The organism is Desulfovibrio sp., assembly GCF_019422935.1.
Lineage (GTDB): Bacteria > Desulfobacterota > Desulfovibrionia > Desulfovibrionales > Desulfovibrionaceae > Desulfovibrio.
In genome coordinates this window covers 87,951-174,705 of sequence record NZ_JAHZCJ010000009.1, presented here as the reverse complement: position 1 = coordinate 174,705, position 86,755 = coordinate 87,951, and the positions used below count along the sequence as shown (strand labels likewise).

The 86,755-nt window shown below is 58.1% G+C and carries 67 protein-coding genes; 34 read left to right on the top strand and 33 right to left on the bottom strand.

Going from position 1 to position 86,755, the window contains the following annotated elements:
* Window positions 1-134 precede the first annotated feature (134 nt).
* From QZ383_RS12185 to QZ383_RS12165, 5 genes are all read right to left on the bottom strand, one after another.
* Window positions 135-818 (bottom strand): molecular chaperone TorD family protein, encoded by a 684-nt coding sequence (locus tag QZ383_RS12185; RefSeq protein ID WP_291445779.1) that lies wholly within the window; start codon window positions 816-818, stop codon window positions 135-137.
* 45 nt (window positions 819-863) lie between these two features.
* Entirely contained in the window at window positions 864-1,715 is an 852-nt protein-coding gene (locus QZ383_RS12180; RefSeq protein ID WP_291445778.1) for a DmsC/YnfH family molybdoenzyme membrane anchor subunit, read from the bottom strand.
* Window position 1,716: 1 nt separating this feature from the next.
* Window positions 1,717-2,334, bottom strand: coding sequence for a DMSO/selenate family reductase complex B subunit (locus QZ383_RS12175; RefSeq protein ID WP_291445776.1), 618 nt, complete (start codon window positions 2,332-2,334; stop codon window positions 1,717-1,719).
* A gap of 38 nt (window positions 2,335-2,372) precedes the next feature.
* Window positions 2,373-4,829, bottom strand: coding sequence for a DMSO/selenate family reductase complex A subunit (locus QZ383_RS12170; RefSeq protein ID WP_291445774.1), 2,457 nt, complete (start codon window positions 4,827-4,829; stop codon window positions 2,373-2,375).
* 563 nt (window positions 4,830-5,392) lie between these two features.
* Window positions 5,393-6,199 carry an exodeoxyribonuclease III gene (locus tag QZ383_RS12165; RefSeq protein ID WP_291445772.1) on the bottom strand — a complete coding sequence of 269 codons (807 nt, stop codon included), beginning with the start codon at window positions 6,197-6,199 and terminating at the stop codon, window positions 5,393-5,395.
* 164 nt (window positions 6,200-6,363) lie between these two features.
* Between QZ383_RS12165 and QZ383_RS12160 the strand changes: the two genes are divergently transcribed.
* Together QZ383_RS12160 and hflX are read left to right on the top strand one after the other, a co-directional pair.
* Window positions 6,364-6,951, top strand: a complete 588-nt coding sequence (locus QZ383_RS12160; protein WP_192112508.1) for an IMP cyclohydrolase — start codon at window positions 6,364-6,366, stop codon at window positions 6,949-6,951.
* A 251-nt stretch (window positions 6,952-7,202) separates the two neighbouring features.
* Window positions 7,203-8,732, top strand: a complete 1,530-nt coding sequence (gene hflX, locus QZ383_RS12155; RefSeq protein ID WP_291445785.1) for a GTPase HflX — start codon at window positions 7,203-7,205, stop codon at window positions 8,730-8,732.
* 981 nt (window positions 8,733-9,713) lie between these two features.
* Here the strand turns inward: hflX and QZ383_RS12150 are convergent.
* Entirely contained in the window at window positions 9,714-10,388 is a 675-nt protein-coding gene (locus QZ383_RS12150) for a hypothetical protein (RefSeq protein WP_291445770.1), read from the bottom strand.
* Between the two features lie 198 nt (window positions 10,389-10,586).
* Between QZ383_RS12150 and rfbF the strand changes: the two genes are divergently transcribed.
* The 4 genes from rfbF (at window position 10,587) to QZ383_RS12130 (ending at window position 14,066) form a co-directional block, all read left to right on the top strand.
* A complete protein-coding gene (rfbF, locus tag QZ383_RS12145; protein ID WP_291445768.1) occupies window positions 10,587-11,351 on the top strand; it encodes a glucose-1-phosphate cytidylyltransferase in 765 nt (254 codons plus the stop codon).
* 123 nt (window positions 11,352-11,474) lie between these two features.
* Window positions 11,475-12,590 (top strand): CDP-glucose 4,6-dehydratase, encoded by a 1,116-nt coding sequence (gene rfbG / locus QZ383_RS12140; RefSeq protein WP_022658048.1) that lies wholly within the window; start codon window positions 11,475-11,477, stop codon window positions 12,588-12,590.
* Window positions 12,590-13,087 (top strand): dTDP-4-dehydrorhamnose 3,5-epimerase family protein, encoded by a 498-nt coding sequence (locus QZ383_RS12135; protein WP_227118589.1) that lies wholly within the window; start codon window positions 12,590-12,592, stop codon window positions 13,085-13,087. The genes rfbG and QZ383_RS12135 overlap by 1 nt, the downstream gene beginning before the upstream one ends.
* A gap of 1 nt (window position 13,088) precedes the next feature.
* On the top strand, window positions 13,089-14,066 hold the full coding sequence (locus QZ383_RS12130; protein WP_291445766.1) for a prenyltransferase: 978 nt from the start codon (window positions 13,089-13,091) through the stop codon (window positions 14,064-14,066).
* 155 nt (window positions 14,067-14,221) lie between these two features.
* Here the strand turns inward: QZ383_RS12130 and QZ383_RS12125 are convergent, their stop codons facing one another.
* The 12 genes from QZ383_RS12125 to QZ383_RS12070 all read right to left on the bottom strand — a co-directional run bounded on the left by QZ383_RS12125 (window position 14,222) and on the right by QZ383_RS12070 (window position 26,220).
* Window positions 14,222-15,571 carry a sodium:alanine symporter family protein gene (locus QZ383_RS12125; RefSeq protein ID WP_291445764.1) on the bottom strand — a complete coding sequence of 450 codons (1,350 nt, stop codon included), beginning with the start codon at window positions 15,569-15,571 and terminating at the stop codon, window positions 14,222-14,224.
* 441 nt (window positions 15,572-16,012) lie between these two features.
* Window positions 16,013-16,930 (bottom strand): DMT family transporter, encoded by a 918-nt coding sequence (locus QZ383_RS12120; protein WP_291445763.1) that lies wholly within the window; start codon window positions 16,928-16,930, stop codon window positions 16,013-16,015.
* Between the two features lie 106 nt (window positions 16,931-17,036).
* Complete coding sequence (locus tag QZ383_RS12115; RefSeq protein ID WP_291445761.1) at window positions 17,037-17,858, bottom strand: CatA-like O-acetyltransferase; 822 nt, start codon at window positions 17,856-17,858, stop codon at window positions 17,037-17,039.
* Between the two features lie 39 nt (window positions 17,859-17,897).
* Complete coding sequence (locus QZ383_RS12110; RefSeq protein ID WP_291445760.1) at window positions 17,898-18,812, bottom strand: D-alanine--D-alanine ligase; 915 nt, start codon at window positions 18,810-18,812, stop codon at window positions 17,898-17,900.
* On the bottom strand, window positions 18,775-19,437 hold the full coding sequence (locus QZ383_RS12105) for an HD domain-containing protein (RefSeq protein WP_291445758.1): 663 nt from the start codon (window positions 19,435-19,437) through the stop codon (window positions 18,775-18,777). Before QZ383_RS12105 ends, QZ383_RS12110 begins: the two co-directional genes overlap by 38 nt.
* A gap of 210 nt (window positions 19,438-19,647) precedes the next feature.
* Window positions 19,648-21,069, bottom strand: coding sequence for a lytic murein transglycosylase (locus QZ383_RS12100; protein ID WP_291445756.1), 1,422 nt, complete (start codon window positions 21,067-21,069; stop codon window positions 19,648-19,650).
* 4 nt (window positions 21,070-21,073) lie between these two features.
* Window positions 21,074-21,766 carry a helix-turn-helix domain-containing protein gene (locus QZ383_RS12095; RefSeq protein WP_192112498.1) on the bottom strand — a complete coding sequence of 231 codons (693 nt, stop codon included), beginning with the start codon at window positions 21,764-21,766 and terminating at the stop codon, window positions 21,074-21,076.
* Window positions 21,767-21,799: 33 nt separating this feature from the next.
* Window positions 21,800-22,648, bottom strand: a complete 849-nt coding sequence (locus QZ383_RS12090; protein WP_192112497.1) for a protease modulator HflC — start codon at window positions 22,646-22,648, stop codon at window positions 21,800-21,802.
* A complete protein-coding gene (gene hflK, locus QZ383_RS12085; RefSeq protein WP_291445754.1) occupies window positions 22,648-23,808 on the bottom strand; it encodes an FtsH protease activity modulator HflK in 1,161 nt (386 codons plus the stop codon). Before hflK ends, QZ383_RS12090 begins: the two co-directional genes overlap by 1 nt.
* Window positions 23,809-24,289: 481 nt before the next feature.
* Window positions 24,290-24,547 carry a hypothetical protein gene (locus QZ383_RS12080; RefSeq protein WP_291445753.1) on the bottom strand — a complete coding sequence of 86 codons (258 nt, stop codon included), beginning with the start codon at window positions 24,545-24,547 and terminating at the stop codon, window positions 24,290-24,292.
* Window positions 24,548-24,619: 72 nt separating this feature from the next.
* A complete protein-coding gene (locus QZ383_RS12075) occupies window positions 24,620-25,198 on the bottom strand; it encodes a tetratricopeptide repeat protein (RefSeq protein ID WP_291445751.1) in 579 nt (192 codons plus the stop codon).
* A complete protein-coding gene (locus QZ383_RS12070; RefSeq protein WP_291445749.1) occupies window positions 25,198-26,220 on the bottom strand; it encodes a glycosyltransferase in 1,023 nt (340 codons plus the stop codon). Before QZ383_RS12070 ends, QZ383_RS12075 begins: the two co-directional genes overlap by 1 nt.
* A gap of 179 nt (window positions 26,221-26,399) precedes the next feature.
* On the opposite strand from QZ383_RS12070, the gene QZ383_RS12065 reads away from it, so the two are divergent.
* The 5 genes from QZ383_RS12065 to QZ383_RS12045 all read left to right on the top strand — a co-directional run bounded on the left by QZ383_RS12065 (window position 26,400) and on the right by QZ383_RS12045 (window position 35,487).
* On the top strand, window positions 26,400-27,482 hold the full coding sequence (locus QZ383_RS12065) for a glycosyltransferase family protein (RefSeq protein ID WP_291445747.1): 1,083 nt from the start codon (window positions 26,400-26,402) through the stop codon (window positions 27,480-27,482).
* A gap of 263 nt (window positions 27,483-27,745) precedes the next feature.
* Complete coding sequence (locus QZ383_RS12060) at window positions 27,746-29,029, top strand: DNA repair exonuclease (protein WP_291445746.1); 1,284 nt, start codon at window positions 27,746-27,748, stop codon at window positions 29,027-29,029.
* A complete protein-coding gene (locus QZ383_RS12055) occupies window positions 29,029-33,006 on the top strand; it encodes an AAA family ATPase (RefSeq protein WP_291445744.1) in 3,978 nt (1,325 codons plus the stop codon). The genes QZ383_RS12060 and QZ383_RS12055 overlap by 1 nt, the downstream gene beginning before the upstream one ends.
* Before the next feature lie 300 nt (window positions 33,007-33,306).
* Window positions 33,307-33,699: a squalene cyclase gene (locus tag QZ383_RS12050; protein ID WP_291445743.1), complete on the top strand. Its 393-nt coding sequence runs from the start codon at window positions 33,307-33,309 to the stop codon at window positions 33,697-33,699.
* A 165-nt stretch (window positions 33,700-33,864) separates the two neighbouring features.
* The gene (locus QZ383_RS12045; RefSeq protein WP_291445742.1) at window positions 33,865-35,487 is read left to right on the top strand and encodes an outer membrane homotrimeric porin; all 1,623 of its coding nucleotides are present in this window, start codon (window positions 33,865-33,867) and stop codon (window positions 35,485-35,487) included.
* Window positions 35,488-35,617: 130 nt separating this feature from the next.
* Here the strand turns inward: QZ383_RS12045 and QZ383_RS12040 are convergent, their stop codons facing one another.
* Together QZ383_RS12040 and chrA are read right to left on the bottom strand one after the other, a co-directional pair.
* Window positions 35,618-35,923 carry a rhodanese-like domain-containing protein gene (locus QZ383_RS12040; protein WP_291445740.1) on the bottom strand — a complete coding sequence of 102 codons (306 nt, stop codon included), beginning with the start codon at window positions 35,921-35,923 and terminating at the stop codon, window positions 35,618-35,620.
* Between the two features lie 109 nt (window positions 35,924-36,032).
* Window positions 36,033-37,322: a chromate efflux transporter gene (chrA, locus tag QZ383_RS12035; protein WP_291445739.1), complete on the bottom strand. Its 1,290-nt coding sequence runs from the start codon at window positions 37,320-37,322 to the stop codon at window positions 36,033-36,035.
* Window positions 37,323-37,666: 344 nt separating this feature from the next.
* On the opposite strand from chrA, the gene QZ383_RS12030 reads away from it, so the two are divergent.
* Window positions 37,667-37,969: a hypothetical protein gene (locus tag QZ383_RS12030; RefSeq protein ID WP_291445738.1), complete on the top strand. Its 303-nt coding sequence runs from the start codon at window positions 37,667-37,669 to the stop codon at window positions 37,967-37,969.
* Window positions 37,970-38,156: 187 nt separating this feature from the next.
* On the opposite strand, the gene QZ383_RS12025 is transcribed toward QZ383_RS12030, so the two are convergent.
* Together QZ383_RS12025 and QZ383_RS12020 are read right to left on the bottom strand one after the other, a co-directional pair.
* Window positions 38,157-40,322 carry a bifunctional (p)ppGpp synthetase/guanosine-3',5'-bis(diphosphate) 3'-pyrophosphohydrolase gene (locus QZ383_RS12025; protein WP_291445736.1) on the bottom strand — a complete coding sequence of 722 codons (2,166 nt, stop codon included), beginning with the start codon at window positions 40,320-40,322 and terminating at the stop codon, window positions 38,157-38,159.
* A gap of 234 nt (window positions 40,323-40,556) precedes the next feature.
* On the bottom strand, window positions 40,557-42,272 hold the full coding sequence (locus QZ383_RS12020; RefSeq protein ID WP_291445735.1) for a peptide-binding protein: 1,716 nt from the start codon (window positions 42,270-42,272) through the stop codon (window positions 40,557-40,559).
* Between the two features lie 152 nt (window positions 42,273-42,424).
* Here QZ383_RS12020 and QZ383_RS12015 point away from each other — a divergent pair, with 152 nt between their 5' ends.
* A complete protein-coding gene (locus QZ383_RS12015; RefSeq protein ID WP_291445733.1) occupies window positions 42,425-45,688 on the top strand; it encodes a DEAD/DEAH box helicase in 3,264 nt (1,087 codons plus the stop codon).
* Window positions 45,689-45,932: 244 nt separating this feature from the next.
* Here QZ383_RS12015 and QZ383_RS12010 read toward each other — a convergent pair whose 3' ends face one another.
* The gene (locus tag QZ383_RS12010; protein WP_291445731.1) at window positions 45,933-48,482 is read right to left on the bottom strand and encodes a tetratricopeptide repeat protein; all 2,550 of its coding nucleotides are present in this window, start codon (window positions 48,480-48,482) and stop codon (window positions 45,933-45,935) included.
* A gap of 339 nt (window positions 48,483-48,821) precedes the next feature.
* On the opposite strand from QZ383_RS12010, the gene QZ383_RS12005 reads away from it, so the two are divergent.
* The 4 genes from QZ383_RS12005 to QZ383_RS11990 all read left to right on the top strand — a co-directional run bounded on the left by QZ383_RS12005 (window position 48,822) and on the right by QZ383_RS11990 (window position 52,248).
* A complete protein-coding gene (locus QZ383_RS12005) occupies window positions 48,822-49,448 on the top strand; it encodes an MBL fold metallo-hydrolase (protein ID WP_291445729.1) in 627 nt (208 codons plus the stop codon).
* Window positions 49,445-50,131, top strand: a complete 687-nt coding sequence (locus tag QZ383_RS12000) for a flavodoxin family protein (protein WP_291445727.1) — start codon at window positions 49,445-49,447, stop codon at window positions 50,129-50,131. The genes QZ383_RS12005 and QZ383_RS12000 overlap by 4 nt, the downstream gene beginning before the upstream one ends.
* Before the next feature lie 101 nt (window positions 50,132-50,232).
* Window positions 50,233-51,000 (top strand): ComF family protein, encoded by a 768-nt coding sequence (locus tag QZ383_RS11995; protein WP_291445726.1) that lies wholly within the window; start codon window positions 50,233-50,235, stop codon window positions 50,998-51,000.
* A 132-nt stretch (window positions 51,001-51,132) separates the two neighbouring features.
* Window positions 51,133-52,248: a DUF4198 domain-containing protein gene (locus tag QZ383_RS11990; RefSeq protein ID WP_291445725.1), complete on the top strand. Its 1,116-nt coding sequence runs from the start codon at window positions 51,133-51,135 to the stop codon at window positions 52,246-52,248.
* 944 nt (window positions 52,249-53,192) lie between these two features.
* Here QZ383_RS11990 and QZ383_RS11985 read toward each other — a convergent pair.
* Complete coding sequence (locus QZ383_RS11985) at window positions 53,193-54,554, bottom strand: sigma-54 dependent transcriptional regulator (protein ID WP_291445723.1); 1,362 nt, start codon at window positions 54,552-54,554, stop codon at window positions 53,193-53,195.
* Window positions 54,555-54,626: 72 nt separating this feature from the next.
* Window positions 54,627-56,612 (bottom strand): ATP-binding protein, encoded by a 1,986-nt coding sequence (locus QZ383_RS11980; RefSeq protein WP_291445720.1) that lies wholly within the window; start codon window positions 56,610-56,612, stop codon window positions 54,627-54,629.
* A 170-nt stretch (window positions 56,613-56,782) separates the two neighbouring features.
* On the opposite strand from QZ383_RS11980, the gene QZ383_RS11975 reads away from it, so the two are divergent.
* The 3 genes from QZ383_RS11975 (at window position 56,783) to QZ383_RS11965 (ending at window position 58,027) form a co-directional block, all read left to right on the top strand.
* Entirely contained in the window at window positions 56,783-57,136 is a 354-nt protein-coding gene (locus QZ383_RS11975; protein ID WP_291445718.1) for an SHOCT domain-containing protein, read from the top strand.
* A gap of 41 nt (window positions 57,137-57,177) precedes the next feature.
* The gene (locus QZ383_RS11970; protein ID WP_291445716.1) at window positions 57,178-57,351 is read left to right on the top strand and encodes a hypothetical protein; all 174 of its coding nucleotides are present in this window, start codon (window positions 57,178-57,180) and stop codon (window positions 57,349-57,351) included.
* A gap of 73 nt (window positions 57,352-57,424) precedes the next feature.
* Window positions 57,425-58,027 carry a periplasmic heavy metal sensor gene (locus QZ383_RS11965; RefSeq protein ID WP_291445714.1) on the top strand — a complete coding sequence of 201 codons (603 nt, stop codon included), beginning with the start codon at window positions 57,425-57,427 and terminating at the stop codon, window positions 58,025-58,027.
* 222 nt (window positions 58,028-58,249) lie between these two features.
* Here the strand turns inward: QZ383_RS11965 and QZ383_RS11960 are convergent, their stop codons facing one another.
* Window positions 58,250-58,762: a hypothetical protein gene (locus tag QZ383_RS11960; RefSeq protein ID WP_291445712.1), complete on the bottom strand. Its 513-nt coding sequence runs from the start codon at window positions 58,760-58,762 to the stop codon at window positions 58,250-58,252.
* Between the two features lie 298 nt (window positions 58,763-59,060).
* Between QZ383_RS11960 and QZ383_RS11955 the strand changes: the two genes are divergently transcribed.
* The 4 genes from QZ383_RS11955 (at window position 59,061) to QZ383_RS11940 (ending at window position 62,449) form a co-directional block, all read left to right on the top strand.
* Window positions 59,061-59,513 carry a universal stress protein gene (locus QZ383_RS11955; RefSeq protein WP_291445710.1) on the top strand — a complete coding sequence of 151 codons (453 nt, stop codon included), beginning with the start codon at window positions 59,061-59,063 and terminating at the stop codon, window positions 59,511-59,513.
* A gap of 211 nt (window positions 59,514-59,724) precedes the next feature.
* The gene (gene hisC / locus QZ383_RS11950) at window positions 59,725-60,858 is read left to right on the top strand and encodes a histidinol-phosphate transaminase (RefSeq protein WP_291445709.1); all 1,134 of its coding nucleotides are present in this window, start codon (window positions 59,725-59,727) and stop codon (window positions 60,856-60,858) included.
* Entirely contained in the window at window positions 60,855-61,550 is a 696-nt protein-coding gene (cmk, locus tag QZ383_RS11945) for a (d)CMP kinase (RefSeq protein ID WP_291445707.1), read from the top strand. The genes hisC and cmk overlap by 4 nt, the downstream gene beginning before the upstream one ends.
* Before the next feature lie 335 nt (window positions 61,551-61,885).
* Entirely contained in the window at window positions 61,886-62,449 is a 564-nt protein-coding gene (locus tag QZ383_RS11940; protein ID WP_022658005.1) for a tetratricopeptide repeat protein, read from the top strand.
* A gap of 254 nt (window positions 62,450-62,703) precedes the next feature.
* Here the strand turns inward: QZ383_RS11940 and QZ383_RS11935 are convergent, their stop codons facing one another.
* Window positions 62,704-63,489, bottom strand: a complete 786-nt coding sequence (locus tag QZ383_RS11935; protein WP_291445705.1) for a hypothetical protein — start codon at window positions 63,487-63,489, stop codon at window positions 62,704-62,706.
* Window positions 63,490-63,759: 270 nt separating this feature from the next.
* Between QZ383_RS11935 and QZ383_RS11930 the strand changes: the two genes are divergently transcribed.
* Together QZ383_RS11930 and QZ383_RS11925 are read left to right on the top strand one after the other, a co-directional pair.
* Window positions 63,760-64,107 (top strand): DMT family protein, encoded by a 348-nt coding sequence (locus QZ383_RS11930; RefSeq protein WP_291445703.1) that lies wholly within the window; start codon window positions 63,760-63,762, stop codon window positions 64,105-64,107.
* The gene (locus QZ383_RS11925; protein WP_291445702.1) at window positions 64,083-64,895 is read left to right on the top strand and encodes a TSUP family transporter; all 813 of its coding nucleotides are present in this window, start codon (window positions 64,083-64,085) and stop codon (window positions 64,893-64,895) included. The genes QZ383_RS11930 and QZ383_RS11925 overlap by 25 nt, the downstream gene beginning before the upstream one ends.
* Window positions 64,896-64,977: 82 nt before the next feature.
* Here the strand turns inward: QZ383_RS11925 and QZ383_RS11920 are convergent, their stop codons facing one another.
* The 4 genes from QZ383_RS11920 to QZ383_RS11905 all read right to left on the bottom strand — a co-directional run bounded on the left by QZ383_RS11920 (window position 64,978) and on the right by QZ383_RS11905 (window position 70,372).
* The gene (locus tag QZ383_RS11920) at window positions 64,978-67,068 is read right to left on the bottom strand and encodes a methyl-accepting chemotaxis protein (protein ID WP_291445700.1); all 2,091 of its coding nucleotides are present in this window, start codon (window positions 67,066-67,068) and stop codon (window positions 64,978-64,980) included.
* A 351-nt stretch (window positions 67,069-67,419) separates the two neighbouring features.
* Entirely contained in the window at window positions 67,420-68,064 is a 645-nt protein-coding gene (locus tag QZ383_RS11915) for a DNA-3-methyladenine glycosylase 2 family protein (protein WP_291445699.1), read from the bottom strand.
* A 184-nt stretch (window positions 68,065-68,248) separates the two neighbouring features.
* Window positions 68,249-69,634, bottom strand: coding sequence for a PFL family protein (locus tag QZ383_RS11910; RefSeq protein WP_192112466.1), 1,386 nt, complete (start codon window positions 69,632-69,634; stop codon window positions 68,249-68,251).
* Window positions 69,635-69,811: 177 nt separating this feature from the next.
* A complete protein-coding gene (locus QZ383_RS11905; protein ID WP_192112465.1) occupies window positions 69,812-70,372 on the bottom strand; it encodes an ACT domain-containing protein in 561 nt (186 codons plus the stop codon).
* A gap of 381 nt (window positions 70,373-70,753) precedes the next feature.
* Here QZ383_RS11905 and lysS point away from each other — a divergent pair, with 381 nt between their 5' ends.
* From lysS to fabZ, 8 genes are all read left to right on the top strand, one after another.
* On the top strand, window positions 70,754-72,259 hold the full coding sequence (gene lysS / locus QZ383_RS11900) for a lysine--tRNA ligase (protein WP_291445783.1): 1,506 nt from the start codon (window positions 70,754-70,756) through the stop codon (window positions 72,257-72,259).
* A gap of 289 nt (window positions 72,260-72,548) precedes the next feature.
* Complete coding sequence (locus QZ383_RS11895) at window positions 72,549-74,642, top strand: methyl-accepting chemotaxis protein (protein ID WP_291445696.1); 2,094 nt, start codon at window positions 72,549-72,551, stop codon at window positions 74,640-74,642.
* A 423-nt stretch (window positions 74,643-75,065) separates the two neighbouring features.
* Window positions 75,066-76,292, top strand: coding sequence for a lipoprotein-releasing ABC transporter permease subunit (locus QZ383_RS11890; RefSeq protein WP_240823929.1), 1,227 nt, complete (start codon window positions 75,066-75,068; stop codon window positions 76,290-76,292).
* A gap of 2 nt (window positions 76,293-76,294) precedes the next feature.
* Entirely contained in the window at window positions 76,295-76,981 is a 687-nt protein-coding gene (locus QZ383_RS11885) for an ABC transporter ATP-binding protein (protein ID WP_291445694.1), read from the top strand.
* The gene (gene bamA / locus QZ383_RS11880) at window positions 76,962-79,727 is read left to right on the top strand and encodes an outer membrane protein assembly factor BamA (protein ID WP_291445692.1); all 2,766 of its coding nucleotides are present in this window, start codon (window positions 76,962-76,964) and stop codon (window positions 79,725-79,727) included. Before QZ383_RS11885 ends, bamA begins: the two co-directional genes overlap by 20 nt.
* A 223-nt stretch (window positions 79,728-79,950) precedes the next feature.
* Window positions 79,951-82,419 carry an N-acetylmuramoyl-L-alanine amidase gene (locus QZ383_RS11875; protein ID WP_291445690.1) on the top strand — a complete coding sequence of 823 codons (2,469 nt, stop codon included), beginning with the start codon at window positions 79,951-79,953 and terminating at the stop codon, window positions 82,417-82,419.
* A gap of 200 nt (window positions 82,420-82,619) precedes the next feature.
* A complete protein-coding gene (locus QZ383_RS11870) occupies window positions 82,620-83,165 on the top strand; it encodes an OmpH family outer membrane protein (protein WP_192112461.1) in 546 nt (181 codons plus the stop codon).
* A 103-nt stretch (window positions 83,166-83,268) separates the two neighbouring features.
* Window positions 83,269-83,736 carry a 3-hydroxyacyl-ACP dehydratase FabZ gene (fabZ, locus tag QZ383_RS11865; RefSeq protein WP_022657991.1) on the top strand — a complete coding sequence of 156 codons (468 nt, stop codon included), beginning with the start codon at window positions 83,269-83,271 and terminating at the stop codon, window positions 83,734-83,736.
* A 133-nt stretch (window positions 83,737-83,869) separates the two neighbouring features.
* Here the strand turns inward: fabZ and QZ383_RS11860 are convergent, their stop codons facing one another.
* Entirely contained in the window at window positions 83,870-85,012 is a 1,143-nt protein-coding gene (locus tag QZ383_RS11860) for a glycosyltransferase family 9 protein (RefSeq protein ID WP_291445688.1), read from the bottom strand.
* Window positions 85,012-86,412, bottom strand: a complete 1,401-nt coding sequence (wbaP, locus tag QZ383_RS11855) for an undecaprenyl-phosphate galactose phosphotransferase WbaP (RefSeq protein ID WP_291445686.1) — start codon at window positions 86,410-86,412, stop codon at window positions 85,012-85,014. Before wbaP ends, QZ383_RS11860 begins: the two co-directional genes overlap by 1 nt.
* Window positions 86,413-86,755: the final 343 nt, after the last annotated feature.

Sequence of the window (86,755 nt, the reverse complement as noted above, 5' to 3'; positions counted from 1 at the left end):
TAAAGCTTTAAGCTTCACGGAACCCCCCGCCTAGCGGGGGGTTTTCTACATACAACAAAAGCCGTTCCCACCTTTCTCGGCAAGGAACGGCTTTTGTCGTTGGTCAAAAACCTTTTGGCGTGCGCTGTACAGCGCTATTCCTGAACGAGCGCCCGCACGTTTCCCAGCAGCAGGCAACAAAGAGCCGACATTTCGCGGTAAAACACAGTACTGGCGCATGCCGAAGCTTTTTCCAGGCAGTCTCCAACCCAGGCCAGAATGTGCCCGTCCATAAAAGTCGCCAGCGCCGCCTCCGGGGATTGCCCCTGGCTTGAGGCAACAGCTCCGCCCATGTTCTGCACAAGAAAGAGGATGAAGGCCAGTTCCAGCCCCAGATGGTCCTCGGGCTCGTGCCCGTCCCGTTCTGCGGCTATGCCCCACTCCCTGTAGCAGTCGCGCACTTCCTGCGTTCTGCAGCCAAAAAGCAGGCGATCCTTCTCCCGCCACACGGATTCCCACGGCGCGGCAGCAGGCTGCGGCCCGGAAAACAAGGCCAGATGATCCATGTGCAGATCCAGATACAGCGCGCGGCAGGAATCCTGCGCCGCCTCTGCCGGATAGGCTGCCGCGAGGGCGGCAGTGCGGCCCTCTGGATCAAGAGCCTCGCCCCACAGCTTTTCAGCCAGTTCTGAAGGCCTGAAACAGGCCCAACTGCCAAAGCCTTGCAAAAGCCCGCCGCCAATGACGCCGCGCAGCAGGTCTTCATCCGGCGAATTCTGGAAAATGCGGCTGCAAAACTGCAAGGCCACAACGTATTGCGTCAACTGTTCTTGTTCCATATGTATGATGCGGGGGCCAGACGGCCCCCGTAGAGTTTGCCGTGCCTACATGCCCAGGCGTGAATAGGAAAGATAAAAAACAAGCCGCCCGAACACTTCACCCAGAACAATCAGGAGAAATGCGGGAACCGTCAGCGCCGGACGAAATCCTTTGCCTTGCATGCCACGGGCCGCAGCCAGTGCCAGCAGCACAACGCCCAGACCAGATGCCAGGGCGTGCAAGCCGTGCGACCATGCAATGCAGGCCGTTGGCAGAAGCCGGGAACCGGGGTTCACAAGATAGGATTGCTCAGGCATGGCCAGCGGCAGGCTCACGGCCATCAGCACAAGGCCCAGCACCGCCCACACAAGGCAGGGACCCAGTGCGCGCACGGGCGCGCCTTCCTTGCGCAGGCTCAGCACCACACCATGCCAGGATCCGCCAAGCAGGCACATGGAGGCAAGAAAGGCCGTAAAAACGCCCCAGTTGCTCCAGCCGGGCATTGTGGACTGATTGTAAACGCAGCTCATGACGAACAGCAGTGCAATACCGCACAGGCCCGCCACAATCATGGCTTTCTTCTCGCCATCCACCGCATGCCTTTTGCGCCCGACAAGCACCAGCCACAACAGGGCAAGACCCATAAGGCCGATCATGAGGATTTCGCGGCTGAGCCACGACTGCGTCACGTGCAGCAGGGTAAAGGGCGCATGCATGGGCGTGCCCAGATGCACAAAACTGATGATCACGGCCACGGCAAACAGAAGCAGTGCCGCCACATTCTGCCGCCGCACACCTTCGCGCAGTGCGCGGTCGGCTTCGTTGCCAAGCACGCACTTGCCCACCAGCACCATGCCTACGGCCATCTGCACCAGCAAGGTAAAGAATACCAGCGGAAATTCCTGAAGATACTCCATGCTACATCTCCTCCGGATTACGGATGCTGCCCATGTTGCTGCCCACTGGCTGCGCGTTGTGGGGCGGCGTAATCACAAGACAGGGGGAGGTCACGCTCTGCTCCGGCAGCGGAGCCACGTGCTCGGCATCGCCGAACTGTTTTTTCAGGTCTTCATATTCGCCAAAGTGAATGGCCCGCATGGGGCAGGCTTCCACGCACAGGGGTTTGAGCCCGGCTGCCAGCCTGTCCTTGCAGAAATCGCACTTGGTCATTCTGCCCGACTGCTTGTTATACTGGGGGGCGGAATAAGGGCAGTTCCACTCGCAATAGCGGCAGCCCACGCACTTGTCGGGATCCACGCTCACAATGCCCTGCTCGTCCTTGTGCATGGCCGTGGTGGGGCAAACCTTCACGCACACGGGGTTCTGGCAGTGGTTGCAACTGACGGACGTATAGTAGGAAAACACATTCTGGTCATACGTGCCGTTGGCACGGCGCACCCACTTTCCGCCCGTGTACTCCGCAACGCGCCGCCACATGACGCCCTGGGGCAGATCATGCCCGTCTATACAGGCAACCATGCAGGTTTTGCAGCCCGTACAGGCTGTCATATCTATATAAAAAGCCGGCTGTTTCACAATAAATCTCCTCAATGCAGACAGTTCCGCGCAACAGGCTAAATTTTAACCACATCCACAAGATTGGTGTGCTGCGGATTGCCCTTGGCCAAGGGGGTCATGTGCGTTTTTGTCAGAGTATTGATGCACCCGCCCTGATCCACGCCGTTTTTGTCCGGGGTGTACCATGCGCCCTGCGGCAGGCTGAGCACACCGGGCATGATGCGCGGCGTCACCTTGACCCGAACGACCACAGCGCCGCGGTCGTTGAAAACCTTGACCACGTCGTCGTGCCTGATGCCGCGCTGCGCCGCATCGGCCTCGTTCATCCAGAGCTGCTGCGGGGCAACCTGCTCAAGCCAGGGGATGTTGGCATAGCTTGAATGCGCGCGCCCCTTGTAATGGTGGCCGATAAGCTGGAAGGGATGCTTTTTCATTCCCTCGTAATCGCACGGGCCTTCCCATGTTTTTTCATACACGGGTATGGCGTAGATAGCGTCACCCTTGGGCAGTTCCCATGTCTGGTTCAGATCCCACAGACGCTTGGAGAATATTTCGATCTTGCCCGAAGGCGTCTTGAGCGGATTGTTCGCCGGATTTTCGCGAAAATCCTTGAAGGCGACCTTTTGCGGCATGGGGAACCACTTGAACAGTCCGATTTTTGAAGCTTCGTCAAAGGATTCGGGCAATTCCGGCTTTTTGGCACGGGCCTGGGCGTAAAGATGCTTCACCCAGTCAAGCTGGCTGCGGCCCTCGGTATATTTTGCCGCCAGATCGGGCTGGCCCAGAAGCTTGCCGATTTTTTCGCTCAGGGCCGCGCAGATATCATACTGCGAGCGGGTCTCGAACAGAGGTTCAATGGCCTTGCGGGCAATGAGCAGGGAACTCTGATCCACCTGATAGCCTTGCTGGATGATGTCGTCCTGTTCCAGCGGCGTCACGGAAGGCAGGAGGATATCCGCAAATTTTGCCGAAGCCGTCATGCGGTTTTCCACCACCACAATGCACTCGCACTTGCTTTCATCTTCAAGAATCTTGCGAGTGCCGTTGATGTCCGAATGCTGGTTGATAAGGGCGTTGCCAGAGCTGTTCCACAAAAACTTGATGCCGTGATCCAGCTTTTCCTTGTTGCGCAAGCCCATTTTTTTGGCAGTCACCTGAGTGTAGTCGTCAATGGCGTTGACCCAGGTGTAGAAAGAAATGCGCGTCTTGACCGGATTAGTGCCTTCGGGCATGCGCGGAAAACCAATCTGGCTCACGCTTTCCGCACTGCCTGAACCGCCCCCGGCAATGCCCACGTTGCCGGTAAGGATGGCAAGCATGGCAATGGAACGGGACATAGTGTCGCCGTTGGCGTGGCGCTGCGGCCCCCACCCCTGAATGACGCAGCAGGGCTTGGTGGAGCCGATCTCGCGGGCAAGGCGGATGATTTTTTCCGCCGGATACCCGGTGATGGTTTCCGCCCATTGCGGCGTTTTCGCCGTGTTGTCCGGGCCTTCGCCCGTGATATACGCGCGGTAGCTGTTGCCTGCGGGCACGCCCTCGGGCATGTGCTCCTCGTCAAAACCAAGGCAGTGCGTGTCCACAAACTGCTGGTCAACCAGCCCTTCGTTCATGAGCACATAGGCAATGGCCGCGATAAGCGCGCCGTCAGAACCGGGGCGGATGGGCACCCATTCGTCCCCCAGCTTGGCCATGGAATCCGAATACCGGGGATCAACCATGATGATGCGGGCATTGCCTTTTTTTCTGGCTTCAAACAGCTCATAAGAAAGGCCGCCGCCGCTCTGGCGGGTTTCAAGAATGTTGCAGCCAAACATGACAATGAGCTTTGAGTTAGCCATGTCATTAATGGTATTGCCCGCATTGATTCCGTAGAGATACGGAATGGCAGCTGAAATCTGAGCCGTGCTGTAGGTGCCGTATTCGTCCAGATGCCCGCCCAGCATATTGGCAAGCCTGAAAAATTCGTTGCGGCGCGTCATGCCGCTGGACGTTGTGCCCGAGCCATACATGCGGTGGATGGACTCCGGCCCGTAGGTGTTCAGCACGCGCACCCATTCCTTGGCGACGGTGTCCAGGGCTTCGTCCCATGAAATGCGCTCAAATTTCCCCTCGCCGCGCTTGGCGCCGGGCACGCGCCGCATGGGGTACTTAATGCGGTCAGGGGAATAGGTGTATTTGCGCATGGAGCGCCCGCGCAGACAGGCGCGGATGGCCCTGTTGTTGGGGCCGTCATCGGAATTGTCCGTTTCCACGCGCGTGACGCGGCCATCTTTGACAAAGGCGCGCAGCGTACACTGCGAACCGCAGTTCACCACGCAGCCGGAGTAAAAGCACTGCTCGCCCGCGCCATACGGCGGCTGGGTGGCTGCACGGGCCAGGCCAAGGGGCAAACCACCGCCCAATGGCAAAAGGGATGCGCCGCCAAGCGCGGTACACCACTTGAGAACTTCGCGCCGGGTCACTTCCCGGTGCGCGAGCAAAGGCGGGGTGGAATCGGAATATTTTTTCATCACAATCCTCATTCTGCGCCGCAGACGCGGCAAGGTAACCTTTCCCCTCCGGGACAGGAGGGGGAAATCAGAGTAGGGGCAAACCCAAGAGCAGGTGAAGGCAGGGCTGAATCAAAAGGACATAGGCCACGTATTGGCACTCAGGAGTATCGGACAAAATCCACGGCGTGGACGATGGTTCCTGGCGGGCGCGCTCCGGCTGACGGAGCGCCTCAAAAGTGGGGATCTGCTGTTCTTTGAACGTTATTCAGGCTATTGCGCGGTTGAAAACCGCAATATTCACGCTCATTGCCACAAGCGATACTGTTACGCTCCCTTCTGCAGGAAGGCAATACCGCAAGAATCAGCTTCAACTTCGGCGTGTTGGATGACTTTGCGTATCACGGAAAGCTGCTGGACCAGCACGCCCAGCCATACATAAGCAGTTTATGATTGATGCTTGTGGTTGGCACATGATTTACCCAGCACAGGATTGCCGCGCATCAATGTACTGGCATCAGGGGGAAAAAAGCCGGGCTGGAACCGCTTGATTCCAGCCCGGCTGCATAGACATGACTGTGGCGTTAAAATTCCAGGCACAACCCCACAGGGCAGTGATCTGAACCAAAAACGTCCGTTTCAATCCAGGCATCACGCACAGCAGGTGCAAGCTCCTGCGATACAAAGAAATAATCAATACGCCAGCCCACGTTCTTTTCCCGCGCGCGGCTCTTGTACGACCACCAGGAATAGCTGTCTGCCTTGTCGCCATGCACATGGCGGAAGGTGTCCACATAGCCCATAGCCGTAAAGCGATCCAGAAAGGCGCGCTCTTCGGGCAAAAAGCCCGTATACTTTTCGTTCTGCTTGGGGCGCGCGAGGTCAATGGGCCTGTGCGCTATATTAAAATCCCCGCAAACCACAATGGGCTTGCTCTTGCGGCATTCTTCCGCATAGGCGAGAAAGGCGTCGAAAAAACCCATCTTGTACGGCACGCGCTTGAAGCGGCCCGTGGGCTTGCCATTGTCGTCCAGTTCTTCCGCGCCGCCGTTGGGGAAATAGCCATTGAAAAAATGGAACTGCGGATACTCCAGATGCAGCAGACGTCCCTCGCCCTGAAATTCCGGCTGGGGCAGCTCCACGCTGACATTCAGCGAAGGTATCCGGCTGAACACCGCAACGCCCGAGTAGCCTTTTTTTACCGTGCTCCACGACCAGTGCGATTCCCAGCCGTCAGGATCGCGCACGTCTTCACTCAACTGGTCCGGGTGGGCCTTGGTTTCCTGCAAGGCCACAACCTGCGCTTCGGTGCGCGAAAACCATTCCCATTCGGGCTTGCCCGCCACGGCGCGCAGACCATTGACATTCCATGAAACAAGCTTGAGCTGCATACGTCCTCCTGCCGCAGCATAGCCTTGGCTTGTTTTGCGGGCAAGGGGCCTCAGGGAGGGCTTTGTCTGCAACGCATTGCCAGAACGGGCTTTTTGCAGTATCAAGAATGTGGGCGTATATACGCCGCCAAACCCTTTTCGGGACATTTTTCAAGGAGTCGCTTATGGATATTTTGCCAATTCGTCGCGCTATTCTGAGCGTTACGGACAAAAGCGGCCTTGTGGAGTTTGCCACGTTTCTTACATCGCGGGGGGTGGAACTTATCTCCACCGGCGGCACCCAGAAGGCCCTTGAGGCGGCCGGGCTGTCCGTCACCGCAGTAAGCACCGTCACAGGATTCCCCGAGATTCTGGGTGGCCGGGTCAAAACCCTGCACCCCAAGATTCATGCGGGCATTCTGGCCAACAAGGACGAGCCGCAGCACATGCAGACCCTGTCAGAAAAGGGCATTCGCCCCTTTGACCTTGTCTGCGTCAACCTTTACGACTTTGCGGGCGCGGTGGAACGCCACCTCTCGCTTGAGCAGGCCGTGGAGGAAATTGACATCGGCGGCCCCTGCATGCTGCGCGCCGCGGCCAAGAACTTCCACAGCATCCTGGTGCTGCCCTCGCCGCAGTGGTACACCGCCGCTATGGAAGAAATGGAAAAAGATACCACAGTGGGCCTTGAGTTCCGGCAGGTTATGGCATCGCGCGCTTTTGAGGCAACCTCGCGCTACGATGCCCTGATCACCTCGTATCTGCGTCCCTAGGCTTGAACACAGCCCACTCACCGCATTTGTTCACGCACCCGCAGCCCTGCCCCTTTTGAGGTACAGTGGTTGCGGGTGCGGTTTAACATTTTTTCGTTCAGGAGCTTCCCATCCCAAAGCCAGAAGGTAACGTGCAAGGGCTCAAGCCGAGCCAGCTTGCAGCACTCACCCGCCTGTTCAACCGCCGTTTCCCGGCGGAAGAAGTCTACACCGTTGACCAGGCCCGGGAACTCTCCCTGCTTTCACGCGCCGTGGGGCGGCAACTGGGCCTGCTTATTGACCGCAAGGGCCGGGTGCAGATGGTTATTGTGGGCGAGGCGGGCAGCATCATGATTCCCGAACTGCCGCGCGGACGCAGCGGGCAGGAACGCCTGCGCGGCCTGCGCCTGCTGCACACCCACCTTTCCCCCGGCGGCATCAGTCAGGAAGACCTGATGGACATGCTCTTTCTGCGGCTCGATGCCGTGGTGGCGCTCACCGTGAACCCGGTTGGCGAACCCGTGCAGTGGCAGGCGGCCCATCTTTTGCCCAACCCTTCGGGCGGCCAGCCCTATCACCTTGATACGCCCCAGCCCTGGGATCGCACGGAATCGCAGTTTGTTGCCACCGCCGAAGCTCTGGAAGAAGAACTTGCCCGCAAGGCAGAGGACGCCCGCGAAGCGGACGACACCCCCCGCGCCATGTTGGTTTCTGTAGGTACGCAGCCGCGCATCATTCAGGAGCGCAATCTGGACGAGCTGGCGGAACTGGCCCGCACCGCAGGCCTGACCGTTGCCGGGCGCATGGTGCAGCGCGTGGCGCAGATCAACCCACGCCTCATCATGGGCAAGGGCAAGGTGGCAGAGCTTGAAGTGCTGGCCCTGCAAGGCCGCGCGGGCATGATGGTTTTTGACGGCGAGCTTTCGCCCGCTCAGTTGCACAATCTGGCAGACATCACCGAGCGCAAGGTCATTGACCGCACCCAGCTTATTCTGGATATTTTTGCCCAGCATGCGGTAAGCCGCGCGGGCAAGCTCCAGGTGGAACTGGCCCAGCTGCGCTATACCCAGCCGCGCCTTGTGGGCAGAAACCGCGCCATGGACCGTCTCATGGGCGGCATTGGCGGGCGCGGCCCCGGCGAAACCAAGCTGGAGACCGACCGCCGCAAAATCCGCGAGCGCATGGCTCGCATCCGCAAAGAGCTTGACCAGTTGCGGCGGCAGCGCTCGTTCACACGCGCCCGGCGTTCGCGGCAGGGCATCCCGCTGGCGGCGCTTGTGGGCTACACCAACGCGGGCAAGTCCACCCTGCTCAACACGCTTACCCGCTCGGAAGTGCTGGCCGAGAACAAACTTTTCGCCACGCTTGACCCCACAACCCGGCGGCTGCGCTTTCCTGCGGAAAAAGAAATCATCATGGCCGACACCGTGGGCTTTATCCGCAATCTGCCAAAGGAGCTGATGGACGCCTTTCGTGCCACCCTTGAGGAGCTGGAAGCCGCCGATCTTTTGCTGCACGTTGCCGATGCCTCGCATCCTGACCTTTTGCAGCAGATAAGCGCTGTGGAAACCATCCTTGCCGAAATGGAACTGGACCGCATGCCGAGGCTGATGATTCTGAACAAGTGGGATCAGCTGGAAGCCCCGGCCCGCGCTGAACTGGCGGATGCCTTTCCCCATGCGTTGACGATTTCCGCCAAGAACGGCGAGGGCTGCAAGGCCTTGCTGGAAGAGCTGGAGCTTTTATTGCTGCGGCATCCTGCAAGTATGGTGGCGACTGATGCGCCGACGGTATTGAATTAGGGGGAGATGCCTGCGAGGCGGCGATTGATTATTTTTGCTGCCCTACGGGCACTGGATTCCGCCCTCCGGCGGAGTTTGGGACGCCTGTGCGGCGCGCAGCAAGGCGGGGCCGGTTATAGGGCTACGCCCCCTTCTCGGCCCCCCTTGCATCCCCCCCGAAGCACCCCCTAAGAGGGCTTTCAACTTCCTTAGCGTGACGAGGGCAACGCGGCCATAGCTGCGGGAGCTTCCCTCGCTCGCGCTGCTCACTCAGGTGATCTCCCTCCGCGCCGCGTTAATGCCAGCGACCACTTTCGCTTTGAATGATATTCCGCTTCAGCCAACATCCCTCAGTTCTTGGACTAACTACAAAATACTTCGATCTTTGCCCCGTGGTACTCTGCCTGCATAAAGCTTCGACAAATCCAAATAGCAAACAAAGAGACCTGCAAAATCTTCGCGTTACTTGCGGTGATGCCCGTTACCATCCAACCATGGTCAGACGGAAAATTTACTAGTCAGAAAAAAGCCCTCCATCAGGAGATGGTCGTGGGGTCGCCTTCCTTAAACTCGCCAGAGCGGATGCGAGGGCGATGGCTGGTGTTGGACGAATTTGCAAAAGTCGGGTTTGCGTAAATCAGCCTGACAGGCTCACCCACCCTATCAAAGCTCTCCCTATTCTTTTGCCTTTTCGTTCCCAGCCTTTCCTGCCTTTCAATTCAGCCCGCATCAGAAGCAGGTCGTGGAGCTGCCTTCCTTAAACTCGCCGGAGCGGATGCGGAGGCGATGGCTGGTGTTGAGTGAATTTGCAAAATACGCATTTTTCTGGCCTGACAAGGAAAAATCCTGTTTTTGAGCGCAGCGTACTCAAGTACGTGAGCATCAAAAACAGGATTTTAACGCTGTCAGGCCAAAAAAGTCGGGTTTGCGTAAATGCGCTCGACAGGCTCTCCCGCCGCCAAAACCCTCTTACTTCTCCCAATGCGCCCGTAATACAATACCCTAAATCTTCGTCACGCCATCCTTGTCAGCGCGATTGCCCGGCACAGGGGTCTTCTCCGGCGCTTCCTTGGGCGTGGGTGCAATCGGCGCAGGCTTTTCAGGAGCCGCCGGGGCCTTCTGCAAAGCATACTCTCTGGCAGTGCTTTCCATCACGGCCTGCCCAACCACCAGCCACTTCTCGCCCACCTTGCGCAGGGCAAGCCAACTGGTCATGCGGGCGGGCGTAGTCACCTGCGCAACCGCCGCGTCGGCCCCAAGCTCGGTAATCTTGGCGGCTTTCAGACTCTCAGGCACCCACGGGCAATCCGGGGTGTCAGCCTTGCCGCACTGGGCCACCAGCTCGCCCGTGCTCACGCCGCGCATATACTGCTTTTGCAGGCGCGCCTGCATGTCCACCACGCTGCCCAAAAGGTCTTCCATACCGCCCAACCCGAGCAAGCGCCCCATGGAATCCAGAGCGTTGAGCGCCTGATCTTCGCGCGTCATATTTTTTATCTGGTTGGTTGCAAAAGGCTTCATGTCAATTTGCGCCAGAAAGGCCGCGCCGTCATTTTTGTTCAGGGCGTCGGCCACGTCGTTCAGCGCCTTCTGAGGGCCGGAAGTAACGCAGGCCGCAACCAGCGCGCTCAATAGCAATACCAGCGGCAACAGCAAACCACGGCGAAACAACTTCATAACTACCTCTCTTGCGCACAAAAAAGTTTGGGTTTGAATGCGCTTTGCTTATTCTACGCCGTGCGGGCGCAAATGCAAAGTGCATCTCGGCGGCCCAAGCCCCCTTGCGGGGCTTTTTTTCCTTGCGCCCTTCTGCTACACATGGGCCACACGCCGCGAACGGAACAAGCCATGAAACGCGGCGGCAGGAGGCTTAGAATGAAAGTCATCATCATGTGCGGCGGCAAGGGTACGCGTCTGCGCGAAGAAACCTCGGTCAAACCCAAGCCCATGGTCGAGATCGGCGGACGGCCCGTGCTCTGGCACATCATGTCCATCTATGCGCGCTTTGGCTTCAAGGATTTTATCCTGCCCCTTGGTTACAAGGGCGAGGTCATCAAGCAGTATTTCCACGATTACAACATCCGCAATACGGATTTTACGGTTGACCTCAAGAGCGGCAACATCACCACCTACCCCAATCCCATTGAGGACTGGCGGGTGACCCTGTGCGACACCGGGCAGGAAACGCAAAAGGGTGGCCGCCTCAAGCGCGTTGCCAAGCACATTGACACCGACCGCTTTATGGTTACTTACGGCGACGGCGTTGCCGATATCGATCTGAACAAGCTCATCGAATTCCACAAGAAGTCGGGCAGCATCGGCACCTTTACGGGTGTGCGCATGCCTTCGCGCTTTGGTACGGTACGCACCGATGCCGACGGCAAGATCCTTTCGTGGGAAGAAAAGCCCGTGCTGGACGAATTCATCAACTGCGGATTTTTCGTCTTCAAGCGCGAATTTCTTGATTACCTCACCGAGGACGAAGCCTGCGATCTGGAAAAAGAACCCTTGCAACGGCTGGCGGAGGAGGGGCAGCTTTCCATGTATCCGCACCCCGGCCAGTGGCAGTGCATGGACACGCTGCGCGACTCCATCAAGCTCAACGAGATGTGGGACGCGGGCAAGGCCTTCTGGGTCTAAACGGCACTTCCAACACGTACTTACAGCTTCGGCTGCGGCCTGCCCGTAGCCGAAGCCTGCTTCACAGGCTGCACATCCCCTTTCCGCGTCAGCCAACGCGCGAAAACCCAACGAGGAACCAACATGTTTGCCAACGCATATAAAGGACGCCGGGTCTTTGTAACCGGACACACGGGATTCAAAGGTTCATGGCTTGCGGCATGGCTGACCCAGATGGGTGCAGTGGTCGGCGGTTTTTCCGACTGCGTGCCCACCACCCCCTCGCACTACGCCGCCATGGATCTTTGCGCGCACCTCGAGGCTGACGTGCGTGGCGACATCCGCGACCGCGAAAGCATGATCAAGGCCATGCGCCAGTTCCGCCCCGATGTGGTCTTCCACCTTGCGGCGCAGGCGCTGGTGCGCAAGTCGTACGACGACCCGGCCCTGACCTTTGAAGCCAACATGATGGGCACCCTCAACGTGCTTGAGGCTGTGCGCGCCTGCCCCGATGTGCAGGCCGTCATCATGATCACTTCCGATAAATGCTACCGCAATGATGAATGGGTCTGGGGTTATCGCGAAACCGACCACCTCGGCGGGCACGATCCCTACTCCGCCTCCAAGGGCTGCGCGGAGATCATCGCCCACTCCTATTTTGAAAGCTTTTTCAAGGATGGCCCCGCCTGCGCCACCGTGCGCGCCGGCAATGTGATCGGCGGCGGCGACTGGGCACAGGATCGTATTGTTCCCGACTGCGCCCGCGCATGGGCCGCCGGGCAGCCTGTGCAGATCCGCAGCCCGTGGGCCACGCGCCCCTGGCAGCTCGTGCTGGAGCCTCTTTCCGGTTACCTGTGGCTTGGCGCGCGCCTGCTGCTGGGCCTCAACGAGCCTTTCAACCTGCGCGGGCAGGCCTACAACTTCGGCCCTGCGGCAGACGTCAACAATACCGTGGCCGAAGTGGTGGATGCCCTTGCCCTGCACTGGCCCGGCTTTGCCAGCGAGATGGACAAGAACGGTCAGGCGGGCATGAAGGAATGCACCCTGCTCAAGCTCTGCTGCGACAAAGCACTGGCGCATCTGGGATGGAAGGCTACCCTCACCTTTGAGGAAACCATCCGCTACACCGCCGAATGGTACCACTGCTTCTATCAGGGCCAGAACGGCAAGCAGCCCCAGAACATGCTCGACTTCACCCTTGGGCAGATCGCGGCCTACGTCAACGCCGCCGAACAACGCAATCAGGTGTGGGTAAAGTAATGAATACAGAGGAAATGACTGCGCAGGATGTTGGCATTGCAGGCGCACTGCTGCACCCCCTGAAGGTCATTCCGACAGAAGGCGGGCCGGTGCTGCACATGCTGCGCCCCGGTTCGCCCCTGTTGCCAGACTTCAGCAAGGGCTTTGGCGAGATCTATTTTTCAGAGGTGCTGCCCGGCCACGTCAAGGCCTGGAAGCGCCACACCCGCCAGACCCAACACTTTGCCGTGCCTTCCGGCCTGCTGAAAATCGTGATGTATGACGACAGGCCAGACTCCGAAACGCGCGGCGTTTTGTGCGAACTGGCCCTTGGCAGACCGGAACACTACGGCCTGCTGCGCATCCCCGTGAACGTGTGGTACGGCTTTACTGCTATGGGTGACGCCCCGGCGCTCATCTGCAACTGCGCCGACATCCCCCACGATCCCACCGAGGGGCAGCGACTGCCCGCCGATGACCCTTCCATCCCCTACACATGGAGTGAAGGAGGCGTATAACATGCGCTGCGGCGATCTTTTGCGCGAGGCATGGGTTCCCCGCCCTGCCCTCGCGCCAAAGCTTACTTTCCGCCAACAGGCAAGGGCGTGGTGGCAGGCCTGCCGCCCGCCTTTTTTCATTACGGCGGCCATTCCGGTTACGCTGGCTCTGGCACTGGCCTTTCGCCTGCAAGGTGACATCCGGCCTGGGCAGTGGGCAACCTACGCCCTGCTGCTGGCTGGCTGCTTTATGGGCCTGACCATTGCCAATCTGGCCAACGACCTCTTTGACCATATTCTCGGCGTGGACGGCGGCGACAACATCGGTGGCTCACGCGTTATCCAGTCCGGCCTTATCAGCCCGCGCCAACTGTCCATTGTTTTGCTCCTGCTTACCCCGGCAACACTTGCCGTAGGCGGCCTGCTAATTCTGGGGCTGGCCCCGGCCCTACGGCCCGCACTATGGGCATTGAGCGTGTTCGCTGTGGGTTCCGCTGTTTTTTACGTGGCGCCGCCCATCCGCTACGGACACCGCGCCCTTGGCGAAGTGTTTGTGTGCCTGAACATGGGCTTTATCATGGTGAGCGCCAGCGCCACCCTGCTGCTGGGCCGTTTTGAGCCGTGCAGCTTCGCGCTGGCATTGCCCGTGGGCCTGATGGTGGCGGGGGTGCTGTACTACCAGAGCCTGCCGGAAATCGAAACCGATCTGGCGGCAGGCAAGCATACCCTTGCCAATACCCTGGGCAAGGCCGGGGCCTTTTTGCTGTTCCGCCTGTGGTGGCCGCTGGTGTGGCTGTTGCTGTGCAATCTGTGGGCAGCGGGGCTTGCGGGTTGGCCGGTGGTGTTGTGTCTGGTGGGCCTGCCCTTTTATCTGGCCGCATGCCGCCGCATCCGCCTTGCCGGAGATGGCGACTGGCTGCCGCTGGACGCTCACGGGCATCTGGTGCGCAAATGCTACCTCATCAGCGGCGCGGCACTGATACTGGGCGTGCTGCTGTAAACACTCACGGCTGCAAGCAACTAAAAAAAGGGCATTCCTGTTTGCCGGTCTGTACCAGCAATCGGGAATGCCCTCAAAAATACACACGGACGTGTTCAAGCTGGAAATTTTCCGGCTTTTTTTGCGCCTTCAGATCCCCTGCAAACAGCCTTGGCTCATTGAAAATACTTTTTTGTTTCCGCTATGACTATGGGGCTTAGCACCAACAGTGCCACAAGGTTGGGAAAGGCCATACAGGCGTTAGTGATATCGGCCATATACCAGATAGGCCTGATGGACAGATACGGGGCAACAGCTACGCACAAAATATACAGTATTTTGTAGCTCATTACGTATTTTACCCCGTCCGTCAAATACACAACGCACCGTTCGCCGTAGTAGTTCCAGCCAATGATTGTTGTAAAAGAAAAGAATACCAGCCCGATGGAGACTACGTACATCCCCATGTCGCCAGACATGCCAGCATTGAATGCGGCGTTGGAAAGGATACCGCCGTCAAGCGTTGAACTGTCCAGCAAACCAGAGGTGATAATAACCAGCCCAGTCATGGTGCAGATGACAATAGTCGTGAAGAAAACGCCGGTCATGGCAATCAGGCCTTGCCGCACGCCGGAATCAGACTTGGCTGCGGCCACCACAATGGGGGCGCTGCCAAGCCCGGCTTCGTTGGTGTACACACCTCGGGCAATACCGGTGCGCATGGCTGTCATTACAGAAACTATGACAGCGCCGGTTGCGCCGCCAGCCACGGCAGTCGGCTCAAAAGCAGACTTCACAACCAGAACAAAAGCTCCGGGAAGCGCCGCCGACTGGTTGAACAGCACATAGGCCGAAGCAGCAACGTAAAAGGCCGCCATCAGCGGCACAACGAACTCAGCCACGCTGGAAATGGACTTGATGCCACCAAGAACAACAGCTGCGGTGGCAATGGTCACAACTGCGCCCACCAGCGGGATCGGCACACTAAAGGCATTGCTGACCGATTCCGTGATCGCATTGACCTGCGGGAATGTGCCGCAGCCCATCAGGGCTGTGACTGCGCCAAAAAAAGCAAATAGTTTGGCAAGCCATTTCCATTTACTGCCCATGCCTTGCTCGATGTAGTACATGGGGCCGCCAGCCACTTCGCCATTCTCGTCTATGGAGCGGTATTTGATGGCCAGCACTCCTTCAGCGTACTTTGTGGCCATACCGAGGACAGCCGAAACCCACATCCAGAAGAGCGCGCCCGGCCCGCCCACACGCAGAGCGGTTGCCACGCCAACAATGCTGCCTGTTCCGATGGTTGCGGCCAGAGCAGTGCAGAGGGAAGCAAATGCGGAGACATCGCCCACACTGCCTTCCTCTTTTTCAAAAATATAGCGGATGGCTTTGGGGAGATGGATAAACTGAAGAAATCCCAACCGGAGAGTATAATAAAGCCCGGTAATCAGGAGAAGGATCATGGTTGGGGGGCCCCAGACAATTTCCTGAATCTGTTGCAATACGCCAATAAGACTTTCCATACACACTCTAATTTTCTTAAAATATTTAGTGAGTTGAAGAAAATTTGCAATAAGACGCCACATTCCACGCACATGCCACCGCAAGGCATGTCCCGGTTATTGTGAGCAGCATCTCACCACCATAGCAATGTATATCACCGCTATGAGAATAGGCCGGGCTGTTGTGATATGCGACTTTTTGTCATTCCGCAACTCCCGTTGTAATATACTGCGAGATCAATACTCAAACAGCCTGGCTTTATCTTGCAAGGGTATTCACGCTTGACCAACTTGAATTCTGCCTCTTTTTTGGGAAAGTGCATACTGCGTCCGCAATTTTCCAGTAAGTTGCTTGAGCCAGTTGCAGCATACTGCAACGAAAAGCGGGGATACGGCGACCGTATCCCCACGCGTGAAAGCTACCAAACCTGTACGTCAACGAGGCGCAACAACGCGTTTCTGTCATTTGCCCAGATGCTCCGCCTTTTTCATCAGGCTGAAATTGCGCATTTCTGAAATGCCCAATCCAACCAGCGTCAGGGCTGTTCCAAGCGCCGCCATCCAGGTAATCTGCTCATGCAGCACCAGAACCGCAGTAATTACCGTGACAACGGGAACAAGATAGATGTACACGCAGCTTTTGACAGCCCCAAGCCGCTGTATGGCAAAGGTCCATGCAACAAAACACAGGGCGGACGCTCCCAACCCCAAAAATAACAGGTTGAGGCTGTTAACCGGATTTTCCAGACGCTCCAGCCCCAGATGGAATTCCATAACCGGCAGGCAAGGCAGCATGAACAGCAGGCCGTAGAAAAAACAGCGTCTTGTGACCATCAGGCTGTTATAGCCAAAGGCCATGAGCTTGCGCGTCAGAATGGAATACCCGGCCCACGAAAGCCCGGCCAGCACGGCAAGCACATCCCCAAGAGGATTGAGACGCAATTGAGTGCTGCCGCTAAAGCTGATGAGGCCAATGCCCAGCATGGCGGCCACAAAGCCCAAAAAGAAGTTCAGCCCCGGGCGCTCGGCCCGCAGCAGCCAGAAGGCCAGCAAACCCGCAAAAAATGGCGATATGGCCACAATCACGCCCACATTTGAGGCAAACGTGTAGGTAAGGGCAATATTTTCAAGCAGAAAATACAGTGTCACGCCGCACAACCCAGCTAAGGCGAACAACACCTCCTGCCGTTTGTCCGTAATGCGCAGCAAGCGCGGGCAGGCAAGCCACAAGGCCGCATAGCCCAGCAAAAAGCGGAAAAAGAGTATTTCCACGGGCGTAAAAGCGCGCAGCAGAACCTTTGTGGAAATAAATGTAGTGCCCCACACGATAATGCAGAACAGCGCCGCCATGTGACCTGTCAGAGTTTTGCTGTGCGTCATGAACCCAACCGGATAAAAAAAGTGGTTTATCATTGAGCCAGGGGCGGCTAGTGACAAAAATTCCGCAAAGGGGCTGGCCCAAAGGAGTAGTGGCAGTGCCAGCCGCTCAGCGCAGCCAGAGCTTGGCCACGTTCGCGAGGTGTTGCACGCGGCAGAACAGCCACGAGGTGTGATACCCGTCAGCCACTGCATGGTGTACGCAGACAGACAGCGGCAGCAGCGTTCTGCCGCTCTGCTCATAGTGTTTGCCTGCGCGCAGCAGAGGAAAAAGCATGCGGGATTCTGCGTACGTATCCTGTGCAAAAGAAGTAAATGAAAGCCAGGGCAACGAGGATATGGAACAAAAGTTGCCGGGCTTGTCCGGGCGTGCGGTTACCCCGGTTGCGCCGCCATAACGTGCCATGTCTTCTAGCACGTGGGAATAAAATGTGGAAAAATCCGCAGTCCATTCGCTCCATACATCAGAAAAGCTGCAATCGCTCTGATGAAACAGCGTATAAACCGGGTTGCAGAACGTCCACCAGCCAAGATTGCCCTCCGCGTCCATCGACAGGCGAAAGGTACGGCTCACATCCTTGCCCGGCCAGCCGCCTTCCGGCAATGGCAAGGGCATCTGCACGCTGCTTCGGCTGTGTTCGTCCTTAGCCGCCGGTGTGTCGGAGCAGCTCTCTGCTGGCGTCGGCTCTCCGTTGACAGCGGCCATGAGCAGATAAAGCAGGCAGGGAAAAAACCTGCGCCCCTCGCGCGCCTGCATCAAGCCGGTTATGTCCACCTGCGCCGTAATGGAATAGCGGCACTTTATTTTATTGAAATAGTAGTCAAAGTACTGGCGTCTTGGCCATGTGCCCAAATCAATGGGTATAAAACGCGCATGGCGTTTATGCAGATGGTCACCCAGGCCGGCTGGATGGGACAACGCTTCAGACATTGAAACTCCCTTGCCCTTCGACATCGGCAATCCAGGCTGTCAGCCGCGAGCCTGCCCGGCCATGCCCAGCTCTATGAGCCTTTCAAGCAACTGCCCAAAGTCCAGCCCAACAGTGCGCGCCTCGCGCGGCACAAGGCTGGTGGCCGTCATGCCCGGCAGGGTGTTTACCTCAAGAATGGTCAGGCTGTCGTCCGGGCCAAGAATAAAATCGGCCCGGCTGTAGCCGCTCAGGCCAAGAGCCTTGTGCGCCGCAAGAGCAAGCTCCTGCACGCGGGCGGTCAGAGCTTCGCTGATGGGCGCGGGGCATATCTCGCGCGCGCCGTCCTTGGCGTACTTGCTTTCATAGTCAAAAAAATCGCCGGCCACAGGCTCAATAAGAATGGGCGGCAGTGCTTCCTCGCCCAGAATGCCGCAGGTCACTTCGCGCCCTGCGAGCACGGGTTCCATGATGACCTCGTCGCCAGCGGCAAAAATGGATGCCAGCACTGCGTCAAGCTCGGCCCGGTTGCTGGCGCGGCCCATGCGCAACGAAGACCCGCCCGTATTGCTTTTGACAAAGAGCGGATAGGGCAAGCGCGGCTGCCAGCCACACTCGGGGGCGCAAGGCAAAAATTCCCAGTCTGCCGTGGGCAGGCCCGCCTGCCGGAATATCTGCTTGGCAGCACTTTTGTTGAGCGCCAGGAAAGACCCCGCAGGGCCGGAACCCTGGTATGGGCAGCCCACCCGTTCAAGCATGGCCTGCACAAGGCCGTCTTCGCCGGGTGCGCCGTGCAGGTTGATGAGGGCAAAATCGTGTGCGGCTGCTGTCTCAAGCAGGCAGTCGAAGCCCGAAAGCAGGTCAAAAAACGTTACCGAATGGCCGCGTTGCGCAAGCGCCTCCTGCATGGCGCGCGCCCCGTTGAGCGAAACTTCGCGCTCAGTGGACCACCCGCCCGCAATCAAAAGAATTTTCATGTAAGGCCCATCCCAGCTGCGCCTCAAGGGCGCTTTCAATATTTTTTCCCTGTCTGTAGGCAACGCCAATGCCCTCGCGCGCAGCCTCGGTACGGCCATAGCGCTCAAGCAGGTCTTCGTAGCGTTCTTCAAGCGTCACGCAGGCATCATGCCTGATGCGCTTGTCTGCATAGATCACAAAAAAAGGCAGTGAACAGATTTCCGGCCCTTGCGGCAAGGCCCACGGCCACCACACATGCATCATCACGCCCTGTGCAATGGCATAGTTGCCCGTTTCAGCCACAGTCCAGGCCGCGCCCACCTGCGCGTGGCTACCGCCGTGCTTGACGCAGTAGGTCTTGGCAATGTCGTGCAAAAGGCCGCCAGCGCGAACCTCGGGAACCCGTATGGCAAAGCCCCTGTCCGCTGCCCGCTGTGCCAGTGTAGCTGCCACGTGCGCTACCAGCAAGGAATGCCGCCGGATGTTCGGCAGCATGCCGTATTTGTCCCACAGGACCAGGCATGCGGCTTCACTGGGTACGGGCCGCAGAGCGCCCGCGCTGCAAAGCGATGGCAAGGGAGGCAGATCGGCCAGAGGCCGGTTGCTTTCTTTCAGAGGGGGCTTTGCGCCGGAATTGGTGTTCATCCTCAAAGTATGCCACCGCAATAAAGGGATGGCAAGATTGCCCCTGGTGGCATTCAGTCGGCGGCAGATATAGCCCGGATTTCAGCCATGCCTTTTCTGACCGTGCAACAAGCCTGGTATTAATACCTGACAGTGCGTGTTTTGCCCACGCGCAAAAAATCCCGCTGACCAAAGGACAGCGGGATAATAAGCATCGATAAATTAAAACCGTCAGTTTGCGGGCTGAACCGGCTTTGGAGCCTTGCTCGCCGGTTTGGTCGCAGCAGGTTTGGCTGCCTTGGCCGGAGCGGCTTTGCCAGTTTTTGCCGGAGCAGGCTTGCCCGCAGTGGCAGGGGCGGGCTTGGCCGACGCCTCTGGCGAAGGCGCGCCGTTGATCATGTCTGACAGGGCCAGAATGGTGTTGGCGTAGATGGCGGCATGGTTGTAGGCCATGAGTATCTGATGCTGCCTTGCGCGCGGCAGGCCAGGCTTCCAGCCATGTTTGGCGAGATAATTGGAAAGACTTGCCACAGCATCGGGGATGGTGAACAGATCAACCTTGCCATCGCCGTCGCCGTCCGCACCGTACGTGGCAATATTGGAGGGCATGAACTGGCACAGCCCCACAGCTCCGTAAATGGAACTCGGCAGATGGTGCGGATCAATATTGTCGCGCAACATATGCTCCACCAGTGCCTTGACTTCCTTGTAGGCCCAATCCGCCCGTTTGGGCATGATTTCGGCAAACCAGTCGAGGTGCTCCTGATAGCCGGGCATGCGCGGCAGCCAGTCGGGGATATCAGAGGGCTGACGCGTCATCGACATGCTGGCAAGCGTGTAAAAGGCGTTTTCCGGTACATCGGCCAGCACCTTGCCAAGGCGGGTTTCCACAAACAGCAGGGATACCGCAACGGATGAGGGTACGCCAAAACGAGCTTCGGCCTGATCAAAGGCGCGCTTGTTCTGTGCCACAAACTGGCGGCACAACTGCACATTGGCATCGGTCAGCACACCCTTGTAGTACAGGGCCGCAGGCGCGGTGGAAGGCGGCTTGGGGAAAAATTTGCGGTTATACAGTTCGCGCATTTTTCTGCCCATGGGCGACTGCGTGGGCGTGGCGCTGAGTGTAGCCAGCAGGGCGTCCACCCTCGGGCCGGAAAGCCCGTCAGCCGCAAGCCGATCAGCCAGGGGCCGCCATGCCGGAGCTATGGCGGCGGAGCCTGCGGCTGGTTGCGGCTGGCTTTGCTGATATGAAGGGGAGTACGTTGGCGCAGGCGTGGGCGCATACGTTGGAGCTGGCGAGGCATAGCCTGGGGCCTGACTTTGCGGCTCGCCATAGCTTGGGGCCGCCGTAGTGCCAGCGCCATTGCTGCCGCCCGCATACCCGCCGGAATAACCGCCGGAATAATTGGGGGTCGCATAGCCCTGCCCCGTGCTTGGCGATGCGGCAGGGGGTGCCCCAGCCGGGCTGTAGGAAGGCTGGCTTGCAGCAGGAGAGGACGGCAAATCATACGATGTAATACCGTCCCCACCGCGTGAGGCCGCTGTCTGTGCGCCGCTACAGGCGCACAGCAGCAGACAGCCCGCAAGACCACATACCGACCAGGCTCTTCGGCAAAACGAATGAACGGCAAAAGCCGGTTGCAGCATCATTTTTCTACACTTCCTGCAACACCCACGCCACGCGACCAAGCATGCGCTTGGCAAGCAGGCCCGCAGCCAACTGGGTTTCGGGGAAGCTTGCAGCTTCGGAGCGCAGCACATAGCCATCCTGGGTGCTGTTCAAAAACACCCTGCGCAGCACTACGCCCTCATTGGGGGCAAAAATGGCATAGATGCGGCCAGACACCACATCCGTATCCATTGTATCCACGCCCACATGCGCCCCTTCCGAGATAAGGGGGGCCATGTTGGCGCCGCGCACCCGCAGCACCTGGAGGCCGTCACGCGTGAGTGAAAGCGGCAGCGATATCTTGCCCGCCAGAGCCAGGGCAGGACGGGGGGCATCATCATTGTAGACGCACTTGGCGTCGTACACGGAATGGATGCCGCCACGGGCCATGGCATCTCCATAGTGGGCAGCTGTTTCGGCAAGTGAGGCCGGTGCGTCTTCTGGCACATAGCCCTGCTCGGTGCGCAAGTACATGGGGCCAACACCCTGCTTGAGCCAGTCAGGGTTCAGCCCAAACTTCTCGAAAAGCTTCATGAACCAGTCACCGGGCACGGAATTGCGCCGTTTCGCATCGGAAATACTGGACTGACGGATGTCCAGAACCTCGGCCAGCTCAACCTGTGTACGGCTGTTGGTGGCCAACTTGATGCGTTCATATATCTCTGCAAAACCGGGCATAACTCTTTGACTCCTGGCGTGGAAAACCACGCATCAATGTTGCTGATTGAGCAGTGGCGTTTCGTTGGAAAGCACCAGCTTGCTGTTCTCTTTTAGCGATTTACGCATGGCGTCAAGCCAGCGTTGGTACGCATAGAACTGGGGGGCCTTGTTATAGGCCTGGGCGTAAACTGACGCAGCCTTGGCATCGCCCTGCCCTCGTTCTATCTGCGCGGCGCGCGCCGCCTCTGCCAGAATAACCGCGCGCTGGCGGTCGGCATCGGAACGGATACGCGTCGACTCCTCTTCACCTTCCGAACGGTACTGCTTTGCCTGCCGTTCACGTTCGGCCCGCATGCGACCAAAAATCGCACGCTGGTTTTCAGGTGGCAGGTCTGTACGCTTGATGCGCACATCCAGCACCTCGACTCCGTAGCCATGCATGAGGTCGGAAACCTTGTTGGTCACTTCCTTCATAATGGCCGCCCTGTGGGAGGACACGACCTCTGTAAGGGTATACGCACCCACAAGCGCCCGCAGTTGTGAATAGACAACGTCGTCCAACCGCGCCTGCGCGCCGGGAATGGAACGCATGGTGCGGTAAAACTGCAGGGGATCAATGATCTTCCAGCGCGCATAGTTATCAAGAACAATGGCCTTTTTATCTACGGTAAAGGCCTCTCGGGAGCGCGCTTCATAGTCCAGAACACGGGCATCGAAATAGACCACGTTCTGGATAAAAGGAATTTTAAAATGCAGGCCAGGCCCGTACACGCGCGAAAGCGGTTCACCCAGCTGCAATACCAGAGCCTTCTGGGTCTGGTGAACGGTAAAGAATCCCTGGGTAACAACGATAAGCAGTACCAGAGCAACAAGAATCAGTACCAGAGGATTTTTACTCATTATTTCTTCTCCAGCGTCTTGGGCGAAGCAGGAGCGCCGAGACCAGGCAAGGTGAGATAGGGCAAAGCGCGGGCAGCAGCCGGATTGTCCATAAGCACCTTTTCGTTCGCGTTGGAAAGAATGTCTTCTACTGCTTCAAAATAGAGGCGCTGTTCCGTGACCTTGGGGGCCTTGTCGTGCTCTATGCGCAGGGCTTCAAAACGGGAGGCATCACCCTCTGCGTTACGCACGCGCGTTGCGCTATAGGCAGCGGCCTCGTTGCCCATGGCGGCAGCCTGGCCCCTGGCCTTGGGCAGCAGCTCATTGCGGTAGGCCTCGGCCTCGTTGATGATGCGGCTCTTGTCCTCACGGGCGCTTGCCACGTCCTTGAACGCGTCAATAACTTCGTGCGGGGGGTGCACATCCTGCAACTGCACGGCCAGCACCTGTATACCCGCGCCGTAGCGGTCAAGCACGGTTTGCAGCAACTGGGTGGCTTCGCTCTGAATTTTCAGTTTGCCATCGGTAATGGCAGAGTCGATCTGGCTGTTGCCGATGACCTCGCGCATGGCCGCCTCTGCGGCATTGCGCACCAGCGCTGCGGGCGCGGTAACGTTAAAAAGGTAGTCCACAGGGTCGCTGATCTTGTATTGCACACTGAACTGCACGTTGACGATGTTTTCATCGCCCGTGAGCATGGAGGCTTCCTCCGGAATAGTGCGCAACTGCCCCTGCTGGAAGGTGGCCGCCTGCCCAACGGAGCGGAAGCCCACCTCGCTGCGCAAAACCTGCGTCACCTGCGGCTTGTATACAGACTCAATGGGAACAGGCCACGCGTAGTGCGGGCCGGGCCCTTCGGTGCGGTCATACTTGCCAAAGCGCAGCACAACACCCTGTTCATCGGGATTAACAATATAAATACCCGAGAGAAGCCACAGAACCACAATGGCAAAACCCACAAGACCAGCCGCCCTTCCATTGGGAAAGCGCATGCGGGCTATTTTGGAAAAAGGGTTTTCACCACCGGGGCCACGGCCGTTGTTAAAAGGGGTGCGCCTGGCACGAGGGGTTTCTTCTTCCTGCCCCATATCGTCAGAATCCACATCCTGAGGAGGTCGGGGCGGAGGGTTAGAACCCTGCTTCTGTCTTTTTTCCTGAAGTTTGTCCCAGTCCCAATTCATAACGCAAACATGTCCTTTAAAGAATGCGTGATGTTATTGCCGAACAAAAAGTATCGGTCAGTAACTCACTAATATTATGGAGAAATAAGGAAGTTAAACATGGCACTACAGTGACGAGAACAATAAGGCTTTTCATCCATTCTAATCGGGCATCTTGTACAATGTAGGCACATTCTGAAACAAAGTCAATATAACATGGCAAATTACTATGTTTTACAAGCAATACGGTAAAAATTACAGGTAATTGCAATCTGAAACAAAGGGAAGAACCGTTCCCGATTAGTGATCTTCAGTTACGGACAGAAAGAGCGGACCAAAAATACACTTCTGCATCTCCTTTTCAGAACTACGCGCGACACGTCAGCCCTTCAGCAGAATGACCGCTGAAAGGACAAGATCAAAAAAGGTGACAAACTATACACAAAAAACGGGCCGCCCGCTACTACTGCGAGGCAATCCAACTTTTCAAAATAAAAACAGCCTAGTAGGCCAGGGAAACAGCCGCAGATTTATCCGCGTTCACGCTGGGGCTGCGCAGGGCGGTTCCCGCAAGCGGCACAACCCGCACGGAATTGACCACATCCGCCCGCACATCAAAACCAGGGGTATAGGCAAACTGTCCGCTTTCACCCATGCTTTCGCCGCGCCAAAGGGTAACGGCAAAGAACAGTGCGCAACCAAAGAGCGCCGCGCTCAATGCCATATAGGGAACTGACTTCACACGATTGTGACCGTTCATGACGACTCCCTGCGGCAGCTTTTGCCGCCGCCAAGTTTTCGTCAGAACGATGCAAAAAATACGCCGAAAGATTTACTGACGCAGGCGGGTGCACTCCTCCACAATGCGCGTCAGTTCCGCATCGTCCGGCAGTTCCTTGAGGCCGGCCCGCGCATGCCCCATGGCGCGCACATATTCGCCCGCATCCATCATGGCCCGGGCCATCATGCCAAAGATGGCCTTTTCGTCCTTGTAGTGTTTGAGGGCCTCGGCAAAACATGCATCAGCCTCTGACGGTTTGCCCTCTGCCAGAAACTTTTTGCCGTCGCTGAAGCCGTGGTCAAGATTCAGCTTGCGCTGCAAGGCCGCCTGATATTCTTCTTCTTTTTCCTGCCCTTTCAGCGAGCGGTACAGCTGTGAAAGAAGCAGGAACAACTCCTTTTCCGCACCGGGAGTATAGGCAAAGGCTGGCGCTCCAGCGGCTTTCAGCTCCGGATCAACAGCCAGATCCGCCACTGCGGCCCGAAAATCGCCGCGCAGATCAAGCGGGGCGCTCTGGCCGCCCAGTTCCTTGAGGGCCGAAATGGTTAGAAAGAGCGCCCGTTCCGTATCGCGGCGCGCGCAACAGGCCTTGGCGCGGCCCAGGTCTTCTCTGACTTTACGTGCGTTCATCACAGCCCCTTATCAATTTTTGTTGCCTGCGCGTGCTTTTCAAGCACCTGTCGCATGGCGTCCGCCGTAGGCGCATCCAGTTTGTAGGACATGACATAATCCCGAAATCGGGCATTCAGCCCTGCGGCCACCTGCGCAAGATCGCGCTGAAATTCCTTGTATTCCTTACGTTCGGTCAGCCGCACCCGGCCCTGCCCGTCCACATCGTCTACAGCATAGCGCTGTAGTGGCGCAAGAGAGCGCAGGCCGGAAAGGTAAAGAATTTTATTCATGAACAGCTTGCCCATGCACAGGTTATCCCTGACCACCAGTTCGCGGTGCAACCTGCGTTTGTCTATACCGCGTGCGGCATAGGTTTCGCGCGCGTCATCGTCTTCCCGGATGTTCTCAAAATACTCGGGCCCAAGATAATAGTACTGCGGCAGGCCCGCCGCCTGCATGCGCAGGCCGTAATCGCCATCCTCGCCTCCGTAGAGGCCGTATTCCTCATTCCAGAAACCCAGTATTTCAGAAACAGCCTGCGGCACAAGCACGGCCTGACCGGGCAGATTGCCCACGCACAACCCAAGCTCGCCGTGCGGGGTTTGCAGGCTGCCGGGAGTTTTACGCAGCATTTCGCGGTTAAACGCGCCGCCAAGATTGGAGAGCGGCTGCCCGTGGCTCCACAGGGCCAGCAGGTCGCGCAGCCAGTGCTTGCGCACAATGGCGGTATCGTTATCCAGCTTCATATACAGAGGCGCGGGCACAAGCTGCCAGCCCACATTGGCTGCGCAGGCCACGCCCATATTGCGCGGCAGCAAAAAAAGATGGTCGATCAAGCCCTCTGCCCGCAAGGCCAGCAGCTTTTTTACAAGCTCCGGCTCACTGCCGTTGTCCACCACCGTGAGATGGAACGGCACCTCGCGGGAGGTAGCTGCCAGGGCGCGGATGGCGCACTCCGTGGCCGCAGGCCTGTTAAAAACCGGGATGGTCACGTTGCAGAGCGGCCCCTGCGGGCTCGCCCCGGTGCTGGGCTCGTGCATGTATGCTCCGCTGGCGCTTGTGCGCCCCGCAGTCAGGTGTGACAAATAGCAAATACTGCGTGATGGTAGATAAACAGGCCCCTGTGCGTCAAGGCGAGCAATTGACGCTGCTGCCCTGCATTGGTAGGCTTGCCGCCGCAAACCCGCCGCCTATTCTGCGGCAGGCATAAAGGAGAACCATGGCGCGCGTACTTTACGGCATTCACGGCACAGGCCACGGGCACGCCATGCGCGGCCTGACCATAGCCCGCCGCCTTTCACGGCACGAATTTCTTTTTGTGGCGGACGACGACGCCCCAAAAATTCTTGAGCCGGAATTCCCCGTGCGCCGACTGCCCAACCTGGGCACGGTGTTCAAGGATTACAAGGTGGACATGGCCGCCACCATCAGCCGGGCCCTGCCCCTGCTGTGGCACAGGCAGCGCTATATTGATCAGGTGTCGCGGCTCATTGATGAATTCCAGCCCGATGTCTGCATGACCGATCTGGAATATTTTGTGCCGCGCGCCGCCGAAAAGGCCGGTCTGCCCTGCCTGACCCTCGACCATCAGCACATCATCACCTGCTGCCAGCACAACCTGCCGCCCAACATGTGGTGGGATACCTTTGTGCAGGGCCTCACCCCGCGCTATCTCTTCCGCCCCACGGCAGAAAACCTCATCATATCTTTCTACTCGCCGCCGGTGCTGCCGCAGTACAAGGCGCGCGTAGCCCCGCCAATCCTGCGCGACAGCGTGCTTGCGCTCAACCCGCGCGATGACGGCCACGTGCTCGTGTACCAAAGCAATTCAACCCACCGCAAGCTGGTGGACTTTCTGCGCGCAGCCACGCGCAAGACCTGCTACGTCTTCGGCTACGACCGCACCGATGGGCAGGAGGACAACGTTATCTTCATGCGCAAAAGCGAAGAAGGCTTTCTGCGACTGCTGGAGGGCTGCTCCTACGTTATCCAGGGCGGCGGGCATACCCTCATGGGCGAGGCCTTGCACCTGGGCAAACCCATACTCACCCTACCCCTCAAGGCCATGGTGGAACAGCGCTTCAACGCGCTCTATATTGAACGCCTGAACTACGGCATGCAGGCCGACATGCTCACGCTGGAGCCGGAACTGCTGCAACGCTTTGAGGCAAACCTGCCTGCCTACAAGGCAGCCATAGCCGCAGGAAACTTCTGCGGCAATGAAACAGTTTTCGGCCTTGTGGATCACTTTATCCGCAATGGCTCCCTGCCTGTGCACGGCAACCCCGCAGTGCAGGAATAAATCCGGCAAGCCGCTTTTTCAGCGCAACTCCAGGGCCAGACCTCCGGCAAATCGGCGGTCTGGCTTTTTTCTACCCCCTCCGACACTGTCTGCACCAGCTTTCCATCCACCTGTATTTGCAGCACAAATTTTCTGGCGCACTGTTGTAACTGCGCTGTCATGTCTGAAGCAATGGCGTAATTGGCCGTTGCGCTTGTCATTTATTTTGAAAAAGTCTAGATTTAATCAATATTTTCCTACAAATCCATAAACGAGGCTTTTACATGGACGGCATCCGCTATATTCACGCCGCCGATCTGCATCTGGACACGCCGTTTCAGGGGCTTTCCCGCACGGCTGCGCAGGGTGGGCATCTGGCGCGTCTGCTGCAAGAGGCCACCTTCAAGGCCATGGACCGCCTCTTTCGGCTTTGCGAATCAGACAAGCCAGATTTTCTCATATTGGCTGGCGACGTGTATAATGAGGAAAACCACAGCGTTAAAGCCCAACTCAAGCTGTGCGACGGCTGCCGCCGCCTGCGTGATGCCGGAGTGCGCGTTTTTCTGGCGCACGGCAACCACGACCCCCTTTCATCAAGGCTGGCGGCTGTGCAGTGGCCGGACAACGTAACGGTTTTCGGGCCGGATGCCGAAAGCCACACGGTAGAAAAAGACGGCAAGGTCGTGGCCGTGGTGCACGGCATCAGCCACGCCAAGATCAAGGAAGGCCGCAACCTGGCCCGCCTGTTCCGGCGCGACCAGCACCACGACTGCTTTCAGCTTGGCGTTCTGCACTGCACGGTCGAAGGCCAGAGCAAGGCTGACCGCTACGCCCCCTGCTCGCTGGACGATCTCAAAAATACCGGGCTTGACGCCTGGGCGCTGGGCCATGTGCACGAGCGGGCCACACTTTGCACCGCCCCTTTTATCGCGTACAGCGGCAACGCTCAGGGCCTGCACGTCAACGAGCCGGGGCCGCGCGGCTGCCTGCGGGTGACGGCAAGCCCGCAACCGGGCGGCGGCTATGCCTGCAACGAGGATTTTGTGCGTCTGGGCCCCGTGCAGTGGGCCAGGGTGCAGGTTGAGCTTGACGATGTGGCCCACCTCAATGAGGTGGAAAACAGAATGACCCGGGCGCTGGAACAGGCCGCCGAAGCCACAGACCCCGGCTGCGAGGCCCTGATGGCCCGTGTGGTTTTGCACGGGCGCACCCCGCTTGACGCCGCCCTGCGCGATGCCCCCAATCAGGAAGACCTTGCCGAACGGCTGGCGCACCTGCAAACAGGCACCCCCAGCGTGTGGATCAAGGACATGGTGGCCGAAACAAGCCCCGCCATCGACCGTGCCCAGTACCTGCAACGTGAAGACCTGCTTGGCGAAACCCTGCGGCTGGCCGAGCGCATGGCGCAGAGCAGCGACACCCTGCACGATGTGGCAACCCCGGCGCTGAAACAGGTCTATGACCACGGGCAGCTCCGCCATATTCTCACCCAACCCGACGATGCGCGTATGCGAGCCCTTTTGGAAGAGGCCGAACGCCTGTGCACGGATCTTCTGGAGGCACGCTGATGTATATCCAGTCCTTCCACATGGACGGCTTCGGTATTTTTTCTGATGTGAGCGTTGAAAATCTCTCGCCGGGGCTTTCCATTTTTCTGGGTGAAAACGAAGCGGGCAAGTCCACCTGCCTGGAATTTCTGCGCACCATGCTCATTGGTTATCCTGACCCGCGCAACAAGGAATACAAGCGGATTCCCGGCCCCCTGCGCGGCGGGCAGCCCGGCGGCAGCATGGAACTGCGCTCGGACGAGCGCGGCATTCTGCGCCTTACCCGGCGGCCCGGCAGCAACGGCGGCGTGCTCACCCTCACTGATCCGGAAGGCAAACCGCTGGAACCGGACATGCTGCGCCAGATGCTCTCCGGCGTGAGCCGCGATGTGTACCGCAACGTGTTCGGCTTCAGCCTCACAGAGCTTGAAGACCTCAGCAGCCTCACTGACGAAGGCGTGCGCAACGCCCTGTACGGCGCAAGCTTCGGGCCGGGGCTGCGTTCGCCCGGCGAGGCGCTCAAGCTGCTGGACAAACAGGCCGATGAAATTTTCAAGAGCGGCGGCAGCAAGCCCGCCCTCAACGCCGCCCTGCGCCAGCTTGCCGAACTGCGGCAACGCAAGATCGAACTGGAGCAGGAATGCGCCGGGTACGACAGCATGGCAATGGACCTTGCCGCAAAGCGCGATGATCTGGCAAACCTGCGCCACCGCAAACTCCAGCTTGAAGAAGAACGCCGCATCCTTGAACGCCGCCTTGGCGTGTGGTTGCAGTGGAACGAATGGCGCATGGCGGGCGCGCGCCTTGAACGGCTTGACCCCATAAGCGCCACCTTTCCCGAAAACGGCAGGGAGCGCCTTGCCCGCGCGCAGGAGGCCCGCGAGGGCTGCGAGCGGCAATGGGCCGCGCAGATGGAAAAACTCACCCGGCTGCGCCAGCGGCGGGACGAACTTGAAATCAATTATCCCCTGCTGGAGGCCCTGCCCGCACTGCGCCGCATGGCCGAACGCAAAAGCGGTTTCCGGCAGGCATTAAGCGCCCTGCCCGCGCAGGAAGAAGCCCTGCTGCGCGCGCAGGAAGACCTCAGCCGCGAACTCTCGCGCCTCGGGCCGGACTGGTCGTGCGACCGCATCCGGGCCACCGACCGCTCCCTCTTTGCCCGCGAGGATATTGAACGCCAGGGACGGGAAATGCGCGCCGCCGCCTCGGCCCATCAGGCCGCAGTGGACAGCCTCACCCAGAGCAACCGCGAAGTGGAAAGCGCAGAACGCGAGGTGGCCTCCAACACTGCCGCTCTTGACCTGCTGCCCGCGCCGCCCGCAGCGCTGGATGACGATGCCCGCGACAACCTGCGTCAGGCCCTTGCCCGGCAGGAAGAAGCCCGCCGCCAGCGCCCCCTGCGTCAACGTGCGGTGAACGAAGCAAAAACAACATTTTCCAGAGCGTTCAACCCGCTGCGGCTGGTGGTCAACGGCGCAAGTGACGGTGCTCAGGCAGAAGCCCTGCTTGATTCGCTCCTTTCGCGGCAGGAAGAAGCCCTTGTTCTCGCCGCCGATGTGCAGGAGAAAATGCATCAGGCTGACGATGCCGCGCAGGACGTGCGCCAGGCGGAGGAACAGGTTGCCGCGGTCAAGGGCCGCGTGGAAGCCCTGCGCGAAGAACAGCGCCACATAAACGGCCCCACCCGCGAGGATCTGGACGGGCAAACCCTTGCCCTGCGCAAGCTGCGCGCCCTTTCCGCCACCTTGGGCACGGAGCGCGAGCGACTGGAAGAACTCAGCGCCCGCATCGGCAATGAGCCGCCCGTCACACGAGTAAAAAACCTGCCACTGCTGGTTCTGGGCCTTGCTTTCTTTCTTGGCGGCGCGGGCATGCTGCTGGCATACTGGCGCATGGGCATCACGAGCATTGCCCTCACGGCCGACATTGAGCTGCCCGTGAGCCTGTGGTCCGGCTATCTGCTGCTGCTCTGCGGCGTTGGCTTCATGGCTGGCGGTGTGCCGCACACTGGGGCGGAAGCAAAACGCCGCCAGATGGAACATCTGCAACTTCAGGGCAGGCGCGATTCGTGTGCGGCCCATGTGGCGGAGCTGGACGAACAGGCCAGCCAGCTTTGCGCGGCGGCTGGTGTGCAGAGCATGGACCTGGTGACGCTTGAAGCAAGAGAAGTGCTGCTTGAGCACGAACGTGAGCAATGCTTTGAAGAAGAACGCGCCCGCAAGGATATGGACGAACTGAAACACGCCATGGATCTTGCCCGCACGGAAGTGAGCAAACGGCAGGCCGTACGCTCCGAGGTTGAAGGCATTGTGCAACAGACCCGCCGCCGCTGGCACGAATTCATGCTGGCCCTGCATGTGGCCAATGTGCCCTCGCCCGAGGGCGCGGCTGCCTTTTTTGCCAGAGCGGAATCAGCACGGCTCGCCTTTGGCGGTGTTGCCGCCGCCGATGCGGAGCTGCAAACCCTGGATGACGACCTGCGTCAGACAGAAGCCCGTATGCGTCTGGTGCCTGCCGTGGCTGAACGCCTGCCCGCCAACGCGGATTCAGATTCGCTGGCGGAGGCTGTGCGGCAAGTGCTTGAATCCTGCCGCGAGGCTGATGCCGCCCGCGAACTGCGCATCAAGGCCGAAGCCGCGTTGCAAAATTCGCAGAGCGAGCTCAACCGCGCCCGCACCCGTCAGGCGGAAGCCAGCGCGGAACTGCGTCAGGCGCAGGAGCGGCTCAACGAAGCGCGCTCGCAATGGACGGCCTGCCTGCATGATCTTGGCCTCGGCACCGACCTTGACCCCGAAACGGTGCGGGAAGCCCTGAAGTACATGGAAAACTGTCTCGCTGCCGAGGCTTCGGTGCAACGTGCCCAGTCGCAGCTCACTCAGGGCCGTACAGAGCTGGCTGCCCTGCGCGACCCGCTGCAAGCCCTGCTGGCGGAGCTTGGCTTGCCGCCACAACAGGATGCGGACAACCGCCCAGACTGGCTGCTCAGCCTTGATGCCGCGCTGGAAGCGGCGGAAGCCATGTCGCAGGCGCAGAGCCGCCGCCGCAACCTTGATAATGAAGTGACGGAAATGGAGGACGAGGCCCGCGCTGCGGAAGCCGCCCTCGAAAGCGCCCGGAGCGCGGAACGCTCCCTGCTTGCCATGGCGGGCGCGCACGATGCGGAAGAGTTTTTGCGTCAGGCCGCGCTGCACGAAGAACTGCGCGCGCTCACCCTGCGCCGTCAGGATCTGGAAGACGCCCTGCGGCTGGCTGCGGACAAAACCCCCATGAAGGAATTTCTCGATTCCTTCGAGCATGAGGATCAGGAAAGTCAGGAGCGCCGCAGCGCAACCATCAGTGAAGAACTGACAGGCATTCAGGAGCAGGAAGAGAATCTGGTCAAGCGCGTGGCGGAACTGCGCAGCAAGGTGGACGCCCTTTCACGCACAGACGAGCTTTCGCAGCTTTTGCAACAGGAGGCAGCCCTTGTGGAAGACATGGAGCGCATGGCCTTTGCCTGGAGCCGCGTGGCCCTTGCCCGCAGCATCCTTGAAACTGCCAAGCGCACCTTTGAGCTGGAGCGCCAGCCAGAGGTCATCCGCCTTGCCTCAAGCATCTTCACCCGCATTACGGGTCAGCGCTGGCGCGGCATCAACGCCTCGCTGGAAGACGCCAGCCTTGCCATCCTGCCCGCGCAGGGCGAACCCATAGCGCCGGAAAATCTGAGCCGTGGCGCGCGCGAGCAGGCCTATCTGGCCCTGCGGCTGGCCTACATAAAAAATCATGCCCTGCATGCGGCGCCCTTGCCAGTTATCATGGATGAAGTGCTGGTCAACTTTGACCCGCAAAGGGCCGAGCGCACCGCGCGCGCCTTTGTGGAACTGACCGGCGGCAGCCAGGGCAAGGCCCATCAGCTGCTCTACTTTACCTGCCAGCCGCACATGGCGGAGCTGCTGCGCAAGGCAGAACCCCAGGCAGCGCTGTTCCATGTGCAAGACGGCAGCATCAAGGCCGCATAAGCGTTAACAAATCCTCCTTCTGCACAGCGGGCGGATGTTCCTTGGGAGCATCCGCCCCTCTTTATTGCCAATGCCATCAGGACTCTCCACGCCGTCCTTATTTGCAGCCATAAAATCGATTAGCAATCTTTCTTTTCCAATTGAGCATGTTATCAGAAAATACAATTTTTTGTACATTTTTTAATAATAAAATCAGTGTGATATAATTTGAATTTGAAAAGTAATTTCATTTTTATTGACACAAAGCTCTGCCTGTGACAGTGTACCGCCATGCACATTCAGCAAAGCGGAGATAAAAATATGGATCAGCAGCCGGTGTTTACCGATCATACGGGTTTAAGCCACCGTTTCAGCCACGACAACCTCCACATATCCGTTTCTTCCCGCTTCGATCCTCCCCAGGCCACTGCGCTTATTGAGCTTCTTGAGTGCAATCAGGCCAACTGCAAACGCATTTTCATTGACGTGCGGCACGTAGCCAACCCTCACCCTTCCGCCGTTGACGCCCTCAAAACCTCGCTCCTGCTGGGCGGCCTCAGCACTGAACGCATCGTGTTCAAGGGCAAAAGCGGTTTTGACATGGCCGTTACCGGCAATCGCGTTCTTATCGAGCAAAAGAAAAAGCACGTCTGCAAGGGCAACTGCGCCAACTGCAAGTGCGGCCACCACAAGAACCACCACGCGGAAAACTGATCGCCCCCTCGCTTGCGGCAGAGAGAGGCGTTTAGGCAAAGGACATCCCTGACGCCAGGGCAAGAGCCTGCCCGTCAGGGATGTCTTCTGGAAGCATAACGCGCGCGTTGCAAAAGCCTGTGGTGTCTGCAGCCGCTGCGCAAACCCTTTACGGAGGAGAAAGGAATGAGTTCACGAGAAAGGAATGGTCTGAACCGCTTCAAAAAAGTGTGCATGGTCACCCTGCTTGCAGCAGGCATGCTGATGGGCGTGGCCGGGGGGGCCAAGGCCATTGACTTCAAGGCCAAGGGCGAATGGCTGGTTGGTTTTGGCGTGGGCGAAGGCGTCCTCACCAAGAACACCAGAGATACTGACGGAGCCAAGTCCAAAACCAATACCGAAGACCAGTTTGGCGCTTCCCAGCGCATCCGCCTCCAGTTGGACGCCGTGGCCTCCGAGGCTCTGTCCGGCACGGTGTATTTTGAAATCGGCGACCAGCAGTGGGGCAAATCGGGCGATGGCGCAGCCCTCGGCGCTGACGGGAACAACCAGGTCAAGGTTAAAAACGCCTACATCGACTGGCTGATCCCCCAGACTGACGCACGTGTGCGCATGGGCCTCCAGGCTGCCGCAATGCCCAACGTTGCTGGCGGCTCCGCCATTATGGACTGCGATGTTGCAGCCCTGACCGCCAACTACAAGTTCAACGAAAACGTGGGCCTCACCTTCATGTGGGCGCGCCCGGTCAACGACAACTTTAATGGTGACTTTGTCGATGGCAATGGCAAATCCAGCACGGAAAAGACCAACTACCTCGACAACCTTGATCTGTTCATGCTCTCCATGCCCCTGAGCTTTGATGGTGTCGAAGTCACCCCCTGGGCCATGTACGGCTTGCGCGGCAAAAACTCCCTGCGCGGCCTGGATGATGAAACCTACGGTTCGCCCTGGGAAACCAGCGACGGCAAACTTGGCCTCACCATTCCCGGCACCAACCCCGGCTTCAACTACGCCAACGGTCTGAATCCCCTCAATTCCTCCAGCACCAACAAGCAATACGGCTCCGTGTTCTGGGCGGGTCTGCCGGTGGCCATCACCATGTTCGATCCCCTGAACATCGAATTTGACATCAACTACGGCTACTCTGAGGCCATGGGCCGCTACGATGTGCTCAAGCGCGGCGTGGACAGCGTGCGCGCCAGCACCGAGCGTCAGGGCTGGCTGGCGAAAGCCCTTGTTGAATACAAGCTGGACTGGGGCGTTCCCGGCATCTTCGGCTGGTACGCCAGCGGTGACGACGGAAACGTGAAGAACGGCTCCGAGCGCATGCCTTCCATTGCTGGCGCGGGCAACTTTACCTCCTTCATCGGCGACGGCAACCTTTCTTGGAGCCCGGTTGCCAATGGTTGCGACTGGAGCATGAGCTATGCCGGCACCTGGGGCATCGGCGCACAGCTGAAAGACATGAGCTTTATTGAAAACGTCTCCCACACCTTCCGCCTGGCATACTGGGGCGGCACCAACGCCACCTCCATGGTCAAGTACATGAAGGATGCCTCCTCCTGGCAGGCTGGCTACGGAGGCGACGGCCCCTACCTGACCACCAATGACGGGCTGCTGGAATTCAACCTTGTCAACACATGGCAGGCCTACGAAAACCTGAGTGTGAATCTGGAACTCGGCTACGTTGCCAACATGATCGACAAGGACACCTGGAAAAAGGCCGGTTACAACAACGGCGCTGGCAACGGCAGCTTTGACAAGCAGGACGCCTGGAAAGCCCAGGTTGTCTTCCAGTACAGCTTCTAAGCCTCTGAGCCTTTTGTAAGCGCCGTTCCCTTCCCGGCGCGCAGGCTTCGCCGCTTCCCTTCCCAGGGAAGCGGCGTTTCCTTTGCGGCAAACACAATGCAGCGTTGGGTTCCCCTTACGCGGCGCTCAGCTACTTATGGGCTTCATCCCAGGCGACCAGCCCGCCCTCCACATACTGCACATCAAAACCTTCCTGTCCCAAAGCCTCCTGAACAGACTTGCTTACAGAGCCGCCCCGCACGCAATAAATGGCTACGGGCTTGTCCTTGGGCAGTTGCGCCGCCCACACGTCCACCAGCTCAGGGTCATGCCATGCAGCGCCGGGGATTGTGCGCGGGTCAGCCTCATAATCAGCCCGCCTGCGCACATCGCAAACAGTCGCGGAATTGGCGGTCAGCATGCCCTGGAGTTCCTGCGGCGTAATGGTTGCGTTCATACCTTCCCCCAGACGTGTTTGACGTTAAGGATAAAAATCCTGCGCGGGCAAGACGGCATCGCCTGGCCTGCCCCAGGTCAGTGAAGAGCCGCCTTGCACACACAAGGTATCAGACTATCTGCCAGACCAGCCCGGCAAGCCCGCTCAACCCCACCAGCGCGTGCATGGAAAGTTTAAAGCGCACCAAGGCCACCAGCGACACCAGCGCAACAGTCACGGCAAATACATCAAATCCCGTAGCCGGGAAAAATGTGTTCCAGGCAAAGAACACGCCGATCTTGAGCACCACGCCCACCACCGCGCCGGATATGCCCGTAAGCGCGGCATTGAGTTTTTTGTTGGCCGTAATAGCCTCAATGTAGGGCGCGCCAGCAAATATGAACATAAAACTTGGCAAAAACGTGGTGAAGGTGGTGAGCAGGCCGCCCAGAATGCCCGCCGTCATGGGCGTCAGGCCGCCGGGCTGGTTCCACGCGGTGATGAAGCCCACAAACTGCGTCACCATGATCAGCGGGCCGGGGGTTGTTTCCGCAAGGCCTAGGCCCAGCAGCATTTCCTTTTCCGTCAGCCAGCCAAGGTTCACTGCATGCTCTACAATATAGGCAAGCACGGCATATGCGCCGCCAAAGGTCACAAAGGGCGCTTTGCTGAAAAAAATGGATATCTGGGAAAGTATGTCGCCGATGCCCCGCCATGCGAAAATGGGCAGAATCACAGCCATCCAGATTGCGGCGAATATCCCCACCACCTTGAAAAGGTGCGTCAGAGGCGGCAGATTGGCGAAAGATTCTGGTGCGTCAGTCAGGCATTCATTTGTTCCCGGCTTTTTCTGGCAAAAAATGTCTGGCCGCAGCTTGCCAAGGATGACACCCGCCACACCAGCCAGCAAAACAATCACCGGAAAGGATACACCAAGAAACTGCCCAAGTAAAAACGAGCCGCCAGCAAATGCGTACAGTGCTGGGTGCTTGAGTGATTTTTTTGAAAGCCGGATAAGCGCTTCAATAACAATGGCCACAACTGCGGCGGCGATTCCGTGGAAAATACCGGCCACAAAGGGAACCTGCCCCTGCGCGGCGGCCAGCCATGAAAGAAAGAGCATCAGAATCACCGAGGGGAACAAAAAGCACAGCCCGGCAATGGTTCCGCCCCAGTAGCCGTTGAGCCGCCAGCCTATGTACACGGCCAGTTGATGCGCTTCCGGCCCCGGCAACAGCATGCAGAAATTGAGCGCCCGCAGAAAAACCTTTTCGCTGATCCATTCCCTGCCATCCACCAGATTTTTATGCATCATGGCGATCTGCCCTGCAGGCCCGCCAAAATTGATGAATCCGAGCTTGAACCAGTAAAGGAAGGCTTCCCGCAAAGAAACCTGAAGCGTTGTTTTATTTTCCCTCATGGCTTTCCTTTGATTATCAATGTGTTGTAAGTGAATTTTGCGGGGCAGCCGCCATATGGCAAATGCATGTCAGTTTTTTAAAACACGGTACTATCCACTCCGTTGCAGAGCAATCACCTGCAAGTACTATAGATAAAAATAGCGGGAGCGACGGGAAAATAAAAATAGCCTGCAAAGGAAACCTTGGAAAAGATAACGTCCGCAATTGTATCCTTTAAAAGCACGACCATTTTCATCGCATAGGCATAAGTACCCCCTCGGATATCCCACCAGAAATTTTTCTTGATATACTTTTTTATATGCATAAAACTATTTACGAAAACACATTTTGCCAGGAGGTTAAAATGCCCGCTATCACAAAGAAGGATTTGATTTATAAGGATTATAGCTGGGAGGCTGTACCAGGTGATGACCCCAAAAAAACAAAAGAAGACGCAGACCGCTTTAGCCGAAAAGAAGGCTATGAGGTGCTTAGCCTGCTGAACTCGCTTACTGGCAACGGCGGTGCGGATCTTGAAATCCGCACCCGTCAGATCTGCGAATGGATGATTCACGAAAAATTGCCATCAACAATTCAGGGCCGTAAAAATGTCAAGAGCTGGATTGGGAGTAATTATTCGGAAATGTCCAAAAAATATCCCCATTAGGCGCTGAACTGGCTGGCTTCTGCGTGAGGCACAAGAACATTTAATGCGAAGCCAAACGGCCAGTCAGGATTCCCAAACCGCGGTTCGATAAAATCTATCAGTGTACGAGATGCTCACTAGCTGAAACTGCAAAAGCCGACTGCCTCACGAGAAGCAGTCGGCTTTTTACCGCGCGTTTAAATGCGGATTACGTAGCCTCAGCCTCAGTATCACGCACCACTTCAAAAATGGGCGGCAATACGCGGATGGCTTCAATAAGCTGGTAGAGCTGGGTGGCGTCGCGCACCTCTACGGTAATACGCAGCTTGGCACGTCCATCCACCTGATTGTCCATGTTCAGGCCAATAATGTTGACGCCGTTGCGGGCCATGACCTCGGCAACCTTGGCCAGAACGCCCTGTTCGTTCTTGGCGATAATGAAGATGCCAGCTGCGTAGGGCTTTTCTTCCATGCCGTCCCAATGCACGGAAATAAGACGCTCCGGCTCCATATTGGCCACGTTGGGGCAGTCGGCACGGTGTACGCTGATACCAAGCCCACGGCTGATGTAGCCAATAATGGGATCGCCCGGCACCGGGTTGCAGCACTTGGCAAAGCGCATGAGCACGCCGTCCACGCCGGAAATGCCCACGCCCTCGCCCTTGCGGGAGGCGGCTTCCTTGCTTTCCTTTACGGTGGGAGTGGCGGGTTCCGCAGCAGTGGCGGCCTCGGGGTGCAGCACCGCATACAGCTTGTTGAGCACCTTGCGCGGCGTGGTGTGGGCATAGCCCACGGCGGCAACCAGATCATCCACGCTGTCAAAATTCATTTCCTGGGCCACAATGGCCAGATGCCCATCCTTGGTGGCTTTGCCCACGTTCAGGCTGACCTTGCGGCCTTCTTTTTCCAGCAGTTCGCGACCAAGGGTCACGGCGTGGGTGCGTTCTTCCGTGCGCAGATAGTGCTGAATACGGCTGCGCGCCTTGGCGGTTTTGACAATCTTGAGCCAGTCGCGGTTGGGATTGCGCGCCGGGTCGGTGAGGATTTCCACCACGTCGCCGTTTTTCAGCTCCGTGCCAAGGGGCATGAGGCGGCCATTGATTTTTGCGCCGCTGCAATGCTGGCCCACCTTGGTGTGGATCACAAAGGCAAAGTCCAGCGGTGTAGCGCCTTCGGGCAGTTCCTTAACATCGCCAGCCGGGGTGTAGATGTAGACCTCGTCCTTGAACAGATCCATTTTCAGCGAGTGCATGAACTCGCGGGAATCTGTTTCTTCACTCTGGCGCTCAAAAATTTCGCGCAGCCAGGCAAACTGCTCAAGGTCTTTACTGTTGACGCGGCCTTTTTCCTTGTACAGCCAGTGGGCGGCAACGCCGTGTTCGGCCTGCCTGTGCATCTCCTCGGTGCGTATCTGGATTTCAATACGCTCCCCTTCCGGCCCGATGACCGTGGTGTGCAGGCTCTGGTAGCCGTTGGTCTTGGGCATGGAAATGTAGTCTTTAAAACGCCCGTGCACGGGCCGCCACTGCGAGTGCACAAGCCCCAGCACTGCGTAACAGTCCTTGATATCCTGCACCAGCACGCGAAAGGCCATGATGTCGTGCATTTCGTCCAGTGTCATGGACTGGGCCTGCATCTTTTTATAGATGCTGTGCTTGTGCTTGATGCGCCCATAAACCTGCCCGGTGATGCCGTTTGATTCCAGCAGATCCTGAATCAGACCCACAACCTTGCCGATGATCTGCTTTTCCACAACCTGATGGTTGTCCAGCCAGTGATCGATCTGGTTGTAAATGTCGGGCCGCATGTATTTGAAGCTCAGGTCTTCCAGGTCGCGCTTCATCACGTACAAACCCAGGCGGTTGGCCAGGGGCGCGTAGATATCCATGGTTTCCTGGGCAATACGCTTCTGTTTATGACTTTTCTGAAAGTCCAGCGTGCGCATATTGTGCAGACGGTCGGCCAGTTTGACCATGAGAACCCGCATGTCGTGGCTCATGGCCAGGATCATCTTGCGGATATTCTCCGCCTGGGCTTCTTCCTTGTTCTCAAAGGTGATCTGGCTGATTTTGGTAACGCCATCGACGATATCGGCCACTTCTTCGCCAAAATTTTCGTCCAACTCTTCAATGGTGGCCTTGGTGTCTTCTACTGTGTCGTGCAGCAGGCCTGCGGCAATGGTGGGTTCGTCAAAACCCATGCCCGCCAGAATGCTGGCAACCGCCAGAGGGTGGGAAAGGTACGGCTCGCCCGAAAGGCGGGTTTGCCCCGCATGGGCGGTGGCGGCAAACACATACGCCTTCTGGATCAGCTCCAGATCCGCGTTCGGGTTGCCAGCCGAAACCTTATCGAGAATTTCCTGAATACGAATCATGCGTAACGTCCACCCACAGCGTAAAAAAATATCTTCAACCAGTTCTGGAACTATGTTCCGACTAAAGCGGCCTTGTCAACGCCGTGGGCAGCCGAATTGCAGGCCAAAGCGCACAAACACAGCGGCCCCGGCTGGACAACCAGCCAGGGCCTGTTCAAATCCGCGTGGTCTGAATATGCGCCTGCAAGCCAGCAGGCAAGAGCAAAAAAGCTGCCCCGTTCCCGGTGCGAGCGTTTAGGGCTGCATCTGCGTATGCTGCAAGGCTTTGGGAATCCACCATTTTTCAAAATTATACATTATGCCCGCCAGTGCGGGTTCTATGCCCTGAAACCGCCGCTGCACCACTGGCAGGGCGTAGGGCACAAACAAAAAGCAGTAGGGCTGCTCCGCATCAAATATTTCCTGAATGCGATAATACAGCTCCGCGCGCTTTTTCTGATCAGGCGTGGATTGCGCTTCTTCAAGCAGCTTGTCCACCTCGGGATTGCGGTAGTGGGTAAAATTCAGCCCGCCCTCAAAGGTTTGCGATGAATGCCATACAGAAAACAGGTCAGGATCCTGCGGTATTGTCCAGCCCAGCAGCACGGCGTCAAACCGCCCCTTGTTGACAAATTCGCGGATAAAGGCCGCCCACTCCACGGTACGGATACGCACGTCAATGCCCACCTCGCGCAGTTGCGACTGCATGACGGTAGCCGCAAGAATGCGCTGCTCGTTGCCCTGATTGGTCAGGATGGTAAAGGCCAGCGGCTGGCCGTTGCGATCAAGCAGGCCATCGCCGTCATGATCGGCAAAGCCCGCCTCGGCCAGCAGGGCGCGCGCGGCGGCAATGTTTCTCGGCATGGGCTTGAGGCCGGGATGGTACGGCCACGAGCCGGGCTTGAACGGCCCAAAGGCCGGAACCCCCTGCCCAAGCAAAACACCCTTGATGATGCCCTCGCGGTCGATAGCCATGGAAATGGCCCGCCGCACCCGCACATCCTTGAAAAAGGGATGCTCCAGATTAAAACCCAGGAAAATATACACCGAAGCGATGTAGCGGAATTTATGGAATCGGCTCTGCCATTCCGGGCCGGAGGTCTGCCGCAGATATTGCAGGGGCGAAAGATCCATCACGTCCAGCCTGCCAGCACGGGTTTCCATAAACATGGTGGCGTTGTCGGGAATGATCCTGTACACCACTTCGTCAATGCGCGGCTTGCCCGCAAAATAGGTGGGCGAAGCCTCAAGCACAATACGGCTTCCCGGCTCCCACGACTTGAGCCGATACGGCCCGGCCCCCATGGGCTTGCGCGCAAAGGGCGTGGAGCGGATGTTTTGCCCTTCCAGAATATGCTTGGGCAAAATGGGGTTCATCCAGGTGGATACCGCCCGCGCAAAAAACTGGTCATAGCGCACTTCAAATGTATAGCGGTCAATGACCCGCAGTTCCTTGATACGCAAAAAATCCTCGGCATAAGGGCTGCCGGTGGCAGGGTCTGCCGCCAGCTTGCAGGTAAAGGCCACGTCTTCGGCGGTCAGTTCCTGCCCGTCCTCCCACAATATGCCCTTGCGCAGGGTAAAACGCATGCGTTTGCCGCCGTCTTCCATGCTCCACGATTCTGCGGCCCACGGCTCAGGCTGCAAATCCTTGTTGTAACGCAGCGGCGCCGTGTAGATGAGGTCTGCCACCTCATGCGAGGCGGAGTCTGACGTGAGGTAGGGAATAAGATTTGAAGCCTCGCCAATGGTGCCAAAAAATATGCTGCCGCCGGAGGCCGGGGGGCCAGCCTGGCTGATCGCCGCACCCGAAGGGGCAAGGTCGGATTCTTCCGGCAGATCACCCGCAGAATCAGCGCAAAAAGCCGATGATGCACAAATGCACAGTAAAGCACATGAAATTGTGACCCAACGAATCCACTTTTTCCCGTAAAATCGGGTGGCCCGGTGGGCTGATATTGATTCCAACATATTGATTGCGCGCTCAAAATTTATTTTTTTCATAAAAGTCACACTTCATATTGCTTTCGCCCCCCAACCTGTGCTATTTATCGCAAACGTCATAACATCGCTCCGTTTCTGGAATTTTCCAGAAATTTCACCGGAGTATTTTTGGGGAACCCATGAGTCGATCTGAACAGAGCGTCGTTCGCGAAATGTGCCAGACTTTCCTGCACGATAGTGTGCCGGAATACATCCGCGACGCCGCCTACTATATCCTGTCCGAAGGTGAGGTGCAAAAAATAAATATCCAGGAGGGCGAAACCTGGGACGTCCAAGGCGTCATCCAGGGCGAAGACCTGCAGGTCTTCACGCCGAGCCTGAGCCTCACCATTACGGACCGCAGCACCCGCCACCAGTGCAACTGCTCTGATGCGTTCTCAGGCATCTGCCGCCATGTGGCAGCACTTGCCTTGCGCCTTGTGGAAGAACTGCGCAAGGAACAGGGCGACCCCGAAGAAACCCCGCCCCCCAGCACCGACTGGAAACAGAGCTTCCGCAACTTTTTTTCTACCGACATGGAACCGGAGCCAGGCCGCCACTATCTCATATTCCGCTTTGAACCGGAACAGGGCCGTTTGCTGGTTTCCTTTTTCCGTGGCCGGCAGAACAAATCCGGGCTTTCCAGCGTGCACAACGAGGTAACGCTGGATCAGATCATCCAGAACCCCGACTGGTGTGAATTTTCACCCCAATTGCCGCATGTGGCCCGCCAGATCGGCCAGCACCTCGACTATTACGGGCACCGGGTTGAAATCCCCCAGGGGCTGACCTCGTGGTTTTTCTGGTCTGTGCGCAAAGAATATTATCTGCTGTGGAAAGACACGGATAAACCCTGCCGCATCGAGAGCACGCCTTTTGCGCTCAAGCTCAAGCCCATTCTGGACGATTCGGGCTTCCGTTTTGAAGTGCTGCTCAAGCGCGAGGGCCGCCCCCCTCTGCCCATCCGGGCGGGGCGCAGCAATCCCAGCGACCGCAACCCGACAGAGAGCACCGCGCCGGAAGACGCGCCCATCACCTTTCACGGGCAAATGCCCCTGTGGGTCTGCTACCAGCACAATTTCTATCCGGTGCAGACGGGCCTCTATCCTTCGCTGGTGCGCAACCTTATCTACGAACGCCCGGTTGTGCCGCACGAAGAAATTTCCGAATTTCTCGACCGCGTGTGGACGCGCCTGCCGGCCTCGGAACTCTACGAACCGCAGCAGTTCCTCAAGCTCATGGAGCCGGTGTTCCAGCCTGCCACCTATAATCCCAAGCTCTTCCTTGATGAAGAGGGCAGCCTGCTGACGCTGGAAATCGACAACGTCTATGAAACGCGCCACGGCGAATTCACACTCAACGGGCCCAACCCCGACTTCCAGACCGGCAGCTATGCCTATGAAGGGCAAACCTATCTGGTGCGCCGCCATCAGGACGAAGAAGCCCAGTTGATGAACGAACTGAGCGGCATGGATTTTCAGGCCCGCTCCAGCAAACTGTGGTTCCTCGAGCCGGAAGAAGCCATTGCCTTTCTGCTCGACTCCTACCCCAAGCTGATTGAAAACTACCGCGTCTACGGCGAAAAGGCCCTCTCGCGCTACAAGGTGCGCACGGCTTCTTCCAACATCACGGCGCAGGTGGTCAGCAACGAAAAGGAAAAATGGTTCTCGCTGGACATCAACGTGGAATACGAAGGCCAGAGCCTGCCCCTGGAAAAGATCTGGAAGGCCTGGACCCGCGGCAAACGTTATGTGCAGCTGAAGGACGGCTCCTATACCAGCCTGCCCGAAGCGTGGCTTGAAAAGCTCTCGCACAAGCTCACGGCCCTGGGGCTCGACCCTTCAAAACCCCCGCAGCAGAAGTTCAAGCAGTTTGAAGCCCCTGTGCTCGACAGCCTGCTGGAAGACCTGCCCGGCGCAGCCACGGACTCCTTCTGGAACAACCTGCGCGAAAAAATCCGCTCGTTCCGCGAGGTGCGGCCCATCACGCCGCCCAAGGCGCTCAACGCCAACCTGCGCAGCTACCAGGTGCAAGGGCTTTCGTACCTCAACTTCCTTTCGGAATACGGGTTCGGCGGTATTCTTGCCGACGAAATGGGCCTTGGCAAAACCGTGCAGACCCTGGCCTTTATCCAGCACATGATCGACGTGCACCATGACGGGCCAAACCTTATTGTAGTGCCCACCTCGGTGCTGCCCAACTGGGAGCGCGAAGCGGAAAAGTTCGTTCCCGGCCTCAAGCGGCTGACCATTTACGGTACCCGCCGCGAGGGCATGTTCAAGCATATTTCCAGCTCGGATCTTATCATCACCACCTACGCGCTGTTGCGGCGCGATCTGGAGGAGATGGAAAAATACGAGTTCAACACCGTTATTCTTGACGAAGCCCAGAACATCAAGAACCCCAACACCATCACAGCCCGCGCCGTGCGCCGCATCAACGCCCGCATGCGCCTGTGTCTCTCGGGCACGCCCATTGAAAACAACCTCTTTGAGTTGTGGTCGTTGTTCGAGTTCCTCATGCCGGGCTTTCTGGGTTCGCAGCACGCCTTCCAGCGGGGCATCGTCAAGCCCATCAAGGACGGCGACGCTGAAACGCTGGACTATCTGCGCACCCGCGTGCGCCCCTTCATTCTGCGCCGTACCAAGGCCGAAGTGGCCAAGGATCTGCCGCCCAAGGTGGAAAGCGTCACCTGCTGCGCGCTGGAAGAAGCGCAGGCAGAGCTGTACGCAGCCCTGGCCCGCAAGCTGCGCGCCCAGGTGCTGGCCGACGTGGACGAAAAAGGCCTTGCAAAGAGCCAGATGTCCATTCTCGATGCATTGCTCAAGCTGCGCCAGATATGCTGCCACCCGCGCCTGCTCAAGCTCGACATGCCCGGCTTCTCCAACAACCTGCCTTCGGGCAAGTTCGACGCCTTCAAGGACATGGTCATGGAAATTGTGGAAGGCGGCCACAAGGTGCTCGTCTTCTCGCAGTTTGTGCAGATGCTCCAGATCATCAAGCAGTGGCTGGAATTTTCGCAGATTCCCTTCTGCTACCTCGATGGCGCGAGCAAAGACCGTTTCGATCAGGTAGACAAGTTCAACAATACGCCTGAAATCCCGATCTTCCTGATCTCGCTCAAGGCTGGCGGCACGGGCCTCAACCTGACCTCCGCAGACTACGTTATCCACTACGACCCGTGGTGGAACCCCGCCGTGGAAAGTCAGGCCACAGACCGTACCCACCGTATCGGTCAGACCCGTCAGGTCTTTTCCTACAAGCTCATTTGCCAGAACACGGTGGAAGAGAAGATTCTCAAATTGCAGGAAGCCAAGCGCGGCGTGGCGGAAGCCATCATTCCCGGTCAGGACACCTGGAAGTCGCTCACGCGTGAAGATCTGGAAATGCTCTTTGACGTGTAGCTTCAAGCTTTGTCCAAATGACACAACAGCAAGGCCCTCTGGCAACAGGGGGCCTTGCTTGCGTTTTGGGAAGATAATTCGGGTATAAAAAAACCGCCCCAAAGGGCGGTTCAATAATCCGTGAGGCACGGCCCTGCCGGACGGATGCGGCTCAGCCAGAAAAATACCTACGACTCTTTGAAACAAAAATATTTTATATGATTGTTCTCCGCAACACGTCCCGCTGCAACCTGCCTCTGAAAAGCTAGGAAAGCACGGCCTTGGCTTCGGCCACACGGGCCTCTTCTTCCCGCCCAAGCTTGCGCAGGGCACGGGCAAGAGTTTCCCATGCTTCGGGCTTGTCGTGCAGGCCAGCGCTCTTGCGGGCCAGCAGTTCCGCCATGGCCGGATCTTCGTTGCTGTCCAGATAGATATTTGCCAGCAGCAGCATGGATGCCGCATCCTGCGGATTCCGCACCAGGGCCTCATGGAGCAGCTCACGCGCCTCGCCCCTCTTGCGTTGGCGCACAGCCACACGCGCAAGATGCCTGCGGGCAAGGCTGGGCGCGCCGGGGCGCGCATCCTCAAGGGCGGCGGCTATTTCGTAAAAGCGCCGGGCCTCGGCCCTTCTGCCGCCTTGTTCGCACAGTTGCCCAAGCCGAATGTGGGCAAACAGGTGCTCGGGCGAAACCTTGACGCACTGCCGGTAATACCGGGCTGCGGCGCGCTTTTCGCCAAGCCCCTGGCAGACTGTGCCCAGATTGTAGTAAATCTGTTCGGCAAGGGCTTTATCCGGCCCGTGCCGCAGGGCTTCCGTAAAATGCCGCCGGGCTTCATGCTGCCGCCCAAGGGCCGCCATGCATACGCCGAGGGAATTCCAGGCCATGGCATTGGCCTCGTCAGCCAGCAGCGCAAGTTTGTATTCTTCCACCGCGCCAAAAACATCGCCGAGGCTGTACCGCCTGTCGGCGCTGATGTTCAGCGCAAGCGAATTGCACACCCCCACCTTGGGGTCTGGCAACAGCAGGGCGTATTCCAGAGCTTTCAGGGCGTAGTCGGGCATTTCGCCCCTGCGGAACTGAAGGAAGGGATAGCCCGCAAGGCCAACAGAAGCCGAAATGCCTAGGCTGTTCAGTTCGCCGCACACTCCTTCGTACAGAGACGCAAGGGCTTGCGCTTCCACATCTGGATGGAAAAATATCAGGCTGTTGCTGCCGTAGCGTCCGGCCATCGGCTGCTGCAGGCCCTGCGCCTTGCCAAGGGCATCGCGCCACACGCTGAGGGCTGTTTCAATAATCCCCTGCCGGTTCGCGGCATCGTGCATGCCGTCCAGCGGCACGGCATCGGGGTGCGCGGCATCGCCCGCATCAGAATTGCCCGGCTCCAGCCGCAGCAGGCAAAGCGTAAAACGGTTGCGCCGCTCCGCCTCCACGGCAAAACGGTTCAAAAAATCACCGTGACCGCACAAACCGCCAGCACATTCTGCTGGCTGAGACACGGCAGACGCTGAAGCAGCACACGCAGCAGCGGCACTTTTGCCACCTCCGGCGGGTTCAGCCTCCTGGCTCTGCGCCTGCATGGCCACCGCCGCATCCGGGATGGCAGGACGCGCGGTGGAAAAATCCTGTTCGTCCAGATCCGGGCTCAGAACAGGCGTTTCACCCAGCAAGGTGAGCCTGTCCCCCACTTCGGGGCGGCAGGTAACGTCAACCAGATGCAGGGCCTCGGCAACGGAATCCGTATCCCGCGTATGCAGCACCACCAGCTCGCCCTTGTAATGGGGCGAGCCGCTTTCCGCCTGTCCCCACAGGGCAAAGCGCATGCCCTCGCGGGCCTTGGCCTGACGCCCGAGGCTCAGCCGCACGCGGCCCAGCGGCAGGGATTCCAGCACCATACCGCCTTCTTGCAGTATGCGCGCAAAGGGCATGATGCGGCTTTCCACAGCCTGAGCGCCGTCAGCCTCCTGCCCGGCCACATCTGCGGCAAGCCGGGCGCGATCCATGCACAGGCGGGCCTGATCGTGCATTTCAAGGTGCATCTCTGTACCGCGCATATCCTGCGGATACAGGGCATGCCCGGCGCACAGGCGCGGGCGCACGGGCTTTTTCAACAACGGATAGGGCATGCGCACCGCTTCCATGCGCGTCAGGGCTGCACGGGCCAGCTTGTGGCAAGCGCCCCGCCCGCTGGCGGGAAAGAGCAAGGCAATCTCCCAGCGCCCCACGCGCGCCGCCAGAACATCCGATGGCAGAGCTTCGCGGCAGGCGTCTGCCAGCGCCTTGAGATATTTTTCTGCAAAAGCATGCCCGCCGCGCCGCACCACAGATTCCCCATTGGCAAGGCGCAGCAGCACAATCCCCATACACAGCCAGTGCAGGGGCGCGGGGCCGCTTTCTTCAGCGCCCGGCTCTTCCAGATAGGCCCGCAAACGCTCTGCGGCATTTTCCATATGCGCAAACAGGGCCTCTTCTGTGGCAATCCCGGTAACGGAATCCGTGCGCATGGCCTTGGCTCTGGCAAGATTTTCCAGACACAGGGCCGCTATGGCAGGCAAAAAAGGCAACAGGGGTCGGGCCTCCCGCGCTTTGACGCCGTGCAGCATGGCAACACCGAGCAGATGGTCGTCGCGCCGCAAGGGCAGCAGTAGCCTGCGCTCTCGCGACAGCAACTGCGGCTCTTCGGGTGCGCGGTTGGTGGGAAAATACAGGGCGTGCCCTGAAAAGGACAGGAATGAAGACAATTGTTCACACAACAGGCCTTCCATTTCCATGAGGTCTTCACGCGCGAGTTCGAGCTGCGGGCAGTTTTTTTGCATCTTCAAATTGTAGTGTGGCAAGGACTGCTTGTCTAGAAAATTTCAAGACAGATACTCCCCGTCTGCCTGTCCAGCAATGCAAGGCTTTTCCATTCCGGCTCCATGCCCGGTACGGCAAGCCTGAGGCCAAGTTATGCCCACAGCTTGCTTTTGACCCATTGAGTGGCTAAATCTAAAGATATAAGGGCACTGTGACGGATAAAATTTTGCCACTGCCGCCTTGGTTTACGCATCGGCCTCTTGCCTGAGAAAACCATCCAAGATAGTATATCCAAAGTCGGTATTTTTGCGCCCAGCAAACCATTGCGCGCCTGGTATCGACAAGCCAAAGGAACTTTTATGCCAGTTGCCACCTTTCCCCTCGGCCCTTTGCAGACCAACAGCTACCTTATCCACAGCGGCACGCAGGCCGTTGCGGTAGATGTGGGCGGCGACCCGGAACCCATGCTGGAGTATCTGGCTACGCACGGTCTGAAGCTGGCTGCCATCTGCATTACCCATCGACACTTCGACCACGTTTACGGTGTGGCGGACTTGCAGAAGGCCACGGGAGCGCCTGTTTATATCAGCGCCGACGACGATTGCCTGGAGGGGACGGAATCCGCACAGGGCGGCCTGTGGGGCTTTCCCACTGTGACGCCTTATGAGTCGCAGCCCATAGCTCTGGGCAAGACATCATTTGGCGGTATGGAATGCGAAGTGTTTGCCACCCCTGGGCACACCCCGGGCGGCGTTTCGCTGTTTTTCCCTACTGAAAAACTTGTTTTTACGGGCGACGCGCTCTTTTACCGCTCCATTGGCCGTACGGACTTTCCTGGCGGCGACCACAAGGGCCTGCTGCGCTCGGTGACGGAAGTACTTTTCAAACTGCCGGAAGACGCAGTGGTATACCCTGGGCATGGTCCCTCCACCACCATTGGCGATGAAAAAAAGAGCAACCCTTTTTGCGGTGAATTTCAGCTATGAACAACGTGCTTGTGCTCCAGTGCAGTCCTCATGTGGGAGGCGTTTCTGATTCGGTGGCGAACCTTTTTACAAAGGGTATGGCCGAAGCCGGAATTGAAGCGCGCACTGTAGCCCTGCGCGACTACGCATTTTCGCCCTGTACAGGCTGCGGCGGCTGCTCGAGGCCGCCGCACAAATGCGTTCTGGCCGACCGTCCCCTCCCCGGCCAGAATGATGCCTGTGCCCATATGGATCAGGCCGAAGAAGTTTTCCAGATGATCAACGAAGCTCAGATGGTCATGATTTCTTCCCCCATTTATTTCTATTTTCTGCCAGCGCACTTCAAGGCGCTCATCGACAGAACCCAGCGGTTCTGGATGCTGCAGGGCGGCGAAGACCGCGTTTCCCTGCCTCTTTCCCGCGCAAAGCCCGTGCTTGTGGCCATGACCGCAGGGCGGCGGCGCGGCAATCTGCTTTTTTCAGGCTCGCTGCTTTCCCTCAAATACTTTCTGGCTCCCCTTGGGGCTGCCGTTCGGGAAACCCGACTGCTGCGCGGCCTTGAATCAATCAAGGATCTGCACGAACGCCCCGCAGTGATGGCCGCCCTGCATGCCTGGGGACACGACTGGGGCCACAGGCTCGCCACAGAAAATGCCAGCTATGAGCTGACCCAGCCCCTGCCTGATGACGCGAACAAACCATAGCCCGCGCCATTTTGCACCCCATTGTTCACCCCATGGTGCATGACAAACCCCAGACGCACTCTCCTGCACGTTTCGGCTGGATCAGTTCTGCGCTGGCCTGCATGCAAAACGCACTGGGGCTTAACCAAGACCGCTGCTTGCACTGCCTGCGCCCCTTTTCCCCTGTTTTTGCGGCGCACCCCCAAGACGCGCCAGCGCCGGAATCCCTCCTTTGTCCCCGATGCAGCGCCCTGCTCGCCCAATACGCCGGGCCCAGATGCCCGCGCTGCGGCATTCCGCCTTCTGACCCACAAGCTGGCAACAGCATCTGCGGCGCATGCCTTCAAAATCCCCCGCCGTGGAGCGGCTCTGCTTTCTACGGTCTCTATCAGGGTGCCTTGCGGCACACCCTGCTTCGGCTCAAGTTTGACGGGCATCTGTACCTTGCCCCCCTGCTGGGAAATTTTCTGCTTGAATCCGTGGCCTGTCTGCCCAGGCCAGATGTCATAGTGGCAGTGCCGCAGCATCCTGCCCACCTGCGCCGCAGGGGATACAATCAGGCCCACGAACTGGCGCGGGCGCTGCACGGGCTGTCTGGCCTGCCTTTGTCTTCAAGGCTGCTTACCCGCCCCGTGCCCGGTCAGGAGCAGGCGCACCTGGGGGCAAAAGACCGGCGCAGCAACGTGCGTCACAGCTTTGCCGCATCGCCCGAGGCCAGAGGGTTGCGCGTGTGGATTGTGGACGATGTCATGACTACTGGCAGCACCATGAACGCAGCAGCCAGCGCCCTGCTCGCAGGTGGAGCCGCACGGGTGGATGCGGTCTTTGCGGCCAGAACGCCGCTCAACACTGCCGCCGAAATTTCGGATATACCGAGCCATGCGGGCTGAGTGTGCACGCAGCACATGACAAGCTCGTGCTCTTGGGCTATACACAGGTCACATACACTCGCGCCCACCTCTATATGCGGAAACAGAGCCAATCCCTCTGTATATCGCAGGCTTGGGCGCACAGGAGATTTCATGCCCAGCGCACACCGTTCCTGTCATCTGGGGTTATTTGAACATAAAAGTGCAGTTGCCGCCGCGTGTTGGGCTGTTTTGTCCTTTCTTTTTTTTGCGCCATCTGCGCAGGCGCAGGTGACCCTGCTGGTGCCCAGCCAGCCCAGTATTGAAGCACCCGCCCCCCGGCCAAAGCAGGACGCCCCCGCCAAACGCGAAGATAAAAAAGACGAAAAACGCCAGCAAGATGCCAAAACAGCATCTCCCAAGGCAGAACAACCCGCTGATGCCGCTGGCAAGCAGCAGGAACAGGCCCCCGCTACGCCCTCTGCCGAGGGGAAACCCGCGCCCAACGGCGAGGCCGCCCCGGCAGACGCCCCGGCCAAACCGGAACAGGCTGCCCCCGCGCCAGCACCCGCTGACACACAGATAGATGAAGAAGTAGACGTGCTTATCACCATGATGCGCCCCTTCCAGTATGAAGGGTTGGTCATGGACATGCCGCAGATGTTTGCGGTGCTGCGTTACGACAGCGCCACTCCTGTCAAAGACGGCGTGGCGCAGCCCGAACGGCGAGACCTGCTGGGCGACATGGAAGAAATCCGTTACCTGAACCAGAAAGCATGGGGAGCCAATGTTGCTCTGACCAAGCCCGGCCTCTACCAGTTCATCATAGAAGGTCGCCCCTGGTGGGATGCCGCGCACGGACGCTTTTTGCAGCATTACGTCAAAACAACACTGCCTGTGTACGGCGTTGAACGCGGCTGGAACCTGCCCGTAGGCCAGCGTTTTGAAATCGTACCGCTTTCCCGGCCCTTTGGCCTTACTGCGCCCGCCATGTTTTCCGGCGTGGTGCTCATGGACGGCAAACCCCTTCCCGCCGCTTCTGTCCGCATGGCGCGCATTAATACAGAAAAACGCCCCGTGCCGACCTCATGGCATGAGGATATCGCCGCCCGCACCAACAACAAGGGGGAATTCTCCTTTGTCTTGAACCAGCCCGGCTGGTGGTGTTGCATGGCCAGTATTCCCGGAGATCCGCTCAAGGGGCCTGATGGGCAGCCCAAGCCTCTGCAACTAGGGACACTGTTCTGGTTGTATGTGGACAGTCTTTCCAGCGAGACGCGGAAGCGCTAGTTTGTTGAAAATTGAGAGTCCCCGGTTACGGTGAAGCGTGACCGGGGATTTTTGCGTTTTATGCCTGCGCGGCGCGTTTTTTTGTCAGTTAATGGCGTTGGCTGCTGCCCTTGGGCACGTAGCTCTGCTTCTCCCGTGTGGGACTTAAAGGTTGCGGCCCTTCGAGCGCTTGGTTCCGCTCTCGGCGGAGTTTGGGACGCCTGCGCGGCGTGCGATTTCGCCTCCCCGGCGTGGGGCAGAGGGGGCCTGTTAGGGGCTGCGCCCCTCCTTGCCCCCCTCTGCACTCCCCCCGGAACACCCCCTAAGAAACGTTTTCAATTTCCGTCAGGCAACGAGGGCAACGCGTCTCCTGCTGCGGGAGCTTCCTTCCCTCGCTTCGCTCGCTCAGGTGATCTCCCTCCGCGCCGCGTTTATGCCAGAGTCCGCTTTCGCTTCGATCAAACTCCGTTTCAGCCAACTCCCCTTGATGCTATTGCTAGCTCAGGTAATTACCTTGTACTATTTCAGTTATTTCAGTATGTTCTGGTTCAACGAACTTGGAAAAGATCAAATTGCATCACGAACATAACCGCCAGCGTCACTCTGCCTGTGGTGATGGTAATTGCCTTTCAACCATGCCTAGGCAGATAAATTACGAGTCAGAAAAATTTGTTCACCATCAGGAGATGGTCGTGGCGTCGCCTTCCTTAAACTCGCCGGAGCGAACGCGAAGGCGATGGCTGGTGTTGAGTAAATTTGCAAAATACGCATTTTTCTGGACTGACAAGGAAAAATCCTGTTTTTGAGCGCAGCGTACTCATGTACGTGAGCATCAAAAACAGGATTTTAACGCAGTCAGGGCAAAAAAGTCGGGTTTGCGTAAATGCGCTCGACAGGCTCACCCCTCCACAAAAAACTCTCCCCACTTCTGCCTTTTCTCTCCTTGCCACGCCACCGTCGCGGCGCTATTTTCCGTCCCCCAACTTTGACAGCAACGTCTTGCGATTAATCCCCAAACGCCGCGCAGCCTCGCTCTTGTTGCCGCCCACCTGCGCCAGGGTATCCATAACCGCCAGACGCTCAATCTCCTCAAGCGTCATATTGGCAAAATCCAGCCGCGACGCCCCCGGGGCCTCCGCCTCCTGCCCGCCAATGGTGGGCGGCAGCTCGCGCTCGCTGATATACTCGCCCACCAGCAGCACCACTGCCCGCTCCACGGCGTTTTCCAGCTCACGCACGTTGCCGGGCCAGTTGTGCTTCAGCAGGCGATCCATGGCCCCAGGCGTAAATCCCTTGACGGTCTTGCCGTTACGATCGGCAAAAAGCTTCATAAAATGCATGGCGAGCAGGGGGATATCCTCGCCGCGCTCACGCAAAGGCGGCAACTGCAAAGCCACCACATTAAGCCGGTAATACAGATCCTGCCGAAAGCGCCCTTCTTCCACCTCGCGTGCCAGATCCTTGTTGGTGGCCGCCAGAATGCGCACATCCACCCGCACGGTCTGATCGCCGCCCACGCGCTGCAACTCGCGCTCCTGAATGACGCGCAACAGCTTTACCTGCATGGAAAGCGGAATTTCGCCAATCTCGTCCAGAAAGATCGTGCCTTTGTCCGCTGCCAGAAACCGTCCCTCGCGGCGCTTTTCCGCCCCGGTGAACGCGCCCCTCTCGTGGCCGAAAAGCTCCGATTCCAGGAGGGTTTCCGTCAGGGCCGCGCAGTTCACGGCCACATAGGGGCCAGAGCGGCGGTTGCTGTTGGCGTGTATGAGCTTGGCCACCACTTCCTTGCCGGTGCCGGATTCGCCCGTCACAAGCACTGTGGCCTCAGAGGGCGCAATGGCCGAAACAAGATCCAGCACCTGCCGCATGGCCTGGCTCTGCCCTATGACGTTGCGGGCGTCCAGACCTGCCGCCAGCTCGTGGCGCAGAGTCCGCACCTCATGCCGCAGGCTGGCATGATCCAGGGCGCGCTCAAGGGCAAGCTTGAGCGCGTCAAAGGCCAAAGGTTTGGTGAGGTAGTCGTATGCCCCGGCCTTGAGCGCCTCCACGGCGCTGGCAACATCCGAGTAGGCCGTCATGATCAGAATGGGAATGGCGGGATTGTAGGCCTTGACGGCCCGCGTGGCTTCTATGCCGCTCATGCCCCCCATGCGCACGTCCATGAGAATAAGATCAAAAGGACGTTCACGGCACAGCTCCAGGGCTTCCTCGCCGCTGGAAGCTCCGGTGGGCGCGTAGCCCCACTCTTCAAGCAGGGCGCGCAGCATTTCGCGGTGATTGTGGTCGTCATCCACCACCAGCAGTTGCATGGCGGGATTTGCAGTCATAACACTATCCTTGAACTGATCGGTGTGCGGTTTCGTCTGTGCCACTGGCAGAACGCAACGGTGCGGAATGGCCTAACCCTTGCCGTTTACAGGCAGGGTGAGCGTAAATTCCGCCCCATGCCCCGGCGCGTTGCCAACACTGACGCGCCCGCCGTGCCCCTCGGCAATCTGATAGACAATGGCAAGCCCAAGGCCGGTTCCCGACGATTTTGTGGTAAAATAGGGCGTAAAAATGGAGGCCTGAATCTCTGCCTGGATGCCCGGCCCCGTGTCGGCCACGGTGATGCTGAACATGCCATCGGGCAGCGCGCGCGTACTCACGCGCAGGGTGCCGCCGTGATCCATGGCCTGAACCGCGTTGAGAAAAAGATTCAGCAGAGCCTGAGTGAGCCGCTCCGTGCTGATGCGCACCAGCGGGAAGCCCGGTTCCATTTCAAAAACCACGGTAATGTTCTTGGCCTTGAGGTCTGCCTCGGCAAGCCGCAGCGCCCGCCCGATGACCTCGCCAAGATCAGCCTGCACGGTTTCAAACGAACCGGGACGCGCAAACTCCAGCAACTCGGAAACCACGCGGTCCAGCCGTTCCACTTCGTCAATCATGCGCTGGGCGGCTTCTTCCTCGCGCCCGCCCATGGGCATGCGCTTGGCGATGTACAGGGCCACGCCCTTGATGGTGCTCAAGGGGTTGCGGATTTCATGCGCCACACCCGCCGCCAGATGCCCAAGGGCCGCCAACCGGTCATTGCGCTGGGCGTCAGCCTGAAGGCGCTTCATTTCTGTAATGTCGCGCAACACAAATACGTTGCCCAAAAAAGCGCCGTCCTCATTGCGCATGGCCGCGCCGCCAAGGCTGATGGTCAGCGGTTTGATTCCCGGCACGGCAAGCGTTGTTTCCTGCTCCAGAATGCGCGATCCCTTAACCAGTTTACCCACCAGAGCTTCCCACTCCAGACCGGGTAGACTGCGCAACCGCCGTGCCCGTGCAGACCTGCCGGGCTTGTCCGCATCGCCCTGAGAAGCCTCTGCGCCAGAAGGAAATATTTCTGCGCGCTGCTTGCCGAACATAGCCAGCGCCGTGTCGTTGATCATGGCAATGCGCCCGTTCGGGTCGCTGATCACAAGGCCAAGTGGGAGGTTTGCCACAACCTCTGCGGCCATGGTCTGCTGATCGCGCACAATACGCCGCCAGCGACGGTTGTTGTGCATCCAGAACAGGGACACAAAACCAGCCAGCCCCAAGGCGGCGGCCAGCGCGGCAGAGAGCAGGTTGTTGCGCGCGTCCTGGGCCAGAGCATCCTCAAAGGGGCGCGCGTCAAAACCAACCAAGGCCACACCCACCACCTGCCGGGGGGCCTCAGGGCCGGGGCGGCCACCAAAGCCTCCCACTGGGGGCGGCGGCGGATTGCCAAACACCTCATTGGAATCAGGCCCGTCAATATCAGATGAATGCCCCATCATGCGGCCCATCATGCTCATGCCGTGGGGGCCATGCCCGCCGCCCATATGCTGCTGCCCGCCCATGTGCTGTTGCCCATGTGAACGGCTCAGGGGTGCAAATACACGAAAAACCTCAAAAACTTCTTTTCCATCCACCTTGCGTACCCGCCACATAGGCCGGTCTGAAACATCTGCAAGGGGGGGGATATCCTGAGGCTGCACCAGCATGGGAGTGGGGGCAAATTCCGGTGCGACGTCGTCCGGCACGCCGGGAATCGGCGAGCTGTCGCCGCTCTGGGCAAGTATGGCCCCGCTCATATCGGTAACAGCCATATAGAGAATGCCGGGTTGGCGGGCCGTTTCACTGAGCAGCGGGCGCAAGCCCAGCACAGTGCCGGGGCTGAGGCGCATGCCCGTGCGGGTTCCGGCTTCAAGCGCCCAAATGAGCGCCTCGGCCCTGTCCGTAAGGTTGTGCACCATAAAAGCCCGCTCGCGCTGGTTGCTGCGCACGGAAAGCCCCACCAGTGTCAGGCCGAGAATAAGGGCTGCCCCAAGCAGCATCCAGGGTGAAAGGCCCATGCGCGACAAGCGCTGGGAGAGAGATGAGCGAAAACGGATCATGAGTGTTTCCTCAACGGCGCAGCTTCATAAGTATGTATTTTTTACTCACCGCGCAAGCCCCTGGTAAAAATTGGATAGCTGGCCAAACAACTGAGTAAAAAATGGACAATATTAATCCAGCCGAAGATCTCTCGTTTTTCATAAATTTTATTTAATTAAGCAATTTTAGCGTGTTACAAAAATCCACCCATCTTGGCACGGCCTTTGCCTATACAGCATCAAACGGCGCTGAAATACGCAGCACCAATCAGAAGGCAAATAACAAACTGACGGCGCAACGTCACACTGAGGATACTGATATGTATGGCTGCGATATAGGAAGCGTAATGGGATGGGGAAATGGCATGACGCACCTCATATTCATGATACTGATTATTTCCCTTGTGGTCGCTTTCATCAGCAAAATGTTCCCGTTACAGAGAAAAAATATGGATTATACAGATTCCATGGCGATTCTCAAAAGACGGCTTGCCTCTGGTGAAATCACTCTTGAAGAATACGAAAAACTGAAAAAATCCATCTGAGCGGCCTTGCCCTGAGCAGGCCGAGATAAAGGAGAACAATCATGAAATCTCTCAAGCTTACCCTGATTTTCGCTTCCCTGGCCCTGGTGCTGGCCTTTGCGGTAAACGCCTCTGCCGCAAACACGGTTGATGCCCAGATCAGCTCCTCATGGTGCGGCAACGGCCAATCCGGCTCGCACGGCCCCCACGGCTATGGCCATGGCTACGGGCGATAAGCTTTCCGTCAGCCAGAGCAAATAATCACCTAACCAACACGCAACTACCATCAAACCAAAAGGAAATATTACTATGAAGACCTCCAAGATCGTTACCAGCGGCGCGGCCCTTACCCTTGCCATCTTCCTCGGCCTCTCGGGCGTTGCTTCCGCCCAGAACGGCGACGGCCACGGCCCCGCAGGCATGGGTCCCGGCACAGGCATGGGTATGGGCATGGGCCCCGGCATGGGTTATGGCATGGGCCCTGGCATGGGATTGTCCAGCGAGCAGATGGAAACCATGCAGCAGATCCACCAGAGCTTTGTTGAAAAAACACAGCCCACCATGCAGCAGCACTTTTCCAAGATGGCTGAACTGAACAACCTTGCCGCCGCTGGCGCCAAGCCCGACGATGCCCGCGTCAAAGCCGCCCAGAAGGATCTGCGCGAAATCGACGCCAAGCTGTACAGCGCCAGGGCCGAAATGCTCAAGCAGATGTCTGACAAGGGCATTCCCTTCATGGCTGGTCACGGCATGGGCCGGGGCATGGGACACCGCATGGGCGGACACGGCATGGGACATGGCATGATGGGTAACGGCATGATGGGCCCCGGCAACTGCCCCGGCATGGCTGGCATGGGCGCGGCTGGCACCACTGGCAACGCAGTGCAGTCCGGCGCTACCAGCAACAAGTAACCTCGCAGCAGCTCACCGCGCAGCCCGTTTAAGGGCAACGCACCTCCATAAAACAAGCCTCCGGAACTGCATGATTCCGGAGGCTTGCGCATTTACGCAGCACCATAAGCCACCCTGACCGCCATGTGCAAAAAGCCGCCCGCTCCTGGGAGCAGACGGCCTGATCACAAGCAAAAACCGCCGTGAAACCCTGATCTCACGACGGTTTTTCTGTCCGGGCGGCTATGCGGTATAGTCGCCCCTGTTGAACTTGATTTTTTCTGTCGTTGTCATCACGTCAAGCTCGTTGACCAGAGAATCAAGCCCAGCATTCTGACCGCGTACAGAGGCCGTGCTGTTCTTGAGAGCGGAAACCTGCCCGTCTATCCCCTGCAACAGGGAATAGGCTTCGCGCAAGGAACCATTCTGACCCGAGGAGCCCAGGGCGTTAACGTACGAATCCCACATGTCCAGGGTGCCGGAAGCCTGCGAAAAGGCGCTCTGGATAACGTCTTCGTCCACATCTACCGATTCGGACTGGGTGGAGCCAAGCAGCATCTGACTGATCATGGATGCTTGTGAAGCCTGCCCCGCCGCCGCTGTGGGAAGCGCAGAAGATGCAACGGCACTTTCAAGGCCCATCTGCTCGCTCAAAGCCGCCTCAAAGCCGCCCTGCGCCGTCTGCGCTCGGGTTGTGCCCGGGGTCTGGCTCTGCTGGCGTAACAGCGCCTCAAGTTGATCGTTGGTAACTTTCATGTCGCCTCCAGGGTTGGCGTACTGCCGTTGCAGAAAAAATGCAAAAATCCTGCCACAAAGGTTTACTTCCATAACAGGCTGATTTTTCACAGGCTGGCAGAAGCAATGGGGAAAAAATTTCCCTGCCCCTTGGCGGCGTTAGGTGAAATGTCTTGTCTATTGTGCCGAAAAAAACTACCATTTATTACAGATGAAGGCAAAGGATAAAGGCTGCGACCCCAAACCAAACCCCTCTTGGTCGGCCATATTCAGCCAGCCCGTTAATCAATCTGCCTACCGGGGGGAACAGGAGTTTGCCATGAAGGATATCAAGAAGATTCTTTGCGCGGTAGACCTTTCCGAACACAGCAAGGAGGTTTCCGAATACGCGGTGCTTCTTGCCAAGGGTCTCAATGCGAGCGTGCTTGTTGTATACACGGCCCCCTCGCTGAGCCAGTATGTGGGCTTTCATGTACCACCCAACACCATTGAGAATTTTGTCGGCGAAATCGTGACCGGCGCTGAAAAGTCCATGGAATCGTTTGTGGCCGAAAACTTCGTGGGTGTTGAAGCCAAGGGGCAGGTGCTCATTGGCTATGCCGCCGAAGAAATCCTCAACCGCGCCCGTGAAGAAAAGGCCGATCTTATCGTCATGGGCACCCATGGCCGCAAGGGCATTGACCGCATTCTTTTCGGCTCTGTGGCGGAAAAGGTGGTCAAGAACGCCGACATGCCCGTGCTGACCGTGCGCCCCACGGAAGCAGGCGAATAACAGGCGAATCTGGCCCTTCCTGCCTGCGCGCAGGCAGTTGCGCCAGTACCAGAGCCATAAAGAAAGACACGCTTTCCAACTTTTTCAGCCAGCAAGCTGTCGCATTGCGATGGTTTGCTGGCTGAAACATACTGACAAACGCCGCAAAACGCCTTGTGCCCATGCGCAGCCATGAATCTTCGCCCTTGAGGGCGATACCGGTGGAGTAACCATGTCCGAGATCAGTGTGCGCCAGGAAATTATGGCCCTCAAGGCCTATGTTCCCGGCCTTTCCATTGCCGAAATCCAGGATAAGTACAACCTTCCCCAGGTTATCAAGATGGCCAGCAACGAAAACCCGCTGGGCATGCCCCCTCTGGCCCGCGAAGCTGTGGAACGCCACGCCGCCGGGGCCTTCCGCTATCCGCAGGGCGGCAATCCGCGACTGGCAAAGGCGCTGGGCCAGCGACACGGCGTTGACGAGCACCGTGTGGTTGTGGGCAACGGTTCGGACGAAATCATCGACCTGCTTATCCGCATTCTGGCGATTCCCGGCGCGCACAACATTGTGTGTTTCAACCCCTGTTTCAGCATTTACCCCATTCAGGGTCGTATTTGCGGCGTAGAAATCCGGCGGCAGCCCCTTGAGGAAGATTTTTCCTTCAACTTTGCCGCCCTACTGGAACTGGTGGACGCCAACACGCGCATTGTTTTTGTGACCACGCCCGACAATCCCTCGGGCTTTTGCCCCCCGCGCGCTGCCGTGGAGGCCCTTGCGCGCGATCTGGCGCAGAAGGCCCCCGACTGCCTGCTGGTGGTGGACGAAGCCTACGTGGACTTTGCCGAAGATGAAAAAGGCGCATCCATGCTGGCAAGCGGCATCATGCCCCATAACACGGCCTTTATGCGCACGTTTTCCAAAAGCTTCGGGCTTGCGGGCATGCGCGTGGGTTATGGCATTTTGCCTGACCATCTGGCGGATTTTGTCTGGCGCGCGCGCCTGCCCTTCTCTGTCAACATTCTGGCGGAGGAAGCGGCTTTGGCGGCTCTGGCTGACGACACCTTTTACAACGCCACGCAGGATGCCGTGCGCACAGGCCGCAAGGAGCTGTTTGCGGGTTTGACGGCTATGGGCTGCAAGGTGTGGCCGAGCGAAGCGAACTTTTTGATGTTCGGCATGCCCGAGGGCACGCCCAACGCTGCCGAATGCTTTGAAGCCCTGCTCGCACGGGGCATCATCATCCGCCCGCTCAAGAGCTACAGCTTGCCGGATCTGCTGCGCGTCAGCATCGGCAACCAGCAGGAAAACCTCGCCTTCCTTTCCGCCATGGCAGAGATTATTGCCCGCAAAGGGGAAAAGGCATGAGCGCGCGGCTTCCTGTTGTGACGCTTGACGGCCCGGCAGGCGTGGGCAAAACCACGCTGGCCCGGCGGGTGGCAGAAGGGCTTGGCCTTTCCTACCTTGATACCGGGGCCATGTTCCGCTGTATGGCGCTCAAGCTGGGCGCAGGGGCGGAAACATTGCCCGAAGAAGAACTGCGCACCCGCTGCGCGGAGTGGACGTTCACCCTTTCGGGCCTTGGGCAGCAGTCCACCCTGTTCTGCAACGGTGTTGCCGTGCGGGGCGAGGTGCGCACCGAGGCCGTGGGCATGCTGGCTGCCCGCATAGCTACCGTGCCCGTGGTGCGGGAAATTCTGCGCGCCACCCAGCGCGCCATTGGTGAGCAGTACCCGCTGGTGGCAGAAGGGCGCGACATGGGAACAGTGGTTTTTCCCGATGCGCGCTTCAAGTTCTTTCTGGATGCAGCGCCCGAGGTACGCGCCATGCGCCGTCTGCACGACCTTGAATCCAGCGGGCAGAAGGCGGATCTCGCCACCCTGACAGAACAGATCCGCCAGCGCGACGCCCTTGACCGCAACCGCGCCGTGGCCCCACTGCGCCCCGCGCAGGATTCGCTGATTGTGGACACGTCCCACCTTGACATTGAGGGAGTGCTTGGCGTCATCCTGCACCACATCAACGTGCATGGCGGTACGCAGAGCCTGCGCTCCGCCTGACGCACACAGCAACCAGCACACCAATTCGCACCCTTGAAGGCCGAACCGCATTATGGTTCGGCCTTCTTTTGTTTGCCCCGGCTGCCCGCAAAGCACAGCGGCAAGAATTGCCCAACCAGGAAAATCCTGCCTGCGCCGCGCCCCTGAGCGCCAAGGCTTTGGCGCTTTAAATGGTGCCGAGCTGCCTCCCTGGCGGATATTTTGCACAAACGGCAAATCACCACGCTGTATTTATTGCACTCTTTTACTATTGGCACGTTCAGTGCATATAAAAATGCAAGTCAGTGGCGCATAAAGCGCCCGACCACAAACCAGCCTCAGTTGGGGAGGATACCATGAGCAATCAACTGGATTACGAAATCAATAAGGAATTGGGCGAGTGCTACCTTTTCATGGGTGATTTTGACAAGGCCGAGGAATACTACCGCAAGGCCGCAGGCAGCAACTCCCAGAGCGCGGCCCCCTTCCTGGGGCTGGCCACTGTGGCCGTGCAGCGCTCTGACCTGGACAAGGCTCTGATTCTGTACCAGAAGGCCGCTTCTGTGGAAGAAACCGACAAGGCCCTGTGCGGCATTGGCCTTGTGTACATGGAAAAGGGCGACCACCAGCAGGCCTTTGACTACTTTGCTGCTGCCCTGAAAAAATCCAGGGAAAACATTGTGGCCCTCAACTGCCTGGTGCGTGAATCTTACCAGCTTGGCTGCGTCGAAAACGCGCTGCCCTACCTGGAAGACACCCTGCGCTCCGGCGTGGAAGCCGAGGCCGTTCGCGTCACTCTGGCTGGCTGCATGATCTACCTTGGCCGCGCCGAAGAAGCCCGGCAGCACCTTGAAGCGGTGTTGGGCGCCAACCCCACCAACATCAATGCCAAGGAACTTTTCGACACCATGGCTGCCTAGGAATGGCCTAGTCCATACCTCAGCCTGTACATACTCCCCTCCCCACATGATTTTCCGGCCCCTGGCGGGTGTCGGGGGCCGGAAAATCATTCCCTGAGGGAAGCCACGCGCCGCTGCCGCTATTGATCCGTTCTCCGGGTCGGGCACGGCGGCACGGAGCGCCGGAAAAACCCCTGATGTACGTCAGGGGTTTTTGTGTTTGGGCGGCTCATTCCGCCTGCAATTTGCTATGTATCCAGCGGCAGTTGCGCAGTTCAGAGCTTGGCCCGGATTTCGTCGTAGCTTTCCCGCAGCTTCATGACCTGCGGGTCGCCGATGACCTGTGCCCCATCCAGCGCCACAGCGCACATGAACAGCAGGGCCTCCTCCGCATCAGACATGCTGTTGCAGACAATATCGTAGTATTCCGTCCTGTTGGACGGATCGATTTTTCTGGCGCTCTCCGCCGCCTGCCGGAAGGTCTTGATAAAGACCTCGCAACGCTCATGCCGAAACACCCTTCGGCCAAAAACCTGCAACAGGGGAGTTTCCGTATGCGTGCCCGCAAGCACGCCTTCCACCTCACGCGCAAGGGCTGCCCCGGCATCGGCGCTGCGGGCGTTTATGGCTGTCACGTCACACAGGCATTCACGCACCACCAGCCGTACGTCTGCTATGCTGAAACGGTGCTCGCGCGATTTTTTAAATTCGTCCATGAGCAGCAGAAACATGCGCTCACGGTGATAGAGCTGCGCAGCCTTTTTCTGCTTTTGCAGTTCCTTGCGCTGCTCACGCATTTCATCGTTCTGCATTTTTATGGAAACAATGATGCCCGCAAACGCGAGCCCGGAAAACAACGTGTTGAGCACCCCGAAGGAATCGCCAAAGGTGCCGGATTTGCTGAAATCTTCTACTGAATAGTACAGCAGCAGGGCTGATGCGGCCCAGATAACGATCACAAGCAGGGCCGCTTTCCAGAACAGCGCCCATGTCACCCTGTCAGGAGAAGCCTCCGCGGCTGCGTGGGTGTGCGGGCCACCAGAAGCGGATGACATACCCATATTCAAGAAGCTTCCGTTTTCGGCATCCTTAGCGCGCGGTGAGCGTGCCGCCATACAGTGTTCCTCCATTGCTTGCGCGGCGCAAAATCTACCGCTTGGGCAGCATAACCTTTCAACGTCGCCCCCGCAAACAAGGCATGCGGCAATGCCCCGGAGGCCTGTTGCAGGCTGTTGACGCGCCATGTTGCAGCAGATATGAGATTTGACGCTCTGTTCAACTTCTTCCGGCCTGCCAGGCAATTGCTCTTGCGACCGCCCGATGGATTTTCCATGCAGATACCAATTCCCGTCAGCACCGTGGGCCTGCTGTTTTGCTCCAATCTTTTCATGACCTTTGCCTGGTACGGGCACCTGCGCTACAGAAGCACAGCCCTGCCGCTGGTTATCGTCACGAGCTGGGCCATCGCTTTTTTTGAATATGTTTTGCAAGTGCCCGCCAACAGGATCGGCTACGGATATTTTTCGGCGGCAGAACTGAAAACCATTCAGGAAGTCATCTCCCTGACTGTTTTCATGGGATTTTCCGCATTTTGGCTGCACGAGCCGTTGCGCTGGAACCACCTTGTGGGTTTTGCGCTCATTGTGCTGGCAGCATGGATTATCTTCAAGGAATGGTAGGCAACGTGTTGGATTTCAGTCTGGTTACATACGCCGTTGGCATAGCTGCGGCCTTTGGCGGCGGATTTATTGATTCCATCGCTGGCGGAGGCGGGCTTATTACCATGCCCGCTCTGCTGCTTTCCGGCGTACCGCCGCATCAGTCCCTGGGTGTCAACAAGGTCAGCGCCTGCCTTGGCACCACTGTTGCGCTTGGCAATTTTGCCCGCAGCAATCTGGTTTTGTGGCGTGTGGCGCTGGCGGGCATTATTTTCTCGCTGGTTGGCTCGTGGGCCGGGTCACGGCTTGCCCTGCTGCTGGACGCGGCTGTTCTTGGCAAGGTGCTGGTGGCCTTGCTGCCCATAGGCATGTGCGCAACCCTGCTGCCCAAGAAAGAACACAAGCAGACGCCCCTGCCGCACTCCGGGCCCCGCTTCTGGATTCCCGTAGCCTTTGTATGCCTTCTCATTGGCGGCTATGATGGATTTTTCGGTCCCGGCACAGGGAGCTTTCTTATTCTGGCCTTCCACTGGATTCTGCGCATGGGACTGATGGAAGCCTCCGCCACCTCCAAGGTACTCAACCTTGCCTCAAACTTTGCCGGAGCCGTGGTTTTCATCGTCAACGGCGTGGTGGTGTGGAGCCTGGCCCTGCCAATGGCCGCGGCCTGCTGCCTCGGCAACTGGATGGGAAGCCGCTTGGCTATTCGCGTGGGGCCTGCGGCTGTGCGCCGTTTTTTGACCATTTCGCTCAGCCTCTTGCTGCTGACCCTTGTATGGCAGTATTTTCTGGCTCCGAGCATGCACTAGTAAAACAACTGCTCTACAGTTCAACGCAAACAGCCCCAGAGTATCGCATTCCGGGGCTGTTTGCCATTGACTCTATGCAGAGCTAGCCGCGCTTCATCTCGCTGATAAGTTCACTCATGCGCTCGGCCTGGCGGGCAAGCTCGCTCACGGCCCGGGAAGCTTCGCCCATGGCCTGCGCCGTCTGGCTGGACATTTCGTTGACACTGACAATGGACTGGTTGATCTCGTCGCTGGTTGCGGACTGCTGTTCGCTGGCCGTGGCAATGGCGCTCACCTGATCTGCCGATTCCTCGACCTTGGTCACAATCCCCTGCAAGGCTTCGCCGGACTGCTTTGCAAGCTCGGTGGCCTTTTCCACCTCTGCCAGCGCCTTGTCCATGGCGGCAACACTCTGCCCTGCGCTGCCCTGGATGGCAGAAATGGCATTGCCCACGTCATTGGTGGAAGCCATGGTTTTTTCCGCAAGTTTGCGCACTTCATCGGCCACTACTGCAAAACCGCGCCCGGCTTCGCCCGCGCGGGCGGCCTCAATGGCGGCATTGAGCGCCAGCAGGTTGGTCTGGTCGGCGATGTCCGAGATCACGTTCATAATCTGGGTGATTGCCTGGGCATGCTGGTTCAACGTGGTCATGTCGCCCTTGAGCGCCAGCGAAACCTTGTGCACCTGCCCTATGCTCTGCAAGGCGTTTTCCACAATATTCGCACCGCTTTCGGCATTGGCCCGCGTTTCCGCAGACACAGCCGAAGCCGCGGAAGCATTACGGGCAACTTCCTGCACGGTGGCGTTCATTTCATTCATGGCAGTGGCGGCCTCGGCCAGACGCTGTGCGGATTCCACGGCGCTCCTGTCCGACTGCTCGATCTGTGCGGAAAGTTCTGTGGAAGCGGCGGAAATAACGCTCACCACTTCTTCCAGTTGCCCTGCTGCCGTCAGCATGCCCTCGCGCTTGGCGCTCTCGGCCTGACGCGCAGCTTCTTCGGCTCTGGCTGTGGCTTTTTCCGCCTCTTCCGTAGCGTGCTGCGCGGCCTGGGTTTTATGTTCACTTTCGTTCAAAAGGTGCCTGATGCTTTGCACCATGCGCCGCATGCCCGCCGCAAGCGTGCTGAATTCGTCACCGCGCTTTTCAGCGGCATCAAAAAGAGCGCGTTCTTTGTCGTTGGTTTCAAGACGACCACCGGCAACGGCTTCGGCCACGCCTGAAATACCGCCCAGCATACGCACAATGCCCCGGGCCGAGAAAAAGATCATGGTTCCGACTATCAGCGCACAGGCCAGAGTAAGCAGGCTGGCGTTGGTCAGCAGGTCGCTGATGGGTTTGAAGATTTCTCCACGGTCAAATTCCACGCACAAAATCCAGCCTTCGTGCGGCAGCGGCTTATAGTACAACCCCTTTTCATCCTTGCCATTGTCAAAGCGGGTACGCCCTTCCTTCTGCTGCAACAGGGCCGCCACATGGGGCACCTTGCTGTCATTGCGCCCAAGAACAGCTCCATCCGGGTTCAGAACCATACGCCCCTGAAGGTCGTAGGCATAGACCATGCCCTTCTGGCCGATCTTGATTTTATCAGTGGTATTTTTGCCCAGAATTTTATTATCGATTGCCGCTGCCAGCACGGCCATGTTTTTGCCGTCCAGTTTGAGCGGCATGGCAAGCACGGTGTAAACCTCGCCAGTGGTGGCATCTACCATGCCACTGACACTGGTCTGGCCATTCTTGCTCTTTACAAAGTATTCCCTGTCAGAAAAATTGGCGCCGACGAACTTGTTCTTCCCCTGCTGCTTATCAACGCGGTACCCAAGCACGGTGCCGTCCATGGCAATGATTGCGGCGGAAGAAACCATATCGTTATTGGTCACAAAAGAATCAAGAGCCTGGTCTGCCCGCGTAAACAGGGACCCCTCAAAAGCATCCGATTTGTTGCGGGAGTAGGCTTCCACCTGATCCTTGATGCGCTGGTTCTCGGTCATGGTTTGCAGGCCCTGTTCTATCCCGGAAAACACCGCGTCAAGCCCTATGCTCTGGCACTCAAGCAGGGCATTCATATCTGTGGCAATCTGCTCTCGCAGGATTTCTTCTGACATTTTGTAGCAAACCCCTGCCACAAGCATCAGCCCCACTATTGCCGGAGTGAGGATGGAAATTCCCATTTTCGCAAGTAATCCGAGTTTCATCACTACCCCTTTTGCGTTGCGTCTACGCACTGAATGACCGAAAGGCTAATTACCATGTGAAAAATTAAACTACCCCTGAAATCCTGTAAGACAGGTCTTTTCCACTGTACTTATCGGACAAAACGTGACTTTCAATATATCAATTATACTTATTTTCACAAGAAATCTCTACGAGCGTGATAGGGATTTTTACGCTGCCATTTCGCACTGGTAGCTATCAATCTCATTAGGACGAGGAAGGCGTGAATATCTAATACTAGATAACAGCAACTACTTGCGATAAGCGCAGCACGGCAGAGCAACACTGAATTGGGGTGGGGGCCTACTGGCTGGATAATGGGATCAGCCTTATCAGCGCCTTGAAGCCACCGGATCGGAAAGATCAGGCAAAGCCCCGCCCGCTATGGCCCACAGATACAGGCTTGCCGCCGAACCATAAGGACTGTAGCGCCGGCGATAGATTTCAAAGCGGTCGCGGCTGACTTCCCGGTGCCGATAGAGCATGCGCAAGCCCCGCAGGATGGCTAGGTCGCCAAAACTGAGAACATCAGGCCGCTGGAGTGAAAACAGCATGAGCATTTCCGCTGTCCACACGCCAACCCCGTCCAGCGCACACAGGGTGGCGCAGAGGCTGGCATCGTCCATAAGCCTCAGGGCCTCCACATCCAGCTCTCCCAGCAGTACCTTGCGCGCGGCTGCCTTCATATACGCAACCTTGCGGAAGGAAAGCCCCACTCCCTGCAACGTGGCAGTCTCTGCGCCGTCAATGGTTTCAGGCGTCACTTTGCCAAGGGCAAGCACAAGCCGCGCCCACACGGTCTGCTGCGCCTTGGTGGCGATCTGCTGCCCGACGATGGAGTGCATGAGCGCGTCAAACAGGTCGGGGCGTACCTCGCGCTGTATGGGGCCTATGCATTCAATGGCAACGGCCAGACGTTTGTCTTTGCGGGAGAGAAAGTCGATTTCTTTTTGGCCGTAGATAAAATACTGGGGCATTATTTTAGTCCTGCGCAAAGGTTGCGGTGTCTGATAGTACAGTATGCCCGCCTCCTGGCGCAAATGCAAAAATTTCTGAAGAAACTGTGGCGGCAGGCGACCATAAAAAACGGCGCGGAATCACAAGGATGCCGCGCCGTGAAGAGATTATATCAGCTTGTAAAGCAGATAAAGCTTAACCAGCCTAGTTTTTGAGGCTGTGAATAGGCGCAGGAATGCGACCGCCAAGGCCGATAAAGTCTGTGGCGTCGCCCTTGGGCACGGGAATAATGGCCGCCTTGCCGAGCAGGCCGCCAAAAGACACTTCTTCGCCAACGCCCTTGCCGGGCACGGGAATAAGGCGCACAGCCGTGGTCTTGGTGTTGATGACGCCAATGGCCATTTCATCAGCAATGATGCCGGAAATGGTCGATGCGGCCGTGTCGCCGGGGATGGCGATCATGTCCAGCCCCACAGAGCACACACTGGTCATGGCTTCCAGCTTTTCAAGGCTGAGCAGGCCGGAGGTGGCCGCAGCCTCGATGCTGGAATCTTCCGACACGGGGATAAACGCGCCGGACAGACCGCCCACGGACGAAGAGGCGAACGCGCCGCCCTTTTTCACCGCATCGTTGAGCATGGCCAGCACGGCAGTGGTGCCGGGCGCGCCAATGCTCGAAAGGCCCATGCTCTGGAAAATTTCGCCCACTGAGTCGCCCACCGCAGGCGTGGGAGCCAGGGAAAGGTCGGCCACGCCAAAGGGCAGGCCCAGACGGGTGGCCACTTCGGTACCGATCATTTCGCCCACGCGCGTCACCTTGTAGGCCGTGCGCTTGATGACTTCGGCCATGTCCAGCAGGGTAAGACGGCCGCCCTTGCCGTTGTGCCCGGCTTCGCGGGCGCGATCCAGGGCTTTTTTGACCACGCCGGGGCCGGAAACACCCACGTTGATGACAACGTCAGGCTCGCCCACGCCAAGGTAAGCGCCAGCCATGAAGGGAACATCCTGAGGAATGTTGGCAAAAACCACCAGCTTGGCGCAGCCGATGCCGCCGCGTTCGGCGGTGGCTTCGGCCACCTTGAGGATCTGTTGACCCATGAGGGCCACAGCATCCATATTGATGCCACTGCGCGACGAAGCCACGTTGATGGATGAGCAGATGCGGTCGGTTTCGGCCAGTGCCTGGGGCAGCGCCTCAATCAGGGCGCGGTCGCCCTTGGCAAAGCCCTTTTCCACCAGGGCAGAAAAACCGCCCAAAAAATCAACGCCAGCTTCCTTGGCCGCCTCGTCAAGGGCCTTGCACACGCGCACCATGCCGTCAGGGCCAAAGGGCGCGCCCACCACGGCAATGGGGCTCACGCTGATGCGTTTGTTCACCACGGGGATGCCGTATTTGTCGCCCACTTCGTTGCACACGCTCACGAGCTGCGAGGCGTAGCGGCGCAGCTTGGCCTTAACGTTGGCGGTAAAAAGGTCAAGGTCATGACTGACGCAGTCAAACAGGCTCACGCCAAGGGTGACTGTGCGCACGTCAAGATGCTCGTTGCGGAGCATGTTCAGGGTGCTTATAACTTCGCGTTCTGAAAGCATGGAGGTCTTCCTGTATGTTCGGGCTGTCGGCCTGCCATATGGCGGCCCCACCCGGAAGGCGGTTTTGCCCTGACGCGCAAAACCGGGCGCTCAGGGGAATGTGCATCGTTTCTGAAACCGGGTCGTGCCCTGTTTCAGGCGCAGACCGGTGGTGCATGCGCCTCGGCAACGTGAGGCCTAAAAAGAATTCACCCGATGCACAGCCTCAAAAATATCCCTGTGCTGGGCGCTGACGCGCAGGTCGCGCTTTTGCCCTTCGCAGTCAAGCTCGCGGCGCAGGCGGCCCATGTCAACACTGTCAGGCACCATGACCTCAAACACAAAAAGCGCATGGTTGTTGCCGCCTTCGCCCAGAATGGCCTTGAGGCTCTCAATGTTCACGCCGTGCTGGGCAAACACGCGGCTCATGGCGGCGATAAGACCTGGCTTGTCCGGCCCGTCTGCAGTGACCACAAAGGGTTCGCAGTGCAGGTCTGTGCCCCACTGCCCCTTGATGGCGGGCCGCACGAGGACGGAAAGATCAACCTTGGCGGATTCCAGCCCGGCGCTCAGCTTGGCGCGCAGGGTTTCCGCGTTTTCTTCCGGCGCTGCAACAACAAAGATAGCAGCAAACTCGCCGGAGAGGATGGTCTGGGTCACTTCTTCGATGTTGCAGCCGCTGTCTTCGAGAATGCGGCTGACAGTGGCCACCACGCCGGGGCAGTCGCGCCCCAGAAAGGAGGCTGTAAATTTTTGCATGACGCTTTCCTTGAAAAAGCCGCCAGCTTGATCCTGACGGCGGTTGTATCGTGTAAAAGGGCTTTATATACGTAAACAGGTCAAAACTTCAAGGGGGCGCAAATCCCCGACTGGCGCGGATATAAGCCGCTGCCTGCATTGATGTTTCCTGCTGCGCCAGAGTCGCATCAACAGCAGAAGTATCCAACAAAGCATTATTTTACAGTAAGTTGCAGACACATTCCTCACAATCTTGACGCCCAAGCGTGAATGGCATACCGTAACGCTCCTTTCAGGTATGGGCCACTCAGGAGTCGTTACGTGGATACTCGGGAAAAGAAGAACAGCAAGCCGGCTATCAAGCTGGGTACCAAGTCGCAGCATGCGGGATATTTTATGCCCATGCTGGAAAGTTTCGCCGCGCGCGAAGGCCTCAACGAAGTTGTCAAAAACAGAGTTGTCAAATCGTGCGACCTTTTGGATGCGGGCGTACCGCTTTTCCCCAACGACTTCCGCAAGGAACACGACGTTGCCTGGGTGCTGGACAAATTCGGCGCTCTTGAAGGCGAATCCCTGGACAGTCAGGAAGACGTGTTTGCCATTGCGGGCCGCATAGTTTCCCTGCGCTCGTTCGGCAAGGTGGCATTCTTCCATATTATGGACCAGAGTGGCCGCATCCAGTGTTACGCCTCGCGCGAACACATGGATGAAGAGAACTACACAGTGGTCAAGAAGCTCGACGTGGGCGACATCGTGGGCGTTTCCGGCCACCTGTTCCGCACCAAGACGGGCGAACTTACCATTGCCTGCCGCAAGATCAAGCTCATCACGCGCTCCATGCGTCCCCTGCCGGAAAAGTATCACGGCCTCACCGACATGGAAACGCGCTACCGCCAGCGCTACGTTGACCTTATCGTCACGCCGCGCGCGCGCGAAATTTTCTTCAAGCGCAGCCTGATTGTGCGCGAGTTCCGCCGCTTTATGGAAGACCACGGCTTTATGGAAGTGGAAACTCCCATGATGCAGCCGCTGGCTGGCGGCGCTGCGGCCAAGCCTTTCAAAACGCACCACAATGCCCTTGATCTGCCCCTGTTTTTGCGCATTGCGCCAGAACTCTACCTCAAGCGGCTGCTGGTGGGCGGATTTGAAAAAGTCTTTGAGCTGAACCGCAACTTCCGCAACGAAGGCATAGACACGCGCCACAACCCGGAATTCACCATGTGCGAATTCTACTGGGCCTATGCCACGTTTGAAGACCTCATGGACTTTACGGAACAGCTTTTTGCCCATCTTGCCATGACTGCCTGCGGCACCACCGTGGTGCCCTATCAGGGCGAAATGATCGACCTCACGCCCGGCAAGTGGATACGCCTCAGCTTCTACGATTCGCTCACCCAGGTCGGCGGGCATTCGCCGGAATTCTACAACGATTACGGCAAGGTCAAGGCCTACATCCGTTCACGCGGTGAAAAGGCAGCCGACAGTGAAAGTCTGCAAAAGCTGCATGCCAAACTTTTTGATCTTGATGTGGAAGGGAAGCTCATCCAGCCCCACTTCATCTATCATTACCCCACGGAAATCTCGCCGCTTTCACGCCGCAATGACGAGCATCCGGAACTGACGGACCGCTTTGAGCTGTTCATCACCGGACGCGAGCTTTCCAACGCATTTTCCGAACTCAATGATCCTGTGGATCAGCGCCTGCGCTTTGAAGATCAGGTGCGTGAACGCGAAGCGGGAGATGACGAAGCCCATAGCATGGATCAGGACTACCTGCGCGCCCTGGAATACGGCATGCCCCCGGCTGCGGGCCAGGGCGTGGGCATTGACCGCCTCGTGATGCTGCTCACCGACTGCGCCTCAATCCGCGAAGTTATTCTCTTCCCCTTGCTGCGCCCGGAAGTGTAAAACGGCTGACTGGCACTTTATCTGACCGTTTTTTAAAGTATTGATACCCCCGCTCTCTCAAGCGCCGCCTTATTGGCGGCGCTTTTCTGTTATCCCGCAGATTTATCCGGATACAAATTCAGTCTGCTATAAAAAATAGCCTGTCAAAAAACATTTTTGAATCAAAGGCATATACTATTGTCGCCGATGGTCGATAGTTATACTCATAAAAATGTAATCCAAGCTCATAGGGCATGTTTTCGCGCATGGCGTATACATTTATCGCATTGGCTTGGGCAAGGAGGTTCTTATGAAAATGGGGCTGCTGAGCAAGATGCTCCTGTCCATTCTTATTCCGGCAATTGCAGGACTACTGCTGGTTGCTGGTGTGAGCTATAAAATTTCTGAAAGCAACTTGCGCGAACAGATCATCAACGATGCACGGGCGCTGTTGCGCTGCCAAAGCATCGGCCTGCACGCCATGCTGAAAGTGATGGAAGAGTCGCTCGCCATGGTTGCCGCCGATAATCGGGTTATTTTATATCTTGATGCCGTCAATGATAAAATGCCTGAAGTCATGACGCGCACACTGTTCAACGATGCGGATGCCGCACTCAATACCTTTGTGACGCTCAATTCCAACTTTGAATTTTGCGGTGTTGCCGGAAGGGACGGCATTGCCATTGCCCATCACCTGGCAGGCGAAAAACACCCCAGCAAATCCGTGGGGGTAAGTTTTACTGACCGCTCATACTACCAGCGTGCCATGCAAGGCCAGAAGACCATCACTGGCGTGATCAGCAAAACCACAGGTAAGGTTGCAACCATCATAGGCACGCCCATCATGCGTGATGGCAAGCCCGAAGGCCTCGTATGGGCAGGCGTTGATAACGAAAATCTTGCCCGTACCACCACAAGCCAGATAGATTTCGGCACCAAGGGCGGCATCTATGCCTATGACACCAAGGGCATGATGATGCTGAACCGCGACCCCAAGGCATTTGGGCGGGATGACAGCAAAAAACCCCATGTTGCGGAGATGCTGAAAAACCCTGAGGGCCTGGTGAGATTTACTGGTGAAGACGGCAGCAACAAGTCTGTCTTTTATCGGGCCATGCCGGAAGTCGGCTGGGTTCTTTGCCTGGAAGTGGACAGAGACGAAATCTACACACCCATGCGGATAATGCTGGGCAACTCCATGATGCTGACTTTTGCAAGCGCCCTTGTGGTCGGGCTGATCATCTTCTTTGCGGCGCGCGCCATCGCACGACTGCTTAGGGGAATTTCCGGCATTGCGGAATCCGTTGCCGAGGGTCGCCTTGAAACAACCCCCGCAGAAAAAGCCATGCTCTTTGCCGCAGAAAAACGCCGTGATGAATTCAGCACGCTGGCATCGGGTATGGAACACATGGTCGGCAACATCAAGAATCTGCTGCAAGAAAGCGAGCAAAAAGCCAGAGACGCCCAGCAGGCAACAGAAGAAGCCAGGCTTGCCACCGCACGCGCGGAAGAAGCCGCCCAAAGGGCAGAAAATGCCAAGCGGGAAGGCATGCTCGCTGCTGCGGGGCAACTGGAAGAAGTGGTCGCCATCATTTCCACTGCCTCAAGCCAGCTTTCCGGGCAGATTGAGCAGTCGGACCAAATAGCCGCGCAGTCGGCCCAGCGCCTCAGCGAGGCCGCAACTGCCATGAATCAGATGAACGTGACAGTACAGGAAGTGGCCCGCAACGCATCCTCGGCCTCGGCAGTGTCTGCCGAAACGCGCACCAATGCTGAAAGCGGCGCACATATTGTGGAAAGCGCCTTGCAGAGCATCGGTCAGGTGCAAAAGGTTTCGCTGGCGCTCAAGGACGACATGACCAAGCTGAACCAGCATGCCCAGGCCATTACCCAGATCATGAACGTGATCTCGGATATCGCCGACCAGACCAACCTGTTGGCGCTCAATGCCGCCATTGAGGCCGCACGCGCTGGCGACGCCGGGCGCGGGTTTGCGGTGGTGGCCGATGAAGTGCGCAAACTGGCGGAAAAAACCATGTCCTCCACCAACGACGTGGGCAATGCTATATCTGCCATCCAGCAGAGCGCTTCGCAGAGTGTGGCCGCAATGGACAAGGCCCTGGCGGAAGTAAATACGGCCACCGAATTTGCCAACCAGTCGGGCGCCGCCCTGCGGGATATCGTGAGCAATGTGGAAGCCACTGCCGATCAGGTAAGCGCAATTGCCACCGCAAGCGAGGAGCAATCCGCTGCCAGCGAAGAAATCAACCAGTCCATCGTGCAGGTCAACGCCATGTCCGGCCAGACTTCGCAGGCAATGGGGCAGGCCACAAAGGCCGTGGCCGACCTTGCCCAGCAGGCGCGCAGGCTGAGCGAACTTATTGAGGCTATGAAACGGGGCTAAAAACCGGAACAATAAAACTTGTGGATGATTAGCCTTGCCCCTGAGGACAAGATAAAAAGAGGCCCCCGGTCTGGTTTGCCAGCCGGGGGCTTTTGCCTGGTAGTTATCCTGCTAATGGGGATATTTTCAAAATCAACACCAGACTGAAAAGAACTGGCAACAGGCAGAATGGTACAACGGGACCATCTGTGTTCCAGCTGCAACGCCGCATACGCGCCAGTCTGGCACCTTCTCTCCTCCGAGGGGCTGCGCCGGGTACCGGCCCTTGACAGTGCACCACTGCGGGAAGTTGTACTCCAGATACAAACAATCGCGCCCTGCCTGCCAGCAGCAATCACCGGCGTGCTTGCCTTGCGGCAACGCAATGTCCCAGGTCTAAAATAACTCTTGAATATCCGGGCAAGGTGGGACAATATGCCGCAAATGTCATTTGAACTATTCGTTGCCCTGCGCTACCTCTTTTCGAGGCGAAAGCAGACATTCATCTACATCATATCGATCATGTCCATTCTGGGCGTGGCTATCGGCGTTGGTGCGCTGGTGGTGGTGCTTGGCGTGTACAACGGCCTCACCACCGACATGCGCGACAAAATCCTCGGGGCCAATGCCCACGCCATTGTCATGTCCTACATCCCCTCGGCCTTTGAGAACCGCACCGACCTTCTGGATCGGGTGCGTTCCGTCAAGGGTGTGACCGGGGCAACCCCCTTTATTTACACGGAAGTCATGCTTTCCGCTGGCGGCGGCGTCAAAGGCGTGGTCTTGCGGGGCATTGACCCGAAGTCGGCCCCTGCGGTGCTTTCCATGCTGCGCCAGATGCGCGTGGGTTCTGCCGCCGATCTTGAACGCGAAGGCGCACCAGGGCTTATTATTGGCGAGGAGCTGGCCAAGCGTCTTGGGCTTGGCATGGGCAGCCGCGTGAATCTGCTTTCGCCCTCAGGGCAAAAAACCACCTCGGGCTACGCCCCGCGTGTGCGCCCCTTTGAAGTGGTAGGCATTTTCAAGACTGGCATGTTTGAATACGACTCCTCGCTGGGTTTTGTTACGCTCAACGCCGCGCGCGATGTGCTGGGCCTGCCGGAAAATTATCTTTCGGGCGTGGAACTGACCGTGGCCGACGTTTATAAGGCGGACAAGACCGCAGCCGAAGTTTCAACCGAGCTTGGCTCACCCTTCTACGTGCGCTCGTGGATGGAAATGAACGCCAATCTTTTTGCAGCGCTCAAGCTGGAAAAAATCGGCATGTTCATTCTGCTGGCCATGGTGGTGCTCATCGGTTCTTTCTCTATTGTAACAACACTGGTCATGCTGGTTATGGAAAAAACGCGGGACATCGCCATTATGATGTCCATGGGCGCCACAAGCAGCATGATACGGCGTATTTTCATGTTTCAGGGCACAATTATCGGGGTTATCGGCACATTGCTTGGCTATGCGTTTGGCCTTTCACTCGGCTGGCTGCTCAAGCGCTATCAGTTCATCAAACTGCCTGAAAACGTTTATACCCTCGATCACCTGCCCATCATCATCACCCTTTCCGATGTGCTCATCATTGGCGCAAGCGCCATGCTGCTGTGTTTTCTGGCCACCCTTTACCCGGCACGGCAGGCATCACGCCTGCAACCGGCAGAAGCCCTGCGCTACGAATAGCCATGTCAGCACTCTATACTTTTTCAAATGTGGGCAAAAAATTTGCCACACCCGGTGAAGAGACCGAGATTATCAAGGATATTAACCTGGTTGTGGAAGAAGGCGAGATGCTCGCCATAGTGGGACAGTCCGGTTCCGGGAAGAGTACCCTCTTGCATCTTATGGGTGCACTTGATACTCCAAGTACGGGCGAGATATGTTTTGAAGGGCGCAACATGGCGCTCATGAGCGCTGACCAGAAGGCTGCCTTTCGCAACAAGATTCTGGGCTTCGTTTTTCAATTTCATCATCTACTGCCGGAATTTTCAGCCCTTGAAAATGTGGCAATGCCGGCAATTATTGGCGGTGCTAAACAAAGCGCCGTAATGAGCCGTGCGCGTGAAATGCTTGACCGCGTGGGGCTATCGGCGCGTATGGAAAGCAAGATCGCCACTCTCTCGGGCGGCGAACGCCAGCGGGTGGCCATTGCACGCGCGGTTTTTATGCGACCGCGCGTTCTGTTGGCTGACGAGCCCACCGGCAATCTGGACGAAGTTACGGGAGCGCAGGTGGGCGCTCTCATGAACGAACTCAACCGTGAATTGGGCATGACCCTCGTTGTTGTAACGCACAACCGAGAGCTGGCCGCAGGCATGGGCAGAACCCTGGAACTGAAAGCGGGGACCTTGTATGAAAAGACTTTTGAATAATGTACTGTGCAAAGCCCTGTGCCTTGCCGTGCTGGCCTGCGCCACCCTGGCGCTTCCAGGTGGAGCCGTAGCGGCAGAAGGGGCCCTTGTGCTTGTTCTGCCCTTTCAGGTAAACGCCGGGCCGGAAATGCCCAACGCCTCGCAGGATGTGCCGCAGGCGATTGCCGATCAGCTCAAGCAGAACGGCATGCGCACTGTTCCCATGGAAACCGCCCGCGTTTTACAGCGCAACAGCGGTGAATCCATTGACCTTGCCACCGCGCGCGAACTTGGCCGCAAGGCCGGAGCGCGCATGGTCATTTACGGCAAGTTCAATCAGCTTGGCCAGGGTTTTTCCATGGACACGCGCATTGTGCCTGTCTATGAGGGCGAAGCCGTCCCCGCCGGTTTTGAGCGCAACTCGCTGACCTCGCTGAACGAATGCGCCGCTGTGCTGGCCAAACGCGCGGCAGAAATTGCCAATCCCGCCACCGCCGCCGAGGCCGCGCCCAAAAAGAGCGATGCCCCGGCGACCCTTGTTCCCATGAACGCCCCCACCTCTGCCCACGGCGGTATTGCCGATGTGCAGGTACGCGGCATGAAGGTGCTTGACCCCGATACCGTGCTCATGCGCCTCACCATCCGCAAGGGCGACAGCCCGGACGCCACGGCCATCAACGAAGAAGTGAAGCGCATATGGGATATGGGCTACTTCAGCGATGTGCAGGCCACGCTTGAAGGCAACGTGCTTGTGTTCACCGTGGTTGAAAAGCCACGCATCGACAACATCGTTGTTGACGGTTCGGACAAGGTCAGCAAGGACGACGTGCTTGCGGCCATGGGCACCAAGAGCGGCAGTGTTCTGAACGAACAGGTGCTTTCGGACGACCTCCAGAAAATCAGCGAACTGTACCACAAGGAAGGCTTTTACCTTGCCAAGGTCACCTACCGTCTTGAAGACCGTCAGGGTGGCCGCGGCGCGGTGCTGGTGATCAGCGTTACCGAAGGCAACAAGCTTTATATCAGGGACGTCAAGATTGAAGGTCTTAACAAGCTCAATCGCGGCGATCTTGATAAATACATGGCCCTGAAGACGCGCGGCATTTTCTCGTGGCTGACGGGTACCGGCGTGCTCAAGGACGAATACCTGGAGCGCGACACCAACGCCATTGCCGCCTTTGGCCTTAACGAAGGTTACGTGGACATTCAGGTGGCTGCACCCACCGTTGAGTACCGCGATGACGGCATCTACATCACATTCAACGTGCACGAAGGCCCCCGCTACACCGTGCGCGACGTGGTCTTTGCGGGCGATGTTATCGACAGCGAAGACAAGATGCTTGAAGTCGTGCAGATGGACGACTGGAAAAAGTCCGACAAGTACTTCTCCCTCACGGTCATGCAGGAAGACTCCAAGCGCCTGACCGACTACTATTCCGATTACGGCTATGCTTTCGCCGAAGTGGACACCAAGGTCGTCAAGGCCGATGACGGCAGCGACCAGGTGGACGTGGGCTATGTGATCAACAAAAAACAGAAGGTCTTCATCCGCCGTCTGTCTGTCGAGGGCAATACCAAAACCCGCGACAACGTCATTCTGCGCGAAATGCGCCTGGGTGACGGCGACATGTACGAAGGCGCCAAGCTGCGTCGCTCCAACGAGCGCCTGAACCGTCTGCACTTCTTCTCTGCCGTGGATATGGAACTGATTCCCACGGAAAACGAAGACGAAGTTGACCTCAAGGTCAAGGTCAAGGAAAGCAATACCGGCGCCATCATGGGCGGCGTGGGCTACTCCAGCTACTACAGCGTGGGCGTCACAGCCTCCATCATGGAGCGCAACCTCTTTGGCCGCGGCTACTGGTTGCAGTTGCAGGGCTTCTTCTCCTGGCGCCGGACGTCGGGCGTACTGTCCTTCACCAACCCCCGCCTGTACGATACCGATCTCTCCGTCGGCAACGACCTGTACTACACGCACGATTACTGGGACAACTTTACCAAGGACACCATCGGCGACACCATTCGCCTCTCGTACCCCATTGGTGAATACACCAGCGTAGGCGGCGGTTATCGGCTGGAACGCTACGTCCTTTACGATGTGGACGACAACGCCTCTCCGTACATTCGCGACTACAAGGGCACCAACTGGACAAGCGCCATTTCTGGCCGCATCCTGCGCGACACTACGGATTCCAAGGAACGTCCCACCAAGGGTACCATTGCCCGCCTGTGGGCTGAATACGGCGGCGGCGGCCTCGGCGGCACAGACAACTTTATCAAGACTGTGGCCGACTGGCAGGGCTTCTGGTCCTTCAACCCGCAGAACACCATCCACGTCCGTGGCCGGTTGGGCGGCGTGTACCAGAATACCAATTCCAACGTCCCGGTGTTTGAACGCTTCTGGGTTGGCGGCATGGATACCATTCGCGGTTACTCCTTCTCCGACCTTTCGCCCCGCGACTACAAGTACAACGGCGACCAGATCGGCGGCGACCGCATGGGTGTTGCCAACTTTGAATACATCTGGACCTTCCAGAAGGAGCTGGGCCTTGCTCTGGTTCCCTTTTTCGATACTGGTTACAACATCGACAGCAAGACCATGGGCAACGACCTCAACAAGTACATCGTCTGCTCCACGGGCCTTGAACTGCGCTGGCGTTCACCCATGGGCGATCTGCGTATCGCCTACGGCATCCCGCTGGTTCAGGACTATGACAAGGAACGTGAATCCGGTCGCATAGAATTCAGCATGGGCCAGTTCTTCTAGCCCTCACTTCTGCCGCTGTTGCGGCAAAGATTCGGCGCGCCGGAGGCACAGTTTTCTGTGTATCCGGCGCGCTGTTTTTTTACCGAATCCACGCCAACACTTCTCAGCCAGCAAAAAGTGAATTTTGCCTTCTTTGCGCCGCTGGCATACAATATGCTAACAATAACGCAGGCAAAACTTTAAGAGTCAAATTACCGACACCATCATGGCAAAAGGAAAAACCGTGGCCGGAAAAAAAGCCCAGCCCAAGGCTTCCGAACCAACTGGCAACAACCAGATGCGCAGACTTGTTCCGCCTCTGGCCTTTCTGGTTGCCCTGTGCCTGATGGTCGTCTGCTTTTACGACTCCGGCTATACTTCCTTGCCGCCAACTGGCAAGCGCTACGATCTTGCCAAAGCAAATATTGAAACCCTGCGGCAGGACGAAAAGCGTTCGGGTCAGCGTGAACCGTGGGAAAATCTGGCAGCTGAGTTCCGCGCCATCTATGATGCTGATCCTGGCTGGCCCAACCGCCCTGCGGCCCTGTTCCGCGCTGCGGAAAGCCTGGAGGAGCTGGCCCGCCGCTCGTTCGCCAAAGCTGACGCCCGCAAAGCCATCGAGTGTTATGAAGCTGTCGCCCAGCGCCATGCCGACAGCCGGCTTGCCGATGACGCCCTTTTTCGGGCGGCCAAACTGCGCGCCGCATGGCTTAAAGACGACAAGGGCGCACTGGCCCTGCTTGAGCGCATCAAGGCCCAGTATCCCAAGGGTGATATGATTCAGGAGGCCCAGGCTCTGGAAAAGACGCTTCAGGCCGCTGCCAACGGGCGCACTGCCCCAGAGGCGCGTCAGGTTTCCAGCACCGATGGCAAGGAACCCAAGGACGAAGCTGCTCCAAAGGGTTCTGCTGCCCCTTCGGCCAACGCAGCTGGCACCCCCGCTACGGGCAACGCTGATGCGGCAGCTACTCAGCTTGCCAAGGCTTCGGCTTTGCAGCCCTTGCCGCAAGCGGAGCTTTTGCCCCGTTATCGCGAAGCCAAGGCGAAAATGGATGCCTTGCGCGCCGACAAGGTTCGCTCGTGCTGGCGTCAGCCTTGGGAAGAACTGACCACCGAATTTTTGCGCATCTATACCAGCCGTAAAGACTGGGCCATTTCTCCCGGCGCGCTGTTCCGCGCTGCCGCAAGTCAGGAGGCCCTTTCAGACTGCTCGCACATTGCAGATGAATACCGCCAGGCGCGCGACCTCTATCTCAAGCTTGCGCAGGAATTTCCCAAAAGCGCTCTGGCTGACGACTCGCTGCTCCGCGCTGCATCCATTGAGGCCGACCGCCTGAACCAGACCTCGGAAGCTCTGGAACTGCTCGACGCCATCATGGCCCTCTATTCCGGCGGCGATATGGTGGCGGAGGCGCAAACCCTGCGCAACCGCCTCACAGGCGCATCAGCAGCAACTGCCAGCAAGGCTGGCAATGCGCCGCAGGTTACCCGCCCGGTGGTTCAGTCTCTTTCATGGAATTCGCTGAGCAAAAACAGCGTGGAGATTGTTCTTGAGCTGAGCGCCCCTGCCCGTTACACGGCGAAGTTGAACACAAGCAACGCAAAAGGCAAAAACAGGGCTGAGCAGGCATCCCTGCATGTCGCTCTGGAAAATGCCTCTGTGGAAAAGGATATTCGCAAGGGTGTGAACATCCGGGGCAGCCTTTTCAAAGGTATGAGCGTCAGCGACAGCAAGGGCGGCGAAACCGTGCTGCAGTTCAATTTTCAGGATGCACGACGCTTTGATGCCCGCACAGAAACCAACCCCTGCCGCATTATCCTGCGTGTAGCAGGCGGCAGCACGCAGTTGCCGCCTGTCAGCAACGCAAAAGCCGGATTTGCGGAAGTGCAGCCTGCAACGGAAAGCGCGGCAACTGTGGCCGATGCCAGCGGTACCCCGCCCGCAAACCCGCCCTCGCCGCGCCTGGTGCGCGATATGGCCCGCCAGCTCGGCCTGACGGTACGCACGGTGTTTATTGATGCCGGACACGGCGGGCGGGATCCCGGCACCAATCACAACGGGGTGCTGGAGCGCGCCATATCCCTTGATGTGGCCCTGACCCTGGGCCGACTGCTAGAAGCCAATGGTCTGGAGGTTGTTTACAGCCGCACTGCCGACAAACATATCTCGCTGCGTGAACGCACCACCATGGCCAACGCCGCCGGGGCTGATCTCTTTGTTTCCATCCACGTCAACGCCAATGACGATCCTTCGGTGCAGGGCTTTGAAACGTACTACCTTGATATTGCCAGTAATCCTGAGGCGGCGCGGCTTGCCACGCTTGAAAATGCCGACGGCGACCATCGGCTCGGCGACATGCAGAAAATGCTTGCCGATGTCATGCTCAATGCAAGGGTGGACGAATCACGCCATCTGGCGCAAGATATTCAGCGGCTTTCACAGTTCCGTTTGAAGCGCCGGCAGTATGATACAAAGGATAATGGCATCAAATCTGCGCCATTTATTGTTCTGCTTGGCGCGCAAATGCCCGCTGTACTTGTGGAAATTGGTTACTGCACCAACAGGGAAGAAGCAGCAAGGCTTCTTACGCCCAAATATCGCATGACCCTGGCCGAAGGCCTAGCCGAAGGCATTCTTTCATACAAGGACAAACTACTTAAGCGCAGGACTGTCCAGAATTCCTTGACGCAAGAAGGCGCTGGTGCTATGTGAGGCGAGTAATTTCAACTACGTGTCCCCGGCCTGTATCATAGCAAATGACTGTTCCTTTGGGCGCGTCTGATAATTATAGCTGTTTTGCCAAGTGTATTGAACAGTTGCAAACAGCAGTGGCATCTTCTCTTACGGCGCGCGGGTCATCCCAGTTCCGCAAGGACGACATAACAAATCAGCATTGGGGAAGGAGAACTTTCATGCGCAAGGTTTTGATGACGGCTGTTGCGGTTGGCTTGTTGCTTGCCGGGCAAGTCTATGCTGCAGACGGCGGCGCCGTTCCCGCAGCCAAGATCGGTGTTGTTGACATGCAGACCGTGGCGACGCAGAGCGTCCCTGCCCAGGCCGCCAAAACAACAATGGAAAGCAAGTTCGGCACGGAACGTAACGAACTTGAAAAGCAGGGCGAAGCGCTGAAGAAAAAGGCCGATGCTCTGAAAAACCCCAAGGCCAGCGAAGAAAAGAAGCTGGACTTCATCCGTTCCAAGCAGGACCTGGATCAGAAGACCCGCAACTTCCTGCGTAAGGTTGAACAGGAAGAAGTGAAGCTTCGCCAGGATATGGTTACTCTGGTTTTCAGCGCCACCTATGAAGTCGCCCGCGCCAAGGGCTTTAACTTTGTGGTGGACGTCACCGCCGGTGGCGTGCTGTACGCCGACCAGTCCATGGATCTGACCCAGGACGTGCTGGCCGAAGTGAACAAGATCTACAAAGAAAAAGCCAACGACAAGAGCGGCAAAAAATAAAGCCCTCGGCCGTTAATTCTCAGGCCTCTCAACCCAGATGGGGCGAGAGGCCTTTTTTTCATGCCGCCAACGGGCGGCTAAGAACAACTCATCAGGAGGCCCCATGCAGGATACCGCCCCCCAGAATACGGGCATGGACATACAGCGCATTTTGCGCCTGCTGCCGCACCGCTACCCCTTTTTGCTGGTGGACAGGGTTGTGGAGTGCGTAGCAGGCTCGCACATCCGGGCCTATAAAAATGTTACGTTCAACGAGCCTTTCTTTCAGGGGCATTTTCCCGGCGCCCCCATCATGCCCGGCGTGCTCATTCTGGAAGCTCTGGCCCAGACTGGCGGTCTGCTGGCCGTTTCTGGCATGGACAGCCTGGACGACAAGCTCTTTCTCTTCACCGGCCTTGACGGCGTAAAATTTCGCCGCCAGGTGGTTCCCGGCGACAGGCTTGACCTTGAATGCAGCAACCTGCGCATGAAGCTCAAGCTCTGCAAAATGGAAGCCCGCGCCTTTGTGGACGGCAAGCTTGCCGCAGAAGCGCAGATTACCGCCGCCATCGGCGACAGGCCCAAGAGCTAGCCCCACAAAAGCTGGCCGCAATGTTCAAGGGGAAGGGATTATCAATCCCTTCCCCTTTCATATTTCTGCCCTCCGGCGCGAGTCCATCTGCCCACAAGCAGACCGCACGACGGAATTTTTTACTGCTATTTGCCTAAAAGAGCGAAAGGCTGTGCAGGGCATCCACCACATCTTCCACTGGCAAAGAATCAAGACAGGTGGTGTGAGGCCGTGGATATTCAAAGCCCAGGTTGAGGTAGGCGTAAGGCCCCTTGTGCGGCAAAAGTGCGCGCACATGACGCCCCACCGGCCCCCAGCGCAAAGGATTGGTCGGCCCGTGCAGCCCCACTGTGGGTGCGCCAGCAAGTGCTGCCAGATGCATGGTGCCCGTGTTTACGGAGACTACAGCCGTGGCGCGGCTGAACAGCCAGGCAAGGCCTGCGAGTGATGTTCTGCCCGCAAGCGAAATCGCAGGGCATTGGGGATGCGCCCGCAAAAAAGCGTCATTGCGCGGGGCATCGGCTGGCGCACCGGTCAGGTAGACCTCAAAACCCTTGCTCCCCAGCAGTCTGGCCAGAACATCCCAACTGTCGGCGGGCCACTCCTTGAGCCAGGCATTGGCGCCTGAAGGCCACATGTGCAGATAAACCCTCTGCGGCACGGCATCGCCTATTTCGCCTGAGGGTTCCAGCCTGCCGCAAAGTTCAGCGGGTAGATCATCCGGAGGCGACTGCGGCAAAAGCAGGCGCGGCGCACCCTGAAGATCCGGGTACAGAGCGCGGCCCAGCTCCATGAAATTTTCCACCTCATGCCTGTCATTGCGGTGGGGCACCTTGGCGCCATAGCCAAAGGCGCGGTGCTGCCCTTCCGTATCAAAGCCCACGGTGATTCGGGCGTTGGAAAGATTGCTCAATACGGCCCCAAGCCGCGCCCACTGCGTGCTGTCAATGAGCACATCCAGGCGTTGCGCCCGCAGCCATGCTATCATGGCGGAAACATCCGTCACCGCAAAGGATGCACACTGGTTAATACCAGGGATCAGGCTGACGGTGGCGGCATTGGCGCGGGACACAAGCAGGGCAACATGCACGTTGGGCAGCCGTTCGCGCAGCGCTGAGATCAGCGCTGAAAGCAGCAGCAGATCGCCAATGGCCCCCAGACAGATAAAACCCACACGCTGCGGCGCGGCATCGGGCACAGATTTTTTGCCCAGGCGCGCAACGGCGCTGCATGCAGCCAGGGGTATGCCCGCATAACGATCAAGTAAACGGTTAAGCCTGTTGCCGCGTTCTCCCATCAGTATGCTCCATACCCGGTTATGACCACAGGAATCGTTTTGGCCAGGATCCACAGATCCATCCAGACAGACCAGTTGTTGATATAATAGTGGTCAAAGGCCACGCGCTCGGCATAGGTGGTATTGTTGCGGCCAGATATCTGCCACAGCCCGGTAATGCCGGGCCGCACCATGCAGTATTCCTCATACACCGGGCCGTACTTCTGAATTTCGTTCTGCACAATGGGGCGCGGCCCCACAAGGCTCATATCGCCGATAACCACATTGAGCAGTTGCGGCAGCTCATCAAGGCTGACCTTGCGCAAAATGCGGCCCACGCGGGTTATGCGCGGATCATGCTTGAGTTTGTGGTCTTTCTCCCACTCCGCCCGCAATTCTGGATCGTGCTCAAGCACTTCCCTGAGCACCATATCGGCTTTGTCCACCATGGTGCGAAACTTGAAAATCCGTATTTCGCGGCCCCCGTTGCCAATACGCCGCTGGCGATAAAATACGGGGCCTTTGCTGTCCAGCCGAATCGCCAGAGCCAGCAACAAGCCAAGTGGCAGCAGCACCACGCCGCCAAGGGCGCAGAACAGCACATCCATAAACCTTTTGACCCGCAGGCGGCGCTTGTCGCGCAGGTTCTGCCTCACCTGCAAGCCCACGGCAGTGCCAAGGTCGCGCGGCGTCAGCCAGTGCGCGCGGAAACCATCGTTGAACGAAGGCACCACAAGAATACGCTCAAAATAACGGCTGGCTTCGGTAACATAGTCAAGGCTCTGCCCCTGATCCGCCTTTTGCAGAATCATGGCCATGGCCTTTGGCTTTGCCTGCGCCGTTTCCGCAAAGAGCTTGCGCACGGCCTCCTCGTTGGTGGGCAAAGAATATATGGCAACCGGGCGCAGCCCGCGCTCGGGGCGGCGCTTGAGGTACCGCCAGAAGTCACGCCCGGCGTTGCCGCTGTCAAAAATTATCAGCGGTCTGCCCCACCAGCGGCGGCGCATAAACAGGCGGCGGCAATAGCTGCGCATGAGCGGCAGGGTAAAGACTGTAGCCAGCCAACTGCCCGCAATGACAATCCGGGAGTAGGTGTCACCTGCTTTTGAAAGGAAAAGCACGGCCAGAATGATGCCGTACATGAGGCTTGTGAGCTGGAACAAGGCTTTGAGTTCGCGGTGCGGAGGAAGGCTTATGCTTTGATAAAGGCCAAGCCCGGCGGCCATCACCGGCCCCATGAGCAGCAGGGGCAATGCCCCGCGATACTGTGAAGAATCCACGTCGCCAAAAGCGGCGCGCACAAGAAAAACCACCAGGGCCGTGCCGAGGATGGTGAAAAGGTCAGCAAGACAAAGCAGGGTTTTTTGCGGGGAAAGCCCGCAAGCCAGAAGCGCCCTGACCCAGAGGGGATATTGTTTCATGAGGAGCGGCGCTGTGCCGATGGAACCGGCACCACGTTTGCGCGCGGCAAGCCGCGCTGTTGCTGAAAACACAGATACTCAAACACTGTAATGTTATTCTCTTTCTTTACAAAGCACAATATTCCCCCCTTGCGATACGGGCAGACCCCGGCGGCCCTGTGACGCGGGCTATCGCCCTTGCGGTTTACTCTTATTCTCGAAATGCCCTCGCTTTCGGGTCGGCAAAGCCGACACCGGCTCGCACATTTCGGGCCGCCCTCTGCCCCGGCGGCCCTGTGACGCGGGCTGTCGCCCTTGCGGTTTACTCTTATTCTCGAAATGCCCTCGCTTTCGGGTCGGCAAA

Excerpts from the sequence above, each read along its gene's own strand:
- QZ383_RS12185 (WP_291445779.1), bottom strand. The coding sequence starts at position 818 with ATGGAACAAGAACAGTTGACGCAATACGTTGTGGCCTTGCAGTTTTGC.
- QZ383_RS12180 (WP_291445778.1), bottom strand. The coding sequence starts at position 1,715 with ATGGAGTATCTTCAGGAATTTCCGCTGGTATTCTTTACCTTGCTGGTG.
- QZ383_RS12170 (WP_291445774.1), bottom strand. The coding sequence starts at position 4,829 with ATGAAAAAATATTCCGATTCCACCCCGCCTTTGCTCGCGCACCGGGAA.
- QZ383_RS12165 (WP_291445772.1), bottom strand. The coding sequence starts at position 6,199 with ATGCAGCTCAAGCTTGTTTCATGGAATGTCAATGGTCTGCGCGCCGTG.
- QZ383_RS12160 (WP_192112508.1), top strand. The coding sequence starts at position 6,364 with ATGGATATTTTGCCAATTCGTCGCGCTATTCTGAGCGTTACGGACAAA.
- QZ383_RS12150 (WP_291445770.1), bottom strand. The coding sequence starts at position 10,388 with ATGAAGTTGTTTCGCCGTGGTTTGCTGTTGCCGCTGGTATTGCTATTG.
- rfbF (WP_291445768.1), top strand. The coding sequence starts at position 10,587 with ATGAAAGTCATCATCATGTGCGGCGGCAAGGGTACGCGTCTGCGCGAA.
- rfbG (WP_022658048.1), top strand. The coding sequence starts at position 11,475 with ATGTTTGCCAACGCATATAAAGGACGCCGGGTCTTTGTAACCGGACAC.
- QZ383_RS12135 (WP_227118589.1), top strand. The coding sequence starts at position 12,590 with ATGAATACAGAGGAAATGACTGCGCAGGATGTTGGCATTGCAGGCGCA.
- QZ383_RS12130 (WP_291445766.1), top strand. The coding sequence starts at position 13,089 with ATGCGCTGCGGCGATCTTTTGCGCGAGGCATGGGTTCCCCGCCCTGCC.
- QZ383_RS12125 (WP_291445764.1), bottom strand. The coding sequence starts at position 15,571 with ATGGAAAGTCTTATTGGCGTATTGCAACAGATTCAGGAAATTGTCTGG.
- QZ383_RS12120 (WP_291445763.1), bottom strand. The coding sequence starts at position 16,930 with ATGACGCACAGCAAAACTCTGACAGGTCACATGGCGGCGCTGTTCTGC.
- QZ383_RS12115 (WP_291445761.1), bottom strand. The coding sequence starts at position 17,858 with ATGTCTGAAGCGTTGTCCCATCCAGCCGGCCTGGGTGACCATCTGCAT.
- QZ383_RS12110 (WP_291445760.1), bottom strand. The coding sequence starts at position 18,812 with ATGAAAATTCTTTTGATTGCGGGCGGGTGGTCCACTGAGCGCGAAGTT.
- QZ383_RS12105 (WP_291445758.1), bottom strand. The coding sequence starts at position 19,437 with ATGAACACCAATTCCGGCGCAAAGCCCCCTCTGAAAGAAAGCAACCGG.
- QZ383_RS12100 (WP_291445756.1), bottom strand. The coding sequence starts at position 21,069 with ATGATGCTGCAACCGGCTTTTGCCGTTCATTCGTTTTGCCGAAGAGCC.
- QZ383_RS12095 (WP_192112498.1), bottom strand. The coding sequence starts at position 21,766 with ATGCCCGGTTTTGCAGAGATATATGAACGCATCAAGTTGGCCACCAAC.
- QZ383_RS12090 (WP_192112497.1), bottom strand. The coding sequence starts at position 22,648 with ATGAGTAAAAATCCTCTGGTACTGATTCTTGTTGCTCTGGTACTGCTT.
- hflK (WP_291445754.1), bottom strand. The coding sequence starts at position 23,808 with ATGAATTGGGACTGGGACAAACTTCAGGAAAAAAGACAGAAGCAGGGT.
- QZ383_RS12080 (WP_291445753.1), bottom strand. The coding sequence starts at position 24,547 with ATGAACGGTCACAATCGTGTGAAGTCAGTTCCCTATATGGCATTGAGC.
- QZ383_RS12075 (WP_291445751.1), bottom strand. The coding sequence starts at position 25,198 with ATGAACGCACGTAAAGTCAGAGAAGACCTGGGCCGCGCCAAGGCCTGT.
- QZ383_RS12070 (WP_291445749.1), bottom strand. The coding sequence starts at position 26,220 with ATGCACGAGCCCAGCACCGGGGCGAGCCCGCAGGGGCCGCTCTGCAAC.
- QZ383_RS12065 (WP_291445747.1), top strand. The coding sequence starts at position 26,400 with ATGGCGCGCGTACTTTACGGCATTCACGGCACAGGCCACGGGCACGCC.
- QZ383_RS12060 (WP_291445746.1), top strand. The coding sequence starts at position 27,746 with ATGGACGGCATCCGCTATATTCACGCCGCCGATCTGCATCTGGACACG.
- QZ383_RS12055 (WP_291445744.1), top strand. The coding sequence starts at position 29,029 with ATGTATATCCAGTCCTTCCACATGGACGGCTTCGGTATTTTTTCTGAT.
- QZ383_RS12050 (WP_291445743.1), top strand. The coding sequence starts at position 33,307 with ATGGATCAGCAGCCGGTGTTTACCGATCATACGGGTTTAAGCCACCGT.
- QZ383_RS12045 (WP_291445742.1), top strand. The coding sequence starts at position 33,865 with ATGAGTTCACGAGAAAGGAATGGTCTGAACCGCTTCAAAAAAGTGTGC.
- QZ383_RS12040 (WP_291445740.1), bottom strand. The coding sequence starts at position 35,923 with ATGAACGCAACCATTACGCCGCAGGAACTCCAGGGCATGCTGACCGCC.
- chrA (WP_291445739.1), bottom strand. The coding sequence starts at position 37,322 with ATGAGGGAAAATAAAACAACGCTTCAGGTTTCTTTGCGGGAAGCCTTC.
- QZ383_RS12030 (WP_291445738.1), top strand. The coding sequence starts at position 37,667 with ATGCCCGCTATCACAAAGAAGGATTTGATTTATAAGGATTATAGCTGG.
- QZ383_RS12025 (WP_291445736.1), bottom strand. The coding sequence starts at position 40,322 with ATGATTCGTATTCAGGAAATTCTCGATAAGGTTTCGGCTGGCAACCCG.
- QZ383_RS12020 (WP_291445735.1), bottom strand. The coding sequence starts at position 42,272 with ATGTTGGAATCAATATCAGCCCACCGGGCCACCCGATTTTACGGGAAA.
- QZ383_RS12015 (WP_291445733.1), top strand. The coding sequence starts at position 42,425 with ATGAGTCGATCTGAACAGAGCGTCGTTCGCGAAATGTGCCAGACTTTC.
- QZ383_RS12010 (WP_291445731.1), bottom strand. The coding sequence starts at position 48,482 with ATGCAAAAAAACTGCCCGCAGCTCGAACTCGCGCGTGAAGACCTCATG.
- QZ383_RS12005 (WP_291445729.1), top strand. The coding sequence starts at position 48,822 with ATGCCAGTTGCCACCTTTCCCCTCGGCCCTTTGCAGACCAACAGCTAC.
- QZ383_RS12000 (WP_291445727.1), top strand. The coding sequence starts at position 49,445 with ATGAACAACGTGCTTGTGCTCCAGTGCAGTCCTCATGTGGGAGGCGTT.
- QZ383_RS11995 (WP_291445726.1), top strand. The coding sequence starts at position 50,233 with ATGCAAAACGCACTGGGGCTTAACCAAGACCGCTGCTTGCACTGCCTG.
- QZ383_RS11990 (WP_291445725.1), top strand. The coding sequence starts at position 51,133 with ATGCCCAGCGCACACCGTTCCTGTCATCTGGGGTTATTTGAACATAAA.
- QZ383_RS11985 (WP_291445723.1), bottom strand. The coding sequence starts at position 54,554 with ATGACTGCAAATCCCGCCATGCAACTGCTGGTGGTGGATGACGACCAC.
- QZ383_RS11980 (WP_291445720.1), bottom strand. The coding sequence starts at position 56,612 with ATGATCCGTTTTCGCTCATCTCTCTCCCAGCGCTTGTCGCGCATGGGC.
- QZ383_RS11970 (WP_291445716.1), top strand. The coding sequence starts at position 57,178 with ATGAAATCTCTCAAGCTTACCCTGATTTTCGCTTCCCTGGCCCTGGTG.
- QZ383_RS11965 (WP_291445714.1), top strand. The coding sequence starts at position 57,425 with ATGAAGACCTCCAAGATCGTTACCAGCGGCGCGGCCCTTACCCTTGCC.
- QZ383_RS11960 (WP_291445712.1), bottom strand. The coding sequence starts at position 58,762 with ATGAAAGTTACCAACGATCAACTTGAGGCGCTGTTACGCCAGCAGAGC.
- QZ383_RS11955 (WP_291445710.1), top strand. The coding sequence starts at position 59,061 with ATGAAGGATATCAAGAAGATTCTTTGCGCGGTAGACCTTTCCGAACAC.
- hisC (WP_291445709.1), top strand. The coding sequence starts at position 59,725 with ATGTCCGAGATCAGTGTGCGCCAGGAAATTATGGCCCTCAAGGCCTAT.
- cmk (WP_291445707.1), top strand. The coding sequence starts at position 60,855 with ATGAGCGCGCGGCTTCCTGTTGTGACGCTTGACGGCCCGGCAGGCGTG.
- QZ383_RS11940 (WP_022658005.1), top strand. The coding sequence starts at position 61,886 with ATGAGCAATCAACTGGATTACGAAATCAATAAGGAATTGGGCGAGTGC.
- QZ383_RS11935 (WP_291445705.1), bottom strand. The coding sequence starts at position 63,489 with ATGGGTATGTCATCCGCTTCTGGTGGCCCGCACACCCACGCAGCCGCG.
- QZ383_RS11930 (WP_291445703.1), top strand. The coding sequence starts at position 63,760 with ATGCAGATACCAATTCCCGTCAGCACCGTGGGCCTGCTGTTTTGCTCC.
- QZ383_RS11925 (WP_291445702.1), top strand. The coding sequence starts at position 64,083 with ATGGATTATCTTCAAGGAATGGTAGGCAACGTGTTGGATTTCAGTCTG.
- QZ383_RS11920 (WP_291445700.1), bottom strand. The coding sequence starts at position 67,068 with ATGAAACTCGGATTACTTGCGAAAATGGGAATTTCCATCCTCACTCCG.
- QZ383_RS11915 (WP_291445699.1), bottom strand. The coding sequence starts at position 68,064 with ATGCCCCAGTATTTTATCTACGGCCAAAAAGAAATCGACTTTCTCTCC.
- QZ383_RS11910 (WP_192112466.1), bottom strand. The coding sequence starts at position 69,634 with ATGCTTTCAGAACGCGAAGTTATAAGCACCCTGAACATGCTCCGCAAC.
- QZ383_RS11905 (WP_192112465.1), bottom strand. The coding sequence starts at position 70,372 with ATGCAAAAATTTACAGCCTCCTTTCTGGGGCGCGACTGCCCCGGCGTG.
- lysS (WP_291445783.1), top strand. The coding sequence starts at position 70,754 with ATGCTGGAAAGTTTCGCCGCGCGCGAAGGCCTCAACGAAGTTGTCAAA.
- QZ383_RS11895 (WP_291445696.1), top strand. The coding sequence starts at position 72,549 with ATGAAAATGGGGCTGCTGAGCAAGATGCTCCTGTCCATTCTTATTCCG.
- QZ383_RS11890 (WP_240823929.1), top strand. The coding sequence starts at position 75,066 with ATGTCATTTGAACTATTCGTTGCCCTGCGCTACCTCTTTTCGAGGCGA.
- QZ383_RS11885 (WP_291445694.1), top strand. The coding sequence starts at position 76,295 with ATGTCAGCACTCTATACTTTTTCAAATGTGGGCAAAAAATTTGCCACA.
- bamA (WP_291445692.1), top strand. The coding sequence starts at position 76,962 with ATGAAAAGACTTTTGAATAATGTACTGTGCAAAGCCCTGTGCCTTGCC.
- QZ383_RS11870 (WP_192112461.1), top strand. The coding sequence starts at position 82,620 with ATGCGCAAGGTTTTGATGACGGCTGTTGCGGTTGGCTTGTTGCTTGCC.
- fabZ (WP_022657991.1), top strand. The coding sequence starts at position 83,269 with ATGCAGGATACCGCCCCCCAGAATACGGGCATGGACATACAGCGCATT.
- QZ383_RS11860 (WP_291445688.1), bottom strand. The coding sequence starts at position 85,012 with ATGGGAGAACGCGGCAACAGGCTTAACCGTTTACTTGATCGTTATGCG.
- wbaP (WP_291445686.1), bottom strand. The coding sequence starts at position 86,412 with ATGAAACAATATCCCCTCTGGGTCAGGGCGCTTCTGGCTTGCGGGCTT.